The following is a 105,373-nucleotide window of genomic DNA, read 5'->3' on the forward strand; positions in this document are numbered from 1 at the left end:
TCCCCCTCACCTCCGCGGATCACGGGGCTGCCGGAGTCGGTCGAGCAGACCTGCGCCTCGTCGGTGGGGTGTTCGGAGCACAGGTCGCCGTCAAGCTCCGCGCACCGGTCGTCGGACACGATCTCGGTGTCGAGCTGCTGCAGGATCTCCGGCTTGGGCTCCCAGCCGAGCTCATCGACCACGCCCCAGCCGAGGGCGCGCACCGCGGCACCCGGCTCCGGTCGGTCCTCGGCGACGCGAACAGGCGCCTGATCGACCGGGGAGTCCAGCTTGAGCAGTGAGATGTCCTTGCGTACGAGGAGGAACGAGTTGGGGTAGTCGGGGTTGTCGCTGACGTCCCGCGCCTCGTAGTCCGGGTGCTGGACCACCTTCGTCACCTCGCGTTCGCTGCCGCCCTCGCCGATGTCGTTGCTGCCCACCCGCACGGAGATGCTCTCCGTCGCAAGCAGGTCGAAGTCGGAGCAGTGAGCGGCGGTGAGCACCCACTGCTCGTCGATCAGCGACCCCCCGCAGTAGTGCAGGCCCTGGTCGTCGAACAGGGCGGCCACGAACGGATACTCCTCGGTGGCGTCGACCCCGCCGATGACAGCGGAGGCGGGAGCGGCCAGCACCACCGCGCCGAGCAGGAATGTCATTCCCACCGCCCCCGAGGCTGCCGCCACCCGACCCCGGTTTCGTCCGATCCCGTTCGTGTTCCCGCGAATACCGACCATGTCCGACTCATCCCTCAGGTTGTGTGCGTGACCACGCAGTTTCTTTCCGTCACGTACGACCCTAGAAAATCGGCCCTGTCCCGACATCGTCCGCGAGAGCCAACCCACCCCCCTACAAAAGTCGGCCCCGCAACGCCTCCCGGGTGACGAAGGTCGGCTTGCGGGCGCGAATCCCAGGCCTTTCACGTCACCTCGGCTCCGGCCCCGCGCGGGAAAGCCCCTGAAACGTGTGACGAAGGCTTCTCGGCGCTCTGGAGGCTGCCCGCCGCCAGCGCCTACAGGTACTCGATCGACATCGCCGCGCAGACGGGTCTCGGCTCCCGCACCGCCTTCCGCGTCCGCCTCCGCGCGGTGGCGGACGCCGGACCACAGGTCCGTCGCGAGGCCTTCCGGGGCAGTGGGATACCCGGTTCCGGATGGGCGACACGGGGATTTGTCGATCTGGCGACCTGTAGACAGAGCGCCAGATCGATCTACGGCCTCGGGATGTTGCGGAGGTTGGAGCGGGCGAGCTCGATCATCGATCCCACTCCGCCCCTGAGCACCGTGCGGCCCGCGGACAGGGCGAAGCCGGTGACCTGGTCGGCGGTGACCTTGGAGGGCACCGACAGCGCGTTGGGGTCGGTGACCACGTCCACCAGCACGGGCTCGTTCGCGGTCAGCGCCTGGTGCAGCGCCTCCCGCACGTCCTGCGGGTCCTCCACCCGGATGGCCCGCATACCCACGGCCTCGGCGACCTTGGCGTAGTCCACCGGGGCGTGGTCGGTCTCGAAGGCGGGCATGCCGTCCACCATCATCTCCAGCCGGACCATGCCGAGCGAGGAGTTGTTGAACACCACCGTCGTGATCGGCAGGTCGTGCTGCTGGACGGTGATCAGCTCGCCCAGGAGCATGCTCAGGCCGCCGTCGCCGGACATGGACACGACCTTGCGGTCCGGGGCGGCGTAGGCGGCCCCGATGGCGTGCGGCAGGGCGTTGGCCATGGTGCCGTGGGTGAAGGAGCCGATCACGCGGCGGCGGCCGTTCGGGGTGAGGTAGCGGGCGGCCCACACGTTGTTCATGCCGGTGTCGACGGTGAACACGGTGTCGTCGGGCGCCAGGGAGTCGAGGATGCTCGCCACGTACTCGGGGTGGATCGGGGTGTGGTGCTCGATGTTCTTCGTGTAGGCGTCCACCACCTTGGTCAGGGCGCGCTCGTGGCGGCGGAGCACGTCCTTAAGGAAGGTGTCGTCGTCCTTGCGGCGGACCGACGGGCGCAGGGCGCGCAGGGTCGCGGCGACGTCGCCGTGCACGCCGAGCTGGAGGGGGACGCGGCGGCCCAGGCGGCGCGGGTCGTGGTCGACCTGCACGACGTTGCGTTTGGGCAGGAAGTCGTCGTAGGGGAAGTCGCAGCCGAGCAGGACGGTGAGGTCGGCCTCCTTCAGGGCCTCGTAACAGGCGCCGTAGCCGAGCAGGCCGATCATGCCCACGTCGAACGGGTTGTCGTACTGGATCCACTCCTTGCCGCGCAGGGTGTGCCCGACGGGGGCGTTGACCCGCTCGGCCAGGGCCATGACCTCCTCGTGCGCGTGGCGGACCCCGGCGCCGCAGAACAGGGCGACCGTGTCCGCCTCGTTGATCCGCCGAGCGAGCTCGCGGACGTCGTCCTCACCGGGCCAGGCGGTAGCCTGCCCGGCGGTGACGGGGGTGGTGTCGGCGGGGCCCGCGGCCTTCTGCCCGGCGACGTCCCCGGGCAGGACGAGCACGGCGACCCCCGGGGTGCCGAGGGCGTGCTGGATCGCGATCCTGGCCAGCCGGGGCATCTGGTCGGGGTGGGCGACCAGCTCGCGGAACTCGGTGACGTCGCCGAAGAGCCGTTCGGGGTGGGTCTCCTGGAAGAAGCCGGTCCCGATCTGGTGCGAGGGGATGTGCGAGGCCAGCGCGAGCACGGGGGCTCCACTCCGCTGAGCGTCGTAGAGCCCCTGGACGAGGTGGGTGTTCCCGGGGCCACAGGACCCGGCGCAGACGGCGAGCTTCCCGTCGATCTGGGCCTGAGCCGCGGCGGCGAAGGCGGCGGCCTCCTCGTTGCGCACGTGCACCCACTCGATGCCGTCGGTGCTGTGGACGGCGTCCACGACCGGGTTGAGGCTGTCGCCCACGACCCCGTAGATGCGGGTGACCCCCGCGGCGAGCAGCGTGCGTACGAGTTGTTCGGCGACGGTGTTCCTGCTCATGACGGACCCTCCCGGGCAAGGCGCGACCGGGGGCCGGAAACCACCCCCGGTCAACGCTAGGAGCGCCCCGGTCCGATCGCCCGCACCGCCACACCGCGACGGTCAACCCACACGCAACGCCTCGTCCCCGAACCTGGCCACGATCTCCACTGTCCCGCCGAGGGCTTCGACGTAGCTCCTGATCGTGGCCAGTTCGGACCGGTCGAGTTCGCCGCGCTCGATGCGTGACACCCTCGACTGCGAGATCCCCAGCTGCTCGGCCAGCGTCGTCTGATCGATGCCGTGCCGACGCCTGACCTCGGCCAACCGGTAGGCGCGCTCTTCCGCCCGCATCCCCTGACCGATCTCGGCGATGCGTCCCTCATCGAGCCCGCCGGCCGCGATGATCTCCTCCCGGCTCTCACCCCAGGTTCTGGCCAAGGCGCTCATCCCCTCTCCTCCGTGTAGCCACCGTCCAACCACCGCTGGTAACGCAGCTCGGCCAGCGGGATGTTCCTGTCGTACCACTGCTTCCAGCGACCTGCCTTGTCTCCGGCGACCAGGAGGACGGCCTGTCTGTCCGGGTCGAAGACGAACAACACCCGGATCGCCGTGTCTCCTGTCGTACGGGGACGCAGCTCCTTCAGGTTGTGGATTCGTGAGTGGCTGATGACATCGACGAAAAGGCGGCCGAGTATCGGACCGACCTCCGCCAGCATGTCGATCGCGGCAACGACCGTGTCAGCCGATCTCGGGTCCTCCTTGGCAAGAACCAGGAGCCAGTCGTGTACCTCGTCAAGCAGGATTACGTTCCATGACACGACCATTATGCTACAGAGGTTCTATGATGCAAAGGTTCTATTTCGAGGAAACAGACCCAGAGCTCCGAATCGAGAGCGAGACGGCACCATGACCCTCGCGCACCGGATTCGGGACACCCCTCCGGTGGCGGGCGCCCTGCCAAGCGGCCAACGCCCCTTCCGGTGGAGCCCTGAGGACCCGACCCCAGGAGTCTCAATCCAACCCGAGCCCCCTCGCGATTCATTGTGCAACTTGTTGCATAATGAAGACGGGCCGGCAGGACACCGGCCCAGAGGCACCCCGCGCGAGGAGACTTCATGAGCGAGTACCCCCACCTTCTGGAACCCCTGGACCTGGGCTTCACCACCCTCAAGAACCGCGTGATCATGGGCTCCATGCACGTCGGCCTGGAGGAGGTCCCCGGCGGTTTCGAGAGGATGGCCGCCTTCTACGCCGAACGCGCCCGCGGCGGGGTCGGCCTCATCGTCACCGGCGGGATCGCCCCCAACCCCGAGGGCGCCACCTTCACCGGCAGCGCCAAGCTGACCAACGACGAAGAGGTCGCCGAGCACCGGGTCATCACCGAGGCCGTGCACCGCGACGGCGGCAGGATCGCCATGCAGATCCTGCACACCGGCCGCTACGCCTTCAGTGAGGATTCCGTCTCCGCCAGCGCCCTCCAGGCGCCGATCAGCCCCTTCGTGCCGCACGCCCTCACCGAGGAGGAGATCGAGCGCACCATCGAGGACTTCGTCCGCTGCGCCGAGCTCGCCCAGCGCGCCGGCTACGACGGCGTCGAGGTCATGGGCTCCGAGGGCTACCTCATCAACCAGTTCATCGCGCCCGCCACCAACAAACGTGAGGACCGCTGGGGCGGCTCCTTCGACAACCGCGTCCGTCTCCCCCTGGAGATCGTCCGCCGCGTCCGCGAGCGCGTGGGCACCGACTTCATCCTCATCTACCGCCTGTCCATGCTCGACCTCGTGCCCGACGGCTCCACCTACGACGAGGTCGTCGAGCTCGGCAAGCGCATCGAGACCGCGGGCGCCGACATCATCAACACCGGCATCGGCTGGCACGAGGCCCGCGTCCCCACCATCGCGACCTCCGTGCCGCGCGGGGCCTACACCTGGATCACCCAGCGCCTCAAGAAGGAGCTGACGGTTCCGCTGGTGGCGGTCAACCGCATCAACACCCCCGAGATCGCCGAACGGATCATCGCCGAGGGCCAGGCCGACATGGTCTCCCTCGCCCGCCCGATGCTCGCCGACGCCGCCTTCGTCGCCAAGGCCGAGGCCGGCAAGGCGGAGGAGATCAACACCTGCATCGGCTGCAACCAGGCCTGCCTGGACCACACGTTCAGCCTCAAGATCACCTCCTGCCTGGTCAACCCGCGCGCCTGCCACGAGACCGAGCTGGTCCTGTCCCCCACCCGGACCCGCAAGAACGTGGCCGTGGTCGGCGCGGGCCCCGCCGGGCTCGCCTTCTCCGTGTCCGCCGCCGAGGTCGGCCACAGCGTCACCCTCTTCGACTCCGCGGCCGAGATCGGCGGCCAGCTCAACATGGCCCGCCGAGTGCCCGGCAAGGAGGAGTTCAACGAGACCCTCCGCTACTTCCGCGTCCAGCTCGACAAGCACGGCGTGAACGTGCGGCTGAACACCACCGTCACCGCCGGTGACCTCGACGGCTACGACGAGGTCGTCCTCGCCACCGGCGTCACCCCGCGCACCCCGCCGATTCCGGGCGTGGACCACGCCAGCGTGGTCAGCTACGTGGACGTGCTGCGCGGCGGCGCCGAGGTCGGTGAGAAGGTCGCGATCATCGGCGCGGGCGGCATCGGCTTCGACGTCGCCGAGTTCCTCACCGACGGCGGGGACGACGCCAGCCAGGACCCGGACACCTTCTTCCGCCTCTGGGGCGTGGACACCGACTACAAGGAGCGCGGCGGCCTGGGCGCCCCCGAGCGGCCCGCCCCGCCCCGTCGGGTCCACCTGCTCCAGCGCAAGACCAGCAAGGTCGGTAAGGGCCTGGGCAAGACCACCGGGTGGATCCACCGCCTGGAGTTGCGCCACCGCGGCGTGGAGATGGTCGCGGGCGCCGACTACCGCCGGATCGACGACGAGGGCCTGCACCTGACCGTGGACGGCGAGGAGCGGGTGCTCGACGTCGACACCGTGGTGGTGTGCGCCGGGCAGGACCCGCGCCGGGACCTGGCCGACGAGCTCACCGCCGCCGGGCGCACCGTGCACCTGATCGGCGGCGCCGACGTCGCCGCGGAGCTGGACGCCAAGCGCGCCATCAAGCAGGGCACCGAGCTGGCCGCCGCCCTGTAAGCCCTCTGGGCGGGTGGGCCGACCGGTCGGCCCACCCGCCCGGCCCTACCTAGAATGCGCTCATGTCCCTGCCCCACGCGATTCTGACCGCCCTGCTGGAGAAGCCCTCCTCCGGACTGGAACTCACCCGACGCTTCGACCGCTCCATCGGGTACTTCTGGTCCGCCACCCACCAGCAGATCTATCGCGAGCTGGGCAAGCTGGAGAAGGCCGGGCACATCCGGGCGCTGCCCGCGGACTCGCCCACCCGGGGCCAGAAGAAGGAGTACGAGGTACTGGCCCCGGGCCGGGAGGAGCTGGAGCGCTGGGTCGGCGAGCAGGAGGAGCCGCGTGCCCTGCGCGACCCCCTGATGCTGCGCCTGCGCGCGACGGGGGTCGTGGGAGTGGGCGAGGACCTGTTGGCGGAGCTGCGGCGCCACCGTGCGCTGCACGCCGCCCGGCTGGCGGAGTACCGGGAGTTCCAGCGGCGCGACGCCGCCCGCGACCACGGGACCGAGCGGGACCTGGTCCAGGGGCTGGTACTCCAGGGCGGTGTCGACATAGAGCGCTTCTGGGTGGACTGGCTGGACCGGGCCATCGCCGACCTGGCCGGCTCCGAGCACACGCCCGCTTCGCAGGGCGGCTGAGCGCACAAAAAGCCGCCCCCGGCTGTGCCGGGGGCGGCTGGTGGCGGTGGATGAGGGATTTGAACCCTCGAAGGGTTGCCCCTTACCCGCTTTCGAGGCGGGCGCCATCGGCCACTAGGCGAATCCACCGAGAGGTACTCTACCTGACTCGGCGCCGTGCGAAAAATCGAATCAGCAGATCCGAACACGTTGCGGCGATGTCCTTGCTGATCAGGTCGGGTGGAACTACTTCCGGACGGTGGTTCTGCCGGGGGTCCCGGACCAGGTCCCACACCGAACCCGCAGCGCCCGCCTTGGCGTCGCGCGCCCCGTAGACCAGGCGGTCCACCCGGGAGAGCACCGTGGCCCCCGCGCACATCACGCAGGGCTCCAGGGTGACCACCAGGGTGCACCCGGACAGCCGCCACTCGCCGTGCGCCTCGGCCGCCGCGCGCAGCGCCAGCACCTCGGCGTGCCCGGTCGGGTCCCCGTGGGCCTCGCGCGTGTTGTGCCCGCGGCCCAGGACCGCCCCGTCGGGCCCGAGCACCACGGCGCCCACCGGCACGTCGTCGGTGGCCAGGGCCAGCTCGGCCTCGGCCAAGGCCTCGAGCATCGCGCCGTCGACCGTGCCGCGATCGAGTTCGGGCAGGCCGTCCCCCCGGTCGCTCACCCGGTCACAGCCTCATCGAGTCGAGGAGCTCGGCGAAACCGGCACGCTCGGCGACCACGGCGAGCACGTCGCTGGGCAGCACACCGCCGCCCACGGACAGGTCAGAGAGCTCGTCCTCGGTCACGCCGAGGTCGGTGAGCAGGTCCCCGTCGCCGTCTGGCCTGGGATCGGGGCGCGCGCCCGCGCTCTCCGCGGGCACTGGGGCACCGAGTCCGCCCGCTTCGGAGAGCACCCCGGCCAGCGGATGGTCGTGCACCACCCGGCCATCGGAGAGGTAGACCCTCGGATCCGGATCGGACTCGTCCACCCGGACGACGGCGAACCACTCGTCGTCCGCCTCCATCAGGAGTAGGGCCAGCTCACTGCCCCAGTCTGTGGCGAGGTCCATCATGAGGTCGGTGATGTCGTCGATGACCTCCACGTCACCGAGATCGACCTCACTTCCCCGCCACGTCTTCCCGTTCGGAGCGAAGACGGCTGCGAAGGTCGACACCGCGTGCCCTCCTGTCTCTCCTGGTCGTTTTCCAGGCGATCCCTACCCCATGCCGTCCAGGACACGCTGGAAGGACTGGGCGAATCCCAACCGCTCGGACACGCTCGCGAGCACCTCGTCCGGATACAGGTCGAGGTCGCCGGCGAGAGCGCCCAGCTCCATCTCGTCCAGACCCAGGTCCGCGACCACGGACAGGTCGCCCGCGGGCAGGACCTGGTCGAGGTCGTCGTCGTCCGGGAGGTCGATGTCCAGGTAGTCCAGGACGTCCCGGGCGACCTGCCAGTCGACCGAAGCGGTGACATCGGACAGGAAGAGGGAGACCTCCCCGCCGTACACCCGGACGATGATGAAGAAGTCGTCGCCGACCGACACCAGCCCGAGGGATCCGCTGATACTCGGCTGCTGGCGCAGGGCGTGGATGAGCCCCTTGAGATCGTGCGTCAGCGCTACGGGGAGAAGATCGACATCCCAGTACTCCTCTTCCCTGTACGCGACGGCCGCGAAGTCACCCGAGTCGTCGTCACCATGATCGAGCACTGTCATCGTCACCCCAACCCGGACGGTGTTTCGGTGCGGACGAGTGGAGTCCGGCTCGCCCGTGCGAGTGCCATGGTAACGATCACCCTCACCTCGCCGTAGCCGCTTGTCCGCCGTAGAACGCCCTAACGCTCTCACGAGAGGCGCCTCTCCCGCGCCCCCGTGAGCGATCCCATGCACACCCGTTCCCCACCGGAGACCACCGAGACAGCGAATCCGGGGGTGTGGCGGCCCTGTTGCGCCCTGATCCGGGTGATACGCGCGGTTAGACTCGGGCAGGCCCCTCTCCCCGTCAACCGTCCCGTTATCCCAGCTCACCCGGAGAACGTTTTGGAAACCCTGGTCGTCGACCACCCCTTGGTCGCGCACAAACTGACCACCCTGCGCGACGTGCGGACCGACTCACCGACCTTCCGACGACTGACGGACGAGCTGGTCACCCTGCTCGCCTACGAGGCGACGCGGGACGTGCGCGTGACAGAGGTCACCATCGAGACCCCGCTCGTGGAGACCACCGGCACCCAGCTGACGCGCCCCACCCCGCTGGTGGTCCCGATCCTGCGCGCTGGACTGGGCATGCTCGACGGCATGACCCGCCTGCTGCCCACCGCCGAGGTCGGCTTCCTGGGCATGGCACGCGACGAGGAAACCCTCCAGCCCGCCACCTACGCCGACCGGCTCCCGCAGGACCTGTCGGGCCGCCAGTGCTACGTGCTGGACCCGATGCTGGCGACCGGCGGCACCCTGGCCGCGGCGCTCAAGCTGCTCGTGGAGCGCGGCGCCGACCACATCACCGCGATCTGTCTGCTGGTGGCGCCCGAGGGCCTGGTGGCCGTGGAGCAGAAGCTGGCCGAAACCCTGCCCGACAACCACGGCGCGACGCTGCGCGTAGTGACCGCGGCGGTGGACGAGCGGCTGAACGAGAACGGCTTCATCCTCCCGGGGCTGGGCGACGCGGGCGACCGTCTGTACGGCTGCTCCTGATCTCAGGCTCCCGTCACAGGGACACAAGCGCCCAACCGGATCACCGGTTGGGCGCTTTTTCGGTTCTTTTTGGCCCGGGGTGAATGAACGCCCGAAAATCGGGCATTGGTCCCATCGTGCCCACACCTGCCCGGACGTTGCCCCAGGTCGAGCCCGCTGGGTCAGGCACCGGGGCGACACGGTGTTGCATTAGCCGAATTCATTTCGAGATTGGAACGTAACAGATTAGAGTGATCATGGTTCCTGACCACCCGTAACTGGGTACACGCCAGACCGAAACCACCCCACAAGGGGCCTAGCCCACTGATATCCGAACCCCGCCACCTGTTTCCGGCGCGGGGCTCCGGCAACCCTCCAGTGGCTACGCAAAGCCCCCGAGCGCACACGCGCCGTGCTGTTCCGCCCTCGCAGCCCTAAGGAGTGAGATGCCCGAGAACCCCTCCCCCTCGACAACCCCGGCCGCCCGCGACCACCACTTCAGACCTGTCATCAGTCGCCTGTCCTCCGAGTTCTCCGAGGTGCACCACTCCTCCACCGTCTCCCGGTGCGTGGACGCGGCCAGACACGGCGCCCAGGACGTGACCGGCCGAGCCACCCCGGACCTCGTGGAGCGGATCGCCCGCCAGCACCTCCAGGTGCTCGCTCTGGCCTTCGCGGAGCAGCGCTAGACCCTCCTACGGCCCCACATCCCTGGCGCTCCCCCCGCGCCGGTTTCGGCCCCGCACTACTTCCCTCTTCGGAACGTGAAGAACCGGGTTCCCTGTCGTCTCACTCCCTGCATCGGCGGACCCCTCCTCGGAACCCGGCACCGTTCCCACGCGCTCCCCCGCCCCCCAGCGGCCGACTCAGGCCGCACTTTTCACCGCCCTGACCTGGCCAAGAACGAAAACTCTTTCCGGACCGTCTTTCACTGAGTTACCAACACCACCGGAACCGGACACAACCCGCAAGCGTCGAACGTCCGACATAACGCCACGCCGAGGGTGTGCTCCAGGCTTTACGGGCATGATGGTCGATGGAACAATCACTGCTGGGTTGGTGGGTCAGGTGGATTCCAAGGGGAGTCAGTCGTGGCGAAGTTGAAGAAATGGGGCGGTTACGCGCTCATCGCTTTCGTGGCGTTTTATCTGCTTACGCAGCCAGAAAGCGCGGCCGGAGTGATTCAGAGCGGACTGGATCTCCTGGTGGGTGGCGCAGAGTCGATGTCCCGGTTCGTCAACACGCTGCTGTCGTAGGCGGGGAATGGGTCGGGTGTCATGAAGCTCGTAGCCTCGAGCAATGCGGCTCCAGCATCGGTGAACCGCTACCTCCTGCCCCATGAGCAGGACGTCGTGACCATCCGTCGGCACCCCGCGGTCCTCATCGGACCGGTGGGTGCGGTTCTGGCGGCCCTGGTCTTCGCGGCCATCCTGAGCAGGACGATCGGTGCCAACAGCAACGCGACGCTGGCCCTGGTCTGGTGGCTCTGGCTGCTGGTGCTGGTGTGGTTCGTCTGGCGGGTCGCCGAGTGGTCGGTCGACTACTTCGTGATCACGTCGGCGCGACTACTGCTGACCACGGGGCTGATCACCCGGCAGGTGAACATGATGCCGCTGGGCAAGGTCACCGACATGCGGTTCGAGAGAACACTGCTCGGCCGCTTCCTCGGGTACGGCACCTTCGTGATGGAGTCCGCCGGTCAGGACCAGGCGCTCAGCAGGATCGCTTTCATTCCCTACCCCGAGCAGCTCTACCTCGAGGTCGTGGGACTGATCTTCAAGGAGTAGCCGGGCCGTACACCCGACCACACTCGTTCGCGAGGCACCCGTCCAGGTGGCGGGTGCTTTCTCGTGTCCGGGGGCCGACCCTGGGCACGGCTCCGGCTTCCAGGAAGAGCCCGGTTCCCGTTCTGTTCACCTTCCGTTCACCCTGGAAACCCAGAACCCCCAACAAGCCTGCCCAGTGGCCGACCTGACGCGGGGCCCGATTGACTTCAAGGTGAACATAGGGTTAACTTGGGTCATCTGATAAGGAAACGAGGAGGGCTACATGGCACGCAGGACCGAAAACGGGCCGCACCTCACTCGCTCCGTGACCACCTCCAGGCGCACCAGGTCCGCCGCTGCGAGCCGCCGGCTCTCCGGCCTGACCCCCGAGCCCGCGCTGGTACCCAAGCCGCGCGCGGACCACGAGAACGCCGACACGACCACTTCGGAGCACCCGATAATGCACTGGGTCCTGGTCACCGACGACAACGGCCGCACCCGGCCCGAGGCGCGCTGGCTCTAAGCAGCCCCCGACGCAGCCCGAAGGGCTATTCAGCACAACCCCGAAGGGCCGCCCGCCATCCGCGCGGGCGGCCCTTCGTCATGCCCTCGGAGCTCACTTTCCGAAACCGCTTCATCGCTATGTCGACAAATCGGCAAGGTCATAAAACCTGATTCGGATGTCCTTATGTGAGGCGCACGACGACAGTCGAAAGTGATGCCCGTCTCATCCGGACGCCTTGACGCTTTCTGAAACGAGACGTATCGTCTCACTCATGAGGCTTTACATCTTCCTGTGACCCGCGCCGGACGCCCACGTTCCGAGCTGGTGCCCACGCCACCGCGGTGCCGTGCCCGCTCCGTCGGCGTCACCCTGCCGCGGTCGCGTACGGACAGCCTCATGCACCCTTTTTCGGACCACCGGCACACCTGTGTGTTCGTGCCCGAAGCCTCCGGCTCTCCTCGGCGACCCGTGGCCCCGACCACCATCGGCCCACCACGCAGACCAGGGGAACCCCATGCTCGATACCCGACTCCAACGCCGCTCCCAGCTCGCCCTGAACCAGATCAGCAAGCGCTACGGCGACCACACCGTCCTCGACCGCGTCAGCCTCACGATCAGCCCCGGCGAACGCGTCGGCGTGATCGGCGACAACGGCTCCGGCAAGAGCACCCTCCTACGCCTCCTCGCGGGCGAGGAGGAACCCGACAACGGGGAGCTCACCGTCCGGGCCGCGGGCGGTGTCGGCTACCTGCCCCAGACCCTCGAAAGAGTCTCCGGCGGGATACCGAACGGCACCGTCGGCGACGCGATCGACGCCGCGCTCCAGGAACTCCGGGACCTTGAAACCCGCATCCACCGGGCCGAAGCAACCCTCGGCGACGCGACACCGGAGGAACTCGACGCCTACGGCGACCTCCTGACGGAGTTCGAGGCACGCGACGGCTACGACGCCGACGCCCGTGTCGACGCAGGCCTGCACGGCCTGGGCCTGCCCGGCCTGGACCGGGACCGTCCGCTGCGGACGCTGTCCGGCGGCGAGCGTTCGAGGCTGGCCCTGGCCGCGATGCTGGCCGCCTCACCCGAACTCCTCCTGCTGGACGAGCCCACCAACGACCTGGACGACCGTGCGGTCTCCTGGCTGGAGGAACGGCTCCACAAGCACCGGGGCACCGTCGTCGCCGTCACCCACGACCGGGCCTTCCTGGCCGGGGTGACCGACACCGTCCTCGAAGTGGACACGGACACCCACCAGGTCAGCCGGTACGGCAACGGGTACGACGGGTACCTCGCCGCGAAGGCGGCGGCCCGGGCCCGCTGGCTCCGCGAGTACGAGGACTGGAAACAGGACCTGGCCAGGCAGCGGCGGCTGGCCGACAACCACATCGCCGCACTACAGGCGATCCCGCGCAAGATGGAGAAGGCGGCGTTCGGCCACGGCGCGTTCAAGATGCGCGGCGCGGCACACGGCTCCATGGGCCGGATCCGCAACGCCAAGGAGAGGATGGCCCGACTGACCGCGCAACCTGTGGCTCCGCCTCCGGTCCCGCTCCAGATGAGCGCCGAGTTCGCCGGCCCCCTCACCGAAGAGGAGGCGAACCCGCCCCCGGTCGCCGAGCTGGAACGGGTCCGGGTAGACCACCGGCTGGACGTGCGCGCCCTGTCCCTGGCACCCGGTGAACGGGTCCTGGTCACCGGCCCGAACGGGGCGGGCAAGACCACCCTGGTCCGGGTCCTGTCCGGGGAGCTGCTCCCGGATACCGGCCGGACGGGCCTGCCGGAGCGGATCGGCCTGCTCCGGCAGGAGAACGCACCGGTGCCCGAGGGCCGGACCGCACTCCAGGCCTACGCGGTCGGACGCCCGGGCCAGCCCGAGGAGTACCGGGACGAGCTTGCCGCGCTCGGACTCTTCCGGGTCGGCGACCTCGACCAGAAGGTGGCTTCACTGTCCGTGGGGCAGCGTCGCAGGATCGAGGTGGCCCGGCTGACGTCGGGCGCCCACGACCTGCTGCTATTGGACGAGCCGACTAACCACCTCTCCCCCGGCCTGGTGGAGGAGCTGGAGGAGGCACTGGCCCACTACACGGGCGCGCTGGTGCTGGTGACACACGACCGGATGATGCGCGAACGCTTCACCGGCCGTCACCTGGAGCTGCACGAGGGCGCCGTGATCACCGACTCCGAAGAGCGGTGATGTCGACCGGGCGCTATATCGATGAATCTCTTTGTCGACATTTTGGCCAGTACATAAGTCGACTTATGTACTGGCCAATACCCGCGCCTTCCAGATCCAGCTCACCCACGAGGGCGGCCGCGTCTACACCGAGGCCTCGAAGACCCTGGTCGAAACCCTGGAGGAGGCCACCGGCGAACACACCCCACTCGCCGGGCTCCTCCACCGAAACCGCTCCGTCGACAAGTCGACGAATCAACCCGGAGCCATGTCGACGAATCGGCTGTAGTGGCCCTGGAAGGCGACGGTCACGTCGGCGGTGGGGCCGTTACGGTGCTTGGCCACGATGATGTCCGCCTCGCCCGCCCGCGGCGACTCCTTGTCGTGCACGTCCTCGCGGTAAAGCAGGATCACCATGTCCGCATCCTGCTCGATGCTGCCCGATTCGCGAAGATCAGACACTTGTGGGCGCTTATCGGTACGTTGTTCCGGTCCACGGTTGAGCTGGGACAGTGCGACCACCGGGACCTCCAGCTCCTTGGCCAGGAGCTTGAGGGAACGCGACATCTCGGAGACCTCCTGCTGACGGCTCTCCACCCGGCCGGGTGAGCTCATCAGCTGGAGGTAGTCGACGATCACGAGTTTGAGGTCGTGCTGCTGCTTGAGGCGGCGGCACTTGGCCCGGATCTCCATCATCGACATGTTCGGCGAGTCGTCGATGAACAACGGAGCGCTGGCCACCTCGCCCATGCGTCTGGCCAGTCGGGCCCAGTCGTCGTCGGTCATCAGACCGGACCGCATGGTGTGCAGCGGCACCCGCGCCTCGGCGGAGAGCAGACGCATGACGATCTCGTTGCGCCCCATCTCCAGACTGAAGAAAACGGACGCCATGTCGTGCTTGATAGACGCAGCACGCGCGAAATCCAAGGCCAGCGTGGAGTTGTGGGTGGGCACCATCGATCGCGTGGCGAGGAAGAGGTGGTCCGGGTGATCGACCTGGACACACCGCACCGGCACACTGTCGATCAGACGCACATCGGTGATGAACCTCGACCCGATGCGCGAGTAGGAGCGGCCTGCCGATCGCTCCCGGTGCGCGGCCTTCTTGCGTTCGGTCCCGAAGACCTCGCACTCGGAGCCAAAGGTCAGGGTGTAACAGACCGAGCTTTCCTCAGTCCGTCCCTTGACCCTCTTGGTCGACAGACCGGTGCGGTACCCCAGGCTGTGCGCCAGCTCCCGGAAGTCCATCGCCAAGCGCTCGCTGGTGACGGCGAACTGCGCCGACCCGCTCGCGTTGACGGTGCCGTCACTGTCCAGGAGCCCGGCGAGGAGAGCCCTCCGCTGCGCGATCGAAGAGCGCAGGTATGCGGTGGGGATGTGCTTGTTCCCCAGAACCCCCAGGGTCCGTAGCAGCGCCTGGACACTCCCCTGGTCAGCGGTGCACTGGCGGCACCGGGAGCTGGAGAAGCAGGGGCGGCCGCAGTCGGGGCAGCTGGTGTGCGGAACCGGCTCGGACATGAAGCGGGCCTTGCCTCCGCAAGACTGCCCGCAAGTACGCACATGCGGCAGTTCCGGGATGAAGCCGACCCCGCAGACGACACAGGTCTTCTCTACGGTCTCGACCTCCTCGGTCGGAAGGAAGACCCCGTGGGCCATCGTCGCCCGGCCGACCGGTTTGGTCACCAGCCCTTCCGCCTCGATGTTGGTCAGGACTTCCTGGTCGTCGGTGGTGATCCGTGCTGCTTGAGAGGCGCCATCGCCCAGCCAGATGCCCAGGAAATAGGGCGGCAGGGGCAGATCCCGTTCGGGCAGGTCCAGAGGTTCGGTGTTGTTCACCGAGTGGTTCAGCCTGCGGTCAGCCGTCTCCAAGCGCACAGTCCGAGCAATCTCCGCCGTGGTGCGAACACCCGGCAGGACCTTGGGGGCAGTTCCCTTGGCCCGCGCCTCCTGCACCGCTCGACGAGAGGCCCGGGTGTCGGTCAACCACTGGTGCTCGGCGTCCGCCACCACCACGGTGCCGTCGTCGAAGGTGATCTCGTAACAGGGACGATCCCGCATCACGTCCGTAGCGGCCACGACTCGGGTGGGGCTGCCGTCCGCCGCGACGAGTTCGTCACCGACCTGGACCTCACCCATGGTGGTCCAACCGTCCGGGGTCGGCAAGGGTGTGTCCAGCGCCAGAGCCTTACCGACGGCCGGTCGGGCGGCGATGATGACCATCTGGCCGGGGTGGAGGCCGTTGGTGAGGGCGTCGAAGTCGGCGAAGCCGGTGGGGACACCGGTCATGCTGCCGTCGTTGGCGCCGATCGCCTCGATCTCGTCCAGGGCACCGGGCATGATGTCGCCCAGGACCACGTAGTCCTCGCCGGTGCGCTTCTCCGCGACCTTGTAGATCTCGGCCTGGGCGTGGTCGACGAGGTCGTCCACCTCGCCGTCGCCCGCGTAGCCGATCTGCGCGATGCGGGTGCCGACCTCGACCAGGCGGCGCAGGACAGCGCGGTCCGAGACGATCTTGGCGTAGTAGCCCGCGTTGGCCGCGGTGGGGATCGCCTCGGTGAGGGTGTGCAGATACGGCGCCCCGCCGACCCGGGTGGCCTCGCCGCGCTTGGTCAGCTCCGCGTTGACGGAGATGGCGTCGACCGGCTCGCCCCGGGAGAAGAGGTCGACGACGCTCTCGTAGATGATCTGGTGCGCCGGGCGGTAGAAGTCGGCGGAACGAATGATCTCGACGACCTGGGTGATGGCGTCCTTGGACAGCAGCATGCCGCCCAGGACACTCTGTTCGGCCTGGATGTCATGGGGTGGGGTGCGCTCGTATCCGCCTTCTCCAGGTGGTTGCTCAGCGACACTCACGAACTTCTCCCCACACCGGCCGCGTGCGCCGACCCGGATCGAGCCGACCCTTCCAGGATGCCCCATCCCCGGTGTCCAAGGCGCCGTGCGGGGCACCTGTGGACAAGCCCTTACCACCACATCCGAAGCCCTGTGGGGCATTGTGCACAGAGGTTATGCACATCACCTGTGGATAACTTTGCCGCGAGTCGCCCATAGCCCATTTGAACTGGGAAAACGCAGCTGTGGCCAAGACGTGCAAGATGTCTCACAGGGCGGCTTTCCACAGGTTATCCACAGGCTTCGGCGGGCCTGTGGACAACGCCACAGCGGGACTCGAACGCCTGTCCGGTACTGTGGCTCCGTCATGGCAACTCTGCTCTCGGCGGCCCCCTTCCGGCACCGTCACGACCGTGAGATCTTCGCTCTCGCCGTCCCCACGTTCTTCGCGCTCATCGCCGAACCCCTCTTCCTGCTCACCGACTCCGCGATCGTCGGCAGCCTGGGCACCCAGGCGTTGGCCGGACTCGGGATCGCCGGGCAGGTCCTGCTGACCCTGGCCGCGGTGTGCGTCTTCCTCGCCTACGGAACCACCGCCGCGGTGGCGCGCAGGTTCGGCGCCGGTGACATCCCCGGCGGTGTCCGGGACGGGGTGCACGGGCTCTGGCTCGCGATCCTGCTGGGGATCGCCGCGATCGGGATCGGCTGGCCGCTGGGCCCGTGGATGATCGATCTCCTGGGCGCCTCGCCAGAGGTCACCCCCTACGCGCTCACCTACCTGCGGATCAGCCTGCTGAGCACACCGTTCCTGCTGATCGTCATGGCCGGGACCGGGGTGCTGCGCGGTCTTCAAGACGCCCGGACCCCGCTACTGGTGGCGGTCGCCACCTACATCGGCAACGCCGTGCTGTGCGCGCTCTTCGTGTTCGTGTTCGACTGGGGCATCGCCGGTTCGGCCTGGTCGACGGTACTCGCCCAGGGGGCGGGCGCGTTCTGGTACGTGGCCGTGATCGCCCGGTCGGCCCGGCGCGAGGGCGTCTCCCTCCTGCCGACCCTGCCCGGGCTGTGCGCCTCGGCCTCGGCCGGTTTCGCACTGTTTCTGCGCAGTGTGTCGATGCGCGTGGTGGCGCTGGTGACCACCGCCGTCGCGGCCCGGCTCGGTGACGAGTCGATCGCCGCGCACCAGGTCAGCTACAACATCTGGGCCCTGCTGGTGTTCGCGATGGACGCCATCGCCATCGCCGGGCAGTCGATCGTGGGCCGCTACCTCGGCGCCGGTGACGTGCGCGGGACCAAGGACTCCACCCGCCGTATGGTCGAGTGGGGTGTGATGTCCGGGCTCGTGTTCACCGCCGTGGTGTTCCTCGTCCTACCCTGGGCTCACATCCCCTTCACCTCGGATCCGCGGGTGGCCTCGCTGATCATGGCCTCCCTCGTGGTGGTGGCGCTGATGCAGCCGCTCAGCGGGGTGACGATGGTGCTGGACGGCGTCCTCATGGGGGCCGGTGACCAGCGCTACCTGGCCTGGGCGTCCCTGTGGACGATGCTCGCCTACCTGCCGTTCGCCCTGGTCATCCCCCGGCTCGCCACCTCCGAGGTGGGGGGCCTGGTGGGGCTGTGGACCGCCTTCGCCCTGTGGATCCTGGCCCGCGCCCTCACCCTGGGCCTGCGCGCCCGCGGCGAGGCCTGGCTGGTCACCGGCGCGACCAGGCACTGAGGCGTTCGGGCGCGGAGAAACAGCGAACCGCCCCTGCGGCGGGGAGCAGGGACGGCTTCGTCGGGTCAGGCTCTACTTCCAGAGAGCTCTGCCGCTAGAAAGCTCTGCCGCTAGAAAGACGTGTCCAGGTCCCCGATGGCGGGGCCGTGGTAGAAGGTCGCGACCCGCTCGGAAGTCGGGACAGCCGGGTAGGTCGGCAGCTCCTCCAGGGTCAGTTCCCGGCCGACGTGCCTGCTCAGGTGGCTGAGCTGTTCGCGCAGCCTGTTCCCCACGTCGTTGCGCAGCTTGGGGAGCATCGAGTAGAGCTTGTCGCCTGGGCAGTTGGTGGCGTTGTAGTCGCGGTGCCCCACGATCGCCTCCTGCGGGTCCAGGCGGTACACGAGGCACAGCCAGGCGCAGGTACTGACCAGGGAGGACATGAGCGCCCCGGGCGGGGTCGCCGAACTGTAGGTTCCCTCGTTCTCGATCCCGATCGTGTGCGAGTTGTGGTTGGCGGTGTGCGCGCCGATCACGTGCCCGCCTTCACGGATCGCCTGGAGCGACTTGTCGCGGCCCTCCATGATGTGTCCGCCGCGGCTGATCGTGAGCTGCTGCCCGGTGTCACTCCACCCGTTGCTGTCCATGTGATAGCGCTGGATGGCCCTGGACAGCGCGGCGGCGTGACTGGTCGACATGTCGGCCACGTTCCCGGTCGCGGTGTGGTGCACGACGATGTGGGTCGGCCCCTGCGCCCTTAGCGCGATGTTCGCCTTGGGAGCGCGGGCCCCCCAGTCAGCCCGGGTGTACACCTTGGGTATCGCCGCGGCGGAGGCCTGGCTCGCCACCGACACACCGAACGCCCCGCCCAAAAGCGCTCCCCCGGCGGCCAGAGCGGCCCCTCGAAGCATCGTCCTGCGGTCCACCCCCAGGGGGTGGTCGGTTATGGGTCGTCTCTCAACGGCCATCGGTATGCTGTCCTCTCCGTGCGGAGCATCGCGGGACGCGACGCAACACAGAGAACACGCTAGATTACAAAGAGTAATCAAAGGGTGGTTTTCAGTACTTCGGCGTGTTCCGAAAAGGCCCGCTCCGGGCAAACGAAAAGCCCCGCCCCTCCGAAGAGGCACGGGGCCAAGCGACCGGAACGGTCAGCGCGAGGCTAGGGAGACAAACCCTAGGCGCCGACGATGTCCAGCTTGATCGTCGCGGCGACCTCGGGGTGCAGGCGGACCTGGACCTTGTGGGCACCGACGGACTTGATCGGGTTCTTGATCTCGATCCGGCGCTTGTCCAGCTCGGGACCGCCGGTGGCCTTGACGGCCTCGACGATGTCCGCGGGCGTGACCGAACCGAACAGACGACCACCCTGACCGGCGCGCTGCTTGAGGCGCACGTTCAGCGCACCGACCTGGCCGGCGACCTGCTGGGCCTCGTCCAGGGTGCGGATGTCACGCGCCTTGCGGGCGCGCTGGATCAGGTCGATCTGCTTCTGACCGCCGCGGGTCCACCGAATGGCGAACCCTCGGGGCAGCAGGTAGTTGCGACCGTAACCGTTCTTCACCTCGACGACATCGCCGGGGGCTCCGAGACCGTTGACCTCGTGGGTCAAAATCAGCTTCACGACAAAAACCTCCCTCGGATATCGCCGCTAGCGAGCGGTGCTGGTGTAGGGCAGCAGGGCCACCTCGCGCGCGTTCTTGATCGCCGTGGCGACGTCGCGCTGGTGCTGCGTGCAGTTGCCGGTCACCCGACGGGCACGGATCTTGCCGCGCTCGGAGATGAACTTACGGAGAAGCGTGGTGTCCTTGAAGTCGATGTAGGACTGCTTCTCCTGGCAGAAGAGGCAAACCTTCTTCTTGGGCTTGCGCGCTGCCGGCTTAGCCATCGTGGTGCTCCTTCGCAAGAGCCCCGGGGTCTTCCCGGGGATGGGCTGGGACAAATGAAAGGTGACTCGGTCCCAGGTGGAACCGGGTCGGGTGTTACGTGGGGTGGACGCCGTCTAGAACGGGGGCTCGTCGGAGAATCCTCCGCCGTTACCGCCACCGAATCCGCCGCCGCCACCGCCGTTGGTCGCCCACGGGTCGTCGGCCGGGGCACCACCGCGGCCGCCCTGGCCGCCCTGGTTGCCACCGAATCCGCCGCCCTGGTTCCCGTAGCCGCCGCCCTGGGGCTGTCCGCCCTGGGGCTGGCCGCCACCGAATCCGCCGCCGCCCTGGTTGCCGCCGAATCCGCCGCCACCCTGGCGCTGCGTCTTCGTCACCTTAGCGGTGGCGCTACGCAGGGCCGGGCCGACCTCTTCGACGTCGATCTCGAAGACGGTCCGCTTCTCACCCTCGCGGGTCTCGAAGGACCGCTGCTTCAGACGGCCCTGCACGATGACGCGCATGCCGCGCTGAAGGCTCTCGGCCACGTTCTCCGCGTACTGACGCCAGACGGTGCAGGAGAGGAACATGGACTCTCCGTCCTTCCACTCCCCCGACTGCTTGTCGAAGGTGCGGGGCGTCGAGGCCACACGGAAGTTGGCGACCGCGGCTCCACTGGGCGTGAAGCGCAGCTCAGGGTCGTCGACGAGGTTGCCGACGAGCGTGATCTGGGTTTCGCCTGCCATGGATCGGCTCCGGTTCGAGATAGTTCGGGATCAGGCGGTTTCGCCTGCTCCACGCATCATCCACGTCCCTAGAGACAGAACAGTCCCAAGGAAAGAATCGGACGTGCGGGGTCAGGGGGTCGGGGCACCGGGGTGCCTAGTGAACCTCGGGACGCAGAACCTTGGTGCGGAGCACGGCCTCGGCGATGCCGAGCTGACGGTCGAGCTCCTTGACCGTCTCGGGCTTGGCGGTCAGGTCGATGACCGCGTAGATGCCCTCGGAGTTCTTGTTGATGTCGTAGGCGAGACGACGCTTGCCCCAGATCTCCGTCTTCTCGACCGAGCCACCGTCGTTGCGCACGACGGCCAGGAAGTTCTCCAGCGACGGGGCGACGGTGCGCTCGTCGAGGTTCGGGTCGAGGATGACCATGATTTCGTAACGACGCATAAGCGTACGTTCCTCCTCTGGACTGTTGCGGCCATGGAATCTCCATGGCAGGAGGGCAGGAGCCCGGCGCAGGCGCCGCCCCGGCAGGACCGGGAAGCACCGCACGGACTCTGAGCCATACGGGAACCAAGGTTACCAGCAGCGGAATACCACCGGTGCGGGGTTGTGGACAACGACCGAGGGCCGGTGTCGGCGGGTCTCCCCCGCCGGCCACCGGCCCTCGTCCGTGCTGCCTGCTACCTGCTGCCTGTAGGTCAGTCCCTCGGCCTGATCAGGCTGTTGTTGTTGCCGGAGTTGTTCTGGTCACCGCCGTCTGGGGGACCGGGGATACCCGGCTGGCCGTCGTCCTCGTCGCAGTGGTCTGGACGGACCCAGCCGTCGCACTCGTCCGGCTGCTCGGTATCGTCCTCGCCCTGGCACTCGCGGTCCCACCACTCGCACTCCTCCTCGGGCAGCTCCGTCGGCTCCTCGCTGGGCTCCTCGCTGGGCTCCTCGGCGGGCTCCTCGCTGGGCTCCTCGCTGGGCTCCTCGCTCGGGGACGGGGTCGGGAGGAACCTCCTGTCCTCGCCCACCCACTGCGGGGCCGGGAACTGGCGCTGCTCCTGCCCCTCCATGGCGACCTCCATGAAGGCCTTCCAGACCTTCGCGGAGGTGGTACCGCCGAAGACGTCGCCGAACTCGGGGCCGAAGTCCAACGAATCAGTGGCGTTGGCCCGGCTCAGTCCGACCGCGGTGGACAGCTGCGGTGTGTATCCCACGAACCAGGCCGACACGGCGTCAGAGGAGGTTCCGGTCTTACCAGCCACCGGGCGTCCGTCGTCGAGGGCGGCGTTACCCGCACCGCCTTCGAGCACCGCCTGCTGCATGGCGTACGTGGCGTCGGCGGCGACCCCCTGCGAGAGGACCTCCTCACCTCTCTCGAGCTCGTCCGCGTCGTCCGGGGTGATGACGCTTCCGTCGGCGCGCTTCACCTCGGTGACCATGTGCGCCGGGAAGTGCCTGCCCTCGGCGGCGAAGGTCGCGTAGCCGCTGGCCATGTCGAGCGCGTTCACCTGGTGGGTGCCCAGGGCGATGAGCGGACCGACCGTTGAGGTGGTCTGCCGATCCGGGTGCACGCCCATCTGGACCGCGAGCTCGTCCACGCGGGACTCGCCGACCTCGATCGCCAGCTCCACGAAGCTGGTGTTCACCGAATCGGCCGTGGACTGGATCAGGTCGACCTCGCCGTAGTCCCGGTCGCCCGAGTTGATCACCGGATTAGCCAGACCCTGGTATTCCTGGCCGCTGTCGCCGTCGAACTGGCTGCGCAGGCCGATCCCGTCCGAAAGGGCACGGGCAAGCACGTAGGGCTTGTAGGCCGATCCCGCCTGTGTCTGGTGCACCAGGGAGTTGTTGATCACCGTGGCGACGTCGGGACCGCCGTTGAAGGCCACGATCTGCCCCGTTTCCGGGTCGACCGCGGTCAGGCCGTGCATGGTGTCCTCGGCCGCGCTCTCGGGCAGGACGTTGAAGGCCTCCTCCGCCGCGTCCATCAGGTCGCGTTCCAGGGAGGTCTGGATGACCAGGCCCTTGGTGGCGATGTCGGCGCCGGTGACCTGTGAGCCCTCGTAACGGCGCTCGACCTCGTTGATCACGGCCTGGCGGACGTAGCCCAGTTTGGCGTCGTCCAGGCCGGCCTCGGGCTCGTAGGGGATGATGCTGTCCGGGATCTCCAGCTGCTTGGCCTCGGCCTCGGGCAGGCCGCGTTCGCCGCCGGTGTTCTCGTACATCTCGGCCAGCTGGCGCTGGACGTAGGGCCAGCGCTCCTCGTTGAGGTAGGTCTCCGTCCAGGAGCCCTCCTCGGGGTTCTCGAAGTTGCTGGGCATCTGGATGATGATGCCGAGGTAGGCGCCCTCGGCCCGGTCCAGCTCGCTCACGCTCTTACCGAAGTACCCCTGGGCGGCCATCTCGATACCCGAGGCGCCGCGGCCGAAGTAGATCGTGTTGAGGTAGGTCGTGAGGATCTCGTCGTGGTCGACCTGCTGGTTGAGCTTGATCGCGATGAAGATCTCGCGGATCTTGCGGGTCAGCGGCGGCTCACCGTCGAGCTCGGAGTAGTAATTACGCGCCATCTGCTGGGTGATGGTCGAACCACCGCCGGCCTCGCCGCGGGAGAGAACAGCACGGCCGATGCCCTTGAGGTTGATGCCCGGGTCCTGGTAGAAGGTTGCCTGCTCGGCGGCGAGCACACCGTCCACGACCTCCTCCGGGATGTCCTCCCGGTCGATCACGACGCGCTTGACGTCACCTGTGGTGAGTGCGAGCTCCCCTTGCTCCTCGTCGCCTGCGGCGGCCCACATGATCTGGGTGGCCGAGGAGTCGTTCTCCGCGTTCTTCTCCAGGTCATCCACATCGGGCGCCATGGCGTACAGCACCGCGAAGGCGGCCACGCCGCCGATGATCATCAGGCCGAAGACGGCCAGCGCGGGTTTCCAGGCCTTGGACAGGAAGCGCTTCCACCAGGGGCGGTCGTCCGGCTCGTCCTGGCGGGGGCGACGGCGTCCGCCGCCACCGCCGCGGCCGCCGGAGCCAGCGGCGGCACGGCCGCCCTGGCGGCGGCCCTCGGAGCGGGCTCCGTGTTCACGGTCTCGGGGGTCGCGGGGGCCGGACGAGCGGCGGCGTCCGCCGGCTCGGGGGTCGTCCGGGCGGCGGCGGGGGCGTTCGCCGTCCTCCGGGCGGCGGGGGCGCTGGCCGTCGGGGCGGCGGCGCGGCCGGTCACCGTCCTCGGGGCGGCGTCGGCGCTCGCCGTCGGGGCGGCGGGGCCGCTCTCCCTCGGCGCGACGGCGTCCGCCCTCAGGCCGGGGGCGCCCTTCGGAACGGGCTCCGTCCTCCGGGGGGCGGGTTCTGCGGGAGCGCGGGGCGGGCTGGTCGTCTCCCCAGAAACCGTCCTCGGAATCAGGTCGGCGTCGGCCGCCCGCACGCTCTTCCCGGGGCGGGCCCGTAGCCCTGCGCCTTCCGCCGTCGCCGCGCGAACCGTCGTCCGGGCCCTCAGCCCGGCGACGGCCGCCTTCGGCATTCCGTCGTCGTTCGGTACTCACGTGGTCCTCGATTGCCTCTCACGGCCGATCGGCCTGACGATTCCTTGGTGGAAACGGGGGTCGGTCCCCCTGGGGGATCGGTGATTCGCGACCTGTGGTGGTGAACCGGCGCGGCTCAGAGGCCGGTTCGGCCTGCTTCCACCGCTGTTGCCTGTCGTTCAAGGCTTGATAAAGAGACGCCCAGCCGGGGGCGAAGGTTTTCAACAGGTCGCGAAGACGTTAGCCGCTACTTCCTCCTGATCGTTGGCCTGCGGGAGCGCCGCCCCTGTCCCGTCGGTGTTCTGGGTCGACGGGAACGTCGCCGCGGCAGTGGCTTCGTTGGGGGCCTGTACCGGCCGCGCACGCAAATCAAGGGTCACGTTAGAGCGAGCGAACGGTATAGCACAACCCACGCGCGAGGGTATCGCGCACTTGGGAAGTCCTCGTCACCCTCTGCCAGGAACCTCCGGTCTCCGCAGTTCAGCGACTACGTGACCAGCGGGAGCCGAACATGTGATCGCGCTCACTCGATGTGTGCGGGGGTGCGTCGTCCCTGTTCGGCGGTGTCCGTGTGACATTGCGCGCGGACCTCCCGGCGCACGAGCGGCTCCGCGGTCACTACCGGTCACTTCAGACACCCTGGCCCCACCGGCCACATGCGTTCCCACCACGAAGCAAAGATAGAGTCACAGCAGAACAAACCAGCCAGACATGCACAGTTCTCCCCCGTAGCCGACGGCCGCGAGGGGGAACAGAACCGCGGTGCGCGCTGCTGACCACATACGGAATACGAACGCAGGATGACGAGACCCGGACCGCCGTCGGCGCGGGCCCGTCGCCGTGCGCTGTGGAATCCACGTTCGCGGAGAAGAAGGAGCAAGGACCAATGGGTTCGGTACGTGTAGCCGTCGTGGGCGTCGGCAACTGTGCGGCGTCGCTCGTCCAGGGTGTGCAGTACTACAAGGACGCCGACCCGGAGTCCCGGGTTCCCGGCCTGATGCATGTCCAGTTCGGCCCGTACCACGTGAGCGACATCGAGTTCGTCGCCGCCTTCGACGTGGACGCCAAGAAGGTCGGCCACGACCTGGCCGAGGCCATCGTCGCGAGCGAGAACAACACCGTCAAGATCTGCGACGTCCCGCCGACCGGCGTGACCGTCATGCGCGGCCCGACCTACGACGGCCTGGGCAAGTACTACCGCGAGATGATCCAGGAGTCCCCCGAGGACGCCGTGGACGTCGTCGCCGCTTTGAAGGCCACCGAGGCCGACGTCCTCGTCTCCTACCTCCCGGTGGGCTCCGAGGAGGCGGACAAGTTCTACGCGCAGTGCGCCATCGACGCGGGCGTGGCCTTCGTCAACGCGCTGCCGGTGTTCATCGCCTCCGACCCCGAGTGGGCCGAGAAGTTCACCAAGGCGGGCGTGCCGATCATCGGCGACGACATCAAATCGCAGATCGGCGCCACCATCACCCACCGGGTGCTGTCCAAGCTCTTCGAGGACCGGGGCGTGGTCGTGGACCGCACCTACCAGCTGAACTTCGGCGGCAACATGGACTTCAAGAACATGTTGGAGCGCGAGCGCCTGGAGTCCAAGAAGGTCTCCAAGACCCAGTCGGTCACCTCGCAGATCCCGCACGAGCTCAAGGCCGGTTCGGTGCACATCGGCCCGTCGGACCACGTGCCGTGGCTGGACGACCGCAAGTGGGCCTACATCCGCCTCGAGGGCCGCGCCTTCGGTGACGTCCCGCTGAACCTGGAGTACAAGCTCGAGGTGTGGGACTCCCCGAACTCCGCGGGCATCATCATCGACGCCGTGCGCGCCGCGAAGATCGCCAAGGACCGCGGCATCGGCGGCCCGATCCTGGAGCCTTCCTCCTACTTCATGAAGTCGCCGCCGGAGCAGTACAGCGACGCCGAGGCGCACGACAAGGTCGAGAAGTTCATCGCGGGCGAGCAGTAAGCAGCGGCTCGCCCAGCGAGCGGTAGCGCGAAGAGCGCTACAGCAGTGCATCCGCCCGGGGCCGCCACGGCCCCGGGCGGTCCGCGTTCCCCCGGACGGCCTAATCTGAGGGCGTGTCCTTCTTCGGTGATCTGCGCGTGGTCCTCCAGGGGGCCCGGTTCCGCCGGCTGTTCGGTACCCGGTTGGTCTCCCAGTTCTCCGACGGGATCTACCAGGCCGGACTGGCCGGTTTCGTCTTCTTCAACCCCGAACAGCACACGGGGGCCGGGGAGGTCGCCGCGGCCTTCGCCGTCCTGCTCCTCCCCTTCTCCGTGGTCGCCCCGTTCGCGGGTGTCCTCATCGACCGGTGGCCCCGCCGCCAGGTCCTTCTGCTGTCGTCCCTGTTCAAGGCCGTTCTGGCCACGGTGACGGCGCTCCTGGTCGCCAACGGCGAGGGGCCCGCGTTCTTCGTCGCGGCCCTGCTCGTGCTGAGCGTCAACCGCTTCTTCCTGTCCGGGCTCTCCGCGGGCCTGCCCTACGTGGTGCCCCGGGACAAGCTGATGATGGCCAACGCGGTGACTCCTACCTGCGGAACAGTCGCGAGCTCGCTCGGTACCGGCGTGGGCCTGGCCATCGGCATGATCGGCGGCGAGGCGGCGCTGGGCACCGGGACGATCCTGTTCGTGGCCGCGCTGGGCTTCGCCGCCGCCGCGCTGGTGTCACTCACCCTGCGGTACCGGGAGCTGGGCCCGCACTTGGAGGAGGAGACCGCGGAGGTCCGGGCCGCGCTGCGCAACGTGGTCAAGGGCATGGCCACCGGGGTCCGCCACATCTGGGATCGGGTGCCCGCCCGGGACGGCCTGCTCACCATCGGCGGCCACCGGGTGCTCTTCGGCATTTCCACGCTGCTGACGATGCTGCTGTACAACAACACGTTCACCGGCGGCGGCGTCGCCGGGATCGCCGGTTTCTCGGTAGCAGCGGGCCTGCTCGCCCTCGGCTTCTTCCTCGGTGCGGTGGCCACCCCGGCGGCGACCGCGCGGATCAGCGAGAGCGCGTGGATCGCGTCCCTGCTCGCCTCGGCCGCCGTGGCGCTGCTGCTCTTCGGTCTGCCCTTCTCCGCGGCCCTGTTCCCGGTGGCCGCGTTCGTGCTGGGCTTCGTCTCCCAGGCGGTAAAGGTCACTGTCGACACGTTGGTTCAGAGACATGTCGACGATGCTTTCCGCGGCCGGGTGTTCTCGGTCTACGACGTGCTGTTCAACGCCACGTTCGTCCTGGGCGCGGGGCTGACCGCGGGCCTGGTCCCGCAGTCCGGAGTGAGCGTCCCGGTGGTGGGCGGCATGATCCTCGCCTACCTCCTGATGAGCGCCGCCTGGACCGTCCGCGCCCGCCGCCTGTCCAGTCGCCCCACCGAACACGAGCCGGTCTAGCAAGGGAAGAGCTCACTCACCAGACCCCGGGGGATCTGTCGACTTGTCCGTCTATCCCCTTGTGGCCTTGTCGCCTGCCGCGTCTGCGGCGCTTTCTCCTGCGACTTCTCCTGCGACGGCCTCGTCAGCGGTGGTCTTCCGGTAGACGCGTAGGCCGCGGGACTCGTAGTTGGCCAGAGCGTGTTCGCCGTCCAGGGAACAGGTGTGCAGCCACACCCTGCGGGTGGGCTCGCGGTCGGCCCTGCGGGCGGCGAGGTCCCAGGCATGGCGAAGGGTCTCGGTGAGCATGTGGCCGCCTAGGCCCCGGCCGAGGAAGCCCGGCAGGAGACCGAAGTAGACGACCTCGACCGCGCCCTCGGGCTGGGCCTCCAGTTCGGCGTAGCCCGCCGGGGTGCCGCGGTCGTGGAGGACCCAGATCTCGACCTCGGGGCGCTCCATCCGGTCGCGCCACTCCTGGTCGGTCCAGGGGTTCCGGTCGATCCACTGGTAGTCGCGGCCGACCGTCTCGTAGAGGAACCGGAAGAGCTCCGGGCTGGGCACCTCCGCCTGGACGAAGCGCACGTCGCCCTCAGGCTCGCGCCCGGGCTTCAGCTCGGCGGGGTCAGTCATCTCCAGATACCAGGTGGTGTTCATCGCGCCATACTCCCACCGGCTGCGGGGCGGCTCCTTGGTCAGGTGGGCGGAGCCGGGACAGGCGACGTATCGACATGTCGCCGCATCGATCCGTAATTAAAGCGTCACCTGATGTAGTGTCCCCCGCAGGTATTCATAGAGCGGGGGATGGTGGCCATGGGCGAAGGTTTCGGACTCGGTGAACCCTCAGACGCCTTCGGGGTCCGGGCGGTCGCCAGGCGGGTCGAGGCGGTACGTCGCCAGTTGCCCGTACGCGGGGACCGGCTGCTCGACGTCGGTTGCCGGGACGGCGATCATGTCCTCGCGCTCGCCAGAGGGTACGTGCGGGTGGACGCCGTCGACGTCGACCCCGAGCGACTCAACGCCTTGGGCGCGCGCATCGCCGGGACCCCGCTGGAGGACCACGTCGGCGTGCACAAGATGTCCGCCGAGGCGCTGGCCTTCGACGCCAACACCTTCGACCGGGTCACTGCCTTCGACGTGGTGGAGCACCTCGATGACCTGGAGGGCGCGCTGGCCGAGGTCCACCGGGTACTCAGGCCCGGCGGCGCGTTCTCGCTGACCACCTCCAACCGGTGGTTCCCGTTCGAGCGGAACGGGGTCCGGTGGGGAGAGCGGCAGCGTTCCGGGCTGACGGCGCCGTTCCTGCCCTGGGTTCGGCCGCTGCACGAGCGGATGTCGCACGCGCGGTCCTTCAGCAGCCAGGAGCTCGGCCGCCTGTTGCGCGGTCACGGCCTGCGGGTGCGCGCGATCGACTACCTCATGCCCTCTGTCCCTGAGGCCCTCCAGGGCGCTTCGGAGGCTCTGGAGGGCACACCGCTACGGGTCTTCGGCGCGGCGATGGCGGTCACCGCGGTCAAACCCGGTCTCTGAGCCGGGCCCGGTATCCGAACCGCTCCGGCCCGCTCCGCCGGTTACTTCTCCTGGCGGCCTTCCTGCTCCAGGTGCTCGGCCGCCCAGGAGCGCAGCTCGGCGACGACCTTCTCCTTCTCCATGGGGCCGTTCTCCAGACGCAGCTCCAGGAGGTACCGGTAGGCCTTGCCCACCAGCGGACCGGGTTTGACGCCCAGGATCTCCTGGATCTCGTTGCCGTCCAGGTCGGGCCGGATCCGGTCCAGCTCCTCCTGCTCGGCGAGCTCGGAGATGCGGCGCTCCATGTCGTCGTAGGACCGGGCCAGCGCGGCGGCCTTGCGCCGGTTGCGGGTGGTGCAGTCGGCGCGGGTCAGGATGTGCAGCCGCTCCAGCTGGTCGCCTGCGTCGCGGGCGTAGCGGCGCACCGCCGAATCCGTCCACTCGCCCTTGCCGTAACCGTGGAACCGCAGGTGCAGCGCGACCAACGTGCTCACCTGGGTGGTCACGTCCTTGGGGAAGCGCAGCGCGTTCATCCGCTTGCGGCTCATCGACGCGCCGACCACCTCGTGGTGGTGGAAGGTCACCCGGTTGCCGCCCTCGAAGGCGCGGGTCCTGGGCTTGCCGATGTCGTGCAGCAGGGCGGACAGACGCAGGACGAGGTCGGGCTCGTGGCCGCGCTTGCGCTCCAGGTCCATGGCCTGGTCCAGGACGGTGAGCGAGTGCTCGTAGACGTCCTTGTGCCGGTGGTGCTCGTCGATCTCCAGCCGCATCTTGGGGATCTCGGGCATGACGTGCTCGGCGATGCCCAGGTCCACCATGAGCTCGATACCTCGGCGCGGGTCCGGGCTGAGCATGAGCTTGATGAACTCGTCACGCACGCGCTCGGCAGAGACGATGGCGAGCCGGTCCGCCATGTTCCGGGCGGCCGCGGCCACCTCGGGCGCCAGGGAGAAGCCGAGCTGGGCGGCGAAGCGGACCGCGCGCATGATGCGCAGCGGGTCGTCGCTGAAGGAGTCCTCGGGGCGGCCCGGGGTCCGCAGCACCTTGTTCCGCAGGTCCTCGAGGCCGCCGAAGGGGTCCACGAACTCCTGGCTGGGCAGGCGCACCGCCATCGCGTTGACGGTGAAGTCACGGCGCAGCAGGTCGTCGTGGATGTTCGTGCCGTAGGACACCTCGGGCTTGCGGGACTTGGGCGAGTAGTCCTCGCTGCGGTAGGTGGTGATCTCCAGCTGGAGGCCGCGCTTGCGCAGACCCACGGTGCCGAACTCGATGCCGACGGTCCACACGGAGTCCGCCCAGCCGTCGATCAGTTCCAGGATGCGCTGGGGCACCGCGTCCGTGGTGAGGTCCACGTCGTTCGAGGCGCGTCCGAGCAGCGCGTCGCGGACCGGCCCGCCCACGATGGCGAGCTGCTGGTCGTGTGAGTCGAAGCGGTCGCCCAGTTCCTCTGCGACGGGTTGGATCGAGTCGACCAATGCGGTGACCGCCGCCCGCTGCGCACCGCTGAGTGCGCCCGCGGACGTGTTCACCTGGGCGGACGGGTCCTGGGCAGCGTCGTTCTCACGCGAAAACTCTGTGTTCGGCACACCACGCAGGTTAGGGCATCTTCCGCGAGTACATACCCTGCTGCGCGGCGCCCCAGCGGCACTGTCGCTGCGCATCTCTCAGTCGAAAGCCAAACCCGGGCTTACTCCTTCTTCGGCCTTGCCCCAGCACCACTGTGACACCGCTCGCGACGGGCAGCACCCACGGAACACGCCCTGGCGGCCCCACGGGGTGACCGCGAATCAATTCGGTGCGACGGAGACCCTTTCGATACGCCCGCGGGGCCGTGGCGGCCCTGGTGCGGAACCCCCGGTGGATGAAAGGGTGGGCCGATCACGTCCCGCGAACAACGGGTCGGACCAGAACCGGGGTTCGGGGAACGCGGTATCTTCGGGTGGAGTGGTGGCACGTCACGGTCAGTCCGAGGCCACCAGCCCCGCTTCCGCCGAGCGCGCCGCGCGGGCACCCCGACCGGCCCCGCCCCACCTTCCGTATCCCTGGCGGGACGGACACCTGGACCCGAATCAGGAAACCAAGCGTTGCGTCGAACTGCTTCCGCGGCCGCGGTCATGGCCATGACCGCCGCTCTGCTTCCGATACCGGCCACCCTCTCGTCCGCATCGGCGGAGCCCGAGGAGGAGGGGTCGGCGGCCCCGCTCGTCGTGGACCGGATCACCCCGGACACCATCGGTGAGGACAGCACCCTGCGGGTGGCGGGCGAGGTGACCAACACCACCGGAGAGACCGTCGAGGACGTCACCGTCCGCATGCGGTACTCCAGACACCCCTTCACCTCCCGCGACGAGCTGGACAAGTTCGCCACCGGTGAGGACTGGCAGCCCAACGCCTCCGGGCCGGACGAGGAGTTCGACGGCGAGCTGGTGCCGGACGGCACCCTCGAGTACTCGCTGAGCACCCCGGTCGAGGACCTCGGCCTGAGCTCCTACGGGGTGTACCCCATGATCATCGAGGCGGTCGACGGCGACGGCGACGCCCTCGGCGCGCAGTACACCTTCCTCCCCTACACCGCCGACTCCGACGAGGACGACGTCCCGTCAGTAGACCTGGCGTGGGTCTGGCCGCTCATGGACGACCCCCAGCGGGCCGACGACGACACCTTCCTCAGCGACGATCTCCACGACTCCGTCGGCGCCGGGGGGCGGCTGGGACGCCTCCTCGAATCCGGCGCGCAGGTTCCCCTGTCCTTCGAGGCCGGGGACGAGGACCTGATCGAGGAGCTGGGCCTGGAGGAGGCCGAGACCTCGGAGGAGGCCCCGGCCGAGAACGCCACCGCCGAGGAGGACGCCGACTCGCTCACCCCCGAGGAAGACGAGGGGGACGAGGACGAGAACGGCGAGGACGCCGAGGGTTCGGACGAGGAGGGCGAGGCCCCGCCGGCCCGGACCGAGGACATCCCGGTGACCTGGGCGGTCGACCCCAGCACACTGGACGACATCCTCCGGATGGCCACGGCGGAGCACGAGGTGATCGAGGACCTCCTCACGGACCCGGCCGAGGAGCCGGTCCGGCACACGCAGGAGCCGAACACGGCCGCCCAGGTATGGCTGCGCGAGGCCCGCGAGGTCCTGGCCGCGGACACCGTGGTGGCCTCCCCCTACGCCAACACGGACCTGGCCGCGCTGCTGCGCAACGACATGAACTCCGACGCCCAGGCGTCGCTGCGGCTCGGGCAGGAGGCCCTGGCGCGTTCGCTCGGGCTCTCGGCCGACAACCGGTTCGCGGTTCCGGCCGAGGGGATCATGGAGGAGAACGTCCAGGAGCTGTTCACCGAGAACGGCGCCCACCGCTTCCTCCTGAACGAGGAGGCCGTCCCGCCCGCCTCCTGGATCTCCACCACCCCCACCGCACAGGCCCCGCTCCCCGCGAGCGGCGAGGAGGCCGAGGGCGAGGAGCCCTACGCCCTGGTCTCCGACTCCGGCCTGACCGACGTGCTCTCCATGCCCTCGTGGGAGCCCGGCGAGTCCACCCTGGCCCTCCAGCGGTTCGCCGCCGAGACCGCGATGATCGCCGGGGAGAGCACCGGCGACGACCGAGTGGTCATCGCCGCACCCGCGCCCGGCTGGGACCCCAGCCCCGAATTCGCCGCGGGCGTCCTGGACGCCACCGACAGCCTCCCCTGGCTCTCCCCCGAGCGCCTGGACCGGGTGGAGCTGTCCGACGCCGAGGACCGCGAGGAGACCCGCAAGGGGCTGACCTACCCGGACCACGCCTACGGCGACGAGCTCAGCTCCACCTACCTCGGCCAGATCGAGGACGTCGGCCGGGACGTGCGCCTGTTCAACAGCATCCTGGTCGGCGACAGCGATCCCTTCCGCCCGGCGCTCGTGCGTCTGGAGTCGGTGTACTGGCGCGATCGCGAGGCGATGGCCGGGGCCACCCGCTCCCTGGTGGGCCGGAGCGTGCAGAGCCGCCGGGAGGACGTGCGCGTCATCCCGGGCGACCCGGTCACCCTGGCCAGCAGCACCGGAACCACGGGTGTGCTCGTGGCCAACGACCTCGAGGACGAGGCCGTCTACGTCTATCTGTCCCTGTACTCGGAGAACTCCGAGCGGCTGAGCATCGGCGAGTACACGCACCACTTCGAGATCGCGCCCGGGGCCAGGACCACGGTCTACGTACCGCTGTCGGCCCGGATCAACGGCAGCACGAACGTGCAGGTCAGTCTGCAGAACGCCGCGGGTGAGCCGATCAGCTCGCAGGACACCGTGATCCAGGTGAACGCCACCGGCCTGGGTACCCAGGCGCTGCTGATCAGCGGGATCGGCCTGTTGATCCTGATCGCGGCTCTGGCGCCCCGCGCGCTGCGTAAGTGGGCCCGCAAGCAGGCGGCCAAGGCCAACGCCACGGCAGCTGCGGCCAAGGACGGCGACGGCGACGGCGACGCCAAGGACACCGAGGAACCCGAAGCCGTCGAGGCCGCCGAGACCAAGGCCGAAAGCACCGGAACCGCGGAGCCTGCGGAGCCCGGGGAAAGAGGATCCGAGGCCCCCGGGGCGGACAAGACCTCCGCCGGGGCCGGCTCCGACGAGGACACGGACACCCCCCGGGAAGCCGAGCCGGACACCCCCGCCGGTACGGAGCCGGACAGCGAGAGCCGACCGGACGGCAGCGGCGCCGGTAAGTGACCGCCACCTCTTGATCCGCGGCGCCGCCCCCGCGGCGCCGCGGCACGAACCTTCCCAGTCGGACGAAAGGAACCCTGATCCACGGTGGTCACCGACTCCCCGAACGGCGACGAGCAGCCCCCTCGTTACGCGCCCAAGCACCGCAGGTCCCCCTACGAGGGCACCATGCCGGGTGAGAGCCCTCTCCGCCCCTCCGGCGGACCCGCCCCCTCCTTCGAGGAGGGCGAGCTCCCCGCCCCCGAACCCGCCCCCGCGTCAGGGAGCGGATCTGGCCCCGACTCGGGCCCCGACTCGGGCTCCGACTCAGCCCCCGGGTCCGACTCCGGCTCCGACTCCGGGTCAGGCGGGATGATGCGCTCCAGCATGATCATGGCCGTGGGCACCATGGCCTCCCGCATCACCGGCTTCGCCCGCACCATCGTGCTGGCCGCCGCCATCGGCACCCACCTGCTCGGTGACGCCTACCACACGGCGCACACGATCCCCTTCATCCTGAACGACCTGCTCATCGGCGGCCTGATGGCCTCCGTGGTCATCCCGTTCCTGGTCAAGCGGCGCAAGCGGGACGCGGACGGCGGCAAGGCCACCGAGGACCGCCTGTTCACCTCGATGGTGCTAGCGCTGCTGCTGGTGACCGGGGCCGCGATCGCGGCCGCCGAGGTCCTCATCTGGCTGTACGGATCCCGGTTCACCCCGTTGCAGTTCGAGGCCTCGGTCTATCTGGCCCGCTTCCTGCTCTCCCAGATCTTCTTCGTGGGTCTGAGCGGTCTGCTGAGCGCCATGCTCAACACGCGCGGCAAATTCGGCGCCGCGGTCTGGGCCCCGGTGCTCAACAACGTCGTCATCATGGGCGTGGCCGCAATGTTCCTAGTCGTGGCGGGCCCGGGCCGCACCCCGGAGGACCTCGCCCCCGCCAGTTCCTCCATCGAGCTCACCCTGCTGGGCGCGGGCACCGCGGCGGGCATGGCCCTGCAGGCGCTGGTGCTGTTCGTCGCGCTCACCCGCACCGGCTACCGCTGGCGTCCCCGCCTGGACCTGCGCGGATCCGGACTCGGCGAGGCGATGCGCACCGCCGGGTGGATGATGCTCTACACCCTGCTGACCCAGGCGGGCCTGTGGATCACCACCAACATCGCCAACGCGGCGAACGTGGCCAGCATCGAGCAGGGCCTGGACGTCGGTGCCGGTATCAGCGCCTACAACCTGGCGTACCAGCTCTTCCAGCTGCCCTACGCGATCATCGCGGTCTCCCTGATCACCGTGCTGCTGCCCCGGATGAGCGCGCACGCCGACGACCGCAACTGGGAGGCCGTCCGCTCGGACTTCTCCCGCACCCTGCGGATCTCCGCGTTCGTGCTGGTTCCAATCGCCTTCGCGGTCGCGATGTTCGCCGAGCCGCTGTCGATCCTGGCGTTCGCCCGCGGGTCGGTCTCGATCGCCGACGCGGCCGCCATCGGCCAGATCCTCGCCGTGATGTCGCTCGGCATGCTGCCGTTCACCGTGTTCCAGCTGATGCTGCGCGTGTTCTTCGCCATGGGTGACACCAGGACCCCCGCCCTCATCGGCGCGGCCAACCTCGCTGTTCACAGCGGTCTGGCCCTGGTCGCCTACCTGCTCCTGCCGCCGAACCTGGTCGTGGTCGGCGTGGCTTCGGGCTTCATGGTGTCGTTCCTGTCGGGCCTGACCATCGCTGGTCAGATCCTCAGCCGACGCATCGGGGGACTTGACGGAAAGCACGTGATTGGCACATTGTTGCGCCTGCACCTGGCCGTCGTTCCCAGCATCGCGGCTGGCTTCGGTGTGCTCTGGTTCTTCGACACCCAGGTCGGGCCCGGCCTCATCACCTACATCGGTGCTCCCGTCGTCGGATGCGTCGTCGGCGCGCTGCTCTTCCTCGTGTCCGCCCGTCTGCTGCGCGTGCCCGAGCTGAGCGCCGCCGTGGAACTCATCCGCGGCCGCCTGCGTCGTTAGATGCCGTGACCCCCTCCGACCCTGCCCCGTCGGAGTCCCGTAGTCGTCCCAGCCAGAAAAGGACCACCCGACGGTGTCCAGCGATCACCCCCGTCAGCACGCCGACGGTCCGGAGCCCGGACCGGAGCAACCCCCTGAGGATTCCTCCAGACGTCACCTGGTGATGCCCGGGGACGTCCTCGACGCCTACGAGCGTTCCGAGCCCCGGAGCGAACCGGAGACCGGCCTGAAGACGGTCCGGGACCCGAGCGAGATCGGTGACGTGGGTACCGCGGACCGCGCGGGCCTGGAGGACGGCGACGAGATCGGTGGTTCGGCCCACACCGGTCCGGGCAACATCGCGAAGTCGACCGCGATCATGGCGGTGGGCACGATTGCCTCCCGTGTCACGGGCTTCGTCCGCACCATCGTGCTGGCGGCGGCGATCGGTACCCAACTGCTGGGTGACGCCTACCAAACCGCCGGCATGGTGCCGTACATGATCTACGACCTGCTCATCGGCGGGTTGTTGGCCAGTGTGTTCGTGCCGTTCCTGGTCAAGCGGCGCAAGCTGGACGCCGACGGCGGGAACAAGACCGAGCAGCGCCTGGTCACCCTGATGCTGCTGGCGCTGTTCGTGCTGACCCTGGTGTCGGTGCTGATCGCCGAGTGGTTCATCCGGATTTACGCGGGCGGGTTCAGCGGGGATCAGTACAGGGTCTCCGTCATCCTGGCCCGTTTCCTGGTGCTCCAGATCTTCTTCATCGGCGCCAGCGGTCTGGCCAGCGCGATGCTAAACGCGCGTAACAGGTTCGGCGCTCCCATGTGGGCACCGGTCGTGAACAACATCGTCATCATCGGCATCTGCCTGTGGTTCCTGTCCATCGCCGGGCCGGGCCGCACGCCGGAGACCGTGACCGAAAGCGAACTCGCCCTGCTGGGTCTGGGCACCGCGCTCGGCCAGGTCGTGCAGGCGGCTGTGCTGGTCTGGGCGCTGTGGGCCGCGGGCTTCCGCTGGCGCCCCCGCCTGGACCTGCGCGGTTCCGGGCTGGGCGAGGCGGCCGGTGCGGCCTCGTGGATGATGCTCTACATCGTCGTCGCCCAGGTGGGCGCGCTCGTCTCCACCAACGTCGCCACGCGCGCGGGTTCGATGTCCGCGGAGCTCGGCTACGACACGGGTTCGGGTATCGCGGCGTACAAGTTCGCCTCGATGCTCTTCCAGCTGCCGTACGCGATCATCGCGGTCTCGGTGATCACGGCCCTGCTGCCCCGGATGAGCGAACACGTCGCGGCCGGGCGCAAGGACCAGGTGCGCAGCGACTTCTCCCGCGGCTTCCGCCTGTCGTCGGTGCTGATCGTGCCGATCGCGGTGGCGATGATCGTCTTCGCGGTCCCCTTCTGCGTGATGATCTACGCGCAGGGCAGCACCAGCGCCGAGGACGCGGCCGCGATCGGTCGCATCCTGATGGTCTTCTGCGTGATGTTGATCCCCTTCACGCTGTTCCAGCTGCAGATGCGCGTGTTCTACGCGCTGGGCGACACGCGTACCCCGGCCCTGATCTCGATCCCCTCCGAGATCGCCCACGCGGTAACCGCGATCAGCCTGCTGTACTTCATGGCCGACAGCCCGCAGCACATCGTGGTGTGGCTGCCGGTGCCGTACGGGCTCTACTACATCGTGGGCTCGGTGATCATGTGGTACATGCTGCACAAGAGGCTGAACGGGCTGGACGGCCGCAAGACCGCGTCAACCCTGTTCAAGCTGCACGTGGCCACCATCCCGGCGGCCGCGTTCAGCGTGCTGATGATCGTCGTCTTCAACGGTCTGCCGGGTGATCTGTGGCCCGCCCTCGCGTCGATGGTGGCCGGAGGACTGGTCGGTGCCGTACTGTTCGTGGTTGCCGCCAAGTTCCTCAATGTGACTGAAGTCACATCGTTCCTGGATTTGGTCAGAACCCGGCTGCGACGCCGCTGATCACCTGGAATGGATGACGTTGGGTAGTCGCACCCTGGTACGTCCCAGAAGGTGAATGAGTACCCGATGTCCTCCAAAGAGGCTGTTCAGGCGTCCTAGCATGGACAGACACCGCTTTACCGCCAGAGCACCGTTTATCCGAGCTGCCCGAAGGGAGGCTGGGGACAGCAGACAGGGCCGACCCCCTCGCGTGCGCCCACTGTGGCATCACGCGACCCAGCGGCACTGGCGCCCGTCACTCCCATCATGAGCACCTTCCTGATCGAACCCGGGGCGAAGCTGGCCAACCGCTACCGACTCGACCACGTGGTGAGCGAGACCGGTGGTGCGACCCGGTGGAAGGCCACCGACGAGACGCTCGCGCGTCCGGTCGCGGTATGGACCTTCGCCGAAGGATTCCCGCGCACGTCAGAGGTGGTGCGCGCGGCCCGGGCCACGAGCCGTATCCCGGACGCCCGCGTCACCCAGGTCTTCGACGCCGACGACACCTCACCCGTCCCCTACGTCGTCGAGGAATGGGTCATCGGCTCCTCTCTCGCCGACCTCCTGGCGCAGGGACCGATGGAGCCCGAGCGCGCGGCGGGCCTGGTCGCCGAGGCGGCCGAGGCCATCACCGCCGCGCACGCCCAGGGGCTCCACCATCTGTGCCTTTCCCCCAGCAAGCTCATGTGGAGCAGCGGCGGAGCGGTCAAGGTCACCGGTATCGGCGTGGACGCCGCGCTGCTGGGGAACAACGTCCCCCAGCCCGGCGCGATCGACGCCCAGGGCCTGGGCAACCTGCTCTACGCGGCGCTCACCGGCTACTGGCCCGGCGGCCCGCAGAGCGGTCTGCCCGGCGCCCCGCAGGGGCCCATGGGCCCCTACCCGCCCGGACAGCTCCGGCAGGGCGTGAGCGAGCCCCTGGCCTCCATCACCACCCGCGCGGCGCTGCCGCACCTGGTTGGTCAGATGGTGCCCGGACCGCCCATCTCCAGCCCCGCCGAGTTCTGCTCGGCCATGGCCGCGGTACCGAGGCTCATCCCGCTGCCGGTCTCCCCCGCGGAGGCCACGCAGCAGCCCGAGCAGGGCACCTCCCGGCGCACGGGCGAGTTCGACGCCACCACCAGCCAGCGGCGCAGCAGCCGCAACGGTTCGGCTCCGGACCGGAGTAGCGGCGCCCGCGCGGCTGCCTCCCGTGTGGACCAGCGGGCCGCCCGCGACAAGAACGGTTCGGCCAAACGGATCCTGATTGGTGCGGTGGCGGTGGCACTGTTCGCCGCCGTCGTCGTCGGGGCCTGGCAGGTCGGATCGTCGTTCAACCCCGGCTCGGACGAGGCCGTCGACCCGAGCGCCAGCACGACCGAGGACGAGCCGGACAGCGCGGAGTTGACGGTCTTCGACATCAACGGGGCCCGGGGCTTCGACCCGATGCCGAACGGCGACGGTGACGAGCACTCCCAGAACGCCCACCTCGCCTTCGACGACGACCCGAACAGCAGCTGGAGAACCCAGGGCTACTGGGACCCCCTGGAGATGCAGAAGGAGGGCGTCGGCCTTCTGCTGGACCTGGAGTCCAGCCAGCAGGTCCACGAGGTGGACCTGCTGCTCTCCGGTGGAACTCACGGCGTGGAGATCCGGGTCGGGGACAGCGACGAGGTCAGCGACCAGGAAAGCCTAGACGCCAACCTCCCGGCCGCGTGGTCGGGCAGCGTCGGCGGCGAAGAGACCATCCCTCTCGACGAGAGCGCGACCGGACGGTACGTCCTGGTCTGGTTCACCGAGCTCCCGGAGAACAACGGAGAATGGCGTGGGACCATTAACGAGGTCGAGGTACGCGGGACCTAGTTCTACTTGTGGGGTATGTGATCAGCGCTGATGGACGCGTCCCAGGAGCTTCCTGACAAGGAGCTGTTGTCAAGACACGCTCAGGGTGACGAACAGGCGTTCGCGGTACTGGTTCGCCGCCACCGTGAGCGCCTGTGGGCTGTCGCCATCCGGATGATGGGCGAGCCGGAGGAAGCTTCGGACGCCCTCCAGGACGCGTTCCTGTCCGCGTTCCGCGCCGCCGACCGCTTCCGGGGCGACGCCCAGGTCACGACCTGGCTGCACCGCATCGTGGTCAACGCCTGCCACGACCGCCTCAGACGGCGCAAGGTGCGCCCGGCCACCCCGACCGAGGACGAGACCCTCGACGTCATCTCCAACGAACGCCTGAGCCGTTCAGGGGGCGGCCACGACCACGCGGCGCAGACCGAGGCCCGCCTGGACGTGCACGCCGCCCTGGAGCTCCTACCGCTGGAACAGCGCATGGCGCTGACCCTCGTGGACATGCTCGGCTACCGGGTGGACGAGGCCGCCGAGATCCTCGAGGTCGCCTCGGGCACGGTCAAGAGCAGATGTGCTCGAGGTCGCGCCAAACTTCTTCCCTCGCTGGCCCATCTAAGGAACCCTGGGCCGCCCCGAGACGTCACATCTGGGAGAGGAGGTGCCAACCCATCGTGACGTCCCATCCAGACGTGGAGGCACTCGCCTTCTTCGCGGAGGACCTTCTGGCCCCCGACGAAGAACGCTCCGTGGCCGCCCACATCGAGACCTGCGCGAACTGCGCCACCACCCTCGACGAGCTCTCAGGGGTCACCCGTGTCCTCGCCGAGGCGCCCGCACCCGCGCTGCCGCAGGACGTCGCCGACCTCCTCGACGGCCGCATCGCCGAAGCTGTGAACGAACGCTCGGCGGCCGCCTCGTCAGCTGAGATACCTGCGCCTGAGACACCCGTGCCCGGACCCTACGGTCCGGAGAGCACCGCACCCGGAACACCCGCGGACGACGCGCTCGCCCCGGTCGTTCCCATCGCCGCCCGACGCCGTCGCTTCGGCCTGCCGCACCTGATGGCGGTCGCCGCCGCGTCCGTGTTCGTGGTCGGTGGCGGTGCGGCGATCATCAACGGGGTGATGGGCGGCCAGCAGGAGAGCGGCGTCGCCTCACCGCTGATGGACGAGGACGCCGAACCGGAGGTCGCCCCCGACACCGCGCAGTCCTACTCCGCGGAGTCGGTGGCCAGCGGCACGGTCTACACCGAGGAGGGTCTCGGCGCCCAGGCGGCTGCCGTCCTGGCTGAGGCGGAGAGCGAGGAGCCCGAGGAGGGCACGGGGGCCCAGGCCCTGGAAGGACTGCCCTCCGGCGCACAGGAGTGCGTCACCCGTTTCGAGGAGGCCAACGGCGTCCGGATCACCCTGGTCGACGACGCGTACTTCGACTCCGGCGACGGCGCCGAGCGCGCGTGGGTCCTGTTCACCCGGGACACCGACGGTGTCTCGGCGGTCGTGCTCGACCCCGCACACTGCGTTCAGGGCGGACCCGACTCCGGGGTCATCACCGAGCAGCCGCTGTAGTCAGCCCCCTCCGGCACGGACCAACCCTGTTTCGTAGGCCAGCACCACCAGGCCCACCCGTCGCCCGCCACCACCCTCAACGGACACCTACGGTGCAGTACTTCCCGCAGGTCACGCACGCTGAGTTTGGCGAGCAGGCGGCCCACGTGGGTGCGGGCGGTAGCCGGGCTCAGATGGAGCTGCGTGCCGATCTCCTGGTTGGACATCCCGCGGCCGACCAGGGCGAGGACCTCGCGTTCGCGATCGGTGAGGGCGTCCAGGCGGGTGGCGGCCCCGGGCGGGAGCTCGGTTGCGGCGAGGCGTTCGATCACGCTCCGGGTCACCCCGGGTGAGAGCAGGGCGTCCCCGGCCGCGACCGTGCGGACCGCATCCCTGAGCTCGCAGGGTTTGGCGTCCTTGAGCAGGAACCCGGCCGCGCCCAGGCGCAGCGCGGCGAACACGTTGTCGTCCTCGCCGAAGGTGGTGAGGACGACGACCCGGGTGTCGACATGTCGGCGCCCCGACGTGTCGACACGTCGACGTTCCAGTTCCCGCGGGACGCCGAGGCTGTCCACGGCGGGCATCTGGAGGTCGAGCAGGACCACCTCCGGGCGGAAGCGGTCGATCTCCACCAGCGCCTGACGGCCGTCGGCGGCCTCGGCCACCACCTCGATGTCGCCGTCCCGTTCCAGTAGTGACCGCACCCCGGTGCGTACGAGCTCCTGGTCGTCCACGAGCAGGACCCTGGTCACGCGTCACCCCCGAGGGGGATCCGTGCGCACCCGGAACCCGCCGTCGGGGGCCGCACCCGCCTCCAGTGTTCCCGCCACCATTCGCACTCTCTCCCGCATCCCGGCCAGCCCCGAGCCCTTGTCGTGTTCCCCTGCGGGGGCGGCCGTCCCGTCGTCGGTGACCGTCACCTCAAGGGTGTCCTCCGTGCATTCGATCCGCACCGTGGCGGTGCGGGCCCGCACATGCCGGAGGGTGTTGGTGATGGCCTCCTGAACCACCCGGTAGGCGGTCGCGTCGATCAGCCCAGGCAGCCCTGATCCGCCCTCCCCGGCGGCACGCCCGGCCGCGTTCCCGGTCACCTCGACGGCCAGCCCTGCGGCCCGGACCGAGGGCGATCGCGAACATGTAGGCCACGGCGGTCGGCAGCTCTCCCCCCACCGATGCCCGCGCTGATCGCGATCGCCACCACGGCGAAGACGGCGAACCCCAGCAGCACGTCGATGATGACCGCCTGGCGGCCAGAACGATCGGGGGAGCCGGAGTGGTCGGGCATGCGGCGATTCTACGGAGCGCGCCCCGCGGGCACCCGCTCTTCCGCGCGCGCCCGGCTACGCGTTTCGACGTACCGGAAAGGGAGCGGCGGCGGACGCCCCGGGGCCGGTGCCCTCCGTAACGTCCGAAGGGTCAGCGGCGAAGCAGGAGGGGAACAGTCATGGACCGAGAGCAGAACACCCTGATCGGCATCCCGTAGTCGCTGGTCCTCGCCCTCGGTGCCCTCGCCCTGGTGCGGCCCCTGATGAGCGCCACCGGGGTCTCCGAGGCGATCGGCTCGCCCTGGGCTCAGCTGGGGGGGCGACGGCGCTCATCACCGTGGCCTGGGTCGCAGCCGTCGTCGTGGCCAGGGCCCCCACCCCTTCCCCACCCTCGTCTGCACGAGTGTGGCCTACGGGGTGATCGCCATCGTGCTGAGCGCGGTGCTGTCCCCGTTCCTCCATGGGGAGCCCCAGGGGCCGCTCGCCAACCCCTTCGCGGTGGTGTCGGTACTCACCACCAACGCCCTCTGGGGAGCCCTCTCCGGAGGTCTGGCCCTCGCGGTCCGAACGGCCCTGGGCCGGGGGGCCGCAGGGGACTGAGATCCATACCCCGCCCCCGTACGCTGGGCGGATGTCAGGGCGGGAATGGGGTGCGCCTACCATCGGTTGTGCTAACCATCTTCCCCTGTCACGCCACCGTGGCCGGGCAGCGACTGTGTGAAGGGCCTAGAGCGTGAGTGACGTCCGCAATGTCATCATCATCGGTTCCGGACCGGCGGGTTACACCGCTGCCGTGTACGCCGCGCGCGCGGAACTGCGCCCGCTCGTGTTCGAGGGGTCCATCACGGCCGGTGGTGCGCTCATGAATACCACCGACGTCGAGAACTTCCCCGGGTTCCCGGACGGGATCATGGGCCCGGACCTCATGGACAACCTGCGCAAGCAGGCGGAGCGCTTCGGCGCCGAGTTGGTCCCTGAGGACGTCACCGACGTGGACCTGACCAAGCCGGTCAAGGAGGTCACCGCGGGCGGTGAGACCTTCCTCGCGCACACCGTCATCCTGGCCACCGGCTCCGGCTACCGCGAGCTGGGCATCCCCGGCGAGAAGGAACTGTCCGGCCGGGGCACCTCCTGGTGCGCCACCTGCGACGGCTTCTTCTTCCGTGACCAGGACATCGCGGTGGCGGGCGGCGGCGACACCGCCATGGAGGAGGCCCTCTTCCTCACCCGCTTCGCCAAGTCAGTGACGGTCATCCACCGCCGTGACGAGCTGCGCGCCAGCAAGATCATGGCCGAGCGCGCCTTCGCCAACGACAAGATCACCTTCCTCTGGGACACCGAGATCACCGAGGTCGTCGGAGAGGACCGCGTCAGCGGGCTCAAGCTGATCAACAACAAGACCAACGAGACCAGCACCCTGGACGTGACCGGTCTGTTCGTCGCGATCGGCCACGACCCGCGCGTAGAGCTCTTCCAGAAGCAGATCGAGCTCGACGAGGAGGGTTACGTGAAGGTGGACGCCCCGTCCACGCGGACCAACCTCGAGGGCGTCTTCGCCGCGGGCGACGTGGTCGACCACCAGTACCGCCAGGCGATCACCGCCGCGGGCACCGGCTGCTCCGCCGCGTTGGACGCCGAGCGCTTCCTCGCCGAGATGGGCAACTAGCGCCCGCCGGGCAGCGAACCAACCTCCCCCGCACCTTCCATCCGGTTTCGTCGAACCAAGGAGAACCAAGCAGTGTCCACCGTCAAGAACGCCACCGACGCCACTTTCAAGGCGGACGTCCTCGAGAACAGCAAGCCGGTCCTGGTGGACTTCTGGGCCGACTGGTGCGGCCCCTGCAAGCAGATGGCCCCGGTCCTGGACAAGCTCGCAGAGGAGCACGGCGACAAGATCGATGTCGTCAAGATCAACACCGACCAGAACCCCGACACCCCCCGCGCGTACAACGTCATGTCGCTGCCGACCATGAACGTGTACAAGGACGGCGAGGTCGTCAAGCAGATCATCGGCGCCAAGCCGAAGCGTCTCCTGGAGCAGGAGCTCGCCGAGTTCCTGTAGGTCCGGGAACCGAGCACACGCGAGCCGAGAGGCCCCCAGGTCGAACCTGGGGGCCTCTCGCCGTTCCTGCCAGCTCACCCAAGGGTGGCCGCCCCCACCCTCCCCCACGTCGCTCCTGGTGTTTCGAGGAGGCCTGTTTCACGTGAAACAGGCCCCGCGCACCAGCCCCGGCGGCCATCCCGGACATGCTGCCCGGACGTCCTGCCCCGGACACGACGATGGCGGTGTTTCACGTGAAACACCGCCATCGCGCGCGAGGGTGGAAGCTCAGTTCTCGCGGTCCATCAGTTGTCCTGGCCCATCTGGCTGATGATCCGCTCCAGGTCCTCCATCGTCGCGAACTCCACGACGATCTTGCCCTTCTTCCGGCCGATGTCCACCTTGACGGTGGTGTCGAGCCGGTCGCCCAGCCGCGTCGCCCACTCCTCGATCTGCGGGGGGTTGCTGATCCGACCGGCGGTGGACCGGCGGGGCTTCTCCTCCTCCGGGATCTCCCGGAGCGCGACGATCTCCTCCAGCGAGCGGACCGACAGACCTTCGTCGTTGACCCGCTTGGCCAGACGTTCCTGGGCCTCGGGCTCGTCGATCGCCAGCAGCGCACGCGCGTGGCCCGCGCTGAGCACCCCGGCCGCCACCCGCGTCTGCACCTTCCCGGGGAGGTTGAGCAGACGCAGTGTGTTGGCAATGTGTGAACGCGACTTACCGACCTGCTGGGCCAGCTCCCCCTGGGTGGTGCCGAAGTCGTCCAGCATCTGCTGGTACGCGGCCGCTTCCTCCAGCGGGTTGAGCTGCTGCCGGTGCAGGTTCTCTAGGAGAGCCTCCCGGAGCAACTCGTCGTCGTCCGTCTTCCGGACGATCGCGGGGATCCGCTCGAGCTCCGCGAGCTTGCTCGCCCGGAACCGGCGCTCCCCCATGATCAGCTCGTAGCGGGGGCGGTCCCCGCCCTCGAGCTTGCGGACCACGACGGGCTGAAGCAGACCGACCTCGATGATCGAGTCCCTCAGCTCCTCCAGGGCCTCCTCGTCGAAGTGCGTCCTGGGCTGACGGGGGTTGGGGGTGATCGAGGCGAGCTCGAGCTCCTCCATGTAGGTCCCGTCCGGCATCTCCACCGGGCCCTGCTGAACCTCGGGGGGTTCGGGGACGGCGGACACCGTCGTCTCACGAACGCTCTCCACCGGCGCGGGGGCGGTCGGCCCCTGCGGAATGAGCGCCCCCAGTCCCTTGCCCAGTCCGCGCCGCTGCTGGCTCACCGGCAACTCCCTCCACACTCCTTGCGTGTTTCCGCTCGACCGGCCGCGCCGGTCGAGCGGAGTGTTTCACGTGAAACAACCACCGTCAGCCGGCGTTGAGCCCCTCGGCCCGGAAGGCGATCTCGCGAGCCGCCTCCAGATAGGCCACCGCGCCGGTGGACGTGGGGTCGTAGGTCATGACCGACTGCGCGTAACTGGGCGCCTCGGAGACACGAACGCTCCGCGGTACCAGCGTGTCCAGAACGAGCTCGCCGAAGTGCGAGCGCACCTCGTCGGCCACCTGCTGGGCGAGCCGGGTCCGGCCGTCGTACATCGTCAGCAGAATCGTGGTGATCGACAGTCCCGTGTTCAGGTGCGACTTGACCAGCTCCACGTTGCGCAGCAGCTGACCGAGCCCCTCCAGCGCGTAGTACTCGCACTGGATCGGGATCATGACCTCGTCGCACGCCACCATCGCGTTGACCGTCAACAGGCCGAGCGAGGGCGGGCAGTCGATGAGGATGTAGTCGAGGTCCGACGTCTCGTAGGCCGCGAAGGCCCGCTTGAGCCGGGCCTCACGGGCGACCAGGGAGACCAGTTCGATCTCCGCGCCCGCCAGGTCGATGGTGGCCGGGGCGCACCACAGGTTGGGGATGTCCGGGACCGGCTGAGCCAGCTTCCGGATCTCCTCGTCCTCGACCAGGCAGTGGTAGATGGACCGGGTCTGGTTGTCGCGTTCCATACCAAGAGCGGTGGACGCGTTCCCCTGCGGATCGAGATCGACCACGAGGACACGCTGACCGTGCATGGCCAGGGCGGCGGCGATGTTCACCGTCGTGGTGGTCTTGCCCACCCCGCCCTTCTGGTTGGCGACGCTGATCACCCGGCAGGACTTGGGGCGAGGCCAAGGGTCCTCGTGCCCACGAACCTCCATCGCGGCATGCGCCGCGCGGGCAATGGGGGTGTCGGGGACGCCTTCGCGGGCTGTGTCGCCATGCCATGTTTCACGTGAAACAGGGGACTGGCTCACCGCGGGTCCCGCTGATGTTTCACGTGAAACATCGAGCAGATCTCCATAGGCGCCCGCTGGTGTTTCACGTGAAACACCAGCATCGTTGGCTGGGTTCTGGGGCACGAATGAGTTCACCTCTTCCGTCCGCGCTTCTTTTTGCCGTTCCGCGCCTTCTTCTGGGAACCTCCCGACGCGGACGGACCACCGTCGGATGTCACCGTGACGCGAACGACCGTGGTAGCGGGATCGACTTTACCCCGCCCCACCTTGATCACATCGCAGACGCCAGGGCGCAGTTTCGAAACGTCTTTCTCTGCCTCGGCCAGTTCGGCCTCCGCCTGCTCCCCCTTGAGGGCCAACAGGCTGCCACCCTTACGCAGCAGAGGCAGCGACCACCCCGCCAACCGGGAGAGCGGTGCGACCGCCCGTGCGGTGACGAAGTCGGTGTACAGCTCTCCGTGTGCTTCCTCCGCGCGGCCCCGCCGAACCTCCACGTTGGTCAGACCAAGGGTCTCGACCGCCTCGTCGAGGAAGACCGTCCGCCGCAGCAGGGGCTCCAGGAGAGTCATCTTGATATCCGGACGCAGCAGGCCGAGCACCAGACCCGGCAGTCCCGCACCCGATCCGACGTCCACCACCTCCGCACCCTCGGGGATCAGCTCCTCGACGACAGCGCAGTTGATGAGGTGCCGCTCCCAGAGGCGGGGCACCTCGCGCGGGCCGATCAGCCCGCGACGCACCCCGTCGTCAGCGAGGAGTTCGGCATAGCGCGTCGCCACGGGCAGAGTGTCTCCGAAGACCGCCGCCGCCTGCGGGGGCGGCGCGGGGAGCGTAGCGCCGGGCTCCTCAGTGCCCGAGGTCATCGGTCACCACCTGTCGGAACTCGTCCATCGTCACTTCCATGAACCGTTGGGTCGCCATGTCGACCTGTCCACAAGGGGACATCGGCCGACCGACACGGGAAGCGCGCGGCGGATCGCGGTCGTCGCGCGCATGGGGTTTGGTTCCTTCCCCGCACGGATCGCATGGCGCGCGGCTCCACTCGCGGCGTCACCCCGGGAGTCCCGAGGGCGGCACGACTCGTGTCGGGAAGGCCCCGGAGATGATCCTACGCGGGGGCCGCACCCGGGTTTCACGTGAAACACCTCCCGCGCCCGTGGTGCGCCCCGCGTATCCGGGCCATGTCGGCATCGGCAGGCCTTCCCTCAGGCAGCGCCCTGCGGACAGCGCCCTCGCTCGGTTCCCGTCGGATCGCCCCTGGCACAGCAGGCCTGCTTCTCCCCGGGCATGACGAAGGGGCGGTGTTTCACGTGAAACACCGCCCCTTGAGTCTGACCTTGTTCCGCTAGTCGGCGGGGTGGACCACCACGTAGCGGTTGGGCTCCTCGCCCTCTGACTCGCTGCGCAGACCGGCCGCGGCCACGGCGTCGTGCACGACCTTGCGCTCGAACGGGGTCATCGGCTCCAGCGGGTGAATGTCGCCGGTCTCCTTGACCTTGTTCGCGGCCTCGGCACCAATCTGGAAGAGCACCTTGCGGCGACCCTCGCGGTAACCGCCGATGTCCAGCATCAGGCGGCTGCGCTCACCGGTGGCCCGGTGCACGGCCAGACGGGTCAGCTCCTGGAGGGCCTCCAGAACCTCACCGTCGTCACCGATCAGCTCGTCCAGGGTGGCGCCGACGACGGAGACCATCGCGCGGTCGCCCTCGACATCCATGTCGATGTCGCCGTCGAAGTCCGCGATGTCGAGGAGACCCTCGATGTAGTCCGCGGCGATGTCACCCTCGTTCTCCAGGGCATCGACATCGATTCCGGCCTCAGGTGCCTCAGCCACCGCTACTCCACCGCTCTCTTCCTCGCTACTTCCCACAGCGATCCCGTCTCCTCAATCCGTCAGTCCCTGGCCGTCGTACGCCTCAGGGGCATTGTCGCCTGCGCACTCGAAAGTCGCCGCGGCCGACACGAAACAGGGAGGTCCTACTTGGACCCACCGCTGCGTTTGGAACGCGTCTGCTTCTTCGGCTGCTTGCGTTCGATCTTAGGCTGTTCCTTCGGTTCCGGCGCGGGTTCGGGCGCCTTCTTCCGACCGAGCATGCCTTTGTTAGAGCCCTTGGCGCTGCCCTTGTCGGAGTCGGCGGCCTCACCGGGAAGCGGCTGGTTCCGGTAGAGGAAGTGCTGCTGCACCATCGTCCAGACGTTGGACGTGACCCAGTAGACGAGCACACCGATCGGCATCATGAGACCGAAGAGCCCGAACGCGGGCGCCATGTACATCATGATCTTCTGGGTCTGCATCATCGGGTTGTCGGGCTGCTGCGCGATGCTGCGCTTGATGCTCTGACGCATGGTCAGGAACGTCGTGGCACCCATGACCACACAGGCGATCGCGATGACGATCTTCGCCATGATGGGGTCGGTCGCGCCGAGCGCCAGCAGGTCCTCTTCCGAGGTGTTGAACTGGGCGGCGATCGGAGCCGCGAAGATCATCGCCTCACGGGCGTTGTTGGCGAGCTCCTCGGTGAAGCCGTAACGGGCGTGGCCCTCGGCGACGCTGCGCAGCACGCTGAACAGTGCGAAGAAGACCGGCATCTGGAGCAGCAGCGGGAGGCAGCCCATGATGGGGTTGGTGCCGCTCTCCTGGTAGAGCTTCATCGACTCCTTCTGGAGTCGCTCCTTGTCGTGCTTGTAGCGCTCCCGAAGCTTCATGATCTTCGGCTGCACTTCCTGCATCTTGCGCTGCGTGTTCATCTGCTTGACGAACAGCGGCACCATCAGGAGTCGCATCAGACAGGTGAGCAGCACGATGGACAGGCCCCAGGCCCAGCCGCTGTCGGGGTTCAGGCCGACGAAGGTCAGACCCGAGTGGATCCAGACCAATACGTGGCCGATGATGTTGTAAAGCCAGTCCAGCACCGGCCAACTCCTCGGTGATTCGGTTCAGCTACTGGTCCCCGGATGCGGCACCGGTGTGCCCGGTTCCGTCCGTAGACTCCTCGGACTCCTCGTTCCGGCGCCCCTTGGGCGGCGGAACCGGATCAAGACCCCCGGGGTGGAAGGGGTGACAGCGGGCGATCCGCCTGACCGTCAGCCACAACCCGCGGGGACCTCCATGCACGCGGAGCGCCTCAACGCCGTACGCGCTGCACGAAGGGTAGAAACGACAGACCGGGGGAAAGAGCGGGCTGATAAAACGCTGGTAACCGCGGATGGGCAGGATCAACAACCGTGCGAAAGCCGTCGGTCTGTGCTCGGTCATTGCTGCGTCCACCGTTCTCCGCCCTCCTGAGGGCGGCGGTCGCCGTCTGCTTCACTCTTCGCCGACTCGACCGGTTCGGGGCGCGGGCCCCCGCGGCCGCGTCGGCGTTTGGCGGCCCCTCGGGGACGCTGAGCCGCGGCGATCGCGCTGTCGAGTTGTACCGCCAGCTCCTCCTGCCGCAGGGACGCGGCCGAGGGCTTGGCACGCACTACCAGAAGGCTACCGTTTGGCAGATCAGCCAACCGTGCCCGTACCACGTGGCGCAGGCGCCGCTGTACGCGCTTACGCACCACGGCCCCGCCAACGGCCTTGCTCACGACAAAACCGACGCGCGGCGGTGCCGGGGCGTCGGTGTCAGTACTGCTGTCAGCGGGTTGCCGGGGGGCGAGGTAGACCACGCCCAGGGCGTCACGCGAGGCGCGCCGCCCCGAACGCATGACCGTTCCGAACTCGGCGCTGCGGCGCATCCGGTTCTCCGGCGACAACATCGGCGTTCCTCCGGGAGAGGGGTGCGGCACGGCCCTCGGCTACCGGTTCCGTGCCCCACGACAAAGGGACCGGCCGGCGAGAAGGCCGGACCGGTCCCAGTGAAGACTTGAGGCTAGACGTGGCCTAGTGGCTCACGGTCAGCGCGGCGCGTCCCTTACGACGTCGCGAGGCGATGATGGCGCGACCGGCGCGCGTACGCATGCGCAGCCGGAAGCCGTGGACCTTCGCGCGACGCCGGTTGTTCGGCTGAAACGTACGCTTGCTCACTACTGGCTCCAGGGGCGTGTCAGGAAAGTACTACGACAGACCCCCAGGATATGCGGGGCCTTACAGTGCGTGTGCCGTGGCCGCGCTTCGCGAGAAAACACGAGCGCAGGCAGAATCATCGGCATAAGCATAAAGAACATACGACCTGGTCGGGTCGTGGTCAAATCAGACCTGCCGACGGACCCGCCCGCGGCTGCTGGCGGGTGGGCCGTGACCGGTGGCGGACGCCACTGTGCACAGTCTACCTCGCCGCCTGTGGACAACCGGTTGTCCACAGCGTGTGAGACTTCCACAGGAGGCGAGGGCTGTGGATAACCTCAACCTGTGGATAACTCTCCCCCGAGGCCGCCCACAGCCGCCCCGAAGCTGTGGATAACTCGCCTACACACGCCCTGGCCTGCACATTGTGGATAACTTCACAGAACACACAGGGGGCTGCCATCCTGTGGATAAACCTGTGCACAACTTGTGGACAACCTCGCGAACCTGTGGATACCCAGGGGTAGTCAAACCCTTGGCCGCCGCGGGCCGATCCGGTTGTCCACAGGCTCCGAACGACCGAACCGACCGCTCCCGTACCGGCTCCCCTGCCCCGGCACCCCCCGCAGGGGAGGACAATGGGATGTGTGGGCCCCCGGGTTCCCACGCGCCCGATACACGCCGTACAACCTCCCCCGTCCCCTCACCGCTTCCAATCCGCTCCGAACAGATCCGCACCGAAGGGACAGCAACCATGGCAGGTCACCTTGGCTGACGCACAGGTCAACCTCGCAATGGTCTGGTCAAGCGTGTTGGACGGGATCGACAACGACTCCCTGCCCGCACACCAGCGCGCATGGCTGCCGCAGACCCGGCCACTGGGTCTGATCGAGGACACGGCGCTGATCGCAGCGCCCAACGAGTTCACCAAGAAGGTCCTGGAGACACGCCTCTACCCGGCGATTAGCAAGGCCCTCTCCGCGCACCTGGGACGGGAGATCCGGGTCGCGGTGACCGTGGACCCCACAGCCGTACCCACCCCGCCGCCGACCCCCGCGCCGTACGGCGTGAGCAGAGACACGGGCACGAACACCTCTCTCTCGGCCCCCGGTGCCCCGCGCCCCGAGCAGCCCGCCGGCCACGAGCCCGCGCCCCGGGAGACCCCGGCGCACGAGCCGCGCGGCCAGCACGCGCGCCCGGCCGGTCCGCCCCACACCGAGACCCCGTACCCCGCGCAGGCCCCGCACCCCTCCGAGGCGCTCGGCGCCCACCCCGGGCACGCCCGGGCGCAGGAGGCACAGGCCGACCTGCTCGGCCCTGCGTCCCAGCAGCCGGAACCGCAGTCGGCGGCGGCACGGTCTTCGGCGCCGGCACCGCAGGAAGTACAGCAGCCCGCACCCCAGCAGGCGGCACCCCAGCAACACCAGGAGCCGCGGTACGCGGAGCCCGGCGGTTGGGCCCCCGCCGCCCAGGAGCAGCTTCCCCAGAGCCACTCCCCCGCACCGCAGGCACCGGTCACGCAGCACACCGCCGCGCCTGCGGCCCAGCCGCAGGGCGGTCAGGAGGTACAGCCCTCCTGGTCGACCTCCCCGGGTTGGGAACAGTCCACCCAGGAACAGCTGTGGCAGCAGCAGAGCTGGGGGGATCCGTCCTGGGACCAGCCCAACCGCTGGGAGACCCCGGCCGCGCAAGCCCCCGCACCGGAGCCCGCTCCCGAACCCGCTCCGACTGAAGCTGCTGCGCCGGGCGGGCCCGAGGAACCGCAGGTCGCCGAGCCGGTCGAGGACGCCCCGGCCCCCGCTCCGATCAAGGAGGAGGGCGCGCGGAACAGCGCTCCGGCCTCCCCCTCACCTTCCTCTCCCCCCGGGCGCTCTCCGGAGATCCCGCCGGGTGAGCACGCGCGGCTGAACCCGAAGTACACCTTCGACACCTTCGTCATCGGCTCCAGCAACCGGTTCGCGCACGCGGCCTCGGTCGCGGCCGCCGAGGCCCCGGCCAAGGCATACAACCCGCTGTTCATCCACGGGGGCTCCGGGCTGGGCAAGACCCACCTGCTGCACGCCATCGGCCACTACACGCACCGGCTCTACGAGGGTTCGAGGGTGCGGTACGTGAGCTCGGAGGAGTTCACCAACGAGTTCATCAACTCGATCCGGGACGGCAAGGCGGACGGGTTCCGCCGCCGCTACCGGGACATCGACGTACTGCTGGTGGACGACATCCAGTTCCTGGAGAACAAGGAGCAGACGCAGGAGGAGTTCTTCCACACCTTCAACACGCTCCACAACTCCGACAAGCAGATCGTCATCTCCAGCGACCGGCCACCCAAGCAGCTGACCACGCTTGAGGACCGGATGCGCAGCCGGTTCGAGTGGGGCCTGCTGACGGACGTTCAGCCGCCCGAGCTGGAGACCCGGATCGCCATCCTCCGCAAGAAGGCGGCCCAGGAGGGCCTGGCCGCCCCGCCCGAAGTGCTGGAGTTCATCGCCAGCAAGATCTCCACCAACATCCGGGAGCTGGAGGGCGCACTCATCCGGGTGACGGCCTTCGCCAGCCTCAACCGGCAGTCGGTGGACCTGGACCTGACCGGCCAGGTGCTGCGGGACCTGGTCCCCAATGCCGAGGTGCCGGAGGTCACGGCCAGCGCAATCATGTCCCAGACGGCGGCCTACTTCGGGCTCAGCCTGGAGGACCTGTGCGGAACCTCCCGTTCCCGGGTCCTGGTGACGGCGCGGCAGATCGCCATGTACCTGTGCCGTGAGCTGACCGACCTGTCCCTGCCCAAGATCGGGCAGCAGTTCGGCCGCGACCACACCACCGTCATGCACGCCGACCGCAAAGTCCGCGCGCTGATGGCCGAGCGCCGCTCCATCTACAACCAGGTGCACGAGCTCACCAGCCGGATCAAGGACCAGCCCTCGCTGACCTGACCGTCGGCTCTGTGCCCCCTCAGCCGAGCACAGGGGATAGAGCGACATAGAGACATAGAGACACGTAGAGGGGGAGGCACCGCCTGATATGGCGGGGCCTCCCCTCTCTTCCGGCCACAAGTCCCCCTGTCGCCCTGTCGACTTCTCTCCCGAGCCATCGCTCACCCGGCCCCGGCCGTCGACCGCCCCTCGACGTGCCCGCGGGTCGCTGTCTCCGTGTCCGCGTGTCGCCGTGTCCACGTGTCAACTTCTTCTCCCGGGAGCACCTCCCCCCGGCCCCGGGGCCGCTTCCTGCCGTCCCCGGGCTCTGTCCACAGCCTGAGCGCCGTCTCCCGCCCCTCCGCTCTGTCCACAGTCTCCGAACCTTCCCCGGAACCGCCCGAACAGAGTTATCCACAGGCTTGTGTGAGGGTTTCTCCCCTGTGGAGAGGTAAGCCCGTGTCATGGCCGAGGCGTACCGTCCATGCCAGACACACACTGTTTCCCCTGGTTTCCAGGGCCTCCAGAGCCTGTTGCCCTGCCCACACCGGCAGGAAAAGGCCGTGACGAGGGACCGTGACAACGATCAGGGTTCGTAGTTTGAGAAGAGCCTGTGGAAAACCCTGTGTACAGACTCTTTGTCCAGCTTCGCGAGCTCTGTACGGTGCTCCGAAAAAAAGTTTTGAGGTTTCTCGGCGAAGTTATCCACAGGAAGGGCGCCAAATCTGTGGACAACACTGTGGATAACCTGTGGACAACCCCCCGAATCCTGTGGGTAACTCACCGTCGCCCTGTGGACACAGCCACCCGTCATCGGATCACCGCACCACCGCCCGCTGTGGACAACTTGGGGAAAACCTGTGGATGAACCTGTGGACGAGCTGTGGACAACCTGGGGGCCCCTGTTTCTGTCCACAGGCGGGCCGAGTTACGCACAGGGTCATCCACAGGGCCTGTGGACAAAAATTCGCGGTCTGACCTGCGAGAACAAGGGTTATCCACATTATCCACAGGCCCTACTACTACGACGCACCTTCATTAACCAAGATGTGGCGTCAAAACAGCTTCGCGGAAAATCTGTGGACAAAGCCCCGAGATCGAGGTGACGGCGGTCCGGTCCTGAGCTGGCAGCGGCAGCGGGTGAATCCGGGTAACGTGTGGTCTCGCCCCTGTCCTCCGCCGCTCCAGATCTGAGCGGTGGCCCCTACGGGATCCGAGGCCGCTTCCGTGGCTCGGTCCGCCTCCGGCGCGGACACCGTCCACATCCTGGGGACGGAGCCCTCCGGCCGATCCACGAGACACCCACGAGCTGCAACGTTGAGGCTGCGACCGGTCCCCCGGTCCTGCGGAAAGTGAGTCGGAAAGTGAAGTTCCGGGTCGAACGCGACGTACTGGCCGACGCTGTCGCCTGGACAGCGCGAACACTGCCGACGCGCCCCTCTGTTCCGGTCCTGGCCGGGATCCTGCTGGACGCCGGCGAGACCGACGGCCGCCAGCGGCTGCGCCTGTCCGGCTTTGACTACGAGGTCTCGGCGCAGGTCGCGGTGGACATCGAGACCGAGGAGGCCGGGCAGACCCTGGTCTCCGGTCGTCTCCTCGCCGAGATCACCCGCAACCTTCCTCCACAGACTGTGGAGATCTCCACGGACGGCCCCAAGGTCGTCGTCAGCTGTGGCAGCGCCAAGTTCACCCTGAACACCATGCCGGTCGAGGACTACCCGTCCCTGCCGGAGATGCCCGGTGTCAGCGGGACCATCGGCAGCGACGTCTTCGCCGCCGCGGTCAGCCAGGTCGCCGTGGCCGCGGGGCGTGACGACACGCTCCCGATGCTCACCGGCGTCCGGGTCGAGATCGAGGGCGAGACCATCACGCTCGCCTCCACCGACCGCTACCGCCTGGCCGTCCGCGAGCTGAGCTGGAAGCCGGAGAACCCCGAGCTGTCCGCTGTCGCGCTGGTTCCGGCCAAGACGCTCCACGACACCGCCAAGACGCTCACATCGGGCGCCGAGGTCTCCATCGCCCTGTCGGGCAGCGACTCCGGCGAGGGCATGCTCGGCTTCGAGGGCGGCGGCCGCCGGACCACCACGCGTCTGCTGGACGGCGAGTTCCCCAAGTACCGCGCCCTGCTGCCGGACACCTTCAACACCGTGGCCGAGGTCAGCCGCTCCGAGTTCATCGAGGCCGTCAAGCGCGTCTCGCTGGTCGCCGAGCGCAACACCCCGCTGCGGCTGGCCTTCTCCCAGGGCGCCCTGGTGCTCGAGGCGGGCACCGGCGAGGACGCACAGGCTGTGGAAACCCTCGAGGCGGAACTGGACGGCGAAGACATCCAGATCGCCTTCAACTCCGGGTTCCTGCTGGACGGGCTCGGCGCCATCGGCACCGATGTGGCCCGCCTGCACTTCACCACCTCGACCAAGCCCGCGATCCTCACCGGCAAGCCGGCTGAGGAGGGCTCGTCCCCCGAATACCGCTACCTGATCATGCCGGTCCGCCTCTCCGGCTGACCGGAACACCCGTTCGACCATCCGGCCATTCGGTCGTTCGGGGGCCGCCGCCCGCGCACAGCGCCACGGGCGTGCGGCTTCCACATGTCCACAGGTGCCCAAGGGGGAGTCCACACATGCAACTCGGAATGATCGGTCTCGGCAAGATGGGCGGCAACATGGCCGCCCGCCTGCGCGAGAAGGGCCACGAGGTCGTCGGCTACGACGTCTCCCCCGGTGAGCGGGACGTCGAGACGCTGCCCGAGCTGGTCGACCGCCTCCAGGCGCCGCGCGCCGTGTGGGTGATGGTCCCGGCCGGCGACCCGACCGCAACGATCATCGCTGAGCTCGGCGATCTGCTCTCCGAGGGCGACATCATCGTCGAGGGCGGCAACACCCACTACGTCGACGACGTCCCGCGCTCCGAAGAACTGGCCGCCAAGGGCATCGGCTACGTCGACGCCGGGGTCAGCGGTGGTGTGTGGGGACGCCAGAACGGCTACGGCATCATGATCGGCGGCCGGGACGAGGACGTGGAGCGCCTGCGCCCCGTCTTCGACTCCCTCACCCCCGACGACGGCGGCGGCTTCGTGCACGCCGGTGCGGTCGGTGCTGGGCACTTCGTGAAGATGGTCCACAACGGCATCGAGTACGGCATGATGCAGTCCTTCGCCGAGGGCTACGAGCTCATGGTCGCCTCCGGCATCGTCAAGGACGTCCCCGGCACCCTGGAGAGCTGGCGCGAGGGCACGGTCGTCCGCTCCTGGCTGCTGGACCTGCTCGGCCGCGCCTTGGAGGAGGACCCGGACCTGTCCGAGCTGCGCGGTTACGTGCAGGACTCCGGTGAGGGCCGCTGGACCGTCCAGGCCGCCGTGGACCTCGCGGTCCCCGCCCCGGCGATCACCGCCTCGCTCTTCGCGCGGTTCGCCTCCCGCCAGGACGACAGCCAGGCCATGAAGGTCGTCGCCGCCCTGCGCAACCAGTTCGGCGGGCACGCCGTCACCAAGACCGAGGCGAAGACCGTCACCGAGGCCGAGGCACAGGCCGTCGACGAGGACTAGCCGCACCCTGTTCTCTCTCCGGGGGCGGTCCGGGGTTCACCGGACCGCCCCCGGCACCGTTTTCCCAGCGTGTTCCACTGTTTTCACCGCTTCGCACTGTCTCCCCGTCTTTTCCGCTCCCCCGCTTCAGGAGGAAGGCCGGATGTACGTCTCCCACCTGCAACTGGCCGACTTCCGCTCCTATGAGTCGGCCCTGCTGCGACTCGAACCCGGCGTGAGCGTGTTCGTCGGCTCCAACGGCCAGGGCAAGACCAACCTCGTCGAGGCGATCGGTTACGTCGCCACCCTCGGCAGCCACCGGGTCTCCTCGGACACCCCGCTGGTCCGCCAGGGCGCGCCCCGAGCAATCGTCAGCGCCAAGGTCGTCCGGGACGGCCGGGACATGATGGTCGATCTGGAGATCAACCCGGGCAGGGCCAACCGGGCCCGGGTGAACCGCGGTGCGGCCGGGCGCCCCCGCGACGTGCTGGGCATCCTGCGCACTGTGCTCTTCGCCCCCGAGGACCTGGCTCTGGTCAAGGGCGACCCGGGTGAGCGGCGCCGCTTCCTCGACGACCTCCTGGTGGCGCGGGCCCCACGGATGGCGGGGGTGCGCTCGGACTACGAGCGGGTGCTCAAGCAGCGCAACGCCTTGCTGAAGTCGGCCTCGGCCCGGTTGCGCCAGCGCGGCACCCCGGACCTGAGCACGCTGGAGGTCTGGGACTCCCACTTGGCCGAGACCGGGGCTGAGCTCCTGTCCGCCCGGCTGGGGCTGGTGGAGGAGCTGCGGCCGCTGATCGCGCACTCCTACGCGGGGTTGACCGACTCCGGTGGTCCGGCGGTGCCCACCTACCGCAGTTCGGCCGTCCCGGAGGGGCAGGAACTTCCGCACGACCGTCCACAGCTTGTGGGCATCCTGCGCGCGGCCATGACCGAGGCGCGCGACCGCGAGCTCCAGCGGGGTATCAGCCTGGTCGGCCCGCACCGCGACGAACTCCACCTCCAGCTTGGTGAACTGCCCGCCAAGGGGTACGCCAGTCAGGGGGAGTCCTGGTCGTACGCGCTGTCCTTCAAACTGGCCGCGTTCGAGCTGCTGCGGGCCGAGGGTGACGACCCGGTCCTGATCCTGGACGACGTCTTCGCCGAGCTGGACGCCGAGCGCCGCCGCAGGCTGGCCGAGCGGGTGCGTGACGCGGAGCAGGTGCTGGTGACCGCGGCGGTGGGTGAGGACATCCCGAAGGAGCTGGACGGCGCCAGATTCGGGGTGCGCCGGGGGGTGGTCGAGAGTGAGTGAGGGTTATCCACAGCCTGTGGATCCGAGGTCGGGTCATGACGCCCCGGGGTCCCCGTCCGACGCTGCCCCTCCACAGCCTGTGGACAAGAATCCTTCGGGGCCCCCGTCTGCTCGCGATTCCACCCCTGCCCCCGCCCCGGACCCCTCCCCTGTCTCCGGTGCCGATCTGGCCCGCCAGGCGCTGGCCCGGGCCAAGGCAGAGGCCCGCGACCGCGGAGCGGTGCCCCGGGGGATGAACCGGAATCGAAAGCGTGGCCGATTGCGGTCACGGAACGAGCCCCAACTGTTCGGTGACGCGGTGCGCACCTGGCTGATCGAGCACGGTTGGCAGGAGCAGGTGGCTATCGGCGGGGTGTTCGGCCGGTGGGCGGACATCGTGGGCGACTTCAACGCCGAGCACCTGCGCCCGGAGAGTTATTCGGAAGGCGAACTCGTCGTGGTGGCTGATTCACCGACGATGGCGGCCCACGCGCGAGCAATGGTGCGGGATCTGATGCGCCGTCTGAACGAGGAGCTGGGGGACGGCACCGTCATCGCCATCAAGGTCAAGGGTCCCGGTTTCCGCCGTCGATGACCCTTTTGGGTGTTGGTCTCCGAAGTGCTGAAAGGCTTTGTGACCTGGGTGTTCAGGGTGGTCCCGTGGGGTCTTCGGGGCGGTTCGGATCTCGGGAGCGAACCCCCTGCACTCGGGCCACGGCATCGGAGAGCGGAGGGTGATCAGCCTTCCAAGGCCACTCAACCGCGCCGGGACTTGCGCAAGGGCCCACCCGCGTGTAGGGACTCGGCTCCCGCCCCGAACGTTCGTTCTCGGGCGGCACAGCGCCGCCAATGCCACTTTGTCGCACCGTCCGGGGTATCATGGGGACGGTTCTTCAGACGCCTGTAGCCGGTACCACGCCCCCATATAGAGGGTGGGCGGACGGCCCGTGCGGTGAACGGTGATCCCCCAGGTGTCGCGGCACGTCGGCCCCTCGATCACCCTGCCGTGGGTTGCCCGTATCCGCTCGGCCGCGGCCGACAGGCGTCCCCAGCAGGAGGGTGTTCCCACTTGGCCTACGACGCAGGATCAATCACGGTTCTCGAGGGGCTTGAGGCAGTACGCAAGCGCCCAGGCATGTACATCGGCTCCACCGGGGAGCGGGGTCTGCACCACCTGGTCTACGAGGTGGTCGACAACTCGGTCGACGAGGCGTTGGCGGGTCACGCCGACGCCATCGAGGTGACCCTGCTCGCCGACGGCGGCATCAGGGTGGCCGACAACGGTCGAGGCATCCCGGTCGGTATCCACCCCGTGGAGAAGCGTCCGGCCGTGGAGGTCGTCCTCACCACGCTGCACGCGGGCGGCAAGTTCGACGGCAAGTCCTACGCCGTCTCCGGCGGTCTGCACGGTGTCGGCATCTCCGTCGTCAACGCGCTGTCCACGGCCCTGGACGTGGAGATTCGTCAGCAGGGGCACGTCTGGCGCCAGCACTACGAGATGACCGCCCCCACCGGCGAGCTCATCAAGGGCGAGGAGACTGACGAGACCGGTACCCAGATCACCTTCTGGGCCGACGGCAGCATCTTCGAGACCACCACGTTCTCGTTCGAGACGCTGGCCCGCCGGATGCAGGAGATGGCCTTCCTCAACAAGGGGCTGTCCATCACCATCCGCGACGAGCGGCCCGACCACATCGACGACGCCCCGGTGGTCAACACCTTCCACTACGAGGAAGGGCTGTCGGACTACGTCCGGCACATCAACGCCAAGAAGGAGCCGGCGCACGCGTCGATCATCTCCTTCGAGGAGGAGGGCGAAGGCATCGCGGTCGAGGTCGCCATGCAGTGGAACCAGTCCTACACCTCGTCGGTGCACACCTTCGCCAACACCATCAACACGGCGGAGGGCGGTACGCACGAAGAGGGTTTCCGCTCCGCGCTCACCACTCTGGTCAACCGGTACGCCAGGGACCAGAAGCTGCTGCGCGACAAGGAGGACAACCTCACCGGTGACGACATCCGCGAGGGTCTGACCGCGATCATCTCGGTCAAGCTCGCCGACCCGCAGTTCGAGGGCCAGACCAAGACGAAGCTTGGCAACACCGAGGCCAAGTCCTTCGTCCAGAAGGTCACCAACGAGCACCTGCGCGACTGGTTCGAGCGCAACCCGGGTGAGGGCAAGGACATCGTGTCCAAGGCCAGCCAGGCCGCCCGTGCCCGGGTCGCCGCCCGCCAGGCCCGCGACCTGACCCGCCGCAAGACCCTCCTCGAGACCACCTCCCTCCCGGGCAAGCTGTCGGACTGTCAGTCCACCAACCCGGAGGAGTGCGAGGTCTACATCGTCGAGGGCGACTCGGCCGGTGGCTCCGCCAAGGGCGGTCGCAACCCGCACAACCAGGCCATCCTGCCCATCCGCGGCAAGATCCTGAACGTCGAGAAGTCCCGTATCGACCGCATCCTCAAGAACAACGAGGTCCAGGCGATCATCACCGCTCTGGGCACCGGTATCCACGAGGAGTTCGACGCCGAGAAGCTGCGGTACCACAAGGTCATCCTGATGGCCGACGCCGACGTCGACGGTCAGCACATCCGCACGCTGCTGCTCACACTGCTGTTCCGCTTCATGAAGCCGCTGGTCGAGGCCGGGAACGTCTACCTGGCCGCCCCGCCGCTCTACAAGATCAAGTGGGACCAGAAGGGCAGCGACGCCGGCTACGCCTTCTCCGACGCCGAGCGGGACCGGATCATCGAGGCCGGGATCGCCGAGGGCAAGAGGGACCCGCGCCCGCGCGACATGGTGCAGCGCTTCAAGGGTCTGGGCGAGATGAACGCCAACGAGCTGTGGGACACCACGATGGACCCGGACCGCCGTGTCCTGCTCCAGGTCAGTCTGGAGGACGCGGCCCAGGCCGACGAGATGTTCAGCGTGCTCATGGGTGAGGACGTCGAGTCGCGGCGCGCCTTCATCCAGCGCAACGCCAAGGACGTCCGCTTCCTGGACATCTAGGTCCCCTGTTCCCACCCGTGCTCAAACAAGCTTCGTAGAAGGGATCGACATCCGTGACGGATGCGAACAGCCCCGACGCCCCTGAGGGCGGTGACTCCGGTGTGGAGTCCCTGCCGCGCGTGACCGATCGGATCGAACCGGTCGACATCCAGGTCGAGATGCAGCGCAGCTACCTCGACTACGCGATGTCGGTCATCGTCGGCCGCGCCCTCCCCGACGTCCGTGACGGGCTCAAGCCGGTCCACCAGCGCGTGCTCTACGCGATGTACGACGGCGGCTACCGCCCCGACCGCGGGTACTTCAAGTGCGCCCGCGTCGTCGGTGACGTGATGGGTAACTACCACCCGCACGGTGACAGCGCCATCTACGACACCCTGGTCCGCCTGGCCCAGTGGTGGTCGATGCGGATGCCGCTGGTCGACCCGAACGGCAACTTCGGCTCGCCTGGCAACGACCCGGCCGCCGCCATGCGTTACACCGAGTGCAAGCTCGCGCCGCTGGCCATGGAGATGCTCCGGGACATCGACAAGGAGACCGTCGACTTCCGGCCCAACTACGACGGCCGTTCCTCCGAGCCCGTCGTACTGCCCGCCCGCTTCCCGAACCTGCTGGTCAACGGCTCCTCGGGTATTGCGGTCGGGATGGCGACCAACATTCCGCCGCACAACCTGCGCGAGGTCGCCGACGGCGTCAACTGGTACCTGGACAACCCCGAGGCCGAGGACGAGGAGCTGCTCGACCAGCTCATCGCCCGGGTCAAGGGCCCCGACTTCCCGACCCGAGGCCTCATCGTGGGCAAGCGCGGGATCGAGGAGGCCTACCGGACCGGCCGCGGCTCCATCACCATGCGCGCCGTGGTCGAGGTCGAGGAGGACAGCCGGGGCCGTCAGACCCTGGTCATCACCGAGCTGCCCTACCAGGTCAACCCGGACAACCTCGCGCTGAAGATCGCCGATCTTGTCAAGGAAGGCAAGATGACCGGCATCGCCGACGTGCGAGACGAGAGCAGCGGCCGTACCGGCCAGCGCCTGGTCATCGTGCTCAAGCGCGACGCCGTCGCCAAGGTCGTGCTGAACAACCTGTACAAGCACACCCAGCTGCAGGACACCTTCGGCGCGAACATGCTGGCCCTGGTCGACGGGGTGCCGCGCACCCTGCGCCTGGACCAGATGATCCGCCACTGGGTCAAGCACCAGGTCGAGGTCATCGTCCGCCGGACGCAGTACCTCCTGCGCAAGGCCGAGGAGCGCGCGCACATCCTGCGCGCCCTCCTGCGGGCCATGGACCGCATCGACGAGGTCATCAGCCTCATCCGGAGCAGTGCCTCTGCCGACGAGGCGCGCACCGGCCTGATGGGCCTGCTGGAGATCGACGACATCCAGGCCCGTGCGATCCTCGACATGCAGCTTCGCAAGCTCGCCGCCCTGGAGCGCAACGCCCTGACGGCCGAGTACGACGAGCTGATGGCGCTCATCGACGACTACAACGACATCCTCTCCTCGGACGTGCGCCAGCGGAGCATCATCCGTGCGGAGCTGGGCGAGATCGTCGAGAAGTACGGCGACGAGCGGCGCACGCACATCATCCCGTTCGAGGGTGACATGCGCATGGAGGACTTCATCGCCGAGGAGGACGTGGTCGTCACGATCTCCCGCGGTGGGTACGCCAAGCGCACCCGTATCGACAACTACCGCGCCCAGAAGCGCGGTGGCAAGGGCGTGCGGGGTGCCCAGCTCAAACAGGACGACATCGTCCAGCACTTCTTCGTCACCACCACCCACCACTGGATCCTGTGCTTCACGAACCAGGGCCGGGTGTACCGGACGAAGGCCTACGAGCTGCCGGAGGCCGCTCGTGACGCCCGCGGCCAGCACGTCGCCAACCTGCTGCCCTTCCAGCCGGGCGAGGAGATCGCGCAGATCATGGCGCTGCGCGACTACGAGGCGGCGCCGTACCTGGTGCTGGCCACCCGCGAGGGCCTGGTCAAGAAGTCGCGCCTGGAGGACTTCGACTCCGCGCGCGCGGCGGGCATCATCGCGATCAACCTCCGCGAGGAGGACGAGCTGATCGCGGCGCGTCTGGTCTTCCCCGGCGACGACCTGCTGCTGATCTCCAGTGACGCCCAGGCGATCCGCTTCCCGGCCTCCGACGAGTCGTTGCGCCCCATGGGCCGCGCGACCAGCGGTGTGATCGGCATGCGGTTCCTGGAGGGCGACTACCTGCTCTCCATGGACGTCATCCGCCCCGACGACGGCTCCACCGACGTCCTGGTCACCACCGAGAACGGGTACGCGAAGCGGACCCCCTCGGAGCAGTACCCGGTGCAGAACCGCGGCGGCAAGGGTGTGCTGACGGCGAAGGTCGTGGAGGCCCGCGGCAAGCTGGTCGGTGCGCTCATGGTGGACCCGGAGGTGGACGAGATCTTCGCGATCACCTCCGCCGGCGGGGTCATCCGCACCGGAGCCGCCGAGGTGAAGCAGTCCGGCCGCACTACCATGGGCGTCCGCCTGATGAACCTGGACAAGGGCAACAAGATCGTGGCCGTCGCGGCCAACGCCGAGGCCGCGGAGGAGGCTGAGGCCGAGGAGGTCGCCGACGCCGTCGAGGCCGCCGAAGCCGCCGCGGCCGACACGGTCGAGGAGCAGGTCTCGGGTGAAGGCAACCCCGACGCCTAGACTGCGCGTTAAGCCCAGTACGTCCCGTGGGGTTCGTTTCGGCGGCCCCACGGGACACACGCATCGACCCGTCTCAACGAAAGTCCAGCGGTAACGCTTCTATGTCTGAGAACCAGCGGAACACCACCAGCAACGAGTCCGACGCGGCTGCGACCGCCGGTGACACGGACGTGGAGACGGCGGAGTCGACCGCTGAGGGCTCCTCAACGGCAACGGGTACGGAATCGGGGGGAACGACAGTGACGACCGAATCGAGGCCCGAGCCGGAGGAGCCCATGTCCTCGGGGGCCGCCCCGGAGGGACCGGGCGCCGTCAAGGCGACCCTGGCCAGCCGCAAGGCCCACCTGACCGTCTCCCGCGTGGAGCCGTGGTCGGTGATGAAGTTCAGCTTCGTGGTCGCCCTCGTCTGCTTCATCATCCTGTTCGTGGCGGTCGCGGTGATCTACGCGACCCTGTCGATGCTGGGTGTCTTCGACGAACTCACCAGCATGATCAACGCCCTCCTGGAGGGCGACGGCGGCGAGGACGAGCTGGGCCTGAACCCGGCCGCCTGGTTCTCCCCCGGTCGTGTGCTGGGCTACACGGGCGTGATCGGCGCGCTGAACGTCGTGCTGATCACCGCCCTGTCCACGGTGGGCGCGATGCTGTACAACCTGGTCTCCGACCTGGTCGGCGGCGTCGACGTGACCCTCTCCGAGGCCGAGTAGCCCTCGAACAGGCCCGTCGGGCCCGGCCTTCCTGAAACGGGCCGGGCCCGACGCCTTTCCCCAGCTGTCCCGAGCACTCCTCAAGCCCGCTAAAATGGGAGGTGAAGAGGGACGCGGCCCGGCCGTGTGCCTTCCTTCCCGCCCTGCGGAAACCGGTTCGCTCCGGCCCCCGGGATACGGTAGAGTTCCTGTCGGAACAAGGGCGTATAGCTCAGTCGGTTAGAGCGCATCCCTGATAAGGATGAGGCCCCAGGTTCAAGTCCTGGTACGCCCACATCATGTTGAGAGTCTCGCTCCCTTTCGAGGGGGCGGGACTCTCGTCTTTTTCGCGGGTCAGCTCTCCGGAACCTTCTCCTCTTCTTCCTGTTCCTGCCTGCGGTTGCGCAGCGCCGTCCCCACGATCGTGGCCCCGCTCAGCAGCAGGACCGTGGCATAGAAGATCAGGCTGGCGAAGTAGCCCTGCCGCACCACGGGGGTGACTGACTCGGACACCGCTTGGTCGACGGCGTCCGCCCGGGGGCCCTCGCCCGAACAGCTCACGTCGACCCCCGCGGTCACCTGCGCGAGCCCCTCGTGCGCGCAGACGCGGTAGTCCTCGATCACGATCACTGTTTCGTCCGCTGCCAGGCCCTGTTCCCGGAGCTGGACCGCGAGCGACTCGGCGCCTTCCTCGACAGCTGGCTGCCCTCTCAGGTCCGTCACACCGGTGAAGACGATGACCATGAACGCCACGCTCAGAGACTGGGAAATGATCTGGATCGTGGTGAAGACCCCGGAGGCCGTCGCGGCCATGGTGCCGGGGACGTGGCGCAGCAGCATCTCGTACAGGGGAACCGTCACCAGTGCCTGGCCCGCCCCGATCAGGGCCATTCCGGGAGCCAGGTGCGCGATGGTGAGTCCGGTCCCCGACACCTCCACCACGGCGGCGACGACCAGGATTCCCGCGACCATCGCCGAGATGCCCAGGAGGAGTACCCCCTCGTTCATGCGCTGCTTGAGTTTCTTGGCGAGTTCCGTCGCGAAGATGAAAGCGATACCGAAGGCCAGCAGCGACAGTCCGGCCGCGGGGGCTGAGAACCCCAGCACGGACTGGAGATAGAGCGTGGTCAACAGGAAGAAACCGGGCGGTCCCAGGAAGAACACGACGATCACGAGCAGACCGAACCGGAAATTGCGGTCCCGGAAGAGTTCCAGGGGGAGAACGGGGGTTCTCCCCGTCGCGGTGACACGCTGCTCGATCCGGACGAAGGCATAGGCCAGGACGGCCGCCATGCCCAAGGCGGCGTACGTCCACCAGGGCCACCCCTCCTCGCGCCCCTGGATCAGTGGGAAGACGGTGAGGCCGATGACCGCTCCGAGCACCGCGATGCCCGCCAGATCGAGCTGCACGTTCTTGGCCGGCTCGGAACGGTCGACGAACAGCAGGGCACCGATGATCGCGACCGCCGCGAGCGGCAGATTGACCAGAAAGATCCACCGCCATCCCAGGCCGGAGCCCTCGGGGCCGATGATCAGGCCGCCGATGACGATACCGCCTACCCAGGCACCGCCCATGGCCACGCCGAAGACCGCGAACGCCCGTTCTCGTGCGGCGCCGGTGAACATGGTGTGGATGGAGCCGACCGCCTGGGGAAGCACGAGGGCGGCGGCCAGGCCCTGGGCCACGCGCCCGAGTACAAGGGCCCAGTCACTCCAGGCCAGTCCGCACAGCAGCGACGCCGCCGCGAAGCCGACCAGGCCCGTGATGAACATGGTCCTGCGCCCGTAAAGATCCCCCAACCTGCCACCGGTGATGACGAGCACCGCGAAGGCTCCGCTGTAACTGATCGCGATGAGCTGGAGCGCCGAGAGGGAGGCGTTCAGGTCCTGCTGGATCGAGGGCAGGGCGACGTTGACGATGAAGAAGTCGACCTGGACCACGAAAGTCCCCAGCATCAGCACGATGAGGCCCAGCCAGCCGCGTGCCGACAGGCGATGGGTGGTCTCCTCGGTCCCCGACGCCGACTGCGAGTCCTTGCGCAAGGTCAGTCCTCTCCCGAAACGGTTTCCCCGGCCAACCCGAGGTCCTTCGCCACATGCGCCAGGTGTGCGGCCGACACGGCATCGAAGTGGTCGCCCGCGAGTTCGACCAGTGAAAGGCCACCGGCGCCGAGCGATTCCCACGCTTCGCGCTGGGCATCGCGCAGCTCCTGGTCTCGCTCGGACGCGATGTAGACGTGCAGAGGCGTCGAGATCGGCTCGGGCTTGTACCGGCGTCCGATCTCAACATGGTGCCGGAAGGTCGAGAAGGCGTTCCGGAGCTCGCGCTCCCGGACCGAGGGTTCGATCCAGCGGTGCTCGCGCGCCAGGGCGAACAGCTCGCTCCAGGAGGTCGGGGCCGGTGTCTCAGTGCTGCCCGAGCGGCGGCTCAGCTGCCGGGAGAACTCCGCGAGGAGTGCCTTCTCCCCCAGTGTCGTCTCACCTGTCAGCGGCTCCGAGTCGAGCAGCACCACCGATGCGGGTGGCTCTCCGAGCCCTTCCAGCAGTCGGGCCATCTCGAACGTGACGAGCCCGCCGAATGACCAGCCCAGAAGGTGCGGCCGGGACCCCTTCCCCGACTTCGCCCGGATCTCGTCCAGGTAGGCCTCGGCCATCGCCTCGACGGAATCGTGCTCTTGGTGGGGCAGCGCCCTCAGGGCCCAGACCGCCTGTCGTGGACCGCACAGCTCCTCGAACGGCTGGTAATGCAGAACGCTGCCGTCTGAAGGATGGGTGCAGACCAGCGGAGCGCTGTTCTCCCCGGAACGCAGCTCGACCAGCGCCGTGCGTTCGTTACGGCCGTCTCCGTTTCCGAGTGCCCTGGCCACGGCCCGTGGGCTGGGCGAGTTGAAGAGCTCCGGAATAGTCAGCTCGTGCCCGGTTTCCTCGTGCAGTTCGGACAGCAACCGCATCGCGTTGAGCGAGTGACCACCGAATTCGAAGAAGGAGTCACCCCCTCGAAGGTCGTCCCGGTCGAGTACACGGCGCCACAGGGCCAGAAGGCGGGCCTCCAGCTCTGTGGACGGCTCGTCGTCCGCTTCCTCATCGACCGGGACCGCCAACTCGGCCAGGGCCCGGCGGTCGGTCTTCCCGTTGCGGGTACGCGGAATCCCGTCCAGCCGAACGACGGCGGTGGGAAGCATGTACGCGGGCAGCGTGCGGCCGAGCTCGTCACACACGGTGTCGCGCGTGATGCTCTCGGAACCGACGACGAAGGCGTGTAGCCGCTGGCCCGCGCCGGAGCCGGCGACCGTGACGGCGGCCTCTCTGACCCCCGGGACCTGAACCAGCGCACTCTCGATTTCCCCGAGCTCGATCCGGAACCCGCGGATCTTAACCTGGTCGTCCATGCGCCCGAGGAAGTCCAAAGTCCCGTCCGGCCGCTGCCGCACCCGGTCCCCGCTGCGGAACAGCCTGGCTCCGAACGATCCGTCGAAGGGGTCGGGCAGGAAGCGTTCCCGCGTCAGCTCCGGTCGGTTGAGGTATCCGAGCGCGACCTGAGCTCCACCGATGTAGAGCTCCCCTTCGACGCCGACGGGCACGGGACGCATCCGCCGGTCGAGGACGTAGCACGTGGTGTTGGGAACGGGACGCCCGATGCTCGGCGTGCGCGGATCCTCCGAGGACGAGGGGACCGGAGCGGTCGTCGCGAGGATCGTGGTCTCGGTCGGACCGTAGCCGTTGACGAGCCGGAACGGAAAATCGTCCATGCGCTGGGGGTGCAGACGGTCTCCCCCTGTGACCACGGTCCGCAGGCTGATGCGGTCGATCGGGGGTCGCGGCTCGGCCAGCATCGCCTCCAACACGGGGGTGACGATGAAGCCGACCGTCGCTCCGGTCCTGGCGAGCCACTCCCACATGCCGGCCGGATCGGTCAGCGCGGCATCGGGCGCGATCGTCAGGGTCGCACCCGACGCGAGGGTCGGCCACAGGTCCATCACCGCGGCGTCGAACCCGAGGTTGACCGCCTGGACGCAGGTGTCGTCCGGGGACAACCGCAGTTCGTCCGAGTACCAGCGGACGAAGTTCTCCAGGCCGTGACGCCCGACCACGACACCCTTGGGCTGGCCGGTCGAGCCGGACGTGTAGATCACGTAGGCCGGGTCAGTCCCGCTCACGGGAGCCTTCTCGGGTGTCACCGATACGCGGTCGATGTGGTCGGGCCGGAGCTGTGCCACCTCGTCCGGGACCCGTCCTCGCTGGTTGGCCGTGGTCACGGCGATGCGCGCGCCGGAGTCACGGATGATGTAGATGATGCGCTCGTCTGGTGTGGAGGGGTCGATCGGCAGATAGGCGGCACCGCACTTCATGACCGCCAGGCAGGCCACGGCGAAGGCCGGGGACCGGTCGGTCAGCACCGGGGTGATGTGCCCCGGCTCCAACCCCTCGGCCTGGAGCCGGACGGCGAGTTCGTCGGAGGAGGCGTCCAGCTGACCGTAGGTCATCCGCTGTCCGGCACCCTCGACCGCGACTGCGTCCGGAGCGGCGAGTGCGTGCCGCCTGATCGCCGTCTCCAGCGGCTCGTCGCCCTCCCAGTCGCGCGCGGTGCTGTTCCACTCCCTGACGGCTCTGTCGTGTTCCTCCGGGGAGAGGAAGTCGTAGTCCCCGATCGCGCGGTCCGGGTCGTCCGCGATGAGGCCCAGCAACCGGACGTAGTGGTCGGCCGCCTGGTGGATCCACTCGGGATCGAAGAGTTCCCGATCGTACTCCCACCAGCCGGACAGATGGTCTTCCGAGGCCACAGCGCTGACGGTCAGGTCGAACTTCGACGTTCTCCAGGTGATGTCGACGTCTTCGAGTTCGAGGCTCGGCAGATCGACTTTTTCGGTCAGTTGGGGCTCAAGGGTGAAGAGCACCTGCAGCAGAGGAGGAAGGCTTGCGTCCCTGACCCCGCCGAGTCGGTCGATCAGAGCGTCGAAGGACACGTCGTGGTGTTCGAAGGCATGCGAACACGATCTCCTGACCTCGGCCAGCAGCTCTTGGAAGGTGACGTCGTCGTCAACGCCGGTGATGAGCGGTAGCGTCCCCGTGAACATCCCCACCACGCCGTCGGCTCCCCTGCGTCCGGCGAACGCGGTCCCCACCATCACCCGGTTGTTCTCCGAAGCCTGGTTGTAGCGCCGCATCAGCGCTTTGAAGGCCGCGAGCAGGGTGATGAATGGGGTTGCTCCGGTGGAGCGGGCCAGCTCTAGGAGGCGTTTCCATGTGTCACCCGCCAACCGCATGGGTACGCGAGCGCCCCGGTAGCTCCGCACGGAGGGGCGCTCGCGTGTGCTGGGCAGTGTGAGGACCGGAGGGGCCTGTTCCAGGGCCGATTGCCAGTAGGCCATGTCCTTCTCCGAGTTGCGGGGCCCGACCTCGCCACCGTCGAGAAGATCCACGTGCTGGACGGCGGAGGGCGGAGACCACACCGAGCCGCTGGCCGCGGCCCTGTAGGCGTCGGCGAGTTCCGGCAAAACCACCGCCAAGGAGGAGCCGTCGATCAACGCGTGGTGTACCAGCAGGACGAGCACGTGGTCGCGGTCGTCTATCCGGAGCAGCCCGGCACGGAACGTGGGCCCGTTCTCCAGGTCGAGTTCGGTGGCGGCGTACTCCTCCAGAGCCTTGGCGATCTCGGATTCGGAGGCGCCCTCGGACAGCGGGATGTGGTCGATAACCGCACGGGCAGCGGCTTCGGTGAACAGGGTGGGCTCGCCGTCCACCAACCGGATGGTGCCGCGCAGGGCCGCGTGGTGCCTGACGACATGGTCGAGCGCCGCACCCAGGGCGAGGGGTTCCAGCGCTCCGCGGATCCGCCAGCCCTTGCAGATGTTGTAGAGAGTTCGTTCACCACTGACCTGTTGGTGCAGGTAGATACCGCGTTGGTGCGCGCTCACCGGGCTTCTTCGCGGCTCGTGTGACCGCGGCGCGGGTAGCCGCGGTTCGACGTCGTAGCCGTGGCGGTTCGCGATGAAGCGCGACATCGGTGACAGCGAGGAGAGGTCGAAGGAACCCCGCCAGGTCTCGTTGACCTCCGGTCGAATCCGGTCGTACGACGTGAACTTGGGGTCGCCCGCCATTCGGGACACGGGGTGGAGACCATCGGCCATACGTTCCGCGAGGTCCGAGTAGGGGGCCGCCATCAGCGGGTCGAACCCGACCCCCAGGAAATCCGCCACCTCGCCTATCCGCTCCTCCGGGGCGGCCAGGAGGTCCTCGAACCGCAGGACCATACGCCGCTCTTCGGGGAGCGATCGGAAGAACGACTCGACGTTGCTGTTACTCGCCAGCCAGATGAGTTCGGCGAGCTCCCGCGAGGAGGAGTGGGGGAAGCGGTGCCGGAAGACCTGCTCTAGCCGAATCGACTCGTAGGAGTGGATCATCGCCGCGGGGTGGCGGATCAGATGGATGTACCGGGCCCCGTCGAAGACCTGTTCTGCGCGCTTCAGCGCTGACGGGTCCATCGCGTACGTCGTGGTCTTGTCGACGAGTAACCGTTCCCCCAGAAGACCCTGGAGTGTCGCGTAGACGTCGCGTGTCCTTGGGTGCCGGTCGTGGTCCTCGACCTGGAGGCAGGCCTCCTCCGGGGAACACGAGAGCAATTCCACCAAGGCCCTCTGTAGGCCGTCGTGGGCGTTGCGCCCGTTCAGGGCCTCCGCGCGCTCTCTCATGGAGTCGAAGCCGAGCAGGTCCAGCTCCGGAGGAGCGAACAGCCGCGCACTTCCCGCGAGCATGACCCTCAGCAGGGTTGACCCCGACCGGGGTGCTGACAGCACGAAGGCCGCGGGGGCCAGACGCGGGTCCTGGCCCGGCACCGGTCGGGGGCCGGTGACCACGTCGCGGAACACTCGCAGCCGGTCGGCGTCCACCTTCCGGTCCGTGGCCGGGGTGCGCCCGGAGGCTCCTCTGGTCAGGTTTTCGGCGGTCTCCGGGTACTCGGCCTCAAGGAAAGCGCAGAAGCCCGCGAGTGTCGGATGGTCGAAGAGCGCTGAGACGAAGATGGTCTGCCCGGCACACTCCTCCAGCCTGTTGACGAAGGCGCCCGCCTTCAGTGAACTGCCGCCCAGGGCGAAGAAGTCATCTCTGGGGCCGAGGCCGCGGGCCCCGAGCAGTTCCTGCCAGTGTCCGGCCACCGCCTCCTGCAGAGGCGTCGTGCTCGGCGCTTGGGGAAGCACGGCGTTCTCGCCGGCCGGAACCGGTACCCGTGCCGGTTCCGGGGTCTTCTCCGCGGCCGCTGCGCTCGCTGTGGCCGCTGCGGAGACGAGTGAGGCGCGGTCGAGTTTTCCGTTGGGCAGTACCGGAATGCTTTCGACCGCGGTGTAACGTGCGGGCAGCATGTACACGGGAAGGTGAACGGACAGGGCTGAGCGCAGGCGCGCCGTGTCCCGTTCCGCACCTCTCCACACCACGTAGGCCGTGAGCTCCGGTCCGTGCCCGCCTTCCTCCACGGTCACCACGGCGTCGCGTACATCGGCCACGCTGCGCAGACACGCTTCGATCTCACCGGTCTCGATCCGGTGCCCCGAGATTTTGACCTGGTTGTCTACACGGCCCAGGAGTTCCAGCCGGCCGTTGGAGAGAAAACGTGCCAGGTCACCGGTGCGATACAGACGCTCGTCGGTGTCCCAGGGAGTTTTCAGGAACCGCTCGGCGGAAAGCTCGGGGCGGTTGCGGTATCCGCGTGTGACCCCCAGTCCTCCGATGTACAGTTCGCCCGTGGCGCCGATCGGCAAGGGCTGGAGGTACCTGTCGAGCACGTAGACCCGTGTGTTGGCCAGGGGTGTGCCCACCGGGGGTCGTGCTAGGTCGTCGTTGTCGATCCGCGCAGCGGTCGACCAGACGGTGGTCTCTGTGGGGCCGTACACGTTCCAGACGTCGTTCGTGTGACCGAGGAAGTCCCGTGCCAGATCGGAGGGCATGGGTTCCCCACCGCACATGATCTTCAGGGCCGGGGGCGGTGCCGAGGTGTTGAGCAGCATGCGCCACGTCGTGGGTGTGGCCTGCATGATGGTCGCCCCGGAGGTTTCGAGGAGCTGTCCGAGTCGGCGGCCGTCCCGGGTCTCGCCGTCCCGGGCGATGGTCAGGCGCGCGCCGACGGCGAGCGGACCCAGGAGTTCGAACACGGAGATGTCGAACGACAGGGATGTTACGGAGAGCAAGTGGTCACCGCCGTCGAGCCCGACCAACTCCTTCAGCGACAGGAGCAGGTTGACCGCGGACCTGTGCTCGACCTCGACACCTTTGGGCGAACCGGTCGTTCCCGAGGTGTACATGACGTAGGCCAGGTCGTCCGGACCGACCGATGGTTCCGGGTTCGAGTCGTCCTCGTTCGCGGCCAGCTCCAGCGCGTCCTCCAGGGCGAGGCGGCTCGTCTCCCGACCGCTGATCGGGACCGTCGAGCTCCGTTCGGTCAGCAGCAGAGGTGTTCGGCTGTCCGTCACCATGTGATGGATGCGGGCGGCCGGGTAGTGGGGATCGAGCGGCAGGTAGGGGTGCCCGGCCTTGAGCACCGCCAGCAGGGCGATGAGGGTGTCGGTCGACCGGTTCAGGCACAGTCCGACGGGCTCGCCCGGAATCGCTCCGATTTTGTGCAGGAGGCGCGCGAGCCGGTTGGCGCTCGCGTTCAGTTCCCGGTAGGTAAAGGTCCGGTCTCCGTCGGTGGCGGCGATGGACAGGGGCGTGCGTGCTACCTGCCTCTCGAAGAGGCCGTGGACCGTGGCGTTGTCAGGCAGGGGGCGGTCGGTCCGGTTCCAGCGGTCGAGCAGGTCTCGGTCCTCCGCGCCGATGAGGGCCAGGCAGCTGATCGGCGAGTCCGGGTTGGCAGCGGCGTCGGCGGCCAGTGCCAGCAGCGCGGGCTGGAGCAGGTGAGGGCTGTCGTCACCGTTCCACGCGCTGATCTCGCAACGCAGCTGGTCGCCGAAGCGCCGCACCACGGCGTGCAGGTCCGCTGCGCCGCGAACTTCTCCGTCCGGCTGACGCGCGCCCAACAGGCCGCGTGTTGACACTTCGCGCCGGAGGTCGTGAACGTGCGTGTGCCTGAGCCCGTCCCCGTCCCCGTCCTCAAGGACGACCCGGACGAGGGTCTCACCGGTGAGTCGGGACCGCAGGATGGCCAGGAGCGCGCCTGCCGGGCACCAGTCGGGACAAGCGGTGCTTCGGGCAGTGACTCCGATTTCACCGACGAGGTGCCGGGGAAGTCGGACAGAGGGGTTCGAGGCAGCAGCGGACACCTGTGTTAATCCTTCGTGAGCGAGCGGACCTGGAGGACGTTGGTGGCTTTCCAAGAGTCGTCTGTGCTGACGGTGACGCGGTCACCGGCCGAGACGTGCAGCGACTGGGACAGAGGGGTGTACGTTTCCGTGGTCCACAGGGGCCTGTCCTGGTAGGCCAGTTCCTGGGTCCAGACGACACCGGTCAGGAGACCGGGCGACGTGACCTGGAGTTCTGCCTCTTCGGGGAGGCCGGTGAACTTCTCCGCGCTGTAGTCGATCTCGGCGAAGGGGGCGGGATTCGTCAACAGGCGGAGCCCGTCCCTGGAGAATTGGATGGAGGCCATGCTCGTCGGGGGCCGCCAGTCCTTCGACGAGGGGTCGATGGGACGGCTTCGCTTGAGCGCCAGCTCCTGTTCGGTGCGGTCGATGAGCGGCTCGAAGTCCAATCCGTAACAGCCACGAAGGAGATCGCCCGCCTGGTGGAGATCGCTGATTTCGGTGTGCATGTCCCAGTCGTTTCGATGGCAGCCCGCGAAACGGTATCGGATCTGCCCGGGGACGATGCTGCATCCATTGGTTCCGAACCGATCGCGCAGGTCAAATACCATTCGCGACCGGGCTTCGTCGACCAGTGGGTGATTGGTGTAAATGAACGCCAGGAGCAGGTCGAATTTTTGGTTTTTGTCGATCCCCGGAATGTCTGGGTCCATCAGGTCGGCTTCGGTGAATGTGATTCTGTCCGAAAGTCCGTTCTTCGCTGCGATCGCGCGCGCGACGTCGAGGTGCTGGCGATCGATCCCGACCGCTTCCGACGCTCCCGCGGCAAGCGCGATGAGGGCCAGGAGGCCGCTCCCAGTTCCGGCGTCGAGTACTCGGTCGCCGGGATTGACGGCCGCCTGAACCGCCCGCATGACGTTGTGGCCGCGGTCGAGGCTCAGGAGGAGCCGCAGGTGGAGGTCGGTGGTGAAGGGTACGTCGACGAGTTTGGACACAGAGCACGCTCCAAGGTGGTTTTGCCTTTCTGGCATGACAGGACTCAAGGGTCAGGGAGTGCAGGTCCTCGGGGGAGTGATTTTTCACAGAGTAACCATGAGGGGGTGCTGGCAGCCAAGAAATTTTCGGTTTATTGGAAGTTGCACTGAGTAAAGATCAAGGCTCTCACCAGCGCTTTTTTTGTGCGGTGGGTTCGAGTTCTTTGGGGTTGGCCGGTATTGGCCATTTTTGGTACTCGGCGCTTTTTGGCCTGCTTCTCGGGCTGGAAGCACTGGCGCGGCCCAGGTGATCTCTCCAGCTCTGCGCGGATGTTCGTCACCACCGCGCCTTGTGCCCGCGAAGGTGGCGGAGGCTTCCTCTGCGTCCGGTCTGACGAGGTGATTGGCGATGAGTCTGTTGTCTGTGTGCTGCTATGCGTGTAATGCGAACTAGATGATTATTTGAGCTTGCAAATATAAAAATGACCTCTATTAGCCACGAACCTCTGAGTGTCGGTTTGCCTGAAGCGGGCCGTCCATGGTCCGGGACCGGGTCCGGGCAGGGTAAGCCTGTGGGCATGACAGAGTTCGACGACCGCATCAGGGTGCGCGGCGCCCGCATCCACAACCTCAAGAACGTGGACACGGAGCTGCCCCGCGACGCCCTGGTCGCCTTCACCGGAGTTTCGGGCTCGGGGAAGTCCTCGCTCGCCTTCGGGACGCTCTACGCCGAGTCCCAGCACCGGTACCTGGAGTCGGTGGCGCCCTACGCGCGGCGTCTGCTCCAGCAGCTGCCCGCCCCCGAGGTAGACGACATCACCGGGATGCCGCCCGCCGTCGCGCTCGCCCAACCGCGGTCCGCTCCCTCGGTCAGGTCCACGGTGGGCACCCTGACCACCGTCTCCAACACACTGCGCATGCTCCTGTCCCGTGCGGGGGACTACCCGCCCGGGGCAGAGCACCTGGACTCGGACTCCTTCTCCCCCAACACCGTGGCGGGGGCCTGCCCCGCCTGTCACGGGGAGGGGGTCGAGCACGAGGTGACTGAGGGCTCGCTGGTGCCCGACCCGGCGTTGAGTATCGCCGAGGGCGCCGTCGCCTCCTGGCCCGGCGCCTGGCAGGGCAAGAACCTGCGCGACATCCTCGACACCCTGGGGTACGACATCCACAAGCCCTGGCGGGAGCTGCCCCAAGGCGAGCGGGACTGGATCCTGTTCACTGACGAACAGCCCGTGGTGACCGTCCACCCGATCCGGGAGGCGGGCCGCGTCCACCGTCCTTACCAGGGCAAGTACAGCAGCGCCCGGCGGCTGGTACTCAAGGCCTACGCCTCCTCGGCCAGCGAGACCCGGCGGCGCAAAGCGGCCGAGTTCATGGTCAACCGGACCTGCCCGGAATGCGGCGGGCGGCGGCTGCGGCAGGAGGCGCTGCGGGTCACCTTCGCCGGGTACACCATCACCGAGCTGGCCGCGATGCCGCTGACCGAACTCGTCGCCGTGCTGCGCCCTTGGAAGGAAACGGCCGGGGCGGCCAGTGCGTTGGCCGAGGAGATCACCGCGCGGGTCGAGGTACTGGAGGAGCTGGGCCTGGGCTACCTGAGCGTGGACCGTCCGGCGCCGACCCTGTCTACCGGGGAGTTCCAGCGGATCCGGCTCGCCACCCAGCTCGGCACCGGACTGTTCGGCGTGGTCTACGTCCTGGACGAGCCCTCCGCGGGCCTGCACCCCGCCGACTGCGAAGCGCTCTCGGGCATCCTGCGGCGGCTGCGGGACGGCGGCAACACGGTGTGCTTCGTCGAGCACGACCTGGACATCGTGCGCGGCGCGGAATGGATCGTGGACGTGGGTCCCGACGCCGGTGAACACGGCGGGCGGGTGCTGTACAGCGGACCGGTCGCCGGACTGCGCGACGTGCCGGAGTCGGTGACTCGCCGCTACCTCTTCCACGACGACCTTCCCGAACGCCCCTCGCACACGCCTCGCGGGGCCCTGGAACTGCGCGGGGTCACCGGCAACAACCTCCGGGCCCTGGACGTGGACGTCCCTCTCGGGGTGTTCACGACCGTCACTGGGGTGTCGGGTTCGGGCAAGTCCACGCTGCTGGCGAAGATCGCCGACCGCGCGGCCGAACGGGGTCGGGTGGTGTGGGTCAGCCAGCAGCCCATCGGCCGCACCCCGCGCTCCAACCTGGCCACCTACACCGGGCTCTTCGACACGGTGCGCAAGCTGTTCGCCGCCACCGACGACGCCCGCGCGTTCGGCTACGGTCCGGGCCGGTTCTCCTTCAACGTCGTGGGCGGACGCTGCCCGACCTGTGAGGGCGAGGGCTTCGTTTCGGTGGAACTGCTGTTCCTGCCCACCACCTACGCTCCGTGCCCGACCTGCGGTGGCTCCCGCTACAACGAGGACACGCTGCGGGTGCGCTACCGGCGGCTGACCGTCGCGGACGTGCTGGCCATGTCAGTGGAGGAGGCGGTGGGGTTCTTCACCGAGGAGCCGTCGGTGAGCAGGGCCCTGGAGACCCTCGCCGGGGTCGGCCTGGGCTACCTGCGGTTGGGGCAGCCCGCTACCGAGCTGTCCGGTGGAGAGGCGCAGCGGATCAAGCTCGCCACCGAACTCCAGCGCCGCAAGGTCGCGGACACGGTCTACCTGCTCGACGAACCCACCACGGGGCTGCACGCCCATGACACCGACGTCCTCATGGGCCGCCTGTGGGAGCTGGTCGGGGCCGGGGCCACCGTGATCGCGGCCGAGCACGACATGCGGGTGGTGGCCACCGCCGACCACGTCATCGACCTCGGCCCGGGCGGTGGTTCGGAAGGCGGCCGGATCGTCGTCCAGGGCCCACCCGCGCGGGTGGCGGCGGCCCCGCAGAGCCGGACCGGCACTTACCTGAAGGAGCTGCTCTGATGCGCCAGGCCCCCTGGCCGCCACCCGGAACCAGCTCAGCGGCGACTGCGGACACGGACCCGGCACCAGACGGGAGCTGACCTCGGCCGAGGCGATTCGTGGACTTGTCGACAGGTCGAGGAGACATGTCGACAGGCCGGCCTGTCACCTTTTCAGCGCTGTTCAGGCCGGGCCCCGCCGCCTTGTCTCGGAGTGTGGACGGTTCGGATTTTTTCTTCTGCTCGTGACCGGGCGGTCGCGTGCTGCAAGGCTCCCTAGTCAACCGGGGTTTCTCACCGACCGTTCGGTCAGGACACATAGTTTCAACTGCGAAGAAGCGGAACCCGGTGTGGAAAGTGGACTGCGTCACATGGCATTGTGTGCTGGGGCTCAGGGTCTGTCCCGGTATCCACCGTTCTGCCTTCGGGGGCGGGTGCCGGTCGACCTGTGCCCGAACGAGCACTCGGCCCCCCCAGCCGGTAGAGAACTACGGAGCAGCAATGGCGACTTCCGACGCCACGGTCCCAGGACCCGGTGGAACCCTCGACCCCAAGGAGAAGCGCAAGGTCCTCGCGGGGACCATGGTCGGTACCACCATCGAGTGGTACGACTTCTTCATCTACGCCCAGGCCGCGGGTCTGGTGCTGGCACCCCTCTTCCTGGCACCGCTGGCGGACTCCAACCCCGGTGTGGCGCAGGTTCTCTCCTTCGCGACCATCGGTATCTCCTTCCTCTTCCGTCCGCTGGGTGCGATCGTGGCCGGGCACCTCGGGGACCGGTTCGGGCGTAAGAGGATCCTGGTCTTCACCCTCGTCCTGATGGGTGTCGCGACCTGTGTGATCGGCCTGTTGCCGACCTACGCCCAGATCGGCTTGGCTGCACCGATCCTGCTGATCCTGATGCGCATCATCCAGGGCTTCTCGGCCGGCGGTGAGTGGGGCGGAGCCGCCCTGATGTCGGTGGAGCACGCGCCGGTGAGCAAGCGCGGCTACTTCGGCGCCTACCCGCAGATCGGTGTTCCCTGCGGCATGATCCTGGCGACCTTCGTGGTCTGGGCCATCACCACGGCCATCGGCACCGAGGCCTTCCTGGAGTGGGGATGGCGCATCCCGTTCCTGCTCTCCTTCGTGTTGATCATCGTCGGCCACCTCATCCGCAAGACGGTCGAGGAGTCCCCGGTCTTCAAGCACATGCAGCAGCGCCGGGCTAAGTCCTCGGCCCCGCTGGGTCTGCTGTTCCGTAAGAACGCCAGGGAGGTCGTGCTCTCCGCGCTGATCTTCGTCGCCAACAACGCCGCCGGTTACCTGGTGATCGCCTTCCTGGCCACCTACGCCTCGCGCCCGGTGGAGGAGTTCGGCCTCGGCATGGACCGCGGCCCGGTCCTGCTGGCCACTACCCTGGCCTCCTTCGGCTGGCTGATCTCCACGCTGTACGGCGGTTGGATCAGTGACCGGATCGGCCGGGTGCGCACGTTCCAGATCGGCTACGTCTTGCTCGCCGCCTGGGCGATCCCGATGTGGTTCATGGTCGACACCGCGAACATCTACATGTACTTCCTGGGGGTCTTCGTCTTCACGCTGACCTTCGGCCTGAGTTACGGTCCCCAGTCGGCCCTGTACGCGGAGATGTTCCCGGCCGAGGTCCGCTACTCGGGTGTGTCCATCGGCTACGCCCTCGGCGCGATCCTCGGCGGCGCCTTCGCTGCGATGATCGCCGAGCTGTTGCTCACCAGGTACGACGCCTCGTGGACCATCGGCGTGTACGTGGTCGTGCTCTCCTTGGTCTCCTTCATCGCGGTCTCCCTGGTGAAGAAGGACATCCAGGGCATCGACCTGCACGCCGAGGGCATCGAGGGCCCCGAGCCGGTCACCAGCAACAAGTAGGTCCGCTCGACTGAGCTGAACCGAACCGGACAGGGCGACAGATCGTCGAAACGATCTGTCGCCCTGTCTCTGTGTCGAGCTGTAGATCTGTCGACAGGTCGGCCGGAGATCCTCAGCTGGAAGCGGGTCAGCTGAGGACGCCGCGGACGTGGTTGATGACCCCGCGGTTCCACATCATCGAGATGTGTTCGACGCAGCCGACCTGAATGTTGTTGGCGCCGGGCAGGGACGTGCTGCTCGTGGGCGAGATGATCAGGTCGCAGGACGAGCGCATGGTCGTGTAGGTGACCGGTCCGGGCGTGGGGTCGTCGCCGTTGAGGTCGTTGAGGAAGGAGGACCCGTGCCGCATCTCCTTGCAGGGGGTCATCAGGGACGGGCAGAAGCTGGCGATGTTGGTCCCGTTGTTGGGGCCGCCGATGGAGATCCACTGGTCGACGGTCTCCGTGCCACCGAGGTTCTTGATGTAGTAGCGCGAGGACAGGCCGCCCATGGAGTGGGTCACTAGGTGCACCCGGTCGGCGCCGTGCTGGCCCCGCACGTTGTCGACGCGGTCGGCGAGCTGCCTGGCGATGGTGGTGTTGGAGCGGGCCCAGTCGTAGGAGAAGACGTGCAGCCGGTCCTCGGGGTAGCCGGATTGGACCAGGGCGGTGCGCATGTCGTTCCACTGGCCGCCCTTGCCCATGAAGCCGTGCACGAAGATGACCGGGGCGCGGGAGTCGGCGGAGGCGGGGGCAGCGTGCAAGACGGTGGTGAGGGCGAGGACGAGTCCGCACAGGAGTGAGGTCAGGCGTCTCATGTGAACTCCGGGGGATGGAGGAAGCGGGGATCTCGATTGTGTGTGCCGGGTCACACCGGGCGCATCGGCTGAATTGCCGGTCTCTTTACTCGCCCTTAACTGGCGAGTAACTTAAAGGGGTGATCAGCGTGAACCCGCTCACACGCACAGCGCCCCCGCTCGGGCGCGACCACGAACTCCGAACCGTCCGCCACCTGCTCGAAGCCGCCCGCTCCGGACACAGCGGCGGCCTGCTCGTGACGGGCGCCCCCGGCGCGGGCCGGACCGCCCTGTTGGAACACGCCGGGGACGAGGCCCGCGACTTCACCGTGTTGCGCGCCCGCGCCGCCCCCGGCGAAGGACGCCTCCCCCTGGCCGGGTTGCACCAGCTCCTGCGGCCCGCACTCCCCTATCTGCCGCGCCTGCCGAGCACCCAGCGCGAGACCCTCACCCGAGCCCTGGACACGGGAACCCCCGGCGAGGCCTTCCCGCTGGCCAATGCGGCTCTGGGGCTGTTCGCCGAGGTCGCGGCCGAAAGCCCGCTGCTGATCTGCGTGGATGACTTCCACCTGCTGGACCCGCCCTCCCAGAAGGCCGTGGCCTTCGCTGCCCGAAGGCTCACCCACGACGGGGCCGTCGTCCTGCTCAGCGCCCGGGAGGGTGACCCGGACCGGCTCACCGGGATCCCCGTGCTCCGGCTGCGTCCGCTGCCCGAGAAGGCGGTCCTGAGCCTGCTCATCGAGGCGGCCGGGGCGGAGGAACTGGCCGAACCCGTGGCGGCGGAGCTGGCCACCGCCGCCGAGGGCAACCCCCGCGCCGCCCTCGAATTGCTGGAGGGCACCGGACCCGAACAGCGCTCCGGCGCCCTCGCCCTGGACCGGCCGCCGCGCTCCCGGGGCGAGCTCACCGACAGCTTCGCCGCGGCCCTGGCCCGGCTGCCCGAGGCCACCCGGCTCAGCCTGGTGAAGATCGCCGCGGAGCCGCACGGCCCCCTGCTGGACGAGGCCGAACACGACCTCCTCGAACCCGCTCGGCGGGCCGGGCTGATCGTCGAGGAGCGGGACCGGGTGGTCTTCACCCACCCGCTGGCCCGTTCGGCCGGTTACCACCGGGCCGCCCCCGCCGAACGCCGCTCCGCGCACTCGGCCCTGGCCCACGCCCACGAGGCGGACCACGACACCGGGCGCGCCGCCTGGCACCGGGCTCTGGCCGGGAGCACCCCTGACGAACGGGTCGCCGCCGCCCTCCAAGAGGAGGCGCACCGCACCGTCGAGCGCGACGGGCACTCCCCCGCCTCCCTGCTCCACGAACACGCCGCTCGGCTGACCCCGGACCCCGTACTCCGCGGCCTGCGCCTGACCGACGCCGCCCGCTCCGCCTGGCTGTCCGGAGACCCGAACCGGGCCCGGCGCGTCCTGGAACACGTGCGCTCGGACCACGCCGACCTGCTCCGGGCCGAGATCGACCTGCGGTCGAGCGTGGCCATCGACGCCTCCGAGCGCCTGGGCTCCACCGCGGACCGCCTGGCCCGCAGCGACCCCGGGGCAGCGCTGCGGGTCCTGCTCCAGGCCGGTGAGGCCAGCTGCCTGTCCGGCGACCACGAACGCTTCTTCGCCACCGCCGAACGCGCCCGAACCCTCATGGCCGGAGCCCTCGCCGCTGGAGACACGAACGGGGACGGAACCGGGGTCGACCACCCCTGGAACCGGTTGGTCCTGGACTACATGACCGGCAAGGCCGCCATGTTCCAGGGCCGCCACCGCGAGGGCGCCGTGCTGCTGGGCCGGGCCGAGGACACCGCTGACCTGCTCGGCGACCCCCAGGCGCTCGTGCTCGGCGGGATCGCGGGGCTGCTGCGCGGCGACCACGTGCGCACCCGGGCCCTGGCCGGACGTGCGGCGGCCGTGGCCCGCCGGACCGGGGCGCTCACCCTGCTCCCCCAGGCCCTGGAGTTCCTGACCTACGCGGAGATGTGGTTCGGCCGCCTCTCCCTGGCCGAGGAGAGCGCCTCCGAAGGGCTGCGCACGGCGCTGGAGTCCGGGCAGGACAACTGCGCGAGCCACCACCGGGGAGCGCTCGCCTTCGTTGCCGCCATCCGCGGCGAGGAGGATACCTGCCGCGAGCACGCAGGAACGGCCTCGGCCATGGCCGGGGAGCACGACGTGGGTCTGCCCGCCGGGCTGGCCGCCTGGGCGCTGGCCCTGCTCGACCTCGGTGCCGGGCGCGGTGCGGAGGCCGCGATGCGCCTGCGCGCCCTGGCCCGCTCCGGTCCGGGCAGCGGTCACGCGGCGGTGCGGTTGCTGATCACCCCGCACCTGGTGGAAGCCTCGGTGCGCGGCGGGGTGACGGTACGGGTCCAGGGCGCGGTGGAGACCTTCGCCAGCTGGGCGGAGGCCACCGGCCAGGACACCGCCCGGGCCCAGGTGATGCGCTGCCGCGGGCTGCTCCACGAGGGCGAGGCGGCGAACGCGTACTTCGAGAGCGCCCTCGATCTGCACGCCTCCGGGTACTGCGACTTCGAGGAGGCCCGCACCCGGCTGCTCTACGGCGGGCACCTGCGCCGCTCCCGGCACCCGGGTCTGGCCCGCGAGCACCTGTACACCGCCGTGGACGTCTTCGACCGGCTGGGCGCCGTGCCGTGGGCCCGCCAGGCCCGTGAGGAGCTCCGGGCGGCGCGCGGCAGCACGGCGGTACGCGAGGACAGCGGGGTGGAGCTGCTCAGCCCGCAACAGCTGCGCATCGCGCGGCACGTGGCGGGCGGGGCCACCAACCGGGAGGTCGCGGCCCGTCTCTTCCTGAGTACCCGCACGGTCGACCACCACCTGCGCAACATCTACAGCAAGCTGGGTATCCGCTCCCGAGTCGAGCTCTCCCGCCTCGTCGGCCAGTAGTCCTGCCGTCCCAGTCTCCGTGTCGGCCAGTGGACCTGTCGACCAGCCGACACGTGGACTTGTCGACAGGTCCACGTGTCGGCTGGTCGACAGGGCGATACGGCGACAGGTGTTTCACGTGAAACACCGCCCTTCCTGGCCAGAGTCGAGCGGTCGTCGGAGGCCGGTTCCGGTCACCCTGCAGGGCGCGGTCGGGGCCGTTCCCCAGGTGGCGGCGGTGTCCTCCGAACGGGGGACACGGATCCGCTTTCGCCGCCCGCTCGGAGGACGCCGGGCGAGATGACGCCTCAGTAATGTCGGTCGTGAACCAGGCAGACACGATCCGTGAGGTGTCCATGACCCCCCAGCCTCCAGCCTTCGAGCTCTACGACCTCTGTAAGAGATTCGGTACGAAACAGGCGGTCGACCACGTCAGCCTGACCGTCCCCAGCGGCTCCTTCTACGGCCTCGTCGGACCCAACGGGGCGGGTAAGACCACCTCGCTGACCATGGCCGTGGGGCTGCTGCGACCGGACAGCGGAGGGGCGAGGGTCTTCGGTGCGGACGTGTGGTCCGACCCGCTGCGGGCGAAGTCGATGATCGGGGTCCTGCCGGACGGCATGGCGATGCCCGAACGCCTCACCGGACGTGAACTGCTCACCTACCTGGCCCAGCTGCGCGGCCTGGGCCCCGAGCAGGTCGGGGAGCGGGTCGACGACCTGCTGACCGGGCTCGGCCTGGACGAGGCCGAGAACACCCTGATCATCGAGTACTCGGCGGGCATGCGGAAGAAGATCGGGCTGGCCGGGGCCCTGGTCCACGCTCCTCGGCTGCTGGTCCTGGACGAGCCCTTCGAGGCGGTCGACCCCATCTCGGCCACGGTCATCAAGGGAATCCTGCGCTCCTTCACCGAGGGCGGCGGGTCGGTGATCATCTCCAGCCACGTGATGGCGCTCGTGGAGCAGGTCTGCGACCACGTCGGTGTCATCGCCCGGGGCCGGGTGCTCGCCTCGGGCACCACGGCGGAGGTTCGGGGAGAGCACGCGGGGCTGGAAGAGGCATTCGTGGACCTCGTCGGCGCCCCCGAACCGGTGAAGGGGTTCGCATGGTTGGCGTGATGATCCGGATGAAGCTGTCGATCCTGCGCAACGGGTCCAGCACCCGCAGGCTCGTCGGCGGGGCGGTCGGCCTGGCCCTGGCGGTCCTCACCGTGCTGGTCTCGGTGTTCGCCCCGATGGGCGCGGTGGTCAGTCTGCTCGCGACGGTCCTCGGCGTGTGGCTCGTCTGCTGGGTTGCCGGCCCCTCGGGCGGCAGCGGCGGTGACGAGTCGCTGCGGCCGGAGTACTTCGCCCTGGAACCCGTGCCGCTGCGGACGGTCATGGTCGGCCTGCTCGCCTCGTCCTTCGTGGGGGTCACGGTCCCCGTCACGGCGGTGGCGTCCCTGTCCCTGTTCACCCTGGCGATCCGCTTCGGCCCGCTCGCGGCGTTGGTGGCGGTGGTCGCGGTCCCGCTCACGGTGATCGTGATCGTCCTCTGCTCCCGTGTGTTCACCGCGATGGTGGGCGCCGCGATGCGGACCCGGATCGGGGTCGAGATCAGCGCGATCCAGAGCGCGGCGGTCCTGGCCGCGGGCTTCTCGATCTTCATGATCTACCAGGCGGTGTCCCAGTACACGGACGTGTTCGCGCTGCTGTGGAACGAGGGTGTGGCCGCCCCCTATTCGACCGTCGCGCTCGCGCTGCCCTCCGGCTGGGGCGTGTTCGCTGTCCGGGCGGCCGGGGAGGGTTCCCCGCTGCTCGCCCTCGGCGCGCTGCTCGGTCTGCTGGTGCTCGCGCTGCTCCTGCTCACCGTGTGGGGTGTGTTCGTCCGCCGCCGGGTGAGCAGTCCGACCACAGCTCCGGCCCGGGGCGGCCGCGGTGTCACCCACCTGCTCCAGCGCTTCCTGCCCTCCGGGCCGATGGGTGCGGTGATCACCCGCGAACTCCGGACCTGGGGCAAGGACCCCAGGCGCGCCCTGGAGCTGCGCGTGGCCCTGTGGACGGGCGTGCTGGTCTGCGCGATGGGCCTGCTGGTCGGGATGACCTTCATGATCCCGCTGGCCGGGCTGATCATGGTCGCGATGGCCGCACTGATGTCCCTGAACGTGTACGCCCTGGACGGCAGCGCGCTGTGGCAGACCCTGCTGTCACCGGGCGCCGAGCGCCGGGACGTGCGCGGCCGTCAGATCACCTGGCTGCTGGTGTTCGTGCCGGTCTCCGTGCTGGTGTCGGTGGGCGGCATCCTGTTCACCGGGCAGGACTGGGCCTGGCCCTGGGTGGCCGCGGTGCTGCCCGTGCTGATCGGCGCGGGTGCGGGCCTGAGTGTGCTGTTCGCGGTCATGTGGCCCGCGCCCGGCCCGGAACCGCACCGGCACGGCGGTAGCCCGTTGGCCTCTGGGGACCCCTCGGGCCAGTTCACGGTGCTCTTCCCGCTGCTGCTGGTCTGCTCCGCCCCGCCCGCCGCTCTGACCGCTCTTGGGGTATTCACCGGGAACCAGAACCTGGTCTGGGCCGCGATTGCCTTCGGTGTCGCCGAAGGGCTGCTGCTGGGCTGGGGGCTGGGCCGGATGGCCTACCGTCGGCTGGAGAAGCGGGGCCCGGAACTGCTCAACACCCTGCGCTGGGGCTGGGACGCCACGGCCGGGAAGAGCGTGGAGCAGGTCGCCGAGGAGCGCTCCGGGAGCGACTCCGACGCTGGCTCGGCGGGTTCGGAGGATGAAGAGGAATGGGCGCTGTTCAACCGCCTCGAACGCAATCTCGACACCCTGTCGGGCCGGGCCGGCACCGTACTGACGGTGCTGGGCCTGACCTTCTGGCTGCCGCTCTACCAGGGCGCGGCCTCGCTGATCGGGGTTCTCGCGGGCACGGAGTCCCCCTCCTGGCACCTGCCGTTGCACCTGCCCGCGCCCTTCCAGCTCCCGGCCGCCCTCGGCATGCTCCTGCTGGGCGCGGTGATGGTCGGCGCCATGCTGCGGATGCTGTTCAGGCCGCTCCCTGAGGGGGTTGCCGGGCCCGGGAACGGCGACGGTCCCGAGCCCGCGGACCCGGCGCCGGGTGGGCGCGGGGCCGACACCGCTACCTGAGACGTCAGGGGCCGACCGCGGGGATCAGGTGGTGTCGCGTACCCGGTCCCCGCGGTGCGCCGCCGGGGGCTCCACCGGCCAGGGGGGCGTTGGCCCAGCGGCCGGAAGCGGCCAACGAATGAGTACCCCTACCCATGTCCTGGGAGGCCGGGAACACGGACGATGGAGGCATGCACGAGACACCCAGACCCCGAGTGTCCGCTTACGCCTCCGTACTCGTCGTCCTCGCCCTGGCGACGACCGCCTGCCTGCCGGCCTTCGGCCCCGGCCCCGAACCCGCCTCCGAGGTCACCACGGACACCGAGGTGTCGGAGGAAGCGCAGAACCCTGAACCGTCCCCGGAGTCGGAGGCCGCTGGTGCGTTCACGGCCGAACCGCCCGAGGACCAGTCCCATATGGGGAGCGCGACGTGGGCGTTCCCGTTCCTGCTGGACTGGGAGTCCGAGACCCACGGCAACGGTGGACTCACCATCCTCAGCCACGACGCCAGCAGCTGCCAGGTCAGCCTCTACCAGAACCAGTCACTGGGGGTCCAAGGCGATCCGCAGAGCACTCTGGACGCCTTCGCCTCCTCTGCGGAGGACAATGGTGCGACCGGTCTCGCGGTGACCCCCCAGCCCGTGGTCGAACTCCGGGACTTCGGCGGCACCACCGCCCAGTTCCAGACGGAACTGCTGGAGTACACCGGCCAGGACGGCCACGACTACACCATGCGGGTGTCGGCCCAGTGGTTCGAGCATATGGAGCTGATCGTGTCCTCCTCCTGCCAGTCCGCGGACTTCACCGCCAGGTCGGAGGAGATCGATGAAGTGATGGACGGTGTGGAGGTGCAGCGCTTCATCTAGGGCCCGGACCCCGGATCAGGAGTCGCGTACCTGGTCCTCGCGGTGCACTACCGGGGGCTCCACCGACCAAGGGAAGTTGATCCAGCGGTCGGTGTGCTTCCACACGTACTCGCACTTGACCAGTGACTGCGGCTTCTCGTAGATGACCGCGCTGCGCACCTCGGCGGTGTGCTCGGCGCAGAAGTCGTGCACCAGTTTGAGCGTCTTGCCGGTGTCGGCGACGTCGTCGGCGACCAGGACCTTTTTCTTGCTCAGGTCAACCACGTTAGGCACCGGCGGCAGCATGACGGGCATGTCCAGCGTGGTGCCCACACCTGTATAGAACTCCACATTCATCACGTGGAGATTCTTGACGTCGAGGGCGTACCCGAGGCCGCCGGCGACGAAGAGGCCGCCCCGGGCGATGGACAGGATGATGTCCGGCTCGTAGCCGTCGTCCGCGATCGCCCGAGCCATGTCACGCATCGCGGTGCCGAAGAGCTCGTAGGTCAGGTTCTCGCGTTCGTCGCTCACGGTCTGGTTCCCCCTGAAGTACCTGCTGAAGTGGTGTGCGCCCGGCGCCTCGCAGGTCAGGCCGCTCGCGGCACCGCTACATGCTAGGACGCCGGGGCACCCGGTCGGCGGCACGGGGATGCCGGCGGGGTGCGCGAGCGGTGAGGGTCACTCGCCTCTGAGTCCTGGGCCACATGTCCACCGGGAGCGGTGTCTTGGGTCACATATTTGGACAAAATGCTCAAAATCTCCGGAACTCTCGCGACATTTTCTTGATTCCTCCTGGTTTGTGGCGAACAGATGGTCGGAAACAGCACCATGTCTCTGTACAGATCTTCCGTGAACCAGGAGGTTGCAGCATGGCTGAACACCAGGGCCTACTCCCCTCCGAGCAGCCGCTCCAGCTGCTCGACGAGGCAGGGCTCCCGGTCGACAACGCCGACCTGCGGATGCCCGACTCCCAGCGCCTCCTCGAGGCCTACACCTCCCTGGTGATCGGCCGTCGGGTCAACGACCAGGCCAGCGCCCTCGTCCGCCAGGGCCGCCTCGCCGTCTACCCCTCCTCCCACGGCCAGGAGGCTTGCCAGACCGGCGCCGCGCTCGCGCTGGCCGACGGCGACTGGCTCTTCCCGACCTACCGCGATACCGCCGCCGTCATTGCGCGCGGCGTCGACCCCGTCGAGGTCCTCACCCTGCTCAAGGGCGACTGGCACGCGGGCTACGACCCCTACGCCCACAACGTCGCCTCCCAGGCCACCCCGCTGGCCACCCAGCTCCTGCACGCCGTCGGCGTCGCTCACGCCGCCCGCCTGCGCGGTGAGGACACCGTGGTCATGGCGCTGTGCGGCGACGGCGCCACCAGCGAGGGCGACTTCCACGAGGCCCTGAACTTCGCCGCCGTGTTCAAGGCGCCGGTCGTGTTCTTCGTGCAAAACAACGAGTACGCGATCTCCGTGCCCCTGGCCAAGCAGAGCGCGGCCCCCTCCCTCGCCCACAAGGGCGTCGGCTACGGCGTCAACGGCGAGCGCGTGGACGGCAACGACGCCGCCGCCGTCCTCGCCGTCCTGGAGCGCGCTGTCGAGGCCGCCCGCTCCGGCGAGGGCCCGCAGCTGGTCGAGGGACACACCTACCGGATGCAGGCGCACACCAACGCCGACGACGCCTCCCGCTACCGCAGCGAGGACGAGGTCGACCCGTGGGTGGCCCGGGACCCCCTGCTGCGCATGGAGACCTACCTCAAGAAGAAGCGCGTGCTCACCAAGGCCCGGCAGGCCGAGATCACCGAGCAGGCGGAGAAGGTCGCCGCCCACATGCGCGAGGGCGTCAACAAGGACATCGAGCCGAACGGCGCCGAGCTGTTCGCGCACGTGTTCGCCGAACCCACCCCGCAGCTGACCGAGCAGGCCGCCTTCCTGGCCGACGAACTGAGCAGAGAGGGCAACTGAACATGGCGACCGAGAAGCTCTCCATGGCGCAGGCGCTCAACCGGGCGCTGCGCGACTCCCTCGCCGAGGACCCCTCCGTCTACGTGTTCGGCGAGGACGTCGGCCCCCTCGGCGGTGTCTTCCGCATCACCGACGGCCTGACCGCCGAGTTCGGTGAGGACCGCTGCTTCGACACCCCGCTGGCCGAGTCCGGCATTGTCGGCATGGCCGTGGGCATGGCGATGAACGGCATGCGCCCGGTGGTCGAGATGCAGTTCGACGCCTTCGCCTACCCGGCCTTCGAGCAGATCGCCAGCCACGTCGCCAAGACCCGCAACCGCACCCGCGGCAAGGTCGGCCTGCCGATGGTCATCCGCGTCCCCTTCGCGGGCGGCATCGGCGGCGTGGAGCACCACTGCGACTCCTCCGAGGCCTACTACGCACACACCCCGGGCCTGAAGGTCGTCACCCCGGCCACCCCCGAAGACGCCTACTACCTGCTGCGCGAGGCCATCGCCTCCCCCGACCCCGTGGTTTTCATGGAGCCCAAGAAGCTCTACTGGGCCAAGGAGGAGGTCGACTTCGACCGCCCCGCCCCCGGGATCGGCAGGGCCGTGATCCGCCGTGAGGGCACCGACGCCACCCTCATCGCCTACGGGCCGTCCGTGCCCACCGCGCTGGAGGCCGCCGAGGCCGCCGCCCAGGAGGGCCGCAGCCTCCAGGTCGTGGACGTGCGCTCGGTCGTGCCCTTCGACGACGAGACCGTCTGCGCCGCCGTGCGCTCGACCGGGCGCGCCGTGGTGGTCGCCGAGGCCAGCGGCTACGCCAGCGTCGCCTCGGAGATCGTCGCCCGTGTGACCGAACGCTGCTTCCACTCGCTGGCCGCCCCGGTCCGCCGGGTGACCGGTTTCGACATCCCCTTCCCCCCGCCCAAGTTGGAGCGCTTCCAGCTGCCGAGCGTGGACCGCATCCTCGACGCCGTCGACGACCTGCAGTGGGAGGACCAGTGACGACCCGGATCTTCGACCTCCCCGACCTGGGAGAGGGCCTCACCGAGGCCGAGGTGGTCAAGTGGCTGGTCGCCGTCGGCGACACCGTCACCCTGGACCAGCCGATCGTCGAGGTGGAGACCGCCAAGTCCATCGTCGAGGTCCCCTCGCCCTTCGCCGGGACGGTCGGCGTCCTGCACGGCGAGGAGGGCGAGGTCCTGGCGGTCGGAAAGCCGCTGATCACCGTGGACACCGCCGAGGCCGCGCCGCAGGCGCAGGCCCCGGAAGAGGCTTCGGTGGCCTCGGCGGCCGAGACCGACGCCGCGGGTGAGCGCTACCGCGAGGAGGAGCGCGCGGGTTCGGGTTCGGGCAACGTCCTGATCGGCTACGGCACCCCCGAGTCCACGGGCTCCGGTCGCCGCCGCCGTCCGCGCAACCGCCCCCCGGCGCGCGGCGCCCAGCCGCCCGCCCCAGCGGCACCCGTTCCGACCACCCCGGTGCGCCGGGTCCCGCTGGTCACCTCGCCGCTGGTCCGCCAGCTCGCCCGCGAGGCCGGACTGCGTGTGGCCGACATCGAGGGCAGCGGCCCGGGTGGCCTGATCACCCGCCGCGACGTACGCTCCGCGATCGAGGCGGCCGGTGCCAACACCGCTCCGGCCCCGTCCGCCCCGATCGCGGCCCCCGCTCCGGCCGCTCCGGCAGCCGAGCCCGCTCCCGTCGAGCCGGGCGCGGTCGACACCCGCACCGGTCTCACCGAGTCCCAGCGGGTCCCGATGGGCACCTTCCGCAAGGCCGTGTCCGCCTCGCTCACGCGCAGCCGCACCGAGATCCCCGAGGCCACCGTGTGGGTGGACGTGGACGCCACCGAACTGGTGCGCCTGCGCCAGTCCGACCCCGAGGGGCCGGGCCTGCTCGCCTACGTGGCGCGGTTCGTGCTCGCCGGTCTGCGCGCCTACCCGGAGCTCAACGGACTAGTGGACACCGAGCGCGGGGAGCTCGTCCAGTACGACGGCGTCAACCTCGGCCTGGCCGTCCAGACCGACCGCGGCCTCGTCGCCCCGGCGGTCATGGGCGCGCACAAGCTCACCACCGCCGAGCTGGACACCGAGATCAAGGGGCTCACCCGCCTGGCCCGCGAGGGCAAGGCCACCCCGGCCCAGCTCACCGGCGGCACGTTCACGCTGAACAACTTCGGTTCGCTCCGCGTGGACGGCAGCGCCGCCATCATCAACCACCCGCAGGTCGCGATCCTCGGCATCGGCCGGATCATCGACCGCCCCTGGGTGGTAGACGGCGAGCTGACGGTCCGCAAGATCACCCAGCTGTCGTTCGCCTTCGACCACCGCGTCTGCGACGGCGGCGCGGCAGCAGGCTTCATGCGCGTCGTCGCCGACGCCATGGAGAACCCGGCCAGGGCCATCGCTCACCTGTGAGCCGGGTTCGGGGATAACGAGCGCCCCGGAGGAGTCGGCACCTCCGGGGCGCTTCCTCACGTCCGGCCGTCTGCCAGGGCCGTGTGCATCCGTTCGAGCCTCGGGCCGAAGGCGCCACGGATGCCGACGGCGGCAGCGAGGTCGCCCGCCGGGCCCAAGCCCGTGCTGATTTCCACCAGGTCCGTGTGCCGGGTACCGGAACCGTGCGGCTCGACGGTGTGGGTGTGCCGCCAGTAGCGGAACGGGCCGCGCACCTGGAGGTCGCTGAACGACCGCCCCTCCTCGTAGGCGTCGATGACGGCGGTCCAGCGGACCGGGAAGACCCCGGCCGCGCCCCAGCGCAGGTCCAGGACCTCGCCTTGGCCGAAGCGTTCCGGCCAGTGCAGGACCTCCACCCCGGGCGGCATGGCGTCCAGGAAGCCCGCCTCGCTCTGGATCAGTGCGAAAACCCGTTCCGGCGGCGCGGCGAAGTCCTCGGTGACCCGCAGTTTCGTGGTGCGTCGCGGTCGGATCCTGGGGTCGCGTTCTCGCATGGGAGTCCCTTGTGTCGGAGAGCAGGCACGGTGTCGGGTTCCCAGCATGCCAGCGGTTCCGGCGGCCGTCCCGGACCGGACACGGCGGTGCCCCCGGTCCGGAGACCGGGGGCACCGTTTGTCCCTTTTGTCGACTCACCGACCTGTCGCTCAGCCGCCGAGTCGACAAGGTGACAGGTCGATCAGATTCCTTGTCTGCTCCGCCTACCCCTGCTGCTCCGTGCCCTTGGCCACCAGGGTGAGCACGTCGTAGGTCGCCACGGCCTCGCCATCCTGGTCGGTGACCACCGCGTCCCAGCGCACCTCGCCGTACTCGGCGTTGGTGCGCGGGGTGATCTGCTTGGCGGTCAGCGTCACCTTGATCACCGCGTCCTCCTTCACCGGGGTGAGGAAGCGCAGGTGGTCCACTCCGAAGTTGGCCAGCACCGGTCCCGGGGCCGGGTCCACGAACAGGCCCGCGGCCAGCGACACCACCAGGTAGCCGTGCGCCACGATCCCGCCGAACAGCGGGTTGGCGGCGGCGGCCTCCGCGTCGGTGTGCGCGTAGAACGTGTCACCGGTGAACTCGGCGAAGTGGTCGATATCCGCGCGGGTCACCGCGCGCTCGGCCGACTCGATGGTGTCGCCGATCCGCAGCTGGCTCAGGTCCTTGCGGAACGGGTGCACGTCCTCCACGTTCCGGCGCGAACCCGTGGTCCAGTGGCCGGTGATCGCGGTGAGCATGTCCGGGGAGCCCTGCACCGCGGTGCGCTGCATGTGGTGCTTGACGCCGCGCACACCGCCCATCTCCTCGCCGCCGCCCGCGCGGCCGGGACCGCCGTGCACCAGGACGGGCAGCGGGGAACCGTGGCCGGTCGACTCCTTGGCGTCGTCCCGGTTGAGCACCAGGATGCGACCGTGCCAGGGGGCGACGCCCAGGACGACCTCGCGCGCGACGTCCTCGTCGTTGGTGACCAGCGAACCCACCAGGCTGCCCTGGCCGCGCGCGGCCAGCTCGACCGCTTCGGCGACGGTGTCGTAGGTGATGACGGTGCTGACCGGGCCGAAGGCCTCGATGTCGTGTGGTTCCTTCGCGCCGGGCTCGGCACGCAGCAGGATCGGCGACATGAACGCTCCGGTCTCCGCGTCCGCGCCGAGTACCTCGAGCTGCTCCGGGTCGCCGAACACCAGTGCACTGGAGGTGCGCAGGGCCTTGACCGCCTTGCGTACCTCCTCGCGCTGGTCCAGGGAGACCAGCGCGCCCATCCGGGCGTCCGGGTTGTCGGCGGCGCCGACAACCACCTTCGACAGGCGGTCTGTGAGGGCTTCGGTGACGGCCTTGGCCATCGACGAGGGCACGAGGACCCGGCGGATGGCGGTGCACTTCTGACCAGCCTTGACGGTCATCTCCGCCACGACCTGCTTGATGTACAGGTCGAACTCGGGGTCCTCCGCCTTCACGTCCGGGCCGAGGATCGAGCAGTTCAGCGAGTCGGCCTCGACGTTCAGCTGGACCCCGCCGCTGACCACGTTCGGGTGGTTGCGCAGCAGCGCGCCCGTGGCCGCCGATCCGGTGAAGCCCACGATGTCCTGCGGGCCAAGGTTGTCGAGCAGCCCTCGGTGGCTGCCCACCAGCAGCTGGATCGACCCTTCGGGCATGAGGCCGGACTCGACCATCCGCTTCACGACGGCGACCGTCAGGTACGAGGTCTGCCCGGCGGGCTTGACGATGCTCGGTAGACCCGCGAGGAAGGCGGGAGCGAGCTTCTCCAGCATGCCCCAGACGGGGAAGTTGAAGGCGTTGATCTGTACCGCGACGCCCGGCCGCGACGTGTAGACGTGCTGTGCGACGAAGGTGCCGCCCTTGCTCAGCGGTTCGAGCGGACCGTCCAGGATGACCGTCGAGTTGGGCAGCTCGCGCCGACCCTTGCTGGAGAAACTGAAGAGCGTGCCGAAGCCGCCGTCCACATCGACCATGGTGTCGCGCTTGGTGGCACCGGTCCGGTACGAGAGAGCGTAGAACTCGTCCTTGTACCCCATGAGGTGCTTGGCGACCTCCTTGAGGATGTTCGCCCGCTGGTGGAACGTCAGCTTGCGCAGCTCCGGCCCGCCGACTTCACGCGCGTACTCGACCATCGCCGCGACGTCGGGCCCGTTCTTCGAGATCCGCGCGACGGTCTCGCCGGTGTTGGCGTCAGCCAGCGGCGCACCCTCGTCCGCGGGGGCGAACCACGATCCCTGCGCGTAGCTCTCCAGTACTTCGGACACGTGACGGTCCTCTCCTCGTTCGGGTCTCTGCGAACAGTATTACAGACCGATCGGTCAGTAAATAGTCCCGTGCGTGGTCCTGTACCTGCACGACCAGTGCCTTCCCCGGGAACCGCAGGTCGCCCAGGGCCTCCCTCCAGGCTGACTTACCGTGGAACCATGGCCAACTACGCGCGGATGTACCGCCTTGGTTTCACCCCCTGGGAGCGCTATGGCCCCGCCGCGGGGGCCCAGCTCCGCTCCTGGCTCGAACGCGAGTCGACCGAACGCGAAAGCCCCGGCCGCGCCCTGGACATCGGCTGTTTCCAAGGCCTGGACCAGGCACAACAGTCCGCCCTGGCCCGAGGAGCCACGGCCCTCGCCAACCCGGGCGCCACCCTCCTGATGCTCGCCTTCGGGGACTCCCTCTTCCGCCGCATGGTCGAGGGGGTTTCGCAGACGGAGGTCGAAGCGGCTTTTCAAGCATCAGAGTGGGAACTCCGCGGCGTCGAAGCCGCCTCCACCGAAGGCCTCGGCTTCCCCATGAACCGCACCAACCCCCAGTGGTACAGGTTCCGCCGCATCTCCAGTTGACTCAGAGCATCTCTCATCCCTCCTGCCCGCCCCAGAGGAGGCTGGAGGAGCCCAGATGAACTGGAGGAAGTGGAGGAGAACGCACCCCGCGCTAACAGCCGGACACCGCCATGGACGCAGATCTAACTGCCGGGCTTCCTGTGTTGTGTGTGCTTCCCCGGGTTCAACCCCACACAGCACCGGGGGCAGACCACCCCGGGCATGAGGACTGGCGCACCGGTCCACCGGGGTGACGGGGCGTTCCTCGGGGTGGTATCCGTGAGGTTCCGGGGCATCTGGAAACGCAATTCCTCGCAACGAAATTCTTGGTAACCGAAACCCCCCGCAACCGCCCCCTTTTGTTGAGGAGAGCTCCGTGTCCCCTGTTCAGATCGTTCGTACGGTGGGCATTGCGTTGATCGCTGGGGGCATAGCCCTCGGGTTGATTCCCCATGGGCGGTGCGGATCGGGGTGGGGAGCTCCGTTCCATGCTGAGGGCGGTTCTTTCGGGTGGTTCGCCTACGAGGGAACACCCGGCACGATGATCGCCGCGTGTGAGACGGTGATGGCGCCGGTGGGGTCATGGGCGATTGCGTTGATCGTGGTCGGGGCAACGCTATTGCTGGGTGCGTGGTTCCACACCGCCAACCGGCCGAAGCAGTAGGTGCCCCTCAGGCCCGGGAGCGGGCCCGGATCTCTCTGGCGGTCTCGCCGAACTCGGCTCTGAGCATCCTGCCCAGGTGGCCCGCATCGAGGACGCCCCAGCGGGCGGCGACGGCCGAGGTGCTGCGGTCGGTGAGCAGGGGGTCACCGAGATCGCGGCGGATACGGGACAGTCTTTCGGTGCGGATCCAGCGGGCGAGAGTGAACCCCCTGGCCTGGCACAGCTTGTGCAGGTAGCGCGGGGAGATGTGGTGGGCTGAGGCGACGGACTCCACGGACAGGCCCGGGTCCGACAGGTTGGCCAGACAGAACGCCTGGATGCGTTCCCAGGGGTCCGCCTCCGCTTCGGGGAGGGCGTCGATGAAGGCCGCGCAGACCAGGGACACCAGTGCGGTGGCCAGATGGTGCTGCGCGCCGGCCACGGAATCGGAGCCCTGTCCGGTAGCGACCCCCTGGAGCATCGTGGTGAGCAGCGCTCCGGTGCCGCGTTCGGCGGGAACGGGGATGGCGACGCGTTGGCGAAGCTGGTCCGCGTGTGCCCCGAAAAGGTAGGCCGGGATCCCCACGACCATGGTGTCGTAGGACTCCCAGAACGGGAGCTCGTAAGGCCGTCCGGACTCGTAGATGACCAGGTCGCCGGGGCTGAGCAGGCACTGCCGCCCGCCCTGGTCCACCCCCGCCCTACCGGAGACGTGCCAGGCCACCTTGATCAGGTCCGGGTCGGTGGAACTCATCACCGAGCGCTCCCGTTTCACCGTCACCGGGTCGGCCTGGATCCGGGTGAGCACCAGTTCGTCCACCCGCATGCTGCCGAACTCGCCGCGGAAGGAACGTCCGTCCTCCGCGCGGATGCGCAGGGGTGCGAAGGCCTGGGACGCCGCGGCCTCGAAGCCCTCGATCCGGTCCATGGAGTGCACAACGGTCACGTTCGTCCCCTTCCTCCAGGTCCCGGAGCCGACATGGACCTGGCCAAATGTTAGCCGCGCCACTCCAAACCGAACAGGGTGTGCGCGAAACGGCGACTGTTCGTGCGGACGATGGAGACTCCTCCGGCGGGTGCGTGACTACGGTCACTCCCAAACGACGAAGGGGAACCCATGCCAGACCACGTCCACAAGGACCTGCGCACCGACATGTTCATCGACGGCGAGTGGACCAGCGGCACCGGCACCGGGACCATCCCCACGTACGACCCGGGCACGGGAACAGTCATCACCGAGATCCCCGAGGCCAGCGAAGCTGATGTGAACGCCGCGGTGGACGCCGCCGCGAAGGCTTTCGAGTCCGCCGAGTGGGCGGGCATGCTTCCCGCAGCCCGCGCCAAGCTCTTGCTCAACCTGGCCGACCTGCTGGAGGCGGAGGCCGACGCCTTCGCCCGTCTGGAGACCACCGACCAGGGCCAGCCGCTCGGTGTCAGCGCCGGGTTCGCCGTCCCCAACGCCGTCGAGCACCTGCGCTACTACGCGGGCTGGGTCACCAAGATCACCGGGGTCACCGCCCCGCTCTCCGTCCCCGACGTGGACTACCGGACCCGCCGCGAACCGCTCGGGGTGTGCGCGCTCATCACGCCGTGGAACTTCCCGCTGATGATCCTCATGTGGAAGCTAGCCCCCGCCCTGGCCACCGGCAACACCGTGGTCATCAAGCCCGCCGAGCAGACCCCGCTCACCACGCTCCGCCTCACCGAACTCGTCCGCCGTGCGGGCATCCCCGACGGGGTCGTCAACGTGGTCACCGGCGGTCCCGAGGTCGGCAAGGCCCTGGTCGCGCACCCCAAGGTCGCCAAGGTGTCCTTCACCGGATCCACCGAGGTCGGCCGCGAGATCGCCGCGCGGGCCGGGCACGACCTCAAGCACGTCTCCCTCGAACTCGGCGGAAAGGCACCGTCGATCATCACCGCCGACGCCGACATCGACGCCGCCGTCCAGGGCAACCTCATGGGCGGTCTGCTCAACTCCGGTCAGGTCTGCGCCGCCTACACCCGCTTCTTCGTGGACGCCGCCCGCCACGACGAGTTCGCGGAGAAGCTCGCCGCCGGGGCCGCTTCGATGCGCCTGGGCCACGGCCTGTCCGAGAACACCGACCTCGGCCCGGTGGTCTCCGCCGAACAGCGTGACCAGGCCGAAAGCTACGTCGCCATCGGCCGAGACGTCGATGGCGCCCACCTGCACGACCGCGCCCCCGCTGAGGGTGAGGGTTACTTCGTCCGTCCCGCCGTTTTCTCCGGGGTCACCGACGACATGCGCATCGCCCGCGAGGAGATCTTCGGCCCGGTGCTGTCCGTGCTCCCTTACGACGACCCCGACGAACTCGTCGCCCGGGCCAACGACACCGACTACGGCCTGGCCGCCGTCGTGTGGTCGCGCGACATCGGCGTGGCCAACCGCCTGGCCGCCCGGGTCCGCGCGGGCACGGTGTGGATCAACATGCCTCCGTTCCTGGACGCCGCCGCCTCCTGGGGCGGGATGAAGGCCTCCGGTCTGGGCCGCGAGATGGGCTGGTCCGCCATCGAGGCGTTCACCCAGGTCAAGAGTGTCTGGACCAATCTGGCCTGAGTCGCCCTCTCGACAGGTGCCCTTACCGACGTGTCGACTTGTCGGGAAGCCGACTCACCGACTTGGAGATCTGGCGACACCGCTTACCGACGCCCCCGCCCACCTTCCGCGAAGGACCACGATGGCCGGAAACCCAGCCCACCCGAAACATCCGCTCGACGCCCTCACCCCGGACGAGATCACCGCCACCCGCGACCTCCTCACCCGCACCGGGCACGCCTCGCCCCGGAGCAGGTTCGTGTACGTCGGACTCGAGGAACCCGCCAAGCGCGACCTGCTCGCCCACGCCGCCCGCGCCCCTGGCCGCGGCCCCGGGCCCACCATCGCCCCGGACCGGCGCGTACGCGTCATGCTCCTGGACACCGGGGGCGGCCCCTCCCGTGACCTCGTTGTCTCGCTCACCCACGACCGGGTCGACTCCGACCGTGTACTCAACCCCCTCACCGACGGTCAGCTACCCGTCCTCGATGAGGAGTTCGAGCTGGTCGAGCGGGTGCTGACCGCCGACGAGCGCTGGCTCAAGGCCCTGCGCGACCGCAACCTCGACCCTGCCCGGGTCCGGGTGGCGCCGCTGTCCGCCGGGGTCTACGACGACGAGTACCCCGAGGAGCGCGGCCGCCGCATCCTGCGCGGGCTCGCCTTCGTCCAGGAGCACGAGGCCGACCACCCCTGGGCGCACCCGGTGGACGGGCTCGTCGGCTACGTCGACGTCGCCAACCACACCGTGGACCGTGTTCTGGACTTCGGCCCGGTCCCAGTGCCCTCAGTCAACGGGAACTACACCGACCCCGAGCTGGTCGGCCCGCACCGCACCACCCAGAAACCCATCGAGATCACCCAGCCCGAAGGCCCCGGCTTCACCCTCGACGGCAACTTCCTCACCTGGGAGAATTGGTCGCTGCGCATCGGCTTCGATGCCCGCGAGGGGCTGGTCCTGCACCAGATCTCCTTCCATGACCGCGACCAGAACCGCGAGCGCCCCCTCATCCACCGGGCGTCCATCGCCGAGATGGTCGTCCCCTACGGCGACCCCTCCCCGGTGCGTTCCTGGCAGAACTACTTCGACACCGGCGAGTACATGGTCGGCCGGTACGCCAACGCCCTCCAACTCGGCTGCGACTGCCTCGGCGACATCACCTACCTGGACGCCGTGATCGCCGACGAGTCCGGCGCGCCCAGGACCCTGCCCAACGCCGTGTGCATGCACGAGGAGGACTTCGGCATCCTCTGGAAGCACACCGATCTCTGGGCGGGCTCGGCCGAGACCCGCCGCCAGCGCCGCATGGTGATCTCGTTCTTCACCACCGTGGGCAACTACGACTACGGGTTCTTCTGGTACCTGTACCTGGACGGAACCATCGAGTTCGAGGCCAAGGCGACCGGCGTCGTCTTCACCTCGGCCCACCCCGGCGGCGATTACCCGTACGCCTCGGAGGTCGCCCCCGGCCTGGGCGCGCCCCTGCACCAGCACCTGTTTTGCGCCCGCCTGGACATGAACCTGGACGGGACCACGCACCGGGTGGAGGAGGTCGACGCGGCGCGTGTTCCCATCGGTCCGGACAACCCGCGCGGAAACGCCTTCACCCAGAAACGCACCGTGCTCACCTCCGAACTCGCGGCCCAGCGCCTGGCGGACGCCTCCGTGGACCGGGTGTGGCACGTGTCCAACCCCGAGTCGCTGAACCACCTCGGCCAGCCAGTCGCCTACGCGCTGCACCCCGAGGGCAAGCCGGTGCTGCTCGCCGACCCCGCGTCCTCGGTGGCGGCGCGGGCGGCCTTTGCCACCAGGCACCTGTGGGTGACCGCCCAGGACGACACCGAGCGCTACCCCGCGGGTGACCTGGTCAACCAGCACCACGGCGGGGCGGGCCTGCCCGCGTTCATCGCCGAGGACCGGGCGATCGACGGCCAGGACGTGACCGTCTGGCACACCTTCGGCCTGACCCACGCACCCCGCCCCGAGGACTGGCCGATCATGCCGGTGGACTACACGGGCTTCAAGCTGCGCCCGGTGGGCTTCTTCGACCGGAACCCGACGCTGGACGTCCCGCCCACGGTGAGCGCGCACAGCTCGCACGGCTGCTGCGCGGACTGACCCGAGCCGCCCGCACCACACCGGATAAGCGGGGGAAAGCGGGGGAAGCGGTCATTTCGGCGGTGCGCCGGAGCCCTTCCCCCGCGCCCTATCCACACGTGGATTTGTCGACAAATCAACTCAGACGCCACCCGCTCAACCTGAGCCCGTCACGTCCTACCTGGCCAACTACCCGGCCAACGGCCTGGTCAGAGACAGCACCTCAGCGCCCGGTAGCTCGGCCAGAAGCGGCCCCGGGACCCGCAGCTTGGAGCGGCGCAGGCCGCTGCCCACCACCACCCACGGGGTGTCGTACACCCGCTTGTCCACCAGGACCGGCCATCCCTTCGGTACTCCGAACGGCGTGATGCCGCCGTACTCCATGCCGGTCAGTCCGGTCGCCTCGTCCATCGGCGCGAACGACGTCTTGCGCGCGCCCAGGTGCTTGCGCAGCACCCCGTTGACGTCCGCCCGGTCGGTGGCCAGCACCATGCACGCCGCGTACGTCACCTCACCGCCGCGCTTGGCGGACAGCACCACGCAGTTCGCGCTGGTTTCCAGCGTCAGCCCGTAGGCCTCGCAGAACTCCGCCGTGTCCGCGAGCTCGGGGTCGATCGCGGCTGCCCGCACCGAGCCGTCGAAGGGGGCGATCGCCGCACGCACCGGGTCGGCCGTCAGTTCCGGGTGGTCGTGCGCCGCCACCCACTCGATCCGCTCCGCCATGCCCGCTCCCCGTTCCCGTACATATCCACGTTCCCGCTTCCGTGCGCCACCATGATGCCTCAAGCCGGGGAAACGGCCGCACCCGGACAGTCCGCCCCTCACATATACCGGCCGGTACCTCGTAGGCTTCGCGGTATGCGCCAGACAAACCCGGGGGGAGGGTTGGTCGGCGCGGCAGTCCTGGTCAGCGCGCTGGTCACGGTACCTGTCACGCTACTGGCCCCACTCGCACACGCCAGTGACTCCGAAGACGAATCGGCTCGTCTCAACGAGAGCGTCACCGCCTATCACACCACCGCCGAGGTCCACCCGGATGGGACCGTGGACGTGGTCGAGACGATCACCTACGACTTCGATACCAACACCAGCCCCGGCATCTACCGGAGTATCCCGGTGACCCTGGACAAGAGCCTGTTCCGGGAACGGGTCGTCGAGATCCGGGATCTGGAGGTGTCCAGCCCGACCGGGGCCGAGACCCGGCTGGACTCCGCCGGGATGGAGGGCGACGAGTACGTCGTCCTCGTCGGGCTGGAGGACCAGGAGGAAACCCACGTCACGGGAGAGCACACCTACGAGCTCTCCTACACGCTGGAGGGCGCCCTCCTGGCCCTGGACGACCACGACGAGTTCTACTGGGACTTCGTCGGCCCCGACTGGGACGTCCCCAAGGAGGACGTGTCGGTGCGGGTCACCGCGCCGCAGATCATCGACGTCTCCTGCTATCAGGGCGCCGAGCGCGGCAACAGTCCCTGCGAGCAAGCTGAGTACTCGGGCGAAATCGCGCAGGCCGGCCAGCCCCGGCTGGCGGCGACCGACGGCATGACCGTCGCCGTCTCCATGACCAAGGGCGCGGTCGACACCTCCGCCTCCCTGCACGAGACCCGTCGCATGTGGACCATGGGGTTGACCGTCCCCGTCCTCGCGCTCCTCCTGCTGGGTGCGGTGGCCGTCATGGCGGTCTACCGCAAGCGCACCGACGCCGCGGCCCGCGCCAGCTTCGACCGCATCCCGCCCGGCCTGGGCCCGGCCGCCGCGCACACCATGCACAGTTCGGTCGGCACGCTTGGCCCCGAAGACCTCATGATCATGCTGGTCCAGCTGGAGGAACGCGGGCTGATCGCCTCGCAGCCGCACCCGGGCACCCCGGGCGACTGGGTCTTCCACCTGCGCGTGTACCCGAACGACCCGCGCCTGACCCCGGCCGAGCAGGTCCTGATCCGCGACCTGTTCGCGGGCGCGCCCAGCACGGACCTGCAGATGATGACCACCTTCCTGACTCCGTCGGTGACCCAGGCCGTCAACAAGCGGCTGTACGAGGAGAAGCGCGCGCTGAACCTGTGCCCCACCTCGGGGACCTACCTGTTCGGCCGGGTGTTGCTGCCCCTCCTGTGCGTGATCGCGGGCGTCATCATCCTCTTCGCCGGCGACTCCTTCCCGGCCAGGGGCGCCGTCTATATCGCGTTCCTGCTGTTCGGCTACGCCGTGGCTTCGGGTGCGCTCCTGGGGATGGGGCCCTACAACGCCAACGGCCGCCGGGTGCGCGCGCTGCTGGAGGAGTCACGCGAGGACTCCGTCCGCGGCGGCCCGCTCTCGGTGATCGGATCGCCCTCCTGGGAGCTGGCGGTTGGCCTGCCCAGCCAGGTACAGGACCGGCTGGCCTACGACTACCAGATGCGTACGCACCAGCCGCGCCCCTACTTCTACGACCCCGTCTACCGACGGCGCTGGGACCAGGACTGCGGGCGCAGGATGCAACCGCAGTCCTCCGGTGGTGGCGGGTTCTCCTCCGGCGGCGGCTTCGGCGGTGGTTCCGTCGGCGGTGGTGGCGGCGGAGGGGGCGGCGGCAGCCGCTGAGCGGTCGCCCTCCCAGCCGCCCCTCCCCGCTCCCGGTCAGCCCCCGTGCCGCCGGAGGATCTCCTCGGCCAGGTCGGCGAGCCCGTCGGCCCGGTAGTCCGGCCAGCCGTGTACCGCGGCCAGGTACGACTCCGGGATGGCCGAACGCCCCCACCTGGCCCCGACCAGCGCCCCGGCGATGGCCGCGATGGTGTCGGTGTCGTCCCCCGCGCGCACCGCCGCCTGCACCGGGGCCGCGTACCGGTCCGGATCACCTTCGTCCACAGGGGTGTGGACGATCGCTGACCATCTCGGGGATCTCGCCCGGGCCCAGGCGTGCGGCGAACTCGTAGGGGACACCGAGGGCGTCCCCGCAGGCCGATCCGAGAAGGACTCCGGCGGCCCGGTCCTCCCGGGTGCTTCGGGCGGGGTCTGTGGTGCTGGGGGCCATGGGGCCTTACAGAACAGGGGGCGGGGATTGTCGCAGTTCGACTCTACCGAGGAGCTCACTGTCCGCATCTGGCCTGATAGAGGGGCCTATGCGGGGTTTGGTCACCGTACAATCCGACACATGGATTCCCCCAGTCCCGCCCCTTCCCCCGGCATCACGCTGCACGGGCGCGTCCTCCTCGGAGAACGCGTCGACGGCGACGGCTCGGTGTCCGTGTACAGCGGTCACGACACGGTGGCGGACATGCCCGTCACGGTCACCCTCCTGGAGCCGGAGCTGGCCGCCGACCCCGCTGTCGCGCACGCCTTCCTGGGCCGGGCCCAGACCCTGGCCGCCCTCGACGCACCCAACCTCGTGCGGGTGCTGGGCGACGGGCGGGACGGCGACCACGTGTACCTGGTCACCGAACCGCCCCCGGGGGAGACCCTCAGCGAGGTGCTCGGCGGTGGTGAGCAGGGGCTGCGCTACAGCCCGCACCTGGCGCTGTCGATCGTGGTCGATGTCCTGGCGACGCTGCGGGAGGCGCACGACGTGGGGCTGGTTCACGGCCACCTCACCCCGGACGACGTGGTCATGGACGACGACGGAGGGGTGACGGTCACCGGTTTCGGGCTGGTCGGGGTCGAGGAGCTGACCCCGCGCACGGACGTGCACGCCGTCGGGGCGCTCCTGCACAGCCTGATGACGGGCTTGCTCCGGGCCGAGGACGGTGAGCCGCTGCGGCCGTCGTCCGTGGTGCCTGGCCTGCCGCCGGACCTGGACATGCTGGTCGCCAACGCCACCGAACCCAACCCGCGCTACCGCCCGCGCGACGCCGGCCAGTACCTGACCCTGGTCGAACAGGTCCTGAGGTCGCTGCCCACGCCGTCAGAGGAGGGCGACGCCACCCAGCCGATCCCGGTGGTGGGGGCGCATACCGCACAAGGCGCCGGGCACGGCTCCGACGGCCCCGACGACACCGGCCGGGACACCAAGGCGGCCCCGCCTCTGTGGCGGCGCGTCCCCGTCCTGGTCACCGTCGGTGTCCTGGTCCTGGCGCTCTTCGCCGCAGGGTGGGCCCTGGCCCCCGAGGAGGCGGTCGAACTCCCCGACCTCACCGGGTTCTCCCCGGAGATGGCGGAGGTGGAACTGGCCGCACTGGAGCTCGACCTCTCCTTCAACTACGCGGACACCTACAGCGACGACATCGAACCCGGCGAGGTGGCCTCGACCGATCCCGCCGCGGGCACGGAGCTGGCGGGAGGGGAATCGATCCTGCTCTCGCTGTCCGTCGGCCCTCAGCACGCCGAGGTCCCGGACGTAGCCGGCGGTACCGAGAACGACGCCCGCAACTCCCTGCGGGAGGCCGGGTTCACCGTGGTCGAGGTGGTGCAGGAGCACTCCGCCGACCAGACTCCGGGCACCGTGCTCTCCTCCGTTCCCGCGGCGGGCGAGGACGGCGACCGCGACGAGGCGGTGACCCTGCACGTCAGTGAGGGCGTCATCGTGCCCAGCCTCATCGGGATGGGGCAGACGGAGGCCGCCGAGGCCCTCGTGGGACTCGGCCTGTCCGTCTCCGTGGCGGAGGCCGCCCACGACACCGTCCCCGAGGGCGAGGTCAGCGGCCAGGCCCCCGAACCCGGCGCGATCCTGCCCGAGGACGGTACGGTCACGATCACCGTCTCCACTGGCCCGGAGGAGGTCGAGGAGGAACCGGAGGAGGACGCACCCGGCGGGGAGTCCGAGGACTCCTCGGGCTCCGAGGGCTCTGGAGACGGCGGAGTTCAGGAAGAAGCCCCGGGCGCCGCCTGCTCCGGCCAGGCCTGGAACCCTCGCACGGTCTACGACGAGGGCGACCAGGTCCATTACGAGGGCCGTGTCTACGAGGCCCGCTGGTGGATCCAAGGGATGCCGCCGAACGCGGGCGGCGAGTGGGGCCCCTGGTCCGATCAGGGCCCCTGCTGACCCACCCTCTTCCCCGTGATCTTGCTACCAGAAGCGAAATCGGCGCCCTCGGGTTTCG

General features: G+C 68.9%; 80 protein-coding genes, 2 tRNA genes and 1 pseudogene (1 of these 83 running past the window's edge). 44 read left to right on the top strand and 39 right to left on the bottom strand.

What is annotated here, in order from left to right; translation table 11 throughout:
* From D457_RS0104285 to D457_RS0104300, 4 genes are all read right to left on the bottom strand, one after another.
* Positions 1 to 635 carry the 5' portion of a S1 family peptidase gene (locus tag D457_RS0104285; RefSeq protein ID WP_017579410.1) on the bottom strand. It extends 127 nt beyond the left edge of the window, so 635 of the gene's 762 nt are visible here — the first part of the coding sequence; it begins with the start codon at positions 633 to 635; its stop codon lies off the left edge, out of view.
* Positions 636 to 1,186: 551 nt separating this feature from the next.
* Complete coding sequence (locus D457_RS0104290) at positions 1,187 to 2,926, bottom strand: pyruvate dehydrogenase (protein WP_017579411.1); 1,740 nt, start codon at positions 2,924 to 2,926, stop codon at positions 1,187 to 1,189.
* A gap of 102 nt (positions 2,927 to 3,028) precedes the next feature.
* Positions 3,029 to 3,355: a helix-turn-helix domain-containing protein gene (locus D457_RS0104295; protein ID WP_017579412.1), complete on the bottom strand. Its 327-nt coding sequence runs from the start codon at positions 3,353 to 3,355 to the stop codon at positions 3,029 to 3,031.
* Positions 3,352 to 3,732: a type II toxin-antitoxin system RelE/ParE family toxin gene (locus D457_RS0104300; protein ID WP_017579413.1), complete on the bottom strand. Its 381-nt coding sequence runs from the start codon at positions 3,730 to 3,732 to the stop codon at positions 3,352 to 3,354. The genes D457_RS0104295 and D457_RS0104300 overlap by 4 nt, the downstream gene beginning before the upstream one ends.
* Positions 3,733 to 4,023: 291 nt before the next feature.
* Between D457_RS0104300 and D457_RS0104305 the strand changes: the two genes are divergently transcribed.
* Both D457_RS0104305 and D457_RS0104310 read left to right on the top strand, forming a co-directional pair.
* Positions 4,024 to 6,039, top strand: coding sequence for an NADPH-dependent 2,4-dienoyl-CoA reductase (locus D457_RS0104305; protein WP_017579414.1), 2,016 nt, complete (start codon positions 4,024 to 4,026; stop codon positions 6,037 to 6,039).
* Between the two features lie 62 nt (positions 6,040 to 6,101).
* Positions 6,102 to 6,665, top strand: coding sequence for a PadR family transcriptional regulator (locus D457_RS0104310; RefSeq protein WP_017579415.1), 564 nt, complete (start codon positions 6,102 to 6,104; stop codon positions 6,663 to 6,665).
* A gap of 41 nt (positions 6,666 to 6,706) precedes the next feature.
* Here the strand turns inward: D457_RS0104310 and D457_RS0104315 are convergent.
* From D457_RS0104315 to D457_RS0104330, 4 genes are all read right to left on the bottom strand, one after another.
* A tRNA-Ser gene (locus D457_RS0104315) sits at positions 6,707 to 6,794 on the bottom strand.
* A 10-nt stretch (positions 6,795 to 6,804) separates the two neighbouring features.
* A complete protein-coding gene (locus tag D457_RS0104320) occupies positions 6,805 to 7,257 on the bottom strand; it encodes a nucleoside deaminase (protein WP_039830984.1) in 453 nt (150 codons plus the stop codon).
* Positions 7,258 to 7,318: 61 nt separating this feature from the next.
* The gene (locus D457_RS0104325) at positions 7,319 to 7,807 is read right to left on the bottom strand and encodes a tRNA adenosine deaminase-associated protein (RefSeq protein ID WP_017579417.1); all 489 of its coding nucleotides are present in this window, start codon (positions 7,805 to 7,807) and stop codon (positions 7,319 to 7,321) included.
* A gap of 42 nt (positions 7,808 to 7,849) precedes the next feature.
* Complete coding sequence (locus tag D457_RS0104330; protein WP_039830929.1) at positions 7,850 to 8,350, bottom strand: tRNA adenosine deaminase-associated protein; 501 nt, start codon at positions 8,348 to 8,350, stop codon at positions 7,850 to 7,852.
* A gap of 324 nt (positions 8,351 to 8,674) precedes the next feature.
* On the opposite strand from D457_RS0104330, the gene upp reads away from it, so the two are divergent.
* The 6 genes from upp to abc-f all read left to right on the top strand — a co-directional run bounded on the left by upp (position 8,675) and on the right by abc-f (position 13,769).
* Positions 8,675 to 9,328 carry a uracil phosphoribosyltransferase gene (gene upp, locus D457_RS0104335; RefSeq protein WP_017579419.1) on the top strand — a complete coding sequence of 218 codons (654 nt, stop codon included), beginning with the start codon at positions 8,675 to 8,677 and terminating at the stop codon, positions 9,326 to 9,328.
* 425 nt (positions 9,329 to 9,753) lie between these two features.
* Entirely contained in the window at positions 9,754 to 9,996 is a 243-nt protein-coding gene (locus D457_RS0104340; protein WP_017579420.1) for a hypothetical protein, read from the top strand.
* A 402-nt stretch (positions 9,997 to 10,398) separates the two neighbouring features.
* A complete protein-coding gene (locus D457_RS36355) occupies positions 10,399 to 10,563 on the top strand; it encodes a hypothetical protein (protein ID WP_017579421.1) in 165 nt (54 codons plus the stop codon).
* A gap of 21 nt (positions 10,564 to 10,584) precedes the next feature.
* Positions 10,585 to 11,094, top strand: a complete 510-nt coding sequence (locus D457_RS0104350) for a PH domain-containing protein (RefSeq protein WP_026116316.1) — start codon at positions 10,585 to 10,587, stop codon at positions 11,092 to 11,094.
* Positions 11,095 to 11,356: 262 nt separating this feature from the next.
* Complete coding sequence (locus D457_RS0104355) at positions 11,357 to 11,596, top strand: hypothetical protein (RefSeq protein WP_017579423.1); 240 nt, start codon at positions 11,357 to 11,359, stop codon at positions 11,594 to 11,596.
* A 496-nt stretch (positions 11,597 to 12,092) separates the two neighbouring features.
* Entirely contained in the window at positions 12,093 to 13,769 is a 1,677-nt protein-coding gene (gene abc-f / locus D457_RS0104360; RefSeq protein WP_017579424.1) for a ribosomal protection-like ABC-F family protein, read from the top strand.
* Positions 13,770 to 14,003: 234 nt separating this feature from the next.
* On the opposite strand, the gene dnaB is transcribed toward abc-f, so the two are convergent.
* Complete coding sequence (gene dnaB / locus D457_RS0104365; protein ID WP_026116317.1) at positions 14,004 to 16,601, bottom strand: replicative DNA helicase; 2,598 nt, start codon at positions 16,599 to 16,601, stop codon at positions 14,004 to 14,006.
* Between the two features lie 346 nt (positions 16,602 to 16,947).
* Between dnaB and D457_RS0104370 the strand changes: the two genes are divergently transcribed.
* Positions 16,948 to 18,297 (top strand): MATE family efflux transporter, encoded by a 1,350-nt coding sequence (locus D457_RS0104370; RefSeq protein WP_017579426.1) that lies wholly within the window; start codon positions 16,948 to 16,950, stop codon positions 18,295 to 18,297.
* Positions 18,298 to 18,407: 110 nt separating this feature from the next.
* Here the strand turns inward: D457_RS0104370 and D457_RS0104375 are convergent, their stop codons facing one another.
* From D457_RS0104375 to D457_RS0104400, 6 genes are all read right to left on the bottom strand, one after another.
* On the bottom strand, positions 18,408 to 19,241 hold the full coding sequence (locus D457_RS0104375) for a peptidoglycan recognition protein family protein (RefSeq protein ID WP_039830930.1): 834 nt from the start codon (positions 19,239 to 19,241) through the stop codon (positions 18,408 to 18,410).
* 209 nt (positions 19,242 to 19,450) lie between these two features.
* The gene (gene rplI / locus D457_RS0104380) at positions 19,451 to 19,897 is read right to left on the bottom strand and encodes a 50S ribosomal protein L9 (protein WP_017579428.1); all 447 of its coding nucleotides are present in this window, start codon (positions 19,895 to 19,897) and stop codon (positions 19,451 to 19,453) included.
* Positions 19,898 to 19,924: 27 nt separating this feature from the next.
* Positions 19,925 to 20,161 carry a 30S ribosomal protein S18 gene (gene rpsR / locus D457_RS0104385; RefSeq protein WP_026116319.1) on the bottom strand — a complete coding sequence of 79 codons (237 nt, stop codon included), beginning with the start codon at positions 20,159 to 20,161 and terminating at the stop codon, positions 19,925 to 19,927.
* A 114-nt stretch (positions 20,162 to 20,275) separates the two neighbouring features.
* Complete coding sequence (locus D457_RS0104390; protein ID WP_026116320.1) at positions 20,276 to 20,884, bottom strand: single-stranded DNA-binding protein; 609 nt, start codon at positions 20,882 to 20,884, stop codon at positions 20,276 to 20,278.
* Positions 20,885 to 21,020: 136 nt separating this feature from the next.
* Positions 21,021 to 21,311, bottom strand: coding sequence for a 30S ribosomal protein S6 (gene rpsF / locus D457_RS0104395; protein WP_017579430.1), 291 nt, complete (start codon positions 21,309 to 21,311; stop codon positions 21,021 to 21,023).
* A 254-nt stretch (positions 21,312 to 21,565) separates the two neighbouring features.
* Positions 21,566 to 23,755, bottom strand: a complete 2,190-nt coding sequence (locus D457_RS0104400) for a transglycosylase domain-containing protein (RefSeq protein ID WP_017579431.1) — start codon at positions 23,753 to 23,755, stop codon at positions 21,566 to 21,568.
* Positions 23,756 to 25,253: 1,498 nt separating this feature from the next.
* On the opposite strand from D457_RS0104400, the gene D457_RS0104410 reads away from it, so the two are divergent.
* Together D457_RS0104410 and D457_RS0104415 are read left to right on the top strand one after the other, a co-directional pair.
* The gene (locus D457_RS0104410) at positions 25,254 to 26,327 is read left to right on the top strand and encodes an inositol-3-phosphate synthase (RefSeq protein ID WP_017579433.1); all 1,074 of its coding nucleotides are present in this window, start codon (positions 25,254 to 25,256) and stop codon (positions 26,325 to 26,327) included.
* A 113-nt stretch (positions 26,328 to 26,440) separates the two neighbouring features.
* Positions 26,441 to 27,736, top strand: a complete 1,296-nt coding sequence (locus D457_RS0104415; RefSeq protein ID WP_017579434.1) for an MFS transporter — start codon at positions 26,441 to 26,443, stop codon at positions 27,734 to 27,736.
* A 51-nt stretch (positions 27,737 to 27,787) separates the two neighbouring features.
* Here the strand turns inward: D457_RS0104415 and D457_RS0104420 are convergent, their stop codons facing one another.
* Entirely contained in the window at positions 27,788 to 28,369 is a 582-nt protein-coding gene (locus D457_RS0104420) for a GNAT family N-acetyltransferase (RefSeq protein ID WP_017579435.1), read from the bottom strand.
* A gap of 156 nt (positions 28,370 to 28,525) precedes the next feature.
* Between D457_RS0104420 and D457_RS0104425 the strand changes: the two genes are divergently transcribed.
* A complete protein-coding gene (locus D457_RS0104425; RefSeq protein WP_026116321.1) occupies positions 28,526 to 29,242 on the top strand; it encodes a class I SAM-dependent methyltransferase in 717 nt (238 codons plus the stop codon).
* A gap of 41 nt (positions 29,243 to 29,283) precedes the next feature.
* On the opposite strand, the gene D457_RS0104430 is transcribed toward D457_RS0104425, so the two are convergent.
* Positions 29,284 to 30,807, bottom strand: a complete 1,524-nt coding sequence (locus tag D457_RS0104430) for a CCA tRNA nucleotidyltransferase (protein ID WP_017579437.1) — start codon at positions 30,805 to 30,807, stop codon at positions 29,284 to 29,286.
* A gap of 528 nt (positions 30,808 to 31,335) precedes the next feature.
* Here D457_RS0104430 and D457_RS31860 point away from each other — a divergent pair.
* From D457_RS31860 to D457_RS0104460, 6 genes are all read left to right on the top strand, one after another.
* Positions 31,336 to 33,912 carry a DUF6049 family protein gene (locus tag D457_RS31860; RefSeq protein WP_017579438.1) on the top strand — a complete coding sequence of 859 codons (2,577 nt, stop codon included), beginning with the start codon at positions 31,336 to 31,338 and terminating at the stop codon, positions 33,910 to 33,912.
* An 84-nt stretch (positions 33,913 to 33,996) separates the two neighbouring features.
* Positions 33,997 to 35,883, top strand: a complete 1,887-nt coding sequence (gene murJ, locus D457_RS0104440) for a murein biosynthesis integral membrane protein MurJ (protein WP_017579439.1) — start codon at positions 33,997 to 33,999, stop codon at positions 35,881 to 35,883.
* A 163-nt stretch (positions 35,884 to 36,046) separates the two neighbouring features.
* A complete protein-coding gene (gene murJ, locus D457_RS0104445) occupies positions 36,047 to 37,837 on the top strand; it encodes a murein biosynthesis integral membrane protein MurJ (protein WP_017579440.1) in 1,791 nt (596 codons plus the stop codon).
* Positions 37,838 to 38,083: 246 nt separating this feature from the next.
* The gene (locus tag D457_RS0104450) at positions 38,084 to 39,661 is read left to right on the top strand and encodes a protein kinase family protein (protein ID WP_017579441.1); all 1,578 of its coding nucleotides are present in this window, start codon (positions 38,084 to 38,086) and stop codon (positions 39,659 to 39,661) included.
* A 30-nt stretch (positions 39,662 to 39,691) separates the two neighbouring features.
* Positions 39,692 to 40,318 (top strand): RNA polymerase sigma factor SigM, encoded by a 627-nt coding sequence (gene sigM, locus D457_RS0104455; protein WP_017579442.1) that lies wholly within the window; start codon positions 39,692 to 39,694, stop codon positions 40,316 to 40,318.
* 14 nt (positions 40,319 to 40,332) lie between these two features.
* Complete coding sequence (locus D457_RS0104460; RefSeq protein ID WP_017579443.1) at positions 40,333 to 41,208, top strand: anti-sigma factor family protein; 876 nt, start codon at positions 40,333 to 40,335, stop codon at positions 41,206 to 41,208.
* Here the strand turns inward: D457_RS0104460 and D457_RS31865 are convergent.
* From D457_RS31865 to D457_RS0104475, 3 genes and pseudogenes are all read right to left on the bottom strand, one after another.
* Positions 41,209 to 41,939: pseudogene (locus D457_RS31865) on the bottom strand (response regulator).
* Positions 41,940 to 41,942: 3 nt separating this feature from the next.
* On the bottom strand, positions 41,943 to 42,278 hold the full coding sequence (locus D457_RS0104470; RefSeq protein ID WP_017579444.1) for an ATP-binding protein: 336 nt from the start codon (positions 42,276 to 42,278) through the stop codon (positions 41,943 to 41,945).
* On the bottom strand, positions 42,275 to 42,472 hold the full coding sequence (locus tag D457_RS0104475) for a hypothetical protein (protein ID WP_017579445.1): 198 nt from the start codon (positions 42,470 to 42,472) through the stop codon (positions 42,275 to 42,277). The genes D457_RS0104470 and D457_RS0104475 overlap by 4 nt, the downstream gene beginning before the upstream one ends.
* 385 nt (positions 42,473 to 42,857) lie before the next feature.
* Between D457_RS0104475 and D457_RS37680 the strand changes: the two genes are divergently transcribed.
* The 3 genes from D457_RS37680 to trxA all read left to right on the top strand — a co-directional run bounded on the left by D457_RS37680 (position 42,858) and on the right by trxA (position 44,514).
* On the top strand, positions 42,858 to 43,052 hold the full coding sequence (locus D457_RS37680; protein ID WP_338042999.1) for a hypothetical protein: 195 nt from the start codon (positions 42,858 to 42,860) through the stop codon (positions 43,050 to 43,052).
* A 133-nt stretch (positions 43,053 to 43,185) separates the two neighbouring features.
* Positions 43,186 to 44,118 (top strand): thioredoxin-disulfide reductase, encoded by a 933-nt coding sequence (gene trxB, locus D457_RS0104490; RefSeq protein ID WP_017579448.1) that lies wholly within the window; start codon positions 43,186 to 43,188, stop codon positions 44,116 to 44,118.
* A gap of 72 nt (positions 44,119 to 44,190) precedes the next feature.
* The gene (gene trxA / locus D457_RS0104495; protein WP_017579449.1) at positions 44,191 to 44,514 is read left to right on the top strand and encodes a thioredoxin; all 324 of its coding nucleotides are present in this window, start codon (positions 44,191 to 44,193) and stop codon (positions 44,512 to 44,514) included.
* Positions 44,515 to 44,798: 284 nt separating this feature from the next.
* Here the strand turns inward: trxA and D457_RS0104500 are convergent, their stop codons facing one another.
* From D457_RS0104500 to rpmH, 8 genes are all read right to left on the bottom strand, one after another.
* The gene (locus D457_RS0104500) at positions 44,799 to 45,764 is read right to left on the bottom strand and encodes a ParB/RepB/Spo0J family partition protein (protein ID WP_017579450.1); all 966 of its coding nucleotides are present in this window, start codon (positions 45,762 to 45,764) and stop codon (positions 44,799 to 44,801) included.
* An 85-nt stretch (positions 45,765 to 45,849) separates the two neighbouring features.
* The gene (locus tag D457_RS0104505; RefSeq protein ID WP_026116323.1) at positions 45,850 to 46,677 is read right to left on the bottom strand and encodes a ParA family protein; all 828 of its coding nucleotides are present in this window, start codon (positions 46,675 to 46,677) and stop codon (positions 45,850 to 45,852) included.
* A 209-nt stretch (positions 46,678 to 46,886) separates the two neighbouring features.
* Positions 46,887 to 47,618, bottom strand: a complete 732-nt coding sequence (gene rsmG, locus D457_RS0104510) for a 16S rRNA (guanine(527)-N(7))-methyltransferase RsmG (protein WP_017579452.1) — start codon at positions 47,616 to 47,618, stop codon at positions 46,887 to 46,889.
* A 482-nt stretch (positions 47,619 to 48,100) separates the two neighbouring features.
* Positions 48,101 to 48,589 (bottom strand): Jag family protein, encoded by a 489-nt coding sequence (locus D457_RS0104515; protein WP_017579453.1) that lies wholly within the window; start codon positions 48,587 to 48,589, stop codon positions 48,101 to 48,103.
* Positions 48,590 to 48,732: 143 nt separating this feature from the next.
* A complete protein-coding gene (gene yidC, locus D457_RS0104520) occupies positions 48,733 to 49,668 on the bottom strand; it encodes a membrane protein insertase YidC (protein WP_017579454.1) in 936 nt (311 codons plus the stop codon).
* 28 nt (positions 49,669 to 49,696) lie between these two features.
* Positions 49,697 to 50,011: a membrane protein insertion efficiency factor YidD gene (gene yidD / locus D457_RS34515; protein ID WP_083926661.1), complete on the bottom strand. Its 315-nt coding sequence runs from the start codon at positions 50,009 to 50,011 to the stop codon at positions 49,697 to 49,699.
* Positions 50,008 to 50,499, bottom strand: coding sequence for a ribonuclease P protein component (rnpA, locus tag D457_RS0104525; protein ID WP_017579455.1), 492 nt, complete (start codon positions 50,497 to 50,499; stop codon positions 50,008 to 50,010). The genes yidD and rnpA overlap by 4 nt, the downstream gene beginning before the upstream one ends.
* A gap of 124 nt (positions 50,500 to 50,623) precedes the next feature.
* Entirely contained in the window at positions 50,624 to 50,767 is a 144-nt protein-coding gene (gene rpmH, locus D457_RS34520; RefSeq protein WP_014909187.1) for a 50S ribosomal protein L34, read from the bottom strand.
* Between the two features lie 773 nt (positions 50,768 to 51,540).
* Here rpmH and dnaA point away from each other — a divergent pair.
* The 9 genes from dnaA to D457_RS0104570 all read left to right on the top strand — a co-directional run bounded on the left by dnaA (position 51,541) and on the right by D457_RS0104570 (position 65,114).
* Positions 51,541 to 53,676: a chromosomal replication initiator protein DnaA gene (gene dnaA / locus D457_RS0104530; RefSeq protein ID WP_017579456.1), complete on the top strand. Its 2,136-nt coding sequence runs from the start codon at positions 51,541 to 51,543 to the stop codon at positions 53,674 to 53,676.
* Between the two features lie 1,343 nt (positions 53,677 to 55,019).
* Positions 55,020 to 56,159, top strand: coding sequence for a DNA polymerase III subunit beta (gene dnaN / locus D457_RS0104535; RefSeq protein WP_017579458.1), 1,140 nt, complete (start codon positions 55,020 to 55,022; stop codon positions 56,157 to 56,159).
* 116 nt (positions 56,160 to 56,275) lie between these two features.
* On the top strand, positions 56,276 to 57,199 hold the full coding sequence (gene gnd / locus D457_RS0104540; RefSeq protein ID WP_017579459.1) for a phosphogluconate dehydrogenase (NAD(+)-dependent, decarboxylating): 924 nt from the start codon (positions 56,276 to 56,278) through the stop codon (positions 57,197 to 57,199).
* Positions 57,200 to 57,341: 142 nt separating this feature from the next.
* Positions 57,342 to 58,472, top strand: a complete 1,131-nt coding sequence (recF, locus tag D457_RS0104545; RefSeq protein ID WP_017579460.1) for a DNA replication/repair protein RecF — start codon at positions 57,342 to 57,344, stop codon at positions 58,470 to 58,472.
* 79 nt (positions 58,473 to 58,551) lie between these two features.
* A complete protein-coding gene (locus D457_RS0104550) occupies positions 58,552 to 59,046 on the top strand; it encodes a DUF721 domain-containing protein (RefSeq protein WP_394297029.1) in 495 nt (164 codons plus the stop codon).
* 474 nt (positions 59,047 to 59,520) lie between these two features.
* Positions 59,521 to 61,458, top strand: coding sequence for a DNA topoisomerase (ATP-hydrolyzing) subunit B (gene gyrB / locus D457_RS0104555; protein WP_083926663.1), 1,938 nt, complete (start codon positions 59,521 to 59,523; stop codon positions 61,456 to 61,458).
* 53 nt (positions 61,459 to 61,511) lie between these two features.
* The gene (gene gyrA, locus D457_RS0104560) at positions 61,512 to 64,133 is read left to right on the top strand and encodes a DNA gyrase subunit A (RefSeq protein WP_017579463.1); all 2,622 of its coding nucleotides are present in this window, start codon (positions 61,512 to 61,514) and stop codon (positions 64,131 to 64,133) included.
* Positions 64,134 to 64,234: 101 nt separating this feature from the next.
* Entirely contained in the window at positions 64,235 to 64,840 is a 606-nt protein-coding gene (locus D457_RS0104565) for a DUF3566 domain-containing protein (RefSeq protein ID WP_026116325.1), read from the top strand.
* A gap of 200 nt (positions 64,841 to 65,040) precedes the next feature.
* A tRNA-Ile gene (locus D457_RS0104570) sits at positions 65,041 to 65,114 on the top strand.
* A gap of 59 nt (positions 65,115 to 65,173) precedes the next feature.
* Here the strand turns inward: D457_RS0104570 and D457_RS31875 are convergent.
* The 3 genes from D457_RS31875 to D457_RS0104585 form a co-directional block, all read right to left on the bottom strand.
* Positions 65,174 to 66,862 (bottom strand): MFS transporter, encoded by a 1,689-nt coding sequence (locus tag D457_RS31875; RefSeq protein ID WP_017579466.1) that lies wholly within the window; start codon positions 66,860 to 66,862, stop codon positions 65,174 to 65,176.
* Positions 66,863 to 66,864: 2 nt separating this feature from the next.
* Entirely contained in the window at positions 66,865 to 73,824 is a 6,960-nt protein-coding gene (locus tag D457_RS0104580; protein ID WP_160167385.1) for a non-ribosomal peptide synthetase, read from the bottom strand.
* 248 nt (positions 73,825 to 74,072) lie between these two features.
* Entirely contained in the window at positions 74,073 to 75,041 is a 969-nt protein-coding gene (locus D457_RS0104585) for a 50S ribosomal protein L11 methyltransferase (RefSeq protein WP_017579468.1), read from the bottom strand.
* Positions 75,042 to 75,598: 557 nt separating this feature from the next.
* On the opposite strand from D457_RS0104585, the gene D457_RS0104590 reads away from it, so the two are divergent.
* Positions 75,599 to 77,929, top strand: a complete 2,331-nt coding sequence (locus tag D457_RS0104590; protein ID WP_017579469.1) for an ATP-binding cassette domain-containing protein — start codon at positions 75,599 to 75,601, stop codon at positions 77,927 to 77,929.
* Positions 77,930 to 78,408: 479 nt separating this feature from the next.
* On the top strand, positions 78,409 to 79,791 hold the full coding sequence (locus tag D457_RS0104595; RefSeq protein WP_017579470.1) for an MFS transporter: 1,383 nt from the start codon (positions 78,409 to 78,411) through the stop codon (positions 79,789 to 79,791).
* A 127-nt stretch (positions 79,792 to 79,918) separates the two neighbouring features.
* On the opposite strand, the gene D457_RS0104600 is transcribed toward D457_RS0104595, so the two are convergent.
* Positions 79,919 to 80,587 carry an esterase/lipase family protein gene (locus D457_RS0104600; protein WP_017579471.1) on the bottom strand — a complete coding sequence of 223 codons (669 nt, stop codon included), beginning with the start codon at positions 80,585 to 80,587 and terminating at the stop codon, positions 79,919 to 79,921.
* A 119-nt stretch (positions 80,588 to 80,706) separates the two neighbouring features.
* Here D457_RS0104600 and D457_RS0104605 point away from each other — a divergent pair, with 119 nt between their 5' ends.
* The 4 genes from D457_RS0104605 (at position 80,707) to D457_RS0104620 (ending at position 87,402) form a co-directional block, all read left to right on the top strand.
* A complete protein-coding gene (locus tag D457_RS0104605; protein ID WP_017579472.1) occupies positions 80,707 to 83,457 on the top strand; it encodes an AAA family ATPase in 2,751 nt (916 codons plus the stop codon).
* Between the two features lie 335 nt (positions 83,458 to 83,792).
* Complete coding sequence (locus D457_RS0104610) at positions 83,793 to 84,554, top strand: ABC transporter ATP-binding protein (RefSeq protein ID WP_039830989.1); 762 nt, start codon at positions 83,793 to 83,795, stop codon at positions 84,552 to 84,554.
* The gene (locus D457_RS0104615; protein WP_239646011.1) at positions 84,542 to 86,557 is read left to right on the top strand and encodes a hypothetical protein; all 2,016 of its coding nucleotides are present in this window, start codon (positions 84,542 to 84,544) and stop codon (positions 86,555 to 86,557) included. Before D457_RS0104610 ends, D457_RS0104615 begins: the two co-directional genes overlap by 13 nt.
* 170 nt (positions 86,558 to 86,727) lie before the next feature.
* Complete coding sequence (locus D457_RS0104620; RefSeq protein WP_152514142.1) at positions 86,728 to 87,402, top strand: hypothetical protein; 675 nt, start codon at positions 86,728 to 86,730, stop codon at positions 87,400 to 87,402.
* A 15-nt stretch (positions 87,403 to 87,417) separates the two neighbouring features.
* On the opposite strand, the gene D457_RS0104625 is transcribed toward D457_RS0104620, so the two are convergent.
* Positions 87,418 to 87,915 carry a phosphoribosyltransferase gene (locus tag D457_RS0104625; protein ID WP_017579476.1) on the bottom strand — a complete coding sequence of 166 codons (498 nt, stop codon included), beginning with the start codon at positions 87,913 to 87,915 and terminating at the stop codon, positions 87,418 to 87,420.
* Positions 87,916 to 88,253: 338 nt separating this feature from the next.
* Between D457_RS0104625 and pdhA the strand changes: the two genes are divergently transcribed.
* Genes pdhA through D457_RS0104640 form a run of 3 tightly spaced genes read left to right on the top strand, consistent with a single transcriptional unit; the run spans position 88,254 to position 91,740 of the window.
* Positions 88,254 to 89,339 (top strand): pyruvate dehydrogenase (acetyl-transferring) E1 component subunit alpha, encoded by a 1,086-nt coding sequence (gene pdhA, locus D457_RS0104630; protein ID WP_017579477.1) that lies wholly within the window; start codon positions 88,254 to 88,256, stop codon positions 89,337 to 89,339.
* A gap of 2 nt (positions 89,340 to 89,341) precedes the next feature.
* Positions 89,342 to 90,328 (top strand): alpha-ketoacid dehydrogenase subunit beta, encoded by a 987-nt coding sequence (locus D457_RS0104635; protein WP_017579478.1) that lies wholly within the window; start codon positions 89,342 to 89,344, stop codon positions 90,326 to 90,328.
* Positions 90,325 to 91,740: a dihydrolipoamide acetyltransferase family protein gene (locus D457_RS0104640; RefSeq protein WP_017579479.1), complete on the top strand. Its 1,416-nt coding sequence runs from the start codon at positions 90,325 to 90,327 to the stop codon at positions 91,738 to 91,740. The genes D457_RS0104635 and D457_RS0104640 overlap by 4 nt, the downstream gene beginning before the upstream one ends.
* A gap of 56 nt (positions 91,741 to 91,796) precedes the next feature.
* On the opposite strand, the gene D457_RS0104645 is transcribed toward D457_RS0104640, so the two are convergent.
* Both D457_RS0104645 and paaZ read right to left on the bottom strand, forming a co-directional pair.
* Positions 91,797 to 92,273, bottom strand: coding sequence for an SRPBCC family protein (locus D457_RS0104645; RefSeq protein ID WP_017579480.1), 477 nt, complete (start codon positions 92,271 to 92,273; stop codon positions 91,797 to 91,799).
* 204 nt (positions 92,274 to 92,477) lie between these two features.
* On the bottom strand, positions 92,478 to 94,520 hold the full coding sequence (gene paaZ / locus D457_RS0104650) for a phenylacetic acid degradation bifunctional protein PaaZ (RefSeq protein WP_017579481.1): 2,043 nt from the start codon (positions 94,518 to 94,520) through the stop codon (positions 92,478 to 92,480).
* 159 nt (positions 94,521 to 94,679) lie between these two features.
* Between paaZ and D457_RS0104655 the strand changes: the two genes are divergently transcribed.
* The gene (locus D457_RS0104655) at positions 94,680 to 95,093 is read left to right on the top strand and encodes a hypothetical protein (RefSeq protein ID WP_017579482.1); all 414 of its coding nucleotides are present in this window, start codon (positions 94,680 to 94,682) and stop codon (positions 95,091 to 95,093) included.
* Positions 95,094 to 95,743: 650 nt separating this feature from the next.
* On the opposite strand, the gene D457_RS0104665 is transcribed toward D457_RS0104655, so the two are convergent.
* Positions 95,744 to 96,661 (bottom strand): AraC-like ligand-binding domain-containing protein, encoded by a 918-nt coding sequence (locus tag D457_RS0104665; RefSeq protein ID WP_026116330.1) that lies wholly within the window; start codon positions 96,659 to 96,661, stop codon positions 95,744 to 95,746.
* A gap of 171 nt (positions 96,662 to 96,832) precedes the next feature.
* Here D457_RS0104665 and D457_RS0104670 point away from each other — a divergent pair, with 171 nt between their 5' ends.
* Both D457_RS0104670 and D457_RS0104675 read left to right on the top strand, forming a co-directional pair.
* A complete protein-coding gene (locus D457_RS0104670; protein ID WP_017579485.1) occupies positions 96,833 to 98,290 on the top strand; it encodes an aldehyde dehydrogenase family protein in 1,458 nt (485 codons plus the stop codon).
* A 121-nt stretch (positions 98,291 to 98,411) separates the two neighbouring features.
* Entirely contained in the window at positions 98,412 to 100,385 is a 1,974-nt protein-coding gene (locus tag D457_RS0104675; RefSeq protein ID WP_017579486.1) for a primary-amine oxidase, read from the top strand.
* Positions 100,386 to 100,553: 168 nt separating this feature from the next.
* On the opposite strand, the gene D457_RS0104680 is transcribed toward D457_RS0104675, so the two are convergent.
* On the bottom strand, positions 100,554 to 101,087 hold the full coding sequence (locus D457_RS0104680; protein ID WP_017579487.1) for a YbaK/EbsC family protein: 534 nt from the start codon (positions 101,085 to 101,087) through the stop codon (positions 100,554 to 100,556).
* Between the two features lie 135 nt (positions 101,088 to 101,222).
* On the opposite strand from D457_RS0104680, the gene D457_RS31880 reads away from it, so the two are divergent.
* Complete coding sequence (locus D457_RS31880; protein ID WP_160167386.1) at positions 101,223 to 102,941, top strand: DUF2207 domain-containing protein; 1,719 nt, start codon at positions 101,223 to 101,225, stop codon at positions 102,939 to 102,941.
* A gap of 36 nt (positions 102,942 to 102,977) precedes the next feature.
* Here D457_RS31880 and D457_RS35295 read toward each other — a convergent pair whose 3' ends face one another.
* Positions 102,978 to 103,205, bottom strand: coding sequence for an ADP-ribosylglycohydrolase family protein (locus D457_RS35295; protein ID WP_017579489.1), 228 nt, complete (start codon positions 103,203 to 103,205; stop codon positions 102,978 to 102,980).
* Positions 103,192 to 103,371, bottom strand: coding sequence for an ADP-ribosylglycohydrolase family protein (locus tag D457_RS36360; protein ID WP_169542723.1), 180 nt, complete (start codon positions 103,369 to 103,371; stop codon positions 103,192 to 103,194). Before D457_RS36360 ends, D457_RS35295 begins: the two co-directional genes overlap by 14 nt.
* A 120-nt stretch (positions 103,372 to 103,491) precedes the next feature.
* Between D457_RS36360 and D457_RS0104695 the strand changes: the two genes are divergently transcribed.
* A complete protein-coding gene (locus D457_RS0104695) occupies positions 103,492 to 105,315 on the top strand; it encodes a PASTA domain-containing protein (RefSeq protein ID WP_017579490.1) in 1,824 nt (607 codons plus the stop codon).
* The last annotated feature ends 58 nt before the right edge of the window (positions 105,316 to 105,373 follow it).

This window comes from Nocardiopsis valliformis DSM 45023 (assembly GCF_000340985.1).
GTDB lineage: Bacteria > Actinomycetota > Actinomycetes > Streptosporangiales > Streptosporangiaceae > Nocardiopsis > Nocardiopsis exhalans.

Bases quoted from the DNA above. Each gene is read 5' to 3' on its own strand.
- D457_RS0104420 (WP_017579435.1), bottom strand. From the start codon at position 28,369: ATGAACACCACCTGGTATCTGGAGATGACTGACCCCGCCGAGCTGAAG.
- D457_RS31880 (WP_160167386.1), top strand. From the start codon at position 101,223: ATGCGCCAGACAAACCCGGGGGGAGGGTTGGTCGGCGCGGCAGTCCTG.
- rnpA (WP_017579455.1), bottom strand. From the start codon at position 50,499: ATGTTGTCGCCGGAGAACCGGATGCGCCGCAGCGCCGAGTTCGGAACG.
- D457_RS0104695 (WP_017579490.1), top strand. From the start codon at position 103,492: ATGGATTCCCCCAGTCCCGCCCCTTCCCCCGGCATCACGCTGCACGGG.
- D457_RS0104610 (WP_039830989.1), top strand. From the start codon at position 83,793: ATGACCCCCCAGCCTCCAGCCTTCGAGCTCTACGACCTCTGTAAGAGA.
- D457_RS0104330 (WP_039830929.1), bottom strand. From the start codon at position 8,350: ATGACAGTGCTCGATCATGGTGACGACGACTCGGGTGACTTCGCGGCC.
- D457_RS0104590 (WP_017579469.1), top strand. From the start codon at position 75,599: ATGACAGAGTTCGACGACCGCATCAGGGTGCGCGGCGCCCGCATCCAC.
- D457_RS0104680 (WP_017579487.1), bottom strand. From the start codon at position 101,087: ATGGCGGAGCGGATCGAGTGGGTGGCGGCGCACGACCACCCGGAACTG.
- dnaA (WP_017579456.1), top strand. From the start codon at position 51,541: ATGGTCTGGTCAAGCGTGTTGGACGGGATCGACAACGACTCCCTGCCC.
- D457_RS0104350 (WP_026116316.1), top strand. From the start codon at position 10,585: ATGAAGCTCGTAGCCTCGAGCAATGCGGCTCCAGCATCGGTGAACCGC.
- D457_RS0104290 (WP_017579411.1), bottom strand. From the start codon at position 2,926: ATGAGCAGGAACACCGTCGCCGAACAACTCGTACGCACGCTGCTCGCC.
- D457_RS0104675 (WP_017579486.1), top strand. From the start codon at position 98,412: ATGGCCGGAAACCCAGCCCACCCGAAACATCCGCTCGACGCCCTCACC.
- D457_RS0104320 (WP_039830984.1), bottom strand. From the start codon at position 7,257: ATGCTCGAGGCCTTGGCCGAGGCCGAGCTGGCCCTGGCCACCGACGAC.
- D457_RS0104600 (WP_017579471.1), bottom strand. From the start codon at position 80,587: ATGAGACGCCTGACCTCACTCCTGTGCGGACTCGTCCTCGCCCTCACC.
- D457_RS0104295 (WP_017579412.1), bottom strand. From the start codon at position 3,355: ATGAGCGCCTTGGCCAGAACCTGGGGTGAGAGCCGGGAGGAGATCATC.
- sigM (WP_017579442.1), top strand. From the start codon at position 39,692: ATGGACGCGTCCCAGGAGCTTCCTGACAAGGAGCTGTTGTCAAGACAC.
- D457_RS0104565 (WP_026116325.1), top strand. From the start codon at position 64,235: ATGTCTGAGAACCAGCGGAACACCACCAGCAACGAGTCCGACGCGGCT.
- D457_RS31860 (WP_017579438.1), top strand. From the start codon at position 31,336: ATGGCCATGACCGCCGCTCTGCTTCCGATACCGGCCACCCTCTCGTCC.
- D457_RS0104400 (WP_017579431.1), bottom strand. From the start codon at position 23,755: ATGATCATCGGCGGCGTGGCCGCCTTCGCGGTGCTGTACGCCATGGCG.
- D457_RS0104505 (WP_026116323.1), bottom strand. From the start codon at position 46,677: ATGGAGGTTCGTGGGCACGAGGACCCTTGGCCTCGCCCCAAGTCCTGC.
- D457_RS0104620 (WP_152514142.1), top strand. From the start codon at position 86,728: ATGCACGAGACACCCAGACCCCGAGTGTCCGCTTACGCCTCCGTACTC.
- rpsF (WP_017579430.1), bottom strand. From the start codon at position 21,311: ATGCGTCGTTACGAAATCATGGTCATCCTCGACCCGAACCTCGACGAG.
- pdhA (WP_017579477.1), top strand. From the start codon at position 88,254: ATGGCTGAACACCAGGGCCTACTCCCCTCCGAGCAGCCGCTCCAGCTG.
- D457_RS0104355 (WP_017579423.1), top strand. From the start codon at position 11,357: ATGGCACGCAGGACCGAAAACGGGCCGCACCTCACTCGCTCCGTGACC.
- gnd (WP_017579459.1), top strand. From the start codon at position 56,276: ATGCAACTCGGAATGATCGGTCTCGGCAAGATGGGCGGCAACATGGCC.
- D457_RS0104375 (WP_039830930.1), bottom strand. From the start codon at position 19,241: ATGGCCGTTGAGAGACGACCCATAACCGACCACCCCCTGGGGGTGGAC.
- D457_RS0104410 (WP_017579433.1), top strand. From the start codon at position 25,254: ATGGGTTCGGTACGTGTAGCCGTCGTGGGCGTCGGCAACTGTGCGGCG.
- D457_RS0104425 (WP_026116321.1), top strand. From the start codon at position 28,526: ATGGGCGAAGGTTTCGGACTCGGTGAACCCTCAGACGCCTTCGGGGTC.
- D457_RS0104645 (WP_017579480.1), bottom strand. From the start codon at position 92,273: ATGCGAGAACGCGACCCCAGGATCCGACCGCGACGCACCACGAAACTG.
- D457_RS0104450 (WP_017579441.1), top strand. From the start codon at position 38,084: ATGAGCACCTTCCTGATCGAACCCGGGGCGAAGCTGGCCAACCGCTAC.
- D457_RS0104390 (WP_026116320.1), bottom strand. From the start codon at position 20,884: ATGGCAGGCGAAACCCAGATCACGCTCGTCGGCAACCTCGTCGACGAC.
- murJ (WP_017579440.1), top strand. From the start codon at position 36,047: ATGCCCGGGGACGTCCTCGACGCCTACGAGCGTTCCGAGCCCCGGAGC.
- D457_RS0104310 (WP_017579415.1), top strand. From the start codon at position 6,102: ATGTCCCTGCCCCACGCGATTCTGACCGCCCTGCTGGAGAAGCCCTCC.
- D457_RS36360 (WP_169542723.1), bottom strand. From the start codon at position 103,371: ATGGCCCCCAGCACCACAGACCCCGCCCGAAGCACCCGGGAGGACCGG.
- D457_RS0104615 (WP_239646011.1), top strand. From the start codon at position 84,542: ATGGTTGGCGTGATGATCCGGATGAAGCTGTCGATCCTGCGCAACGGG.
- D457_RS0104635 (WP_017579478.1), top strand. From the start codon at position 89,342: ATGGCGACCGAGAAGCTCTCCATGGCGCAGGCGCTCAACCGGGCGCTG.
- abc-f (WP_017579424.1), top strand. From the start codon at position 12,093: ATGCTCGATACCCGACTCCAACGCCGCTCCCAGCTCGCCCTGAACCAG.
- rpsR (WP_026116319.1), bottom strand. From the start codon at position 20,161: ATGGCTAAGCCGGCAGCGCGCAAGCCCAAGAAGAAGGTTTGCCTCTTC.
- D457_RS0104305 (WP_017579414.1), top strand. From the start codon at position 4,024: ATGAGCGAGTACCCCCACCTTCTGGAACCCCTGGACCTGGGCTTCACC.
- D457_RS0104655 (WP_017579482.1), top strand. From the start codon at position 94,680: ATGGCCAACTACGCGCGGATGTACCGCCTTGGTTTCACCCCCTGGGAG.
- D457_RS0104370 (WP_017579426.1), top strand. From the start codon at position 16,948: ATGGCAACTCTGCTCTCGGCGGCCCCCTTCCGGCACCGTCACGACCGT.
- D457_RS0104475 (WP_017579445.1), bottom strand. From the start codon at position 42,472: ATGCCCGACCACTCCGGCTCCCCCGATCGTTCTGGCCGCCAGGCGGTC.
- yidD (WP_083926661.1), bottom strand. From the start codon at position 50,011: ATGACCGAGCACAGACCGACGGCTTTCGCACGGTTGTTGATCCTGCCC.
- D457_RS0104300 (WP_017579413.1), bottom strand. From the start codon at position 3,732: ATGGTCGTGTCATGGAACGTAATCCTGCTTGACGAGGTACACGACTGG.
- D457_RS0104670 (WP_017579485.1), top strand. From the start codon at position 96,833: ATGCCAGACCACGTCCACAAGGACCTGCGCACCGACATGTTCATCGAC.
- recF (WP_017579460.1), top strand. From the start codon at position 57,342: ATGTACGTCTCCCACCTGCAACTGGCCGACTTCCGCTCCTATGAGTCG.
- D457_RS0104340 (WP_017579420.1), top strand. From the start codon at position 9,754: ATGCCCGAGAACCCCTCCCCCTCGACAACCCCGGCCGCCCGCGACCAC.
- rsmG (WP_017579452.1), bottom strand. From the start codon at position 47,618: ATGACCTCGGGCACTGAGGAGCCCGGCGCTACGCTCCCCGCGCCGCCC.
- D457_RS0104595 (WP_017579470.1), top strand. From the start codon at position 78,409: ATGGCGACTTCCGACGCCACGGTCCCAGGACCCGGTGGAACCCTCGAC.